We start from the raw sequence: 111,045 nt of genomic DNA on the forward strand, positions 1-111,045 counted from the left end.
GAGTACACGCCGCCGGCGTCGCAGTGCCAGATCTCGACGACGGCGTTACTGACCGCGCCGATGCTGCCGTCGACGTTGCACTGGCTGTTGTCCTGCACGCGCATCGCAACCTGCAGCGTGGTGCCCGGACGGTCCTCGCGGATGTCGCCGCGAATGGAGTCGACGTCGAACCAGTAGGGACCCTGCGTCTCTTCCTTGCTCATGACACACTGCGGTGCTTTGGCCAGAAGTGCGGTGACAGCGTCGCCGGACGTGGCCGCGGCGGAGGTGCCGGAAGTGGTTGTCGTCGACGCAGCCGCAGCCGAAGTCGTCGTGGCGGTGCCACTGTTGCCGGAGCACGCTGCGATGAGCCCGCCGAGACTGATGGTTCCGCCGAGGGCGAGAGCCCGCCGACGGCTCACGCGCAGCCTGCTCGCTTCGATGTCTTTGTTCACGCCGCTGTACCTCCATTGTGTGGGCTGTTGTCTCAATGGTGGACGGGCGACCTGGTGCGGAACTGGTTATCCGCTGTGAACTTGCTGGGAGAGCATCTGAATGCTCGAAGTGGCCCGCACATAGACCTGTCCGCCGGCGTCGACGATGCGAGTTTCGATCAGCGCGAGCCTGCGCCCGGCACGAATCACGGAGGCCTCGGCGCGCAAGACCGGCCCGCCGATGTCGGGTGAGCGCAGGAAGTCGATCTTGTGGTCGAGGACGCGATAGTCCTGGTCGACGCGGGTCAGGGTCTGGGCAGACAGGCCAGTGATGGCGTCGACTGCCGAGATGAGGACACCGCCCTGAACGGCGCCCAACGGGTTGGCCATCCAGGCCACGGGTGCGAACTCACCGACGACGGAACCCGGGGTCACGTCGACGACAGCAAGATCGAGGAGACCGGCGAGTGGACCGCGTTCGAGTTTGCCGTCGCGGATTCCTTCGACGACGTCGGACCCGGACAACCCGCTCAGGTTGCTTGTCTTCTCCGGCGTCGGGACGGGCAGCGGCTCGCCCTCCACGTAGTCGTCGATTCCCACGACGGGGGGACGCGAGACCACCATGGCGCGACCGGCCATCACTGCCAGAAGGGTGCCGTTCTCGTCGCGAAGTTGCCCGGATGCGAGTCCGACGCCGTCGTCGAGATGCACGAGTGTTCCGGTGGCACCGACGTCCGCGACGTCGGGGATGTCGGCGCCCGCACTGACCGTGACCTGCGCGAGCACGGACTGATGGCCCGAGGTCAGTCCCGAGTACACCGCGCCACCCATGGCACCGTCGATCATGACTCCGATGGAACCGAGCACGGTCTTGCCACGGTGATCGTGGAATCGCTCGCCGACGGCCTGCGCGAAGGCCAGGTCCCCGGGCTCGACCGAAACGGCGCGCACACCCATCAATGTGTTGAGTGGGTCAAGCTTCTTGACGGGCGCGGCGGAGTTGTCGATGCTCATCCGTCGAGTATCTCCAGCGCGCCGAGTCCTGCCGAGACCGGGTCTCAACCACCGATACGTGAATGCATCTCCCAGACGAGGACTTCGGCCCCGGCGTCGGAGGTCAGCTGCTGGCCACCCGAATCGCTCAACCGGACAGCATCGCCCTCGTACAGTGTGCCGACGCCCTCCATCTCGGCAGTGCCCTGCGCGACGAAGACGTGCAGGAACCGTGCGCCCGGAAGATTCACGGAGGTGCCCGGCAGAATGCGTGCGACATGCATGGCGGCGTTCTTGTTGTTGATGCGAATCGCCGAATGATCCTTGTAGCGCTCCATCCCGGAGGCAACCGGGATCAGACCGCCGCGCAGCAGTTCGTCGTCGATCTCGAGCTGTTCGTAACCGGGGGTCAGTCCACCTTCGTCCGGTACCACCCACATCTGAATGAAATGCACGGGGTCGGAATGCTGTTCGCCGCCGATACGCCACGAATCGTTCTTCTCACTGTGCATGATTCCGGTACCGGCGCTCATGCGCTGGGCGAGTCCCGGATAGATGACGCCGGTGTGGCCGATGGAATCCTGGTGCACGAGCGAACCGCGAAGCACCCAGGTCACGATTTCCATGTCCTTGTGCGGATGGGTGTCGAAACCGGTTCCCGCCAGTACGGTGTCGTCGTTGTTGACGAGCAGCAATCCGTGATGAGTGTTGTCCGGATCGTAGTGCTGTCCGAACGAGAACGAATGTTTCGAATCCAGCCAGGAGACGCGGGATTTCAAGCGATCGCCGGAGCGGTGCACATCGATGTGCGGTGTCGTCCGTGGGGCCTGTGCTCGACCAGATGCCATGGCTCCTCCTTCTGTACCACCGGGATCCACCACAATCGGGATCCGCCACTACCGGCATCCACCCTACGACGAACCTGCTGTGTAGTCCGAACATTGGGCGTACTCGGTGGTGTCGTCAGTTCGTCGACGCGTGCATCTCCCACACGAGTATCTCCGCATCGCCGATTCCCTCGACTCGTTGACCGCCAGTATCCTTGAGTCGCAACGAATCTCCCGGACCGAGCAATCCGACTCCCTCGACGTCGACAGTGCCACCGGCGATGAAGCCGTGCACGTACGGCGCATCCGGGAGAGATACCGACCCACCGGTCTCGAGGCGAGCAACATGCAGTGCCGCATGTTTGTTGTGCAAGCTGATCGCGCTGTGGTCGCGATGCGCGGGCATCCCCGACGCCAGGGTGATCAGGCCACCGCCGTCGAGTTCGGAGTTGATGTCGAGTTCCTGATAGCTCGGAGTCACTCCGGATTCGTCCGGGGGTATCCACATCTGGACGAGGTGAACGGGCTCGGTGACACGCGAGCCGTCGGCCCGGAAGCGATCGTTGCGCTCGGAGTGCAGGATTCCGGTACCGGCGCTCATTCTCTGCGCGAGTCCGCGATGGATGACCCCGGAGTGCCCAGCGGAATCCTGGTGAACCAGAGATCCGCTGAGCACCCACGTCACGATCTCGGTGTCGCGGTGCTGATGAGTGTCGAAACCGTAGTCGGCTTCGATGATGTCGTCGTTGTTCACCAACAGAAGTCCATGCGCGTACGCGGCGTGATCGAAGTTTCCGGCGAAGGGGAAACTGTGACGCGCCGTGAGCCAGCCGTAGTTGAGATGCGCGCGTTCGTCAGCTCGCTGGACGACTACCGACGACATGTCAGCTCAGCGTCTCGTGTGCCGCCGGGATGGATCCCAGGCGTCCGGCCTGGAAGTCCTCGAAGGCCTGCATGACCTCGGACTTGGTGTTCATGACGAACGGCCCGGCCATCGCGATGGGCTCACGAATCGGTTTGCCGCCGAGGATGAATACCTCGAGAGATTCGGTCCGTGAATCCTGGCGATCGGAGGCGGCGACGGTGATGGAGTCACCGCGTCCGAAGACAGCTGTCTGTCCGACACGAATGGGCCGACGCTCTGCCCCGACCGTGCCTTCGCCGGCGAGCACGTAGACGATCGCGTTGAACTCGGGGTTCCACGGAAGCGTCAGGCTCGCACCCGGGGCCACAGTCGTGTGGGAGAGCGCGATCGGTGTGTACGTCGAACCAGGTCCGGCGTGGCCGGCGATGTCTCCGGCGATGACGCGTACCAAGGCTCCGCCGTCCGGCGAGGAAAGCAGGGCCACCTTGTTACCGGTGATGTCCTGGTACCGCGGAGATGCCATCTTGTTGTCGCGAGGCAGGTTGACCCACAGTTGGACGCCGTGGAAAAGGCCGCCGCTGAGGACGAGGTGCTCCGGCGGAGTTTCGATGTGGAGGATGCCGCCACCCGCGGTCATCCACTGGGTGTCGCCGCCGCCGATAATGCCACCGCCACCATTGGAGTCCTGGTGCTCCATGATGCCGTCGATCATGTAGGTCACGGTTTCGAAGCCGCGGTGCGGGTGCCACGGTGTGCCCTTGGGTTCTCCGGGTGCGTAGTTGACTTCGCCCATCTGGTCCATGTGGATGAAGGGATCGAGGGCGGAGAGGTCGATGCCGGCGAAGGCGCGGTGAACGGGAAAGCCTTCACCTTCGTATCCGACCGGTGCGGTGGTGATGCTCTTGACAGGGCGGTCGACTGCTGACTCTGCCGGCTCGTCGAGACGGGGCAGGGCCAAGATGTTCTCGACTGTCACAGCAGGCATGTCGTACTCCTTGTATCCGTGAAGCTGATGTCAGGTAGTTGATTGTTCAACTATCTCATTCGGAGTCAACAAAGTCGAGCCCCGGGTATTCCCGGGGCTCGACTGGTGTTCGGATCAGCGCAACATGCTGCCGAGGGTTTTTGCCGCTGCCATGACCTCGGCGCCCAGCGCTGCTTGGTCCTCGGAGTCGAAGACGGAAATTCCGAGGCTGGAGATGGCGTCGCGGCGTCGGCCGGGGATCACCGCCGAGATTCCCAGGACCGACGGGATGACCTCGCCGACGGTCACTGCGTAGCCGCGTGCGCGTGCCGCCGTCACTTCCTCTCGTTCCCCGCTCGTCGGCGGGAGTGAGGCAAGGATGGAGAGCCCGGCGGAGCCGCGGTCGATCGGATCGACCTGCCCTGGATGAAACGCGACGTGAACCTTGGCGCTGCGCGGTTCGACCACCATCAGCGCGCGCACTTCGGTATCGCTCTCGCGGACCACCAGGTGCGCTGTCGCCTCGGTGGCCTCGGCAAGTTCTTGAAGTATCGGGCGAGCGAGAGTGCGCAAATCCTGTTCCACCGGTTCGGCGAGGGTGACCAGGCCGGCGCCGAGAGTGACGCGCTTGAAGGAGTCCTTGCGGCACAGGTGATGAGCCTCGAGCGTGCGGATCAACCGATGTGCGACGGTTCGGTGGACTCCCACTCCGTCGGCGATGTCGGTGACCGACAAGCCGTGCGGATAGGACGTCAGGAGTTCCAGGATCTCGAGTCCGTGGTGCAGCGTTTTCGACATGCTGGAGTCCACTTGAACTGCACTTTTGCGCGGTCGGTGTTCCTCGCTCAGCTCTGACATCAAATCCCTTTCTTGACGTTTGTGAGGTATGCCACCTACGCTTTGAATATATCGCACAGTGTGTGCGATTATCGCACACTTTACGGAGCTGCACAACCTTCGGGTGGATGCAGCACAGCGTGTTCGGAGAGAACCTTCATGAGCAACTGCAGCGTCGTGGCAACGGAGGATGTTGCCGCAATTCACCAGCTGTACGGCCACCAGAGTCATTGCATAGACTCTGGGCGCCAGCAGGATTGGGCGCAGACATTCACCGATGGCGGTGAGTTTCATTCCCCCAGTTATCCGGAACCTGTGGTCGGTTTCGACGACCTTGCGGCTTTTGCTGCTCGCTTCTTCGCTGCGGCGGAAGCTGCCGACGAGGTGCATCGCCACGTTCTGACCAATCTCGTCGTCGAGGCGGTGGACGAGAGTGCTCTCACAGTGCACGGGTACCTGCAGATCGTTGCCACCGCTCGCGGCGGAGACTCGCGACTGGTGCGGTTGACAACTGTCACAGATCACGTGGTTCGGGTCGGTGAGGGGTGGAAGATCGCCCGCCGCACCGTCTCCCGCGACGACGCGCCCCGAGCGTCCGAACAAGCTTGAAGTACCGAAATGTTTCTTGCACAACAATATTCAGTAGGAGAAGTACATCATGACCGAAAGCTCTGACCAGACGAACCCGGGCCGTACCGTTGTGACGCAGATGTCGGCGGTGTACCCGGAGTTGGCAGGCAAGGTCGCAGTGGTGACCGGCGCGGCTCAGGGTATGGGTGCGACGTTCGCCGAAGGACTGGCAACGCGCGGCGTACATGTCGTCGGCGCCGACATCAACGAAGAGCAGATGCTCGCCACGGCCGCACGAATCAACACGGACCTCGAATCGAATGCACTGGCGGACAAGCCGGGTCGCGTCGTCGGAGCTCGGGTCGACGTCACCAAGCCCGACGAGCATGAATTGCTTGCGCAGTTGGCGTTGAAGGAGTTCGGCCGGGTTGATTTCTGGATCAACAATGCGGGTATCTTCCCGTTTGCGCTGGCCGAGGAGATCACCCCGGAGCAGATCGGCGCAACGCTGAGTGTCAATGTCGAGGGAGTGCTCTACGGTGCTCAGGCGGCGGCACGTCACCTCGGTCCCGGCGGCGCCATCGTCAACATGTCTTCGGTGTCTGCGCTGCGTGTGCGGAAGGGGAGAGGCGCATACTGCACGTCGAAAGCTGCCGTTGCGCACCTCACGGAGTCTCTCGCAGTGGAGTTCGGCGACAAGGGTATTCGGGTCAACTCCATTGCACCCGGCTACATCGACACGGCGATGACGAAGTGGGTCCAGGAAGATCCGATCGCGCTCGCGAACGCACTCGACGCGGTACCACTGCATCGTCTGGGCTCGCCCGAAGAGGTCTTCGGCCCGCTGCTGTTCCTGCTCTCGGACAGCGCGCGTTACGTCACCGGGCACAGCATTGCGGTGGACGGTGGTTCGCGGCATGTCTGAGTCCACGACATATCCCGGCGTCGTTCTCGTTACCGGCGGTGCTGCCGGGATGGGGGCGCATCACGCGCGCACTCTCGCCGCGCGCGGTTCGCATGTCTGCATTGCCGATGTTTCGGATTCATCCGGCGTGGTCGACGACATCGTCGCCGCAGGCGGATCGGCGTCCGCTCATATTCTCGACGTCACCGATGTCGATGCCTGGGACCGGGTTGTCGACGAAATTCGCACCACCCGTGGGGAACTCGGCGGACTGGTCAACAACGCCGGCATCTCGCGTCGGCTCGAATTCATGGACACCCCGAACGACATCTGGGAACTGACCATGAAGATCAACCTCTTCGGCCCGTTCTACGGTATGAAGGCGGTGGCGCCGCTGATGCGCGAGAGTGGTGGCGGATCGATCGTCAACATCTCGTCCATCGCCGGTCAGATCGGATACTTCTCTCCGGCTTACTCGTCGAGCAAGTGGGGTCTGACCGGTCTGTCGAAGTCGGCCGCAGGTAACTTCGCGCAGTGGGGGATTCGCGTCAACTCGGTGCACCCGGGACTGGTCGGTACGGCGCTGCTCGGCGGCGCGAACGACTTCGTCGCCGCGTCACTGAAGTCGGTTCCCTTCGGACGCATGGGAACTCTCGACGAGATCACCGAAGCAGTGCTGTTCCTGCTCTCGAACAGTTCGACCTACACCACCGGTACGGAACTCACTGTCGACGGCGGGTTGGTGTCGAACGGTCTTTACCACCGCATCATCGCGGAGACTGGAGAACTTTCATGACCGAGCACTGGGACGTCGTTGTCATCGGTGGCGGCGGAGCAGGTCTCGCCGCTGCGGTGTCGGCAGCTGAAGAAGGCGCATCCGTTCTGCTGTTCGAATCCGAAACCGAACTCGGTGGATCCACCGCGCTGTCGGCCGGCATCTTCACGGCCGCCGGAACGAGCGTGCAGGCCGGCCTCGGAGTCGACGACTCGGCAGAGAAGTTCTTCCAGCACTACATGGACCTCAACCAGTGGATGCTCTCACCCGGATTGATTCGTGCATTCTGCGAAAACGCCGGTCCGACACTGGAATGGCTCATCGGACTCGGCGTCGAGATTCCGGCGGCGATCTCAGGTAACGCTCACCAGCCGGGACTCGCCCAAGCCGGCGTCGAGGACGTCTGGCGCGGCCACGTGCCCAAGGATCAGGGATACGGACTGATTCAGGTGCTGGACAAGGCTCGTCGTAAGCACGGGATCGAGGTCATCTTCGGAACACGGGTGCAGAAGCTGATCGAGGAAGACGGTCGGGTTGTCGGCGTTGTCGCCGACGACATCGAGGTGCCTGCGGGCGCCGTCGTTGTTGCCTCCGGTGGATTCGCGCAAGATCCGGGTTTGGTGGAACGCCACTTCCCGGACGCGAACAAGGCCGGAGAGGCCTTGTTCGTCGTCGCCGCCGAGGGGAGCCGCGGAGACCATCTTCGTTTTGCCGAAGACCTCGGTGCTTCCCTGGCGGGCGACGGCTGGGGTCTGATGCTGCCCACCGTCTACTTCCAGCGATTCCACCACTGGCAGGCCGGCTTTCCGCCGAAGTCGCGGATCTACGTCAACCAGGACGGCCGTCGTTTCATGGACGAGGACAGCTCGTACGCGGTCTCGACCGGCATCATCGACCATCAGGGTGGATACGGTTGGATGATCTTCGACGAGAACGCTCGCGTGAATCTGGCTCCAGGATATGCGGATTGGAATCCCGAACGCATCGAGGAAGAAGTTGCCGCCGGTGGCACGATTCGTGCGGACACGATCGAAGACCTCGCAGTGGCTACGGGTGTTCCGGTTGCGACGTTGGCGCAAACCCTGCGTCGATGGAACGACCAACTGCCCAGCGGTCACGACGACGACTTCCTCCGCCATCGCACGTTGCGGAACAAGGGTGCCGTCGGCAATCCGGATCCTATTGCGACAGCTCCGTTCTATGCCGCGAAAATCCTTCCGGCAGAGCTCGTCTGTACGCATGCGGGAATGGAGATCAACACCGATGCGGCCGTGCTCGGCAGCACCGGAGTACCTATCGAGGGTCTGTACGCCGCAGGTGAGGCCGGCGCCGGAATCCTCGGACTGAGATACGTGGGCGGCGGCAATGCGGTTGCCAACGCTTTGACCATGGGCCGCGTAGCGGGACGTAATGCGGCGAATTACACCAGGACCAGCGCTGAGAGCGCACCGGTCCATTCCATCGCGCACTCCTGACGTCCGACGTCTGCGCGGCACCGAATCCAGTCAGTATCCAATCCAGGCAGGGAACAACATGTCAGAGAATGAGACCATGGCGAGAGCCGAATCCACCGAGGGCAGCAGCGTGGCAACCGAACGACAGTCGACGACGAAGGTAATTCGCGCGGCCATCGTCGGTACCGTCGTCGAGTACTACGACTTCGGTATCTACGGATACATGGCCACGACGATCGCCGCGCTGTTCTTCGTTTCCCATGACCCGAACGCAGCGCTGCTCGGTACCTTTGCAGCATTCGCCGTGGCCTTCTTCCTACGCGTGCCCGGCGGCATCTTCTTCGGCCACATCGGCGACAAGTACGGCCGCAAGAACGCGCTGTCCTGGACCATCCTCCTGATGGTTCTCGCGACAGCCGGAATGGGCCTGCTGCCGACTTACGCCACGTTGGGTGTGTGGGCGACGTCCATCCTGGTTCTGGCTCGTTGCCTGCAGGGCTTCGCGGCCGGCGGTGAACTCGGCGGCGCCAACGCGTTCGTCTCCGAGTCCGCTCCCAAACGGTGGCGTGCGACGCAGACCTCGATGGTCAATACCGGCACCTACCTGGGTTCGCTGGCAGCTTCGCTCATGGCCCTCGGCCTGACGTCGGTGTTCTCGCAAGAGCAGATCCTCGAATGGGCTTGGCGTATCCCGTTCCTGCTCAGCCTGCTGATCGGTGGCATCGGTATCTGGATCCGCAGCCAGATGGAAGACACTCCTCAGTTCGAAGAACTGCAGGACAAGGGTGAGACCAAGAAGCTTCCCATCCGTGAGTTGCTCAGCACCTCCGGTGGCAGCGTCGTCAAGATCATCCTGCTGGGCGCACTCATCACCGGCGGTTACTACATCGCCTCGGTGTATGCCGCGACGTACCTGCAGACCACCGGCGGTCATTCGTCGCGCGTTGCTTTCCTTTCCACTTCTCTTGCACTGGTTCTCGGCGTCATCACGTTGCCGATCTCGGGATACATGGCAGACAAGTACGGGCGTCGGCCGGTGCTGTTCGCGCGGTAGTGCCGCCGCAGTGGTTCTCGGAATCCCGATGTTCATGATGATGGCCGGTTCTGGCATCTGGCAGGCGGTTGTCGGTCAGTCAGTGCTCTTCATCTGCGTTTCCGTTGTCAACGGTGCTTCGTACGTGACCTATGTCGAAATGCTGAAAGCATCTGTGCGGTACAGCGGTCTGGCATTGGGTAACAACGTCACCAACATGTTCCTCGGTGGCACCGCGCCTTTCATCGCCACCTATCTCATCAGCTTGACCGGCAACTCTCTCGCTCCGGCTGGATACTTCGTCTTCTGTGCGGTGATCACCCTCGTCACGGTCTTCTTCATCAAGGAGACCAAGGGTGTTGAACTGCAGGTTGATTGATCATCGGGTAGAACAGGAGCCTGACCGTGTCCCTCGCTGACAAGCAAGAAATCACCGAAGTTCTGTATCGCTACGCTCGGGCCGTCGATCGGAAGGATTTCGACAGCGTGGCCCTCTGCTACTTCGACGACGCGATAGACAACCACGGCGGTTACATCGGAACCGTCGACGGGCTGATCGAAGACATGAAGCTCAGACACAAGACGATCGACTCGTCGATTCACTGCATTTCCAACATACTGATCGACGTCAACGGCGATGTCGCTCAGTGCGAGTCGTACTGTTTGTGCTTTCTGCGGCAAGAGCGTTCCGGTACGGATACGGTGCAGACGCTTGCGACGATCAAATGCCGTTACGTCGACAGGTTCGAAAGGCGCCACGGTGAATGGCGAATCGCCGATCGGATTGTCGTGTTCGACGAATCCCGTGAAGACGTGATCGAGAACATCCTGTCCACGGACTGGGTGACGCAACGTCGATCCTTCGACGATCCGGTGTACACCAGGACGCCTTGACCAGTAGTGCAGACGAAGGCCTTCACACACATCGTGTGTGAAGGCCTTTCGCCTGTTCACTTCTCGTGTCAGCCCACTGCGCCTGGTGCGGCGACCTCGGTCAAACGGCCGTCCGAGAGCCTGAGCCAGCGTTCGACCTTGACCTCGGCCAGGAATCTCTCGTCGTGGCTGACCACCACGAACGCCCCCTGATATGCATTCAGGGCACTTTCGAGTTGAGCAACGCTCACCAAGTCGAGGTTGTTGGTCGGCTCGTCGAGAAGAAGCAGCTGCGGGGCCGGATCGGCGAAGAGAACGCACGCCAATGTAGCCCGCAGTCGTTCACCGCCCGAGAGTGCAGCGACGGGAAGATGAGCACCCGCACCCCGAAAGAGGAAGCGCGCCAGGATGTTCATGCGTTCCGGTGCCGGTAGGCCTGGAGCAGACAAGGCAAAGTTCTCTGCGACGGTGCGTGCGGGGTCGAGTAGGTCGAGCCTCTGCGACAGGTATGCCACTCGACCGTCGGCTCGCGTGATCTCACCGGAAGTCGGCGCCACATCCCCGTTGACGATGCGTAGCAACGTCGACTTTCCGACGCCGTTCGGCCCGGTCAACGCGATACGCTCCGGTCCTCGAATGGCCAGGTCGATTCCGGAGTCGGCGAAGATCGCATGATCACCGAACGCGAATTGCATTCGCTCACCGAGGAACACCCTCCGGCCGGCGGGTACATGTGTGCCAGGCAATTCGAGAGAAATCGTCTGGTCGTCTCGAAGAGCGCGGCCCGCTTTGTCGAGTCGGTCCTTCGCCGCGTCGACCCGGGCGAGGTGTGTCTCGTTGGCCTTGCCTGCCGACTCCTGAGCATTGCGCTTCATAGTCCCCGCAAAGATCTTGGGCAAGCCCGCGTTCCCGAGATTGCGGGCAGCGTTACTTGCGCGTCGCGAAGCACGTTCTCGGGCCTGCTGCAGTTCGCGCTTCTCGCGCTTGACCTCTTGCTCGGCGTTGCGGATGTTCTTCTCCGCCACTTCGCGAGCCGAGTGTGCCGCGGCTTCGTAGTCGGTGAAATTGCCACCGTAGAAGCTGATCTCGCCGCTGTGAAGTTCGGCGATGCGGTCCATGCGGTCGAGTAGTCCTCGATCGTGACTGACCACCAACAGACAACCACTCCAGTCGTCGAGAACGTCGTAAAGTCTGCGGCGCGCGTCCAGGTCGAGGTTGTTGGTGGGTTCGTCGAGGAGAAGGACATCGGGGCGTCGCAGGAGTTGCGCGGCCAGTCCGAGCGAGACGACCTGCCCGCCGCTCAGAGTGTCGAGGCGACGATCGAACGTCATGTCGGCCAAACCGAGTCGACCGAGTTGGGCTCGCGTTCGTTCCTCGATATCCCAGTCGGACCCGATTGTCGTGAAGTGTTCTTCTCGTGTGTCCCCGGATTCGACTGCGTCCAACGCAGCGAGCGTCGGGGCGATGCCCAAGACCTCGGCAATGGTCAGATCGCCCGTCAGTGGCAGGTCCTGCGGAAGGTATCCGAGAACGCCGTCGACGGACACACTGCCGGCGCGCGGCCGCAACTGGCCGGCGATCAATCTGAGCAGAGTGCTTTTCCCGACGCCGTTCTGGGCCACCAGCCCGGTTCGGCCGCCGGGCACGGTGAATGACAATTCGTCGAAGACCGGAGTGTCGTCCGGCCAGGCAAAAGACAGATTCGAGCAAACGATGTAGGTATCGGACATGAATAGACCTCAGGTGTCGTGCGGGCGCGGCAACGCTGCTCCGCGAAGAGTCGGGTAAGTGAACGACAACATGGCCACGACGGCAGCGCTCCGAGGCGTCTGCCGGTGGCCGTCATGCCCGGTTTTATCCGGAGATGTCGAGTTCACCAACCATGTCTGATCCTTTTTGGTCTGTGTTGTTTCATCCGACGATAACAGGAGCCGGTATCTACATACGAGCAATACCGGCGCAGAGAAGTTCGACCAGTCGTCGATACACCCGATCCGGGTCGGTGCCGGCCGGTTGTCCCTCTACCGATTCGAGGATGCAGAAGCCGTGCAGCGCACTGCGAAGAGACCACGCCGCCTGCTCCGAATCATCCGGGCTCAGACCGTATCCCGCGATCACCCGGTTGATGACCTCGACCACCTCGCCGACGGCGGAGACCAGATCGGGATGCGGAGCAGTGGGGTAGCGGTCGGTGATGGCGTAGAGCCCGGGGTGTACTCGGACGAACGCACGCCATGCGTCCGCGAGCGCCATGACGGCGTCGTCGCGCGAGAGACCGACCGCGGCGGCACGCAGTTGTTCGGCGAGAAGGTTGCGTGCGAGGAGGCTGAGTTGATGGTGGACGTCGTCGACCCCGTCGACGTGTTTGTACAGCGCTGACTGCCGGACGTCGAGGGTCTCGGCGAGTTGACTCAGTACCAGAGCGTCGGCGCCTTTGCTGTCGACCAGATTGGCTGCGGCAGCGATCACGCGTTCACGGGTAACCGGAGTTCTCATGCACGCATCTTCCCTGTATGACAGGCTTCGCGTCGGTGATACATTATCACCATGAGTGATGAAGTATCGCCACGCGAGCCGTCCGGCGATCAACTACGCCGTCGTGACCTGCGCGTAGTCGTCACCGGTGCATGCATCCTCGGGTTGACCTCGGTGCTCTACGAACTCTCAGGAGTGTCTCCGTCGACGGGTGCATTCTTTCGGTGTCTCTATGCGCTCATCCCTCTCGGCATGCTCGTGCTCGTTCAGCGTCGTCGGTCACCCCGGTCTGCGATCTCGGCGCCCTGGATCGTGAAGTCTCTACTTGCCGGCGCGTTCCTCGGAATCGATCTGGTGCTCTGGCACGAGTCGATTCATTCGATCGGGGCAGGTCTTTCGACTGTGATCCTGAATTTGCAGGTGCTGTTCGTCGCAATCCTCGGCTACGTTGTCCTGCGCCAACGGATCGGCCGGGAACTGGTCGCCAGCCTTCCGTTGCTCTTCGTCGGAGTTGCTCTGGTAGCCGGGACGAGCACAACGCTCACCGGGTCGAATCCTGCTGTCGGAGTGTCGTTTGCCGTGATCGCCGCAGGCGCGTACGCGGTCTACATCTTCCTCATGGGTCTGGCTACTCGGGCGGCGGGCAGAACGGCGTTGCCGATGTTCGTCTCGACGGGAGCCACTGCCCTCACGGCAGGTGCATACGGCCTCGTGAGTGGAACTTTGGATCTGACACCGTCACTGGTAGCTCAAGGTTGGCTTGTGCTGCTCGCGTTGGTATCTCAGGTGATCGGGTGGCTGCTGGTAGCCAGCGCCAGTCAGCGTCTGCCTGCCAGTGCAGTCGCCGCCAGCCTCGTGTTGCAATCGGCGTCAGCACTGTTGTTCGGCGCGGTGATGCTTGCGCAGACCCCAACTCTCGTCCAACTTGCAGGTGCCGGAATGATTTTGGCCGGAGTGGTTGTGGCGACGCGGATACCCGCGAAGAAATCCTCGACGACTGTTGTCGGAAAACGAATGGAGACAAGCGTATGACCACTGCGGCTGACCACATCTACATCAACGGCGACATCAGGGCCATGGACGGTGCGGTCGGCGACAACGCGACCGCTGTGGCAGTCAAGGACGGCAGATTTGTCGCCCTCGGAACTGACGCCGAGATCGCGGCGCTGACCGATTCCGAAACCTCCGTTGTCGATCTCGCCGGAGCGGTGGTTGTTCCGGGGTTCATCGAGATGCACCTCCATCCGATGATGTGGGGTTTGATGCTCAGTGGGGTCGACGCAACGACGAATACGTGCCCGACCATCGAAAAGTTGATCACGGCGTTGGCCGCGCGGGCCGCGATCACACCAGTTGGCGAGCCCATCGAAGCGTGGGGCTTCGACGATAGCCTCGTGGCGGAAGATCGAGGCCTGACCGCGGTTGATCTGGACAAGGCTTCCACCGATCATCCGATTCTGGTGCGGCACTTGTCTGCTCACGGAATCTATGTCAACTCGGTCGCACTGGAGAAGGCCGGGATCGATGCCACCACGGTCGATCCGGAGGGTGGTGTCATCGTTCGGGACAGCGACGGTGTACCCACCGGTGAACTGTGCGAGGTTCCGGCAATGTCTCTGGTGCACGGACTTGTTCCGGATATGAACCCGGATGCGTCCAAGATCGCGATGCTGCGGGCGCAGGAAGTCATGGCGTCGGTGGGCGTGACGAGTTTCCACGACATGTACGTCACGGCCGAGATGTACGAGGCGTACCGGCAACTCGACGCCGATGGTGACTTGAGGCTGCGTGCGCGCCTCTATCTCGGCCACGGGGTTCACGATCAGTTGGGTGAACTCGCCGGTCCGACCGAGCGAGTTCGTGTGGGCGGCGTCAAACTCATTTCGGACGGGTCGATTCAGTTGCACACCGCTGCGCTGACCGCGCCGTACCACGATCTGGGCGGATGCCACTGCGGCGGAATGGCAATCCCGGCAGGCGCGCTCGGGGCACTCGTCGAGGAACATCACGCCGCCGGCCGACAGGTTGCGATTCATACCAACGGTGATCAGGCCATCGATTTTGCATTGGACGCAATTGCAGCGGCACGGACGGCGCACCCGGACATCGAAGTTTCGCATCGCCTCGAGCACGTTCAGACGTTGCGGGAAGATCAGATCGCGCGGATGGTCGAACTCGGGGTGGTGGCGTCGATCTTCGTGAACCACGTCTACTACTGGGGTGACCGGCACCGCGATCGTTTTCTCGGACCGGGTCGCGGCGAGCGGATCAGCCCCGTGGCGTCGGTCGTGGCGGCGGGGCTTGCCTACGCGCTGCATTGCGACTGCCCTGTCACTCCAGTGAACCCGCTCTTCACGATGAACACCGCCGTACATCGTGTGACGCGAGAAGGTCATGTTCTGGGTGCGGAGCAACGGGTTTCCGCGTCCGAGGCGCTGGCCGGCTACACAAGCGCAGCCGCTCGTCTCACCGGTGAGTCATCGGACAAAGGTCGGATAGCGGTGGGACTTTTGGCGGATTTTGTTGTGCTCGACGGAGATCCGCTGCGCAGCGAATCGACAGACTTGAATGAACTGTCGGTCCTGCGCACGGTTGTCGGAGGTGAGACCGTCTTCGGGGCGTAGATGCTCGTCGTTTTACCTTGGGATTGGGTGCCGGTAGTCAACTCCTTACCGGCTTCGCAACTGTAGATGCACGTGGGCCGGGGAGCGAATTTGCTTCCCGGCCCACAGCTTTGGATGCAGAACGGGCAGTCGCGATTCGATGGTCGGACAAAGTTATTGGTGGAGTGCTGGTTTCGGAGCGCGCGAGAGTTTGTCCTGGCCGGCCGATCCGGCGGGGCGCAGCGATCGATGGCGCCCGTGTCCGTGGCGCTAGTGGACGAAATGCGGGGGTCTCGAAACGGCTCGATCCTTCTGTTTGCTCGAGGGTCGCTGTTCTCGGCGAGTTCGTTCGTGGACTCCCGGACATACCAAGAGTATCTAGAACTTGTTCTTGTTTGGATCGGAATGAATCGCCCGTTCGATCGCAGAACACTTTTTGGTAAATAGTTGCGATGCACAGCTAACTATTTCTAACGGTACTGGTCAGGGTGCAGAATTAGCCCTTGAGGGATGTCGAAGTTCCTTCTGAACGTTTGACCAGTAAAACCGCCACAAAAGCTGATACGTGTGATAAAAATTGATCCGAAGCGGAGCGGTTGCTATGTATGAGCGAGGGCATGCACAGCGTCACGGTTCGGCTCGCAAGCTTTCTGCAACATGTTTGGCACCGATGGCGGATGTACCTCGTTCCGCCATCTCTTCACCCAATGCCCGGCAACGGGACAGACGAAATGAGTCTTCACATGCCTCGATTTTTCCCGGTCGGGGACGGACGAGAATCCCGTCTCCCCCGGCGCGCCACTGCTGTGTTGGCGGCTCTGCCGGCTGCACTGCTCCTCGCGACCTCGGGTGCGCTGCTTGCACCTGGTAGCGCCGCGGCCGCCCCGGGCGACGACATCACTGACCAGTGCCTGGAGATGTCCCAGAACGGTGGACCCTGGGTGAAGCCGGCGGCCTTCGATCCCAGTGGAACCGACTACATCCCGATCCCCGGTGACGAGGGCACGCAGTTGGCCTTCAACGTTCGTAATGTCTGCGACCTTCCTGCCACGCTCACTCTTTTCAGTGAGAGCTGGTCCGTCTCGGGCGGCGGCACTGCGACAGTGCGGGGCAAGCTCGACGGCCAGGTCGGCCAGCAGTTCGTGATCGGGCCGAATGCGAATTCGTCGACGCGGATCGAGCTGGTGAAAACGCCTCTCGCACAGAACGCCAACGTGATGGCTGGTTTCATGATTGGCATCCCTGCCGGCGAAGTTTTGCAGGGATACGAGATCAACCCCGGCTGGGGTCTCGTCCTGGTGGAGGGCGAGCCCGTCGTTGTTGCTCCCAGTGCGCCGACCGGTTTGACTCTGGGTTCGGCCGAAGTAGAGGCGGGCACACCCGTCAAGGTCTCCGGCAAGGCAGAGCCGAACAGTACCGTCACCGTGACCGGAGGCGGCGCCACCTGCACCGCCACCGCGGATACGAGTGGGAACTTCAGCTGCAACCTGACGATCACCACGCCCGGCAGTCATCCGATCACCGCCACGGCGACAAATGCGGGTGGGACCAGCCCCGCCTCCACGGCGGTCACGGTCAAGGTCACGGCGAAAACCACCGATCCAGGTGGCAGCAGCAGCGGTTCGCTCGGAAGTAGCACCGGTTCGCTCGGAAGTCTCGACCTGTTCGGCAGCCTCGGCGGATAACCACTCCGGCCCAACCGGCCACTTAGACCTCGCGATGCACGGGGCGATCTCGACCATCTCCGCGCATCGCCAACCTTCTCGGTCACCGAATTCAATTCGGCGGCTTCATTTCCCATGCCCCTTCCTGGGGCTGTTTCACCGGAGTGCACATCCGCACGGCCCGGGCTCAACCAAGCGCGTCGGATGTCCCGCCGCGAACTGCACAGGAGGAATACCAGATGAACAAGACCACAAAGGGTGCGATCGCCGCAGGTGCGGCTGCTGTTCTGCTCGCAGGTGGTGCCGGAACCATGGCTGCGTGGAACGCGTCGACCGGCGCTGGCGGAAGCCAGACCGTCAATGCCGGCTCGATGACGATCAGCGAAGCGGCCGGCTCCGGCGTATGGAAGCTCGGCGCGAACACGTTCAACCCGGCCAGCGACAAAATTGTCCCCGGTGACGTACTCACCTACACCGCCACGTACAACTACACCCTCGTCGGCACAAACCTGAAGGCGACGCTGACACCTACCGTCGGCGGAATCTCCGGGGCTCTCGCGAGCAAGCTGGAGGTCGCGACTGCCGGTGGTCAGAACGCGAGCGTCTCCGCGGGCACTGGCACGCGCGATATCACCACGACGATCACGTTCAAGCCGGACACCACCAACACGGACGGCGCTGGCCAGGCAGCCACGCTGTCGGGAGCCTCGGTCACCCTCGAGCAGACGCTCACCCCGTAGTTAATCCGTAACCAGAAGAAGGTCACGTGAAGACCCAATACAAATGGGCGATCGCAGCGTCGTCGGTTCTGCTCATCGGGTTCGTCTCGGTGCAGCAGACCGGCGCGCTGTGGCGCGATACCGCAGAATCGACCGGCGGCACTATCCAGGCAGGCATGCTCGATATCTCTGCCGGCGGAGAAGGGGTCAAGCAGTTCAACCTCGATGGGTTCAAGTTGGACAACAAGGGCCCGGGCGACAGCATTCAGATGCCACTGCCGGTGATCAACTCCGGCAACGTGCAGATGAACTACGTGCTTTCCGATGTTGTACTCAACGGCGCGACCCCACCGCCGCTGAGCCTGCGCGTGGCCAAGGTAGCCAACGAGGCGGCCTGCACCGCCACTGGCGACGTGGGCACTGAGCTCTACAACGGTGCGATGGACGGCGCGGCCTTTTCCGAACAGCTGGTTCCGGCCGGGCAGATGCAGGTGTTGTGCCTGCGGGCCACGCTGGGCCAGGGCGCGGCAGCGAGCCAGCAGTCCAACGCGACGTTCACTTTCGACGCAAGCTCAGTGAGCCAGTCATGACCGTCACCGCGAGAAGCCGGCGTGCAGGCGAACGTGCCGAGTATCGACCCCGGCACAGCGCACACGTGGAAACATCTGAGCGGCAACATGATCCCGAACAAGGCGGAGACGACAAGACCACCCTATGGTGGTGGACTCGCACCATCGTCTCGTGGGTACTGCTGCTGCTGATGGTCGGCATTCTCGCGGTGATGGTCGTTATCCCTCGACTCACCGGCTCCACCGCGTACACGGTTCTCACCGGTTCGATGGAACCGACCATGCCCCCTGGCACGCTCATCGTGGTCAAGCCGACCCCCAACGAGGATCTGACCACCGGGGACGTGATCACGTTCCAGCCCGTCTCCGGCGATCCAGCGGTGGTCACCCACCGCATCGAAGGCATCTATTACACGGGGGAAGGGGAGCGTCGCATCCACACTCGCGGCGACAACAACCCCGTCGCCGACTCGTGGTCGCTGGTGCCCGAGCAGATCCGTGGTCGGGTCATCTACTCGGTGCCGTATCTGGGCCGGGTGAACTCGGTGATCAACGGGCAATCGCGTTCGATTCTCACCACAGGCGTAGCTGCGGGCCTGGCTGTATATGCCGTGTGGATGGTCGTCAGTGGCATCCGCGACAAGCGGGGCAAGGCCGGTGACGACGAAAGTGGCACAGACCCGACTCTTTCCGGCCCTGAACTCGGCGCGCCGGTATTGCCCGCCGATCCATCGGCACCAACCTCCGAATCGAAATAGGACAGCAGAATGTCTACAGAACAGAAATCGGGCGGCGACGCGCGTCTCGGGGCGCGGATGCGAAGCCGTCTGGGCGAGACCGGTTGGATACGGACCCGGGCCGTGCTCTCACTGGGCATGGTCCTGGGCCTCGGAGCGGTCGGCACGATGGCGGCGTGGTCCGACAGCGCTACTGCGACCACCGGCATGTTCAGCACTTCGTCGGTCCAGCTGAAAGTCGACAACCAGCGGCCCGCACACCAATTCACCGAACTCAAGCGCAACAGCATGCTGCCAGGCCAGAGTGAGGCTGGGGCATTGACGGTTCAGAACACCGGAACTGCCAACTTCCAGTGGGCGGTATCGGCAACGGCCACGGGTTCGTCCGCGCTGATCGGGAAGCTCAAGGTTTCCCTACATCAGACCGGCGCCAACGACGGCAGTACCTGTTCAGGACCGATCATCGGGACGCAGCAAGCGTTCTCCGGGAACCCGACACTCGTCTCTGGCCGATCACTCGCTGCCGGTGTTTCGGAGCAGGTGTGCATCAAGGTGACCGTCGATTCGACCGCGGGTCAGACGGAGCAGTTCAAGATCGCCGATCTGGGCTTCAACTTCACCGCAACGGGGCAGTGATCATCGCGATGGACAGCACCGATGAGGAGGTGAGCGTGGGACGCAGTCGTGGCAAGGAAATTGCCTTGAATGTGGCTGCGGTCGCCGGGCTCATCTGCATAATCGCCACTCTCGCGTCCCTGATATTCGGGATCAAACCACTGGTGTTTCGCTCGGGTTCGATGGAACCTGCAATTTCCACCGGTGCGCTGGCGCTGGCGAAGACCGTGCCTGCAACTGAATTGGCTGTCGGCGACGTGATCAGCGTCGACAACGACCAAGGCGTGCGCATCACCCACCGCGTGGTCGAACTCGAATCGGCAGGAGCGGACACCGTGCTCGCCACGCTCAAGGGCGATGCCAACAATGTGGCTGATCGACTGCCCTACACCATCACCGAGGCCGACCGAGTGTTCATCAGCGTCGGCGGGCTCGGCTATGTCGTTGCTTGGCTTTCCAGCCCGCTCGCAACCTTCCTTGGCGGCGGATTGGTAGGCGCGGTGCTGGTCATCGCATTTGGACGAACTAAAGACCGGCGTCTGGAGAATGCCCGCGCCGCCACTACAAATGACGCCCGCGTCGATGCTGACGAAACCTGCGGGGAGCTTCAGGAGGCTCATAATGATTGAAATGCGACGGGCTAGCACCCGCATGAAGTCGCTGCGGTCGTTGATCGCTGTCGGCGGCGCTGCTGCAATGGCTTTCGGTCTGGCTCAGGCCACTGGGACGTTGGCAAATCCAACTGACGTGGTCAATTCGACTGGCGCACAGGTGGCGACGGGCAACTTCTATCCGACGCCGTTGACCTCGACTGTGAACTGCTCGACGTCGGGAGGAGCAGACCTATTGGGACGTAGAGCAAACCTGAGCTGGCCCGCGGTTCCAGGTGTCACGGGGTACAAGGTGGTTTTCGTGAGGAAATCCGATCCGAGCTACATCGTTCGAACGGATAATCTGTCGGCGAGCCAAACGTCCATCAGTGGAATTACCCATGGCAGTCGCAATGTGATGTGGGCGCGGGTGTACACCGTGAACGGGCCGGCAATCTCATCTGGTTTCATGTCGTCTGTCGAGATAACCCATAAGGACCTCGTAAGTAACAGGACCGAATGCGAGGGTAATCGTGGTCCGCAATTGGCTAACCAGGCCTGGGAAAATACCAACACCTGGAATCCGGCGACACCGGCACCCAACGGGGCGAACCCTCTGAGCAGGATGCAGGCCGAAGCGATGGTGCCGAACGAGCCTGATGCGTTGGAGACGACCACCACCCAAGCTCCGTCCACGAGCGAGACCGCCAATCCGACAACGTCTACCGAGCCGACCAGCACCACCGAGGCCACGACCACGACGGCACCGAGCACGACAACTCCGGCACCGACCACCCCGGAAACCACGTCGCCGGAGACCACTCCCTCGGCTGATCCGAAGCCGGTTCTGACGGACACAGTCGAGAGTGGCGGCCTCACCGGCGGCTGGACTGCGGGTGGTAACAGGGTTGCAGTGGTCGACGCCGACGGCAACGAACTCGCAAGTGGCCGTGTGGAATCGGGTTCCACTCTGCATTGGTACAACGGCCAGTTGTGGATTGTCGGGGCAACCGAGGTCTACCGCATCATGGAGTCACCGCAGGACGGCACATGGAAGTTCTACAAGGACAGCGGGCAGAACATGCCTGACTTCGGGTAGCGGCCAATCACTCGACGTCTGGACTGTGCCCCCGAGTTTCCGGACCCGGGGGCACAGTCGTAGCTGCGCATGTTCCGACGGTGTCGGGCAATCAGGTAACCGGCTGGTCGCCCGCTGGAGAGGTTTCGGCCGCCCGTGAACTGGATAACCAACTGCAGACGGCAACGACGTGTAGAGATGCCTGAAGCGTTCGCAGTGGATTGGCACTTATTCGGGGCTCGAGTTATCTTACTGCAAAGTAAGTGTTTGGTGTCGGCGTCGATTGGGGCTATGCCGACCTGAGTACAGGGATCGATATGCGGATGAACCTGGGGGCAGGTGTTCGGCGACGTCGTTGGGCGCGCGACGTATTGGCAGCCGCGACGGCATGTGCGCTGGCGATGTCCGCGTTGCTCTCGGTACAGATTTCAGCGTCGGCGTCCGAGCTGGACGAGTACGTGAATTTGCCTTTGGTGAATCGGAATGCCGAACACGGTCCGGGCGGTGTCCATCCCGCGTTGCCGACTGATCTCGGCACCTTGCAAGCCCTTGTGGAAGAAGCCCGCGCCAGTGGTCGCAGTCCGGAATCCCATGCGGCCTTGCTGTTTCAGTATCGATTGGTCGCTGCCACGGAAGCCGCCGGAATCGATCTGTCATCGTGGAATCCGCGCGCCGGAGTGTCGGCCAATCGCACGAACCTGGTGAAGTCGTACCGCTTCTACGAGGATCTGCAACTCGGTCACCCGGAATTGCAGTGGGCGGGCATGGGCGGACAGGTTGGTGCGGACTTCGGCGGAGGACTGATCGACTTCGAACTGATGGCGGACATGTACTCGTTTCCGAATCTGCAAAATGTTTCCAATTCGATAGTTTCTCAGGTCACGGATCAGGTTGGCGTGCAAGCGCTGAACCAATTGCCGGCAGGGCTGCGCGCACTCGCCGCGGTGGGCAGGAACGTCACAGCGGACGACTTGGATTATGTGCTGGGGATGATCCTGGTGATGCAGAAGAACATCTTCTCGGATCTGATGCCGATGCATCAGGCATACGTGGATGAAGGACTTCCCGCGCTGGAGGAAATGCAGAGTGCCGGATTGTTCGGTCAGGATGTCATGGACGCCTGGCGTGATGTAGCCTCTGGCGATTCGAATCGGATTGCACGTGGGAACGTAGCACTGCTCCAACGTGAGCAAGGGATGATCATCCGCGACCAGTGGGATACCGTGCGCGCCTACAAAGGTGATGTGGGAGAGGCGATCACTTACGCATCGACTGTCGCCGGTTCACCTTCGGTCGCCGGCGTCGTACCGCCTCGCTCGTTTCGGTCTCTCGAGTTCGCGACAACACTGGCGGACGGACGCACCGCGACAGTGACACTGCCCCTACCGGATTGGAACTGGTCGGTGTACGAGGACCGGTGGGACTACATCACCTCGCAGCTCTTGCCGAAGTACCGAGCGATGGTCGAAGAAGATTGGCCACGGCTCGTAGCCACATTGAGTGTTCCCTACGAAATTCAATTGGAGAGTCACCGCCCGATGGTGACCCTCCCACAAACGCTCGAATCGGCCCTCTCCAGTTTGAAAGTGACGGTTCAGTGATGTCGGGTGCCAGATTTCGAAGGTTTGCCCCGCTGGTAGCGCTGACCGTTGCGCTGGTTCTGCCTGCGACTGCTGGGGCCGAGGCCCCAGACAGTGGTGTTCCAGACGACGCGCAAGCTCCGGTATCCCAGGAGTTTCGGACCGATACTCCAACTCTGGGAGAGATTTTCAACGGGTTCACGGTCGGTGCGCTCAGGTCGGGGGAGTTCGCATCGGAAGAGGAGATCTTCACTGCGCTCACCGCCGATGATCCGTTTTACGACGAGCCGGTGTTGACCGGCGTCGAGCGTCCCGGTGACCTCCTGAAGTCGAAGAAGGTGGATGTACTGTTCACGGGATACAAACCGGGACAGCTCGACGCCTACAAGATCATGTACGTCACAACTGGAATCGACGGTTCGACGCCGGTGGTGAGCACCGGGATCATGATGATCCCGATCGACGGAACACCGGCATCGGAGAAGAAAGTCATCAGCTACCAGGAGGCCAACGACAGCGTCGGCGGCTACTGTCATCCGAGTTCGCACTGGACGGGCGGTGATCCGCTGGACGGCGCCTCCTGGTCGGCCTTGGGTCCGCTGGCGCTGATGTTCGGAAAAGGTTATGCCGTAGTAATTTCCGACGTCGGGAACAACGGAGACCGTGATCCTCACGGCGTCTTCGCGGGCAAGTTCGCGGGGCACGCGCAGTTGGATGCTGTGCGCGCAGCATTTCAGCTGCAGGATTCCGAGCTGAATCCGGATGCGGAGATTGCGTTGTTCGGAATCGCTGGTGGTGGAGTTGGTTCGGCATTCGCCGCAGAATCTGCGCAGTCCTACGCGCCGGAACTCGATATCGTCTCGACAGTCCTCGAGGGCATGGTGATCAAGCCCCGAACATTCATGGAGACAACAGATTCCTCGGTCGGCGCAGGCTTCGGATTTGCGACGCTCCTTGGCCTCGAACCCTGGTACCCCGAGATGAAGTTGAACGACAAGCTCAATCCCGTGGGCCGAGCGATTGCCGACGTGTACCGGGATGAGTGCCAGATGCCGGCGTACTTCACGCTTCCGTTCGTACCGCTGGCGAGCCTTTTCGAGCCGGGGATCGATCCGATCACAGAACCCAGTTTCCAGCGCGCGTACGACGACAACGTACTGGGCCACGGTGCTCCGGCGTCGAAGGTATTGATAACGTCGTGCGCAAAGGACGACTCCCCGATGTCACTTGTACCGGCAGCTGATGCGCGAGAACTGGCGGACACGTACAGGAGTGGAGGGACCGACGTGAGCTACCAGCCCACCGACTGCAGTATGGACCGCGCATTCACGGATCCATACGGTTGGGGAACTGATCTGTTCGGAATGCAGGCGATCGACTGGATAGCGCACAACTTCGACAACTGAGCGAGTCACCCGGCCAGCAGTTTGTTGATCGGTGCAAGATCGAAATAGTCACGCCATGCAACAATTTTCGAGTCCACGATCTCGAAGATCCCCATAACCGGCAGGACTACGTGTTTGTCGCCGAGGTCGAATCGGTCGGTCCGTTCGTTGAGTACAGTCGCACCGTTGGCGTACTGGTGATGAATCGTGAATTCGATCCCACCGAAGGCCGAAATGAAGCCTTCCAGGAAATTCAGGATCTCGGTGCGTCCGACGATCGGGGCCATCGGAATATTATGGTAGACAGCATCTTCACTGAAGTACGACGCGATTGTCTCGGCGCTACCCATCTTCCACTCGGCGCAGAAAGCAGTGACCAGTTCTTCGGGACTCATGGTGTGACCTCTCGGTGTGGTGAGACGTTCAGGTGCACACGCTGATGGCGGCGTACGAACATGCTGGGGACCCAACGGGGTGGGGATTCGGAATCGATTGTGAAGTGCGCACTGTTTTCGAGAAGGACTGCGATCGCGATCTTTGCTTCCAGACGAGCCAGCGCGGCCCCGACACAGAAATGTGCTCCTTTGCCGAAGGCGAAATGTGCTCGGGGATTGACTCTGTCGAGGTTCATCACCTGTGGTTCGACGAACGACTCGGGGTCGCGGTTCGCCGAACCCCACAGCAGTATGAGATGACTGCCGGCGGGCAGTGTCATGCCACCGAGTGTCGTGTCCGCGTTGACATGTCGGTGATGTCCGCGAAAGGGTGACTCGAGCCTGAGCGTTTCTTCCAGGAACGCGCCCACGAGTAGAGGGTCCTCGCGCAGCTGCGTCTGAATCTCAGGGCGCTCGGCGAGCAACCGTGCAGAGTTGGCGATCAGTCCGGCGGTCGATTCGCCACCCGCACCGACGAGTTGCACCAACATCAGCACGGCCACGTCTTCGCTGAGTTCGCCTGCGTCACAGCAACGGACGAGGTCTCCGAGTAGATCATCCACCGGGTGAGCCCGTGCCTCACGAAACTTGCTGTAGAGGTACCCGGTGAGTTCGGCCGCCGAGGTGACGACGCCTGTCAACCGTTCTGCGGTCACGATGCCGCTGAGAAGTTCGGTGCTGTCGTACGACCACGCCAGCAATTGGGGGACGTCGTGTGCCGGCAGGCCGATCAGCGTGGCAACCATCTGCAGCGGCAGCGTGTCCGCTACCGACGTGACCCATTCGATCCGTCGACCGTCGAAGCCGTTGTCCCACAACTGCTGCGTGTACTCGGTCATCACCGGCTCGAGTGCTCGTATACGTTTGGCGACCAGTGTCGGCAAGACAAGTTTGCGCTGGTGCTGATGGTCGGGCTCGTCGGCAGTCGCGAGAACGTGAACAGCTTGGCCGCCGCCGTTCATGTCGAAGGTCACGGCCGAACCGTCCGGTGTACGAACCAGCACGCCGGTGAGGTTGTTGGAGAAGTCGTCGGTACGGGAAACGGCTTCGGTGACCAATTCCCACGTGGACACCAGATAGAAGTCGGTATCAGGAATGCGGTACACGGGGTGCCGGCGCCGGAGTACGTCGTATAGCGGGTACGGGTCGTCGATGTTCGACGGCAGGAAAGGGTTGATGTCGAGCGTCGATAGTGTCACGAAGGGAAGATTTCACGGCCGTCGAGGAGAAGTCAACAGGTGGAAAATGCCTCTGAACTGGCATTTTGAGAAAATCTCACGCACTTCAACCCCCTCGTACTTCTCCCAGTTCAGAGGCTCGCGGCCTTCCGTAGCCTTGAGATTTCTGATTGAATCTGTCTCAGAGTGAGACGAGGTGACGGAGAGTGACCGGTGCAAACGAGCGCCGCGCCGCCGACTGGTTGGCCGGCGGTAACCGCCGTGAACTCGCAACCGAGCGCATCTTCGCGGCTGCGGCAGAGCTGATTCGAGAACAGGGATTCGATCGGTTCAACGCCGACGACGTCGCTGCCCGCGCAGGCTGTTCGAGGGCAACGCTCTACCGCTACGTAGGTGGCAAGTCCGCGATCCGCGAGGGGTTGTTGTCACGAGGCGCGGCATCCGTGGCGAGCAAGGTCGCGACTGCCGTCGAATCACTGCACGGCGACGAGCGCATCGTGGAGTCGATCCTCGTCGCCGTCGACGCGATCAGATCCGACGCTGCCATGAGCCACGGCCTTGCGGCAGCGCGGGCCAACGGAATCGACGAGTATCTCGTGTCCTCGCCGTTGCTCCCGCGTACTGCACTGGAACTTGCAGGATTGGATCCTGAAGGTCAAGAGTCGCAGTGGGTGGTTCGGATCGTGTTGATGCTGTTGGCGTGGCCTCTTGCAGACAGGGCCGCCGAACGAGGGATGGTCGAGTCGTTCATCTACTCCTGAGCGGGATTCCGTGTTCGTGAACGGTGCATCGGATCGTCGCTGCTGTAGACGGTTCGGTTCATTGCTTCATTCCTCGGCTCGGTACTCTGAGCTTGTCCGCTGCCGCGAAGGAGAGAGTCACGATGGTCGTACGCAGGCCCCGCGACCGTAAGCAGCAGATTCTTGCGGCTGCAGGTGAGCTTTTCCGTGAGCACGGTTATCACAACGTGTCTGTCGCTCAGGTGGCTGCTGCAGTTGGAATCACGGCACCTGCGCTCTATCGGCACTTCAAGAACAAGCCGGATCTCCTCTACGCCGCGGTCAACGCAGGCATCGAATCGCTCTACGATCGGGTCGCAGGTGCCGAGGATCTGAAAACACTGATCACCGAACTTGCGGCATCGGTGTCCAAACGTCGGGGTCTGTCGCTCCTGTGGCAGCGAGAGGCACGCTATCTGCCTGACGAGCAACGAGAGGAAATGCGTTCGACCCTCAAGAGTGCAGCTTCGCGCGATGCAGTGCTGATCCGAATTGAGCGTCCCGACCTCGACGAGGAAGACAGCTATCTGCTCGCCTGGGCTGTCATCGCAGTCTTCAACAGTGTGTCTTCGCATCGAGTGTCCTTGCCGAGGCGTCAGATGGAACTGCTGCTTGTCGAGTTGGCAGACCGCGCTGCATACGCGGAACTGGGTCGCTCAGAAGTGAAAGTCGTGGCGGCAACGGGTCACCTGCCCGTTGTGATACCCAGACGTGAACTCTTGTTGACCGAAGCAATTCGGCTGTTCGACGAGCGTGGATATCAAGCAGTCAATACCGAGGACATCGGTGAGGCTGCAGGAACGACAGGCCCGAATGTGTACAACCACTTCGATGCCAAGATCGACCTGCTGATCTCCGCGGTCTCGAGGGGCGGCGAGCGTCGCCGGCTCGGCGTTGCACAGGCTCTCGGCGCCGCAACCGGCCCGGAGGACGCGCTGTCCGGATTGCTTGCCGCACATATCGATTTCGCGATCAACGAGCGTCATTTGATCGGGTTGTTGATCAGCGAACTCGACCAATTACCGGACAAGTTCCGCCGCACGTGTGAACAGAATCAACGTGAGTACGTCGCGCTATGGGTCAAGATGCTCGAAGAAGTCCGTCCGGGCCTCGAGTCCGCCACCGCCAGGATCACCGTCAATGCCACTTTGACAGTTGTGGAGAACGCCGTCCGAATCGGCCGGCTTCGCCGTCGCGACGACCTGTCGGACAGACTCTTCGAGATCGGCTGCGCCCTGCTGCTGGGCGCATGAAAAATTCGGGTAAGCGCCACGGGCGGCGGATCGACTCACGAAACTGATCGGAGACGTCATGCGTTTCGATGCAACAGAACTGACGAGCGAGGAGCTTGCTCTTCAGGCTGAAGTGCGGGAGTACCTCGACAAGCGACTCACCCCCGGTACCTACTCGCTCGGACTCGGGATGGCCGGGGCGGTGGATCCGGTGTTCTCGCGAGATCTGGGTCGACGTGGGTGGCTCGGCATGTCGCTGCCGAAGGAATACGGCGGGGGCGGACGGTCAGCAGTGGATCGATTGGTCGTCGTCGAAGAACTTCTCGCGCGGGGAGCGCCGGTCGGCTATCACTGGATCGGAGACAGACAATCGGGTCCGAGCATCGCCGCCAACGGCACGGAAGAACAGAAGCGGTCCTTCCTTCCCGGTATCGCGAGCGGTGAGTTCTCGTTCTCGATCGGGATGAGTGAGCCCGACTCGGGTTCGGACCTGGCATCGGTGCGCACTCGCGCCGAACGTGTCGATGGTGGCTGGAAAGTCAACGGCACCAAGATCTGGACCACCGGCGCCTTCCACGCCACACACATACTCGCCCTGCTTCGAACCTCGGCAGACAAGCACAACGGACTCACTCAGCTGATCGTCGATCGCGACAGCGAGGGCCTGACCGTCTCACCCATTCCGTTCATCGACGGTAGTGAGGACTTCTGCGAGGTGTCGTTCCAGGATGTTTTCGTGCCGGATTCGCGTCGCCTCGGAGACGTCGGAGCGGGCTGGGGACAAAACACCGGTGAACTCGCACTCGAGCGAGGTGGCGTCGACCGTTGGATGTCGCTGATGCCGGTCCTCGAGAACTTCGCGGCCAACCAAGCAGCGCAAGGCGGTCCAGCTGCCCTCGCCGATCTGGGCTCGATTACCGCACGCTGCTGGGCTTTTCGCGGGATGTCGCTGTCCATCGCACGGATGGTCGACGCCGGTCGCTCGCCGGTCACGGAGGCCGCGCTGATCAAGGAGATGGCAACACGCTTCGAACAGGACTGTGTTGCGACCGTCGCGCGGCACCTCGGCCGGGCTCCGGACCTTGCATCCGACGATCCGTACGAGTCGCTGCTCGCCCGGGCCGTGCTGGTGGCGCCGTCGTGGTCGATTCGCGGCGGTACCAACGAAATTCTCCGCACCGTGATCATGAAAGGGTTGGACCGATGAATTCGGGGTCACAGATCAACGCGTATACATTCGACGCCGACCTCGAATCGATGGTCGAGCAATTTTTCGCCGAGAAGTCCGGCACCGAGGTGGTAGCGCAGGCGGAGATCGGCGGTCTGCCCGCCGGATTATGGAGCGCGGCAGTCGAACTAGGGTTACCTCTGGTCGGTCTTCCCGAATCGGTTGGTGGTTCCGGTGGCTCGCTCCTCGACGCCGTGACTGTCCAGCGCGCGGCGGCGAGGCACGCTGCGCCGCTGCCGCTCGCCGAGACGTACCTCGCGGGCAGGCTGGCAACAGCGGGCGGGTTACCCGTGCCCTCCGGAATCGCAACGGTCGCCCCGGGTTCGCCGCGCGACGATGTGCGCCGGACCGACGACGGTTTCCTGTCGGGAACCTTTCACGACGTGCCGTGGGGTAGTGCCGCATCAGTGCTGGCAGCAGTTCTCGGTGATCGCGTCGTACTCCTTGACATCTCCGACGCCGAGATCGGTGGCGGGACGGATCTTGCGGGGCAACCGCGTGAGAGCCTGACGTTCTCCGAAGCGCGGACCATTGACGGCGACAACCCGGTCGATGCCCGGATTCTCAGCAAGCTCGGCGCGTTCTTGCGCTCGGTGCAGATGTCGGGAGCGATGGAGTCGGCGTCGACGTTGACCCGGCGCTATGTGTCCGACCGGGTGCAATTCGGTAGGCCCGTCGCGCAGTTTCAAGCAGTCCAGCAGCATATCGTGACGCTTGCTCAGATGGCTTCGATGTCCACGCTGGCCGTCGATCGCACTGCACATGCACTCATCAGAGGCGACGCCGACTTCGAAGTGAGCGCAACCAAATTGGTGGTTTCGCAGAATGCGCTCGTGAGCGTCCGCGCCGCCCACCAGGCACACGGTGCAATCGGCATGACCCGCGAATACCGATTGCAACAACTGACGCGTCGACTGCACGCCTGGCGATCGGAGTTCGGCGACGAAGTCGCGAGTGCGACGCAACTAGGAGAGGCCGTAGCGGCGTCGCCGTCACTGCACCGCTTGATCACCGACCCAGAACCGACATTGAAGCTGTAATCCTGACCGTCGTAAAGGATTACGTTGCGTTGCAACGAAGATCGCGCTTCAGCACCTTGCCTGCTGCCGACAGCGGCAATGCATCGACGAATTGGAAGGTGCGCGGAGATTTGTATCCGGCTATCAGCGTTTTCACGTGAGCGCGCAGTTCGTCGGCGTCGGCGTCGAAACCATGCCGAAGGACGACCACGGCATGGACACGCTCGCCCCACTGGGCATCGGGCAGACCGATCACGGAACAGGCCGCGACGGATTCGTGTTGTGCCAGAGCGTTTTCGACCTCGGTGGAGTAGACGTTCTCGCCACCGGTGACGATCATGTCCTTGATGCGATCGACGATGAACAGGTAACCGCGGGCGTCGAGGTATCCGGCGTCGCCGGTATGCATCCACCCGCTGCGGAGCACTTCTGCGGTCTCCTTCGGTTTGTTCCAGTATCCGAGCATGACGTGGCTGCCGAACGTGACGATTTCGCCCACCTTGCCGGGTGGGAGTTCCGAGCCGGCCGGGTCGACGATTTTCACCTCGCAATGAGGGAGCGCGCGACCAGCGCTGCGGAGGAGATCACCACCTTCGAGGTGATCGGCTGGACTCAGCATGCTGATGTGCGCGGTTTCAGTCATCCCGTAGCCCTGAGCGAAGGAACTGTTGGGGAACATTTGCATGACCTGCGCGAGAAGCGTCGGAGATATGGGCGATGCGCCGTATCTCAGGATCCTGACGCTGGACAGATCGTAGGTGGTTGCGTCTTCGCCCGTTTCGTTTTTGTGGGCGACCAACATCTGGAGCATTGTCGGCACCAGACCCACGGTTGTCGGGCGATAGCGGTCCACGGCCTCGAGGAACGTCCGTGGGCTGAAGTTCGGTACGAAGACCTGGGTTCCACCCATCAGCGACTGAGCCAACCATCCGACGATCCCGGCAATGTGAAACAGAGGGTTCACCGCGAGGTTCGTTCCGTTGCTGATTGCCACGCCGCCTGCCGCGAGAGTGCCCAGCGCCGAGGTCATCAGCGCTTGATGGCTGATCATCACGCCCTTCGGCACTCCGGTGGTCCCGCCGGTGTAGAGGAGTAGTGCAAGCGTGTCGCCGCCGACGCGCAGATCGTCGACCGGAATCGCCTCCGCGATCACCCGTTCGTAGTCGAGCATTCCGTCCGGAACTCGGTCGTTGCCGCAGTAGACGACAGTGGTCAGCCCTGGACACGCCTCGCGAAGGGTAGATCCGACGGAAGCAAAATTCTCGTCCACGAGTAATACCGTCGACCCTGAATCTTCCAGGGCGTACCTGATTTCCGCCGTGCTCCAGCGAGAATTGACCGGACTGGCCACTGCTCCGAACCACCAGCAGGCCAGGAGCGCCTCGTGGTAATAGTCGGAGTTCGATGCCAAGATCGCGACTCTGTCACCGGTGCGCAGGCCCAACGTCTGCAGCCCGCCCGCGAGCTTTTTGATCCGGTCGACCGATTCGCGAGACGTGCGCACTCGGCCGTCGGAGATCGTCATCACCGCTTCGGGCGACGCTCGTAGGGATCGGTGAACGAATTGAGTCAGCTGCATGCGATTCCTCCTGCGAGTGTGCGGCGAGTGCTCTGACTCGGATCAGTTCCGGCACTGATGCTATTGGCCTGACAATTGCCCTCACCCACCGCCTGAAATCATGCCCCACTCCGATGCAATCTAGGACGATCGTCCAGTTAACTCTGACGATTCCATCCTGCCGCGGGGTGATTTCTGCGAGAGTGTCGAACATGCGAGCAATCCTGGTAGCCGGTATGAGTGCGTTCGTGGCGGTCGTCTCGGCGCCCTCTGCCGGCGCCGAAACGACTACGAACCAAGTGCGCTCGTTTTCCGAGACCACGTCAGTCGGGGTCCACAATTCCTACGAGAAGGCGACGTTTCCGTACTTCGCCGACGCTTTGGATTCCGGGGCGTCGTTGCTCGAGCTGGACCTGTGGACCAACGGGGGCGGTCCGGACTGGCGTGTGTCGCACATGAATCCGGTGGCGAGCGAGAGCAACTGCGTCGGCGCTCAGGACGCATCCGGGTTGCGAAGCGGTCTACGAGATCAGGGATTCCGTGGATGCCTGGCAGATATGCGGGCGTGGCACGAGGCCAATCCCGAGCACCCGCCGGTGATGATCAAGTTGGAAATCAAGGACGGGTTCACTGCCGGGTACGGACGTGGGCCCGCGGATCTCGACGCCCTGATTCTCGGGACACTCGGAGACGCGGTTTTCACGCCGGCCGATTTGATGGGGGAGTCCTACTCCACCCCGGATGCCGCCGTCACCGAGCGTGGATGGCCGAGCAATTCCGAAATGACCGGGAAATTTCTGTTCGAGCTGATACCGGGAACGATCGAGGAGGGAAACCCTCTCGATACGGAGTGGACGGACCGGCAGTATGCGACGCACCTGCGAGATCTGTCCTCCGCCGGGCTCGTCGAACTCAGCGCCGCCTTTCCCGCTGTTCACCGTGCATCACCGGGAGACCCACGTCTCGACCGCTATACCGACCCGGGGATCCGTCCGTGGTTCGTGATTTTCGACGGCGACGCTCTCGACTACACCGCCGGAGTCGTGGATCCGAGTTGGTACCACGATCGCGGCTACCTGCTCGTCATGACCGACGCGCACAAGGTCGCTCCGCAGATCGACGGAACCCATGCCACCGAAACCGAGGCGAGCGAGCGTCTCGACCTGTTGGCCGGGCAGCACGCAAGTTACATCACCGCGGACTGGTCGAGGTTGCCGAACGTACTGTCCACCGTGGTGCCGCGTCGGTGATTTTCGAAAGGCCGGATCGTGAAGAGCGAGATCTGACGGGCGGCAATTCTCAGGAACAGGGTGCAGGATGGGTTCATGCGCACTGTCACGTGGAATCCCGAAGTCTACGGCCGCTATTCGGGTGAGCGGTCACGCCCGTTCGTGGACCTGGTGTCACGGGTGGCCACCGAAGACCCGACGCGGGTAGCCGACCTCGGCTGCGGATCAGGCACCCTGACCGCGATGCTCGGGGAAAGATGGCCGGACGCCTCGGTATCCGGATTCGACTCGTCTCCCGAAATGGTCGCGCAGGCCCCTACAGACCTACCGGGAAACGTCACCGTCGAGTTGGGGGACATCATGTCCTTCGACGCCACCGGTTACGACGTGGTCGTCAGTAACGCTGCATTGCAATGGGTTCCGAGCCATCGCGAGCTGATCGACCAGTGGGCGGACACCCTGGAATCCGGATCGTGGCTGGCGTGGCAGGTGCCGGGTAACTTCGATGCTCCGTCCCATGCGCTCATGCGAGATCTCGCGGAATCAGCGGAATGGAGTGAGCGACTGGGTGGCGTCCTACGCGGCCCGGAAGGCGTCGACAGTCCAGTTCAGTACGCGCAGCGTCTCCAAGAACACGGATTCGACGTCGACGCCTGGGAGACGACGTACGTACACGTGCTGGCAGGTGCCGACCCGGTGCTCGGATGGGTACGGGGGACGGGGTTACGACCCGTGCTCGACGTTCTCGGCGAAGCTGACGCTCCGGAGTTCGAGCGTCAGTATTCCGATCTGCTGAGGGAGGCCTACCCCGCAACAGCCGCCGGAACGCTCTTTCCGTTCCGGCGGGTGTTCTGCGTCGGACGCAAACGGTAACTACTCGGCTGGGTTGCGGTCAGCCGATCACTGCGCCGTGACAAAGCCTTCCGAGACCAGCCAGTCGCGGGCCACGTCCGCCGGCTCCTTGCCGTCGACGTCGACCTGCCGGTTGAGCTCGGTCATCACCTCGTTGGTCAGTCGCTCCGAGATCGGTGCCATGACTTCTGCTACCTGCGGATGTGCTTCCGCGAAGTCCTTTTTCATCACCAGTGCCGGATTGTATTTCGGGAAGAACTGGAGATCGTCGTCGAGCAGAACGAGATCAAGTGCGATGATGCGACCGTCGGTGGTGAACACTTCGCCGAACTTGCACTGATCGCCATCGGCTGTCGCCTGGTAGATGATGCCGGTCTGCAGGATCTGGCGTTGGGCACGAGAGGCGTCGAAACCGTATTTCGCTGCCAGGCCGGGATATCCGTCCTGGCGGACGTTGAACTCGGTCTCGACGCACGTCACCGCAGCTCCGGGATCGGATTCGACCAACTTCGCGTAGTCGGAAACGGTCTTGACACCGGTCTTCTCAGCGGTCTCCTTGCTCATCGCCAATGCATACGTATTGTTCATCGGCGCCGGATCGGTCCACACCATGTCGTTCGCAGCAAGGTCCGCATCGCGGACGGCCTCGAACTGCGCCTGCGAATCGGGAAGCGGTGTCTCGTTGCCGAGGTAGTTGATCCAGCCGGTTCCGGTGTATTCGTACGCAAGATCGATCTGGCCGTTCAACTGTGCGTCACGGGTGCTGTTCGAGCCCTGGATGTTCGTGAGATCTCGAACATCCGCGCCCGCAGCGGCCATCGCGAATTCGATGACGTACCCGAGCACGATCTGCTCGGTGAAGTCCTTGGAGCCGACGGTCATCTTCACACCCTCGAGCTCCGGAACCGGCTCGATGCTGCCGGGGCCGACGGCCAGGGGCAGTGCGCCACCGGACTCGAGACCACACGAAGCGACAAGTGTGAGGCCGATCGTGGCAACCGCGAGTTTCCAGCCCCACGTTCTGGTGATCGAAGTCTTGGTCATCGCAATCCCTTGGGCCCGAGATAAGTTTCGGCGAGCGCGCCGAGCCAGTCGATCAGCAAGGCCAGCGACACCGCCAGTACGGCACCGACAACGAGGGTGACGTTGTCGCGGAGCTTGTATCCGGTGTCGATCAGAATGCCGAGTCCGCCGGCACTGACCAGGAAGCACAGCGTCGCGGTACCGACGGCCAGAACGAGCGAAGTACGCAGTCCTGCAAGGATGTACGGGACGGCCATCGGGAATTCGAGTTGACGCAGGACCGTGAGCGAAGACATTCCCTGCCCGCGCCCGGCATCGATCAAGGTCTTGTCCACTTGCTGGTAGCCGAGGATGGTGTTGCGCAGCACCGGAAGCAACGAATAGAACGCGATGGGAAACACGCCGATCCAGAAGCCGGTCGTTCTTGTCGCGAGATAGAACAGCACGAGCAGGCCGATGGCAGGCGCTGCGGCTCCGATGTTGGCTATCCCCACGAAGAACGGTGCCAGCCGGGTGAATTTCGGCCTGGTCAGCAGGGTTCCGAGTGGAACCGCGATGGCGACGACGATGATGACCACGGCGGCCGTGATCAGTACGTGCTGCCAGGTCAGTGTGACGATGTTGTCGAGATTGATGCTCGCCTTCTGCGTCGCGTTGAGATCTCGGCTGAATGCCCAGATCAACACGCCCGCAACCAGGATCAGGACGATGACCGGCTGGACATACAGTCGCATCCGTTCCGCACGGCGCGTGGCGGCGTTCTCGGCCGCACCCAGATCGGGGGCGTCCGGTTCCATCTCAGGCGCGGAGACGCGCTCCTCTGTCGTGGCAGTCATGTTCAACCCTCGACGTTCTCGGTGTCTGGCTCTTCGTCGTGGTCGTGCGCATGCTCCTCGCGCATTTCGGAAAGATGGCTGACCAGTGTGTCGATGGTGATGAGACCGACGTACTCGCCACGCCGTCCGGTGACCACGGTGGACGCATTGCTCTCTGCGAGAAGAGCTTCCAACGCATCCTGCAGGGTGGACTGGATGGACACGGCTTCGCCGATCTCGTTACCGACACCTCGAAGAGTCGACGCATGGGCGAGGTGGCCGGGCGAGACCCAGCGAAGCGGCCGTCCGCGCTGATCGAGAATCAGGGCCCACTTCCACTTACGCGCTGCGAGTGCGGTTCTCAAATCATCGACCGAATCGGTTTCGCGGGCGGTGAGGCACTGTTTGAGTTTGATCTGGCGCACGCGTGTCAGGGTCAGCTGCTTGAGCGAGGCGTCCGCCCCGACAAATCCGGCGACCATGTCGTTTGCGGGATTGGCGAGAATCGCTTCCGGAGTGTCGTACTGCATGATGCTGGACTGATTGCCCAGCACGGCAATACGGTCACCGAGTTTGACTGCCTCGTTGAAATCGTGGGTGACGAAGACGATGGTCTTACCCAACTCCGACTGCAGACGCATCAGTTCGTCCTGGAGCAGGCCGCGGGTGATCGGATCGACGGCACCGAAAGGTTCGTCCATCAACAGCACCGGAGGATCGGCAGCCAGCGCCCGCGCCACGCCCACACGCTGTTGCTGCCCGCCGGACAATTGGCGAGGGTAGCGGTCGCGATAGGTATCGGGATCGAGGCCTACGAGGTCGAGCATCTCGTCGGTGCGCGCTGCGATACGTTTCTTGTCCCAACCGATCAGACCCGGGACAGTCGCGACGTTCTTCGCAATCGTGAAGTGCGGGAACAAGCCTGCCTGCTGGATCGAGTACCCGATGCCACGGCGGAGCTTGTCCGGGTCGATCGACAGCGCGTCCTTGCCGTCGATGGTGATCTTGCCGGAGGTAGGTTCGATCAGGCGGTTGATCATGCGCATCGTCGTTGTTTTGCCGCAACCCGAAGGTCCGACGAAGACCACGATTTCACCGGCCGGAACAGTCAGCGAAACATTGTCCACCGCTGCAGCTTTCTGGCCCGGGTACCGCTTGGTGACGGACTCCAGGACGATCTCGACCCCGGATACCTTCTGATCTGTGGATACGTCAGACGGAATGGTTTCAGTCATTGCAGCCCCTTCGAAGTAGTGAGACGACCGATGACGACGTAGATTCCGTCGAGAATCAGAGCGAGAATGACGATCAGTACGGTGCCGACCAGCGCTTGCGGAACAGCATTCGGGCTACCGACACGCGAGAGTCCGGAGAAGATCAGGTTTCCCAGACCAGGACCTTTGGCGTACGCCGCGATGGCGAGGATGCCCATGAGCATCTGTGTACTGACCCGCATGCCGGTGAGGATCGACGGCCACGCGATCGGTAGCTCGATTCGACTCAGTACGTGCATGCGATTCATTCCGACACCGCGGGCTGCGTCCGTGATCGCCGGGTTGACTGCATCCAGACCGATGATCGTGTTCCGAATGATCGGGAGCAGGGCATACAAGATCAACGCGGTGATCGTGGGAGCGACGCCGAGGCCGAGAATCGGAATGAGCAGTCCGAGGAGGGCGAATGAAGGAACCGTCAGGATCGTGCTGGCCAACGCCGTAGCGATGGAGGATCCCGCCGGGCTCCGGTAGACGAGAATGCCGATGATCACGGCGGCAATCGTCGCGATGATCACGGACTGGATAACTGCTGAAACATGTAGGTACGAGTCGGTCATCAATTGTTGTCGTCGTGCAACGACAAAATCCCATAGGGCGCCCATATTTCCGAACCCACTTTCTTCGGACTTCTGCTCGCTCGAACGTCTTCCCTCGACACCGACCGGCGCACAAGGGCTTTCCCCGCAGCCTCCGTAGGCCGAGGGGTTTCCCTCGACTGTCGTCCAAAAACTGAGATACTGCAACTAATTCCGATTGCAGCGTGTCGGATGTTGTTCTGGACGTGAGATTTTGCGAGACGCGGGTATGTACCCACTGCGGGCAGAGTTGAAACGCGCTGGAGATGGCAAAGCGGGAGAGTTCCGCAGAACTCTCCCGCATTGCTTGGTTTGTCCGAATTGTCCTCAGGCCCAGCTGAGCGCATCCTCATCGGAGAGGCGCGGCAGACGATCGAACCAGGGGTTCTCACCGGGATGGCCGATGTTCACCACGAGGATCGTCTTGAAACGTCCGTCTGCGAAGAATTCGCCGTCGATGCCGTCGGCGTCGAACCCGGCCATCGGGCCGGCGACCAGACCCTGTGCGCGAATCGCGAGGATCACGTAGCCGGCCTGAAGTGCGGCATTGAACCGACTCGTCGAACTGGCGGCAGCCTCGTCGGATTCGAAGTAGTCCTTCATCTCCGGGCGAATGGGGAACAGGTTGGGGATGTGCTTGTAGAACTCGGTGTCCACCGCCAGAACGGCAACTGCAGGAGCGGCCTCGGTCTTGGCTTTGTTGCCGTCTGCCATGTGCTCGACGAGGCGTGCTTTGCCTTCCTCGGTACGGACGAACAGCACACGTAGCGGATTGGTGTTGGCCGCGGTCGGTGCCCACTTCGCGAGCTCCCAGATCGCAGTCAGTTCGTCGTCGGTCACAGGTTCGTTCGAGAAGGAGTTGGCGGTGCGAGCCGCAGTGAAGAGGAGTTCGCGGCCGGCTTCGTCGAGTTGCTGGGCGGTGAATGGGGTGGCTGCGTCGAGAGACATCGGGGGTTTCCGTTCCGTGGTAGCTCGACCGAGCAACACCCGGTAAAGCTAGTTGCTAGTAAAAAAATAGTGCCTACGGATACGTTAGCACTGTGGCTAGGATGGTGGGGTGGCAAGCAAGAGCGAAGCGGGACACGAGCCCCGCGCATGTGACGGGGCTCTGGCCCGCGCGTTCGGCTTCCTGGGCAAACGGTGGAACGGCGTCATTCTCGGCACGCTGCTGAACGGGCCGGCGGGATTCTCCGAACTCAAGCGCGCGGTGGGCGGGATCAGTGATTCGGTGCTCTCGGAACGCCTGACGGAGTTGGCAGGGGCAGGCCTGGTGACGAGGAGCGTCGATGCAGGTCCGCCCATCGCCGTGGAGTACGAACTCACAGCGTCGGGGCAGGCGCTGCTCCCCGCTCTCAGTGAACTGACAACGTGGGCCGCCGAAAATCTGCCACCCGAGAGTTGCTCGAACTGAGCGCTAGCTCGAACGGCAGTTCAGCGACTGCGCGGGTCCTGTTTCTGCCAGTTGTTATTTCCTTACCGTTTTTCCCGGGCGATACTGGCCGAACATTTGTCGGTTCGGGGCTGCCTGGGGACGCCGGGTATGGCTCTTTTTGTGCTGCTGTTCGCATGGCTGAAGGAGAACGGCCGCCCGGTGTTCTCGACGACTCGATCTATCAATCGCCTGACGGACTTCGAAAATTCGGCCGGACGAAGTCGGAAGTGTGGTTCCGGAACAAGAAGGCATACAACGCCTCTCGGATTGACGACGCCGCGGTCGAGGCCGCAAACGGGTAGTTGGTGCGGGTGGCTGGGCAGATGTCGCCGCCACGGGTGGTGACGTGTCTGCGTTCGGAAGCGCAGACAGATTGGCCGGCATCTCAGGGTCTAGCGCCTGTGCCGCGAGATTCGGGCCGAGTCAGTGGAAATCTGCGCCGGCCGCGCAGGTACGACCGCAGGCTGTTGCGGGCCTTCTATCTGTCCGCGCAGCACAGTATCCGGCACAACGCTCAGTCGTAGGCTTTTTGTACCCGCAAACGGGCCGAGGGGCAGTGTCATACGCAGGCGGTTCTTGCGTTGGGAGGCGGAGACTGAACGTGTGGTGGGCGCTCCTCCGCGATAACGCGATCTATCAACTTGGACCGACTACCGCCGCGGCTGCGTGAGCGCCCTAGCGACTAACGCAGTGCGGTAGATGTATGTGCGCCGGGGGAGTGTGGCTCGTAGCGCTGAGAATCCACGGTGTTGAGACATGTCCGAGCCCGCTATGGTTTCCGGTGATGGACCGGCCGTCGATGCTGCCTGCACCCGAGGCCACCGCCGGCTGAAGGAGACAATACTGTGCTGCATCTGCGTGTCATCTCGCCGAGTGAGCGGACCGGAGATGTGCTGAACATGTTGGCCGCCGAACCTGGGGCTACTCATGTGACACTCGCACTCAGAGCCGCTGTCGATCCGCCGGGAGATGTGATCGAGGCCGATGTAGCCCGCGCATGCGCGAACGACGTGCTTGCCGCGTTGACTGCTCTGGACCTGGTGAGGGCTGGCGGTATTTCGTTCGAGCCGGCGGGAACCATGCTGTCCCTCTCCGCAGAACGGGCGGACACTGCGGCCCCGAGAAGTCCCGACGAGACAGTGGTGTGGGAGCAGTTGCTCGGTCAGGTGCGCGAAGGTGCCCGACTGACTCCGGCGTTCCTGGCCTTCCTGGTGATCGCGTTTTTGCTCTCGGCAGTCGGTGTTGCCACGGCGTCGCCGCTGACCCTGGTCGGTGCAATGGTGGTGGGGCCGGAGTTCCGGCCGCTGGCAGCGCTTTCAGTGGGTCTGGTACGTCGAGACAAAGATCTCGTGCGAAATTCGATTCGTACACTCGCGATCTCGTTTCCGGCCGCGATGGCCCTCACCGGCCTGGCTACCTTGCTGTGGATTCGTCTGGGCTGGGTCGGAATCGGCGATGTCGAGAACGCCCGCGCATTCGACTTCATCTACGAGGTGGGGCCGTTCTCACTGGTGGTAGCACTGCTGGCGGGAGCGGCTGGCATGCTGGCAACGGTCACCTCTACCTCTACGGTCCTGGTGGGGGTGTTCATCTCGGTGACGACGGTGCCAGCTGCGGGATTGGCGGTCGTTGCGGTCTTCGCAGGTAAGTGGAATGTCGTGCTGAGTTCGCTGGCTCAGCTCGGTGTCAATCTGATCGGTATCGTGCTCGCTGGAGTAGTTGTGCTGCTGCTGTTCTCGTTGCCCCGATCCGGTCGCCAATGGAAATCAGTCACGCGCCGGGACGCCAGGCCTGGCACATCGCCGTAGGCGCCTGACCCACTGCCGGAACTGGACTTTCGAGGCTTCAGGCTGACAGCTGTCTTGCGGATCGGTGGGAATGTCTGCGCCGACAAACGTCGCGACAAACAGATCCGGCATGCGAACTGTCGGATCTGGGTACCGCTGTCTGTACCGATCATGGCTTCCAGGCTGGTTGCAGCGACTGGAAAAGGGGATCAATCGAGCCGCAACCGATTGGCCGCGTGACTTCACTCAGACCCTTCGGACCTGCAGCGCCGACGGCTCTGCCGGAGGAAACGGCCTGCCGCAGTGCTTGACAAGACTTGTCGAGCTTCTCCTTGGTAGCGACGAAACATCTACGCAACGTAGATGCAACGTAACCAAAACTAGTGTTCTGGATCACACAGTGTTCGTGTGGTCGAGAGGCCTTTGGTCACGAATCTGTGGGCAGAACGGGTCCTGGTTCGCTACCGGTGGTGGATGAGGACAAGGTTCCGCGGGTTGAGCACACAGCTCGCGGAACCGCCCCACCACACGCCCCGACGAGGGCACCGGCCGACAGGAGTTCAGGTGTCCGTAGTTGCGGAAGTCCCGGCGATCGATTTCGCGGAGACCGAATTCGATTGGGCGCAGCGATCGACGCTGATTCGTGAAGTCGACCCACTCGTTCCGGGGCCACCATCCTTGGCGATGTGTCTGAGCGAGCCGACGCGCGGACTGGTCGACATCGCTTCACTGCTTCTCGCGGCTCCGTGGTTGCTTCGATCACCGCGTGGGGACGGGCATCCGGTCCTCGTTCTCCCCGGATTGCTGACTTCGGACGTTTCGACTCTCGCCTTGAGGACATACTTGAGCTTTCTCGGATACCGGGTTCACGGTTGGAATCTGGGTCTGAACACCGGTCCGACGGCGACGGTGGTCGACGGACTGCCTGCCGCATTGGCCGAGGTAGCAGATCGATACGAGCAGAAGGTGTCGGTAATTGGCTGGAGTCTGGGCGGTATCTACGCTCGAAAGCTGGCGAGGGACCTGCCGGATTCGGTGCGTCAGGTAGTGACACTGGGAAGTCCTTTCGGTCTCACCAGTCTGGAGCAGACGAGAGTCGGATCTCTCTACGCTCGTTTGTCCGGCAATCACGCGATACTGCCTCCGGTCGACGGCATCGAATCCGAACAGGGATCGCCTATTTCCGTTCCCGCCACGTCGGTCTACTCCAGGCACGACGGTATCGTTCCATGGCAAGCGTGCTGTGAAACCTCGGCAGGCCTGTCGGAAAGCATTGCGGTGCAAGGCAGTCACATGGGGTTGACCCACAACCCGTCGGCGTTGTGGACCGTTGCCGATCGTCTGGCGCAGGACGTCGACAACTGGCAACCTTTTGCGGCTCCGAAACGGCTTCGACGCATGTTTCCCTGCTGAGGTGCGAGGCTGAGGTCCGAGGCCGGGGTGTGGGGGAGAACCCTGAGTCCGACGCGGGGACGGACTCGTACCTGAGGACACACCGCGTCGGAAAAGATGGGTCCATGGCCTGATGCGCACAGGTGGATCGGCAGCGGATAGTGGAGGTCGACGCGGATGAACCGCGAGTTCCGTTGAAAGGAAACAACACATGACCTCCCCGATGAATACCCGCAAGCTCACCCGCGCCCGCTCGGGAGCAATGTTCGGTGGGGTGTGCGCCGGAATCGCTCGGTACTTCGGTTGGAAGTCGTCGACTGTCCGCTTGCTGTTCGTACTCTCGTGCCTGCTGCCCGGCCCGCAGTTTCTGATCTACATCGTGATGTGGATTTTCATTCCTCGTGAGCAGATCTGACCGAACCGCTCAACGGCGGCGGTCTTTCAGGCATTGCTTGGCCTCGTGCAATTCCTCCGAACTCAGTGGAGGAAGGGGCAGTGCGTCACGGTGCAAGCCCTCCGTGCGTAGGCCGTCGAGCATTACCGAGAGGTATCGACGCCACACGGTCGGGTTGACGGGCTGAGCAAATTCGGTGACTGCGCCCACCATGAAGATGAGGCCGAACAGGTCCGTCGGTACGGCGTCGGTGCGCAGCATCCCGGCCTCCTGGGCCCGGTAGAAGATCCTCTCGACCGACGGTTCGATGATGGATCGTTGGCATGCGACTTGCTCGCATCCCTCGTCGGTTCCGTTCAGGACGTCTTTGAGTCCGCGGTTGACCGACATACGGCTGCAGGCGAATTCGGCAAAGGTGACAAGTCCGTCCCACGGATCCGGATTGGCAAGTGACGCGTCCGCGGCCGCTGCCATGTCGGCGAAGTTCTGCTGGAAGACTCCGTCGATCAATTCTTCTTTGCTGGCGAACCGCCGATAGACCGTTCCGACGCCGACCCCCGCGCGCCGGGCGACGTCGTCGAGTGTGACGTCGATCCCTTCTTCGGCGAACAATTCACGTGCGGCGTCGATGATCAACTGCCGATTACGTGCAGCATCGGCGCGAAGGGGGCGCTCCATTGCGGTACTCATGTCCCCACTCTACCCGCCAAGTGGAGACAGCCTCTCCGTTTTGGTGTAGCGTTTTTGCTAACCGGAGAAGCCATCTCCGCATAGGTTGGGCGAGGGACTATGTCAGACATTGCTGAACGGACTGAATTCGAGCAGTCCTCAGCGCCTTCAGGGGACAACCACGCAAAGCGGTGGCTGGTTCTCGCGGTTCTGGGAATTGCGCAGCTGATGGTGGTCTTGGATGCCACCATCGTCAACATCGCGCTGCCTGCTGCGCAGCGCTCACTGGAGTTCGGTGATTCGGACCGCCAGTGGATCATCACGGCATACGCATTGGCGTTCGGCAGTTTGCTGCTACTCGGCGGTCGATTGAGCGACTTGTTCGGGCGCAGGCGAACTTTCATCGTCGGCCTGATCGGCTTCGCAGTCGCTTCCGCCATCGGTGGCGCAGCCGTCAACTTCGAAATGCTTGTTGCCGCTCGTGCCGGCCAAGGCGTATTCGGTGCGCTCCTTGCCCCGGCAGCCCTGTCGCTGCTGTCCGTGACATTCACGGATCCAGGTGAGCGTGCCAAGGCGTTCGGTATCTTCGGTGCCGTTGCCGGTGGTGGTGGCGCCATCGGACTGCTGCTCGGCGGCGCACTCACCGAGTGGGTCGACTGGCGCTGGTGCCTCTTCGTGAATCTCTTCTTCGCGGCGATCGCTCTGGTCGGAGCAGTCCTGTTGCTCGCGCCGCACACCAGTGACTCGCGACCCAAGCTCGACATCCCCGGAACGATCCTGGTGTCGATCAGCTTGTTCAGCATCGTCTTCGGATTCTCGAAGGCCGAGTCGGACGGGTGGAGTGCAACTCCCACTATCTCGTGGCTCGTTGCCGGCGTCGTGTTCATGGCGGCGTTCATCTACTGGCAGACCAAGTCCGAGCACCCACTTCTTCCGCTGCGGGTGGTCCTCGACCGAATCCGGGCGGGCTCGTACCTGGCGATCTTCCTTTCCGGCGCAGGCATGTTCGCAGTCTTCCTGTTCCTGACGTACTACATGCAGCTGATCCTCGGGTACAGCCCGATCATGACCGGCCTCGCATTCATGCCGATGGTGTTCGGAATCGTGACAGCGGCAACGCTTTCGACAGCGGTTTTGCTGCCGCGCGTCGGTCCGCGAGTGCTGATCGTGAGCGGAATGGTCATCGCGGCGATCGGAATGACTCTGCTGGCCCAGATCTCGGTGGACAGCACCTATGCAGTCCACATTCTGCCGGGGCTCGTCGTCACCGGACTCGGCATGGGCAGCATTTTCGCCCCGTCGATGCAGGGAGCAACTTCAGGCGTGCATCACGAAGATGCCGGCGTCGCATCTGCCACGGTCAACACGATGCAGCAGGTGGGCGGCTCGATCGGAACTGCACTGCTCAGCACGATTGCCGCCTCGGCTTCCACCAACTACCTGGTGGGCCGCGAGATGAATCCGCTGACTCAGGCGCAGGCCGCCGTCGAGAGTTACACCACGACGTTCTATTGGGCCGCAGGCATATTCGCGGTCGGTGCGGTCTTGACCGGACTGGTTCTTCGGAGTGGACTGCTTCCGGATTCGCCGGAAGGTGAACCGGTAATCGCCCACTGACAGCAAATTTCGGGGTCGACGCCGCAATGGCGTCGACCCCGAAATCGACTCAGCAGTTCTTCCCGGGCGTTGCCTGAAACCGATGAAGGACGTGATCGAGTTGCTCGGAGGACAGCGCCGGCACGGGCAGTTCCCGATGGTCGGTGCGGGACGCGCAGAGTCCGTCGATCATGAACCCGAGTGCGCGGCGGTAAGCCTGAGGGGCCTCGTCGCCACCGAACTTCTGGGCCATCTTGACGACCTGCATGAGAAGTGGAATGTCGTTGACTTCGAAGTCGCTGCGCAGGGTGCCCTGTTCCTTGGCGCGATTGACAAGTACTGCAGTGTGTCGAGCGATCCCGGCGCGCGCGCGAGCGAAGGTGTCGGATGTGAAGCGTCCGTCCATCAGGAGATCGCCGAATCCGCGGTTGTCTGCCATGCGCAGAGAGATCACGTCGAGAAAGTAGACAAGACCTTCCCAGGCGTCGGGCATCTCTCGGGCGGTGGCGGCGATCGTTTCGATCTCGGAACACCGCGTGTCGAACAGTGCCTGGATCAGTTCGTCCTTGCTGGCGAACCGGCGATAGACGGTGCCGACGCCGACGCCGGCGTGCTTCGCGACGTCCGCCAGCGTGGCGTCGAGTCCTTGGGCAGCGAACACCTCGCGAGCGGAGTTGAGGATGCGCTCGAGGTTGGCCTTGGCGTCGGACCGAAGGCGCGGCTGTGAGCAGTCGGCCGAGGTCCCCGCATGAGAAGCGTCGGGGTGTGTTGTCGGCATCCTCACAGTCTACGGCACTAAGCGGAATGATCGATTCCGTTAGTGCTATATTACTAAGCGGAACGTGTGGTTCCGATTGTCCGTATGAGAGAAGCCGATATGAGCACGTCTGACATCTGGGTCGGGAGCAATCCGATCTCGATGGTGGGTACGCGGAGTGCAGGTTTCGCGGCAACGAGGCTTCGCGCCCTTGCCGGCGACGGCGCCTTTGCTCAGCTCGTTCGTTTTGCCCTCGTCGGCGGAGCCAGCAACATCTTGTACTTTGCCGCTTTTCTGGCGCTGCGCGGTGACGGAGCGCTGGTCGCCAACGCAGTTGGTGCGGTCTTGAGCACCATTCTGGCCAACGAACTGCATCGCCGGCTCACCTTCCACGCCGCGGATCGCGTCAACTGGTTCACCGCGCAGTGGGAAGGCGGTGGACTCGCACTGGTCGGGTTGATCGCCAGTTCTGCCGCCATCAGTGCGCTCGGCTTCCTTCTCCCAGGCGCCGACGGGCTTCTTCAAGCCGGGCTTGTGATCGCCGTGAGCGGAATTGTCGGTGGCCTGCGATTCGTCGCCCTTCGCGGTTGGGTGTTCTGAGCGGTTCTCGAATTCGGATCGGACTCGGCTCGTAGGGAACACTGAGACCCATGAGCCTTTCGATAGCCGACTCCGGCATCCGTCTGGCTGTGCTCTGCATCGTCATGGCACTTGTCGCCACGCTCGTCTACCGATTCACCTATCTCGGTAGCGTTCGGGTGGTCCCCGGTGCCCTCGCTCGTGGCGCTCTTCAGCTGGCTGCGATTTCGTTGATCCTTGCCGCCGCCTTGGCCCACATCTGGTCGGCGCTCCTCGTGCTCGCCGGCATGTTCGTTGCGGCGTCTTTCACCGCGGCACGACGCTCGAACGCGGGGACGTCCGGAGTTTGGCTGACCATCGCGTTGGCGTCGGGAATCGGTGTGGTTCTGCCACTGATGCTGCTGTCCGGAGTGGTTCCGCTGCAAGGCGTCGCTCTGGTGCCGATCGGCGGCATTGTTCTGGGTGGCGCGATGACTGCAACATCGATGGCAGCCAAACGCGGACTCGACGCCGTCGACGACCGGTACGGGGAAGTGGAAGCAGCACTGAGCCTTGGATTTTCCCAACGCGATGCGCGGTGGGAGGTAGCCCGCACCGCTGCCTCCGATGCTCTGCTGCCTGGAGTCGACCAGACACGCACCGTCGGCCTCGTGACATTGCCCGGAGCCTTTGTCGGTGTGTTGCTCGCGACGGGATCGGCCGTTCAGGCCGGTGCTGTGCAAATTCTTGTATTGGCAGGGTTGTTGTTGGCACAAACCTGCTCGGTGGCCGTGGCGTTGGAACTCGTCGCCCGCGGTTTCGTCTTTCGAGGTCAAGCTGTCAGGCCTGCGCGAGTTCGTTGATCTTGTCGCTGCGAAGGACGCGGCCGGGAAGATCGGGGGTGTTTGCCGCGAGGGTGATCATTGCCCTGCCGATGTTTTCACTGGTGGTCACGCTGCTGGGCCACACCCTGCGTAAGAGTGGGTGGAGAGGCACGGAGATTTGATACGACCGTGTCGATTCGTGAATCGTCCATGTATTCGACCAGCACTCTGTTGCCGACCATCACAACGGAACGGACTGGAGATCATCCGGCCGGAATGGCCAACTGAACGCTTGACCTGCAATTATGAGTCCATTTTGATCCGACTCGCGACTAAAGTCCCTACAAACCGGCTGGACGGTCGGCTGAAAATAGTTTTATGGACGAAGGAGTTGATGAAATACACGTTCTCGGATCGGAGTCCGCCGGTCGAATGGTAGAGGCGTCGGCGATCATCGTTCTCGGTGCGCTCTGTGCAGTAGTCGCAGGTTCGGGTGTGTTCTTTGTCGTCGGATCGATTGGTGGCTTCGCCCGATTGCTCTACCTGGTTGTTCGTGGTCCGCTCAACTCTTGCTCGGTTCCGGCGTCGACTGTCGAGCTGGCGCCTTCGAGAACGTCATGTGGTCGTTGATGCTCCCGAACGTCGAGTGAAGACGATCAAGGATGTAGTTCTGACGCATGTTCCACGGTGACTTCGATCCCTGCTTCGGGAACTGTTCCACAGCACGCATGACGTACCCCGACGCCAGGTCCAGGATCGGCCGCTGGTCCATCTCTTCGCTCGCGTGCGGCACGCACTTCGAATAGCCGCGCTTGTCCATCTCCGTCAGCAGTCGGCAGACGTACATCGACGTGAGATCTGCTCGCAGAGTCCACGAGGCGTTGGTGTAGCCGACGCACATCGCGAAGTTCGGTACGTCGCTGATCATCATGCCCTTGTAGACGTAACGATCACCGAGGGTGACGGGTTCGCCGTCCACTTCGATCGACATCCCGCCGCACGCTTCCATCTTCAATCCTGTTGCAGTGACGATGATGTCAGCTTCGAGTTCGCGACCTGACGCGAGACGAATTCCGGTCTCGGTGAAAGTGTCGATGCGATCGGTCTCGATCGAGGCCTTGCCGGATCGGAGGGCTTTGAACAAATCGCCGTCCGGTACGACGCACAAGCGTTGATCCCAGGGATCGTAGGTGGGTGTGAAGTGAGGATCGAGTGGGATCTCTTCCGGGAGTTGGCGACTGATCGCGAGGTTCAGCAACCGCTTTGCACGCGCTGGACTGCGCCGGCACAGTTGATAGAAACTCAGGTTCACTACGATGCTCTTCCATCGAGCGATGCTGTGCGCGAGTTGATTCGGCAATACTGCGCGGATGGTGTCCGATACCTTGTCGCTGGACGGCAGAGCCAGAATGTATGTCGGTGATCGCTGGAGCATGGTGACATGGCTCGCGTCGCGCGACATCGTGGGGACCAAAGTGACTGCGGTGGCGCCGCTTCCGATCACAACGATCTTCTTGTCGGAGTAATCGAGATCCTCGGGCCAGAACTGCGGGTGCACTACGTCGCCGCTGAATGATTCACGTCCAGGGAAGTCGGGGGTGTATCCGCCTTCGTAGCTGTAGTAACCACTGCACAGATAGAGGAAGTTGCAGGTCAGGGTTTCATCTTCGTCACCGGTCGTGACAGTGACCGTCCACGTCGAGTCAGCTGACGACCATGATGCGGCCGTCACCTTCCGGTTGTACCGAATCTTCTTGTCGATCCCGTTCTCTCGCGCGGTGTCGCGCACGTACCGGAGGATCGAATCACCGTCGGCGATTGCTTTGGCATCTGTCCACGGCCGAAACGGGTAGCCGAGCGTGAACATGTCGGAATCCGATCGGATGCCAGGGTATTTGAAGAGGTCCCAGGTTCCGCCACTGTTCGCACGGGCCTCGAGGATTGCGTACGACTTGCCGGGAAGCTCGGTCTGGAGTCGATACGCAGCACCGATGCCGGACAAGCCGGCGCCGACGATCAGGACATCGAGGTGTTCGGTGCTCATCAGTTCGGACTCCGTATCGATCGTGTGGGGCCACCGGGCAGACTAAGTGTTCGATCTCCACACTACTGAACGATGCTCAGTAAGGCGAGGATGACCATGTGATCGTCGGCGGTCGGATAGCCGCACACAGTGGTTTACCTGCGGCGTCGGTGAGGCCGAGGTCTCCGTGGAGCATGCCGGAAGCGTCGGCCTCCTCGGCGATGTGCTCGGGGATCGCGTCGAGCATCAGCTTTGCGCGCCGAAACATCTCGAACGTCTGGTCATCGGATACCGTCACCCAGGACAGGTAGATGAAGCGTCCGCGAGGTGGACCCTGGATGTATGGACCGAGTAAGTCCCAGGCACCGGACTTTCGCTCCAGACTCGCTGTCAGTTCCCATCGCACTGTCTCGGTATCTCCCGGTACGAGGTCGAGGATTTCGTGTGGCTTGCCTCGGCGCTGAACGCCGACGTGGATGTTGCTGCGCTCTTCGAAGGTTGCGGTTTCGGAACACTCACGTCCGGGCAGGCTGTGACCGGTGATGATGATCTGCATATCGACATCATGCTCTGCATAGGTCGGGAGGGGTTGGCGTGGTGAGTCGTTCGGGTAGAACCTCTGTTGCGGCCGTGGTGGCGAGCATTCTGTTGTCGGGTCTCGGGTGGGGGTCAGGTGTTGCAGTGGCGACGGCGGACGAACCGGAAGTCGCGGGCGCGCTGGAGTCCTATGGCGAACTCTCGGCCGCAGTGTTTCCGGTCGGCGCCGGTGAGACGCAGCGGGTCGTCTATCGAACTCTGCGTACCGCTGACAGATGGGGAGAGTCGTCAGGGTCCGTGTTTCTGCCGGAAGGCGCCCCACCGGCGGGCGGTTGGCCCGTCATCTCCTATGCCCACGGAACTTTGGGCAGTGCGGATCAGTGTGCACCCTCGTCGACCGGATTCGGTCCGGGCGAGATCGAACCGATCGAACGCTGGTTGGAGCAGGGGTACGCGGTGGTCGCTACCGACTACTCGGGAGTTGGTACCGACGGGGTGCTGGCCTATCTCGACGGACATGCCGCCGGGGCGAATGCCGTCGACATCGTGCGGGCCGCGCACGAGTTGTACGGCAATGTGCTGAGTCCGCGGTGGATGGTCGCGGGTTTGTCCGAAGGTGGTCATGCGGCGTACTTCGCGGGACACGAGGCCACCACTCGTGCACCGGAATTGGATTTCCGCGGCTCGGTCGTTGTTGCCGGCCCCACACACATGGAAGGGCTGTTTCCGTTGGGCGGACCGCTGTTTCCCGACTTCGGCATCACCGGGCTGGTGGGATACGCGCTGTACGTTCTGGCCGGGATCGACGATCAACGACCCGAAGAGAACATTCGCGAGGTTCTCTCGCCGCAGGGGATCGAGTGGATGGAAAAGGCTCGGACACTGTGCGCCGGAGATCTCGGCCGCCACATTCGCGCCGAACGAATCCAATTGAGCTCGTTGTTTTCTCGGTCGGTATGGACGCCACGCTTCCACGATCTGTTTCGCGAGATGATGCAGGTGCCGGTCGACGGCTACGACCGTCCACTGCGCGTGGTGCAGAGCGTGTCGGACACAACGGTTCCTGTCGCCCTTACCTGGGCGCAACTGGTCGACATGCGTTCGCGGGGAACGCAGTTCGAGTATCAAGAACTCGCCGGAATCAGCCACGGTCAAACGACGGTCGCTTCGATGGACCAGACCATGGAGTTCGTCGATCGATTGATGAGGTGATGTCCTGGTGGTGTGGTTGTCCAGGGTGGCTGTTCAGCGCATACGCCGCGGACCGTAATCGTGGCCACCGTTGGCGAACCACACGATTGCCGCAATCGCGTACAGGATGCAGACCAGGAGTAGTAGGCCGCCTGCGATCCACAGCGAGATCTGACCGAGCCGTTTCACTCGATCGGACGCATACCGCGACCCGGCCATATCGCCGTCAGCCCACAGCGGATACACGTTGAAGGCGTGCGTGAAAGCGGAGAAGGAAAGCGGCCAGAAGAACAGCAGCGAGACCACTGCCCAGCCCGCATTGACGGGTGGTCGAATCGGGTGCTGAGGAACGGATTGCTGGACAGTGGGTTGATCCGGGGTGGTCATGGGGGGCTCCTGACATGAGGTGGCCCTTTCGACGCTACTGCGATGGAGCTGAAGAATCACTGAGTGTGCGCGATCAGCCGTAATGCCAGTCGCGATCCATCCGTCGGAAGTACGGAAAGAGTGTGGCCTCCTCGAAATCGAGGTGCGACTGCATATGATCCGCCAATTCGGAGATTGCGGCGTGTGCCCGATTGACCGTGGAGGATTCGGTGCTCAGCGCGAGCGACGCACGCTTGGCTTCCGACACGATCTCCCCGACAAGCTTGTGTTCTGCCTGCAGTCGTTCGACCGCAGGGGCCAACTCGGGAAAGTTCCTGGTCATTACCGGGAACATTCGTTGATCTTCGATGGTGTGGTGCAGAGTCAGCGTGTTGCAGTAGAAGTCGCAGTTGACCCGTAGTTGCCAGACGAAATCCGCGATCGTCAGATTGTCGATCATCTCGGGTATCCGAGTCAGATCGGCGGTTTCGTCCGAAAACAGTTGCAGGGCATTCTCGAGTACCTCGATATCGGCTCGCAGAGGTTCGTGAACCTGACGTAGCTGTTCGATCATCCTCAGACCGGCAACTGTTGCCGTGTTGTGCGAATGAGGGGTGTTCACGTCAGCGCAACTCGATCCCGCTCCGCGAGCATCCTCGCTACCGGCAGGACGTCCTTTGCTGCCATCTCGATACGCTCGAATACCTCGGGGTTGAGGATAGTCGTTCCGTCGAAATCACCTGAGCTGAGATAGATCCCGACCGGAGCGGTCAGCGCTTGGAAGAAAGCGAACAGTGGACGCAGGGCATGGTCCAACACGAGAGCGTGGCGGTCGCTGCCACCTGTCGCAGCAAGAATCACCGGAGTGTTGGCAAGCGCGTACTGGTCCACGAGATCGAAGAAATGCTTGAACATTCCCGTGTACGAGCCTCGGAACACCGGTGACGCCGCGATGACGATATCGGCGGACTCGACTGCTGCCAGCGCTTCGGCGGTCACTGAGTCGACGTGATCGCGATCCAGAGCAGATGCAAGACCTGGAATCAGATCCACGATTTCGAAAACTCGTGTGTCGATCTGCTCGAAGTCTCCCAAGGTTTCGACGATCAGGTCGACGAGGGCGCGAGTCTTGGAGGGTTTTTGAAGGTTGCCGACAACGGCAACAATTTTGAGCGGTGTGCTCATCGAAACTCCTATTTTTGGGACGACTTCAGTGATTCGATTTCCTTACGCACAACGGGGGCTACTTCGGTGCCGAGGATCTCGATCGCACGCAGCATGTCCTTCTGTGGCACGTTGCCGAACCCCATCTGGATCATGATGCGGTCATGATGGAACAGTTCGTACTGCGCCATCGTCTTGTCGATGATTTCCTGCGGGCCGCCGAGGAAGAACGCACCCGCGGTGGTTGCCTGCGCTTCATATGCCCTGCGCGGCATGGGAACTCCGTTTCCGCGCTGATGATGATTCTGCATCCACCCGGCCTGGAAGTACGGGTACGACGTGTCGAGTGCTGTTTGCTTCGAGGTATCGACAAATCCTGGCGAAGCAATCGAGACAGCCAGTTTCTTCGGATCGTGTCCGAACTCCGCTGCAGCCCTGCGGTATAGACCGACGAACGGTTCGAACTGTTGGTAACTTCCACCGATGATGGCCAGTGAGAGGGGCAGGCCCAGTTTCGCGGCACGGACGACAGAGGCCGGAGTACCTCCGACTGCGATCCACACCGGAATCTGACGGTCCGGGCGGGGCGTCACGTCACCGTCGATCAGTGGTGGGCGAAGTTGTCCTTCCCAGTTGATCGGGTTCTCGTCGCGCAGTTTCAGTAGTAGATCAAGCTTTTCGGCGAAGAGTTCGTTGTACTGGGACAAGTCGTACCCGAAGAGCGGAAATGACTCCGTGTACGAACCTCGGCCGGCAATGATCTCGGCACGGCCTTCGGAAAGCAGGTCGACTGTCGCGAACTGTTGGAACACACGGACGGGATCGTCGGAACTGAGTACAGTTACGGCGCTGGACAGCTTGATGTTGTCGGTAGCCTGAGCCATTGCCGCGAGCACAACTGCCGGGGCTGAGACTGCGAAGTCGGTGCGATGGTGCTCGCCGACGCCGAAGACATCGAGTCCAACCTGATCGGCAACGGTTGCCTGCTCCACCAAATGGCGAAGGTGGACACCGGGATTCATCATCGCGCCGGTAGTGGGATCTGGGGTGAGTTCACCGAAATGGTAGACGCCCAATTCGAAAGCCATGTTGTTTCTCGCTATCTGTTCGTGGGGGTGATGGAAAGCTGTCCTACGTGCGCATCGCATGCGCCGCCTTGATTGGTGTGATGTGTGGCAAGTCGGGAGGAGAAGCGTTCGAGTACCGGAAGCTCCTCGGTTTCAATGAGATCGGAGAAATATTCGGCGATCCCTCGCGTGTGTATGGCGGACGCTTTTCGAAGCGTCTTCTTGCCTGCAGGCGTCATCGATACCGTCACGACGCGTCGATCGTTGTCCGGTCTAACGCGCTCCACTAATCCGGCCTCGACCAATCGATCGACGACGCGCGTCACGCCACTGGTGGTGACCAGGACCAGTTCGGCCAGATCGCCCATTCGGATCGTGTTTCCCGGAGCTTGGTGCAGTCGGAGCAGAACGTCGTACTGGCCAAGGGTGAGTCCGGTGGTGGTTCGAAGGTCCGCCTCCATCTTGCCGAGGATGACGCTGTGGGAGACGACGAGGTCGCGCCACACACGACCACGTACGTGTTCATCAGTTGTCATCGGTGACGCCCTCCATTTATTTGCGACCGCAAGTATTGCTTACTCAAATAATACGCGTGCGACCGTCGAACTATTCCCTGCTCTTATTTGCGCTGGTAGTGAGGTATTGACTCGAACGCATGTTCGAGTATGATTTGGGGAGGGGATCGGGGGATTCAATGAGTGTCTTGTTGTCGGATGTGGTGTCTGGTTCTGCGGTGGGGTTACGCGGACGTCTGTGGCAGTTGTCTGCTGCTGAGTTGCGCGCTGCTGCTGTCGAGGCGAGTGCGGAGATTCTGCGCCTCGAAGCTGTGCGTGTGGCTGTGGTGGACGAGTTGTCGTTGCGCCCGGATGATCAGGTGATTGCCAGCCGCGGTGTGGGGTCCTGGTTGGCGGCTAACACGATGCTGCAGGTTCGGGACGGGAAGAAGATCGCCGCGTTGGGTGCGGCGTTGCGGCCGTTTCCGGCGGTGGCTGCTCGGTTCGATGGCGGGGATTGCTCGTTCGATCATGCCGTGTTGATCGTGGCGTTCTGTGAGTCACCACCGAAGGGCATGCCGGAGGAAGCGCTCCCTCGCTGTATCGATTTGTTGTTGGCTGCCGCGTCCGGAGTGGAAGCGACAACCACGAAAGTGCGGAACGTGATCGCGACGTTAGAGCGCATTTTCGAATCGGATGAGATTCCGCCCGCCGAGGATGTGGATCGGAATGAGTTGCGGATCGCGTCGACGTTGAACGGTCGGGTGGTGGTGCGTGGTGATTTCGACGCCCTCACCGGAGAAATGCTGCTGTCGGCCCTGTCGAATTTGACGATGCCCACCCCGGCACCGGATGGAACCCCGGATTCTCGGTCGGCAGCGAAGCGGACCGCGGACGGGTTCACCGAACTGATCCGCCGCTATCTCGACTGCGCCAAGACCGGAACCGACGGCGGTCAGCGGCCGCACGTGAACGTGCACATCAACGCCCGCGATCTGGCGGAGCATCGGGACTGCGCCGCCACACCAACTGATGGTGGTGGAGTGGCTGTGTCTGATCTTGATGTCGGGCACATGCCGTGGCTGGGGCCGCTCTCGGTCTCGCAGACCAGACTCCTTGGGTGCGATTGTTTCCTGTCCACGGTGCTGCTCGATGATCACGGCGCGCCCTTGGATGCGCAACCAGGGAAGAGGTTGGTCACCGCCGAACAGCGAGTGGCGTTGATTGCCCGAGACAGAGGCTGTGCGTTCCCGGGCTGCACATGCGTGCCCGCCTGGACCGATGCGCACCATATCCGGCACTGGGCGAACGGCGGGCCGACGGTGATGAACAACCTGGTCCTGCTGTGCCGTTCACATCACCGGTTGATGCACCGGAAATCAGGGTTCGTCGGGAAATGGGATATCCGTATCGGTGTCGACAACAAACCGTGGTTCATTCCGCCGCCCTCGATCGACCCGCAGCAGCAACCGAGGCCGGCGAACACCACCTTCAAAACCTGAGAGGTCAAACCTCTTTGGCGACAACAGAACACGGACCGAGCACCGCATCGAAGGGATCCTCCGATGCGGTGCCAACCGGCCGTGGAGGAGTCGAATCAGTGCTTCGAGCGCTTGTGGCGGTACATCTCCGCATCGGCCGTATCCCAAGTCTCGGAAAGGCTTTGGGTCATGGAAAAGTCGGCTCGACCGATCGAACAACAGACGTCGGCATTCCGGAACGCCTTCTCCAAACACTCGAGCAGGTAGTCGACGGCGCGCGGCTGTGTATCGGGCAGAGCGATTCCGAACTCGTCTCCGCCCAACCGTGAAACCACCGCACCAGGGTGCGCGCACGCTGCCAAGATCTTGCCGGCCCTTTGAACGTATTCGTCGCCCGCGGCGTGGCCGAGTTCGTCGTTGATGGTCTTCATGCCGTCCAGATCGACGATGATGATAGCTCCCGGATCGGCGAATTGGCGGTACCGAGTTTGCTCGGCCTCGAGGATGCGATTCCACCCGCGCCGATTGAGAAGACCTGTCAACGGGTCGGTCTCGGCATCGAGTTGCGCAGTTTCGGCCAGTCGGACTGACTGCGCGCGCTGATAGTCGACATCGAGAATGGTTCCGAGAAGTCGGCACAGGAGATTGAGGAGGGCCAGGTTGTCCTCGAGTGCGGAGTCGCCCGCACTCGGGTCGGCGCCACACAGAGTGCCGAAGAGACTGCCGTCGTTGTGGAGGATTGGGATGCTGAGGTATGCGCCAATGCCTTCCCACCTGCCATCACGGGACAGTGCGCGCACGAGCGCGCGATTCGATGAGACTGGCGGCGCATTTCCGAGTACCACCCCGCTGCACATGGTGTTTGGCCAAGCCCGGGTCTCGCCGACTTCGATGTGAAGTGGGTTGGGTGAGACGGTGAGAAAGATTTGATTGGACCCGTCGAACCGCGTGATCGACCACAGTGCCAGCGGAAGATATTCGTCGAGGTAGGACACGACCGAGCGACTTGCGTCGTCGAAATTCGTCAGAGGTGGCAAGAGTGGCAACATCGGGATGGTGCGCGTCTGGCCGTGCGGCATTTTGACCTCCTGATCGACCCTAGGATTCTGTCGATGTTCAGGCTCTTGGTCCCGCGTGCGACATATCTTCCACGAACAGTCTGCCTCGAGAATCCTCGCGATTGCTGAAAGTGTGCTGTGATTCTTCCGACCGCGGGGCCGTTGATTCTTTGGTGGCCAGCTAATCTTCCGGTATGGAGCTGGCGCGTGGAGCGAACACAGTCGTTGAGGGAACTTCGCTGAAGGTGGCGGTGAACGGTAGCGCCCCGGGCACGGTAGACCTGATGGTGTTCCAGCTCGACGAACGGAACAAAGTACGGGACGACGCAGATTTTGTCTTCTTCAATCAGCCGGTCTCACCCGAAGGCGCGGTGCGCTTGGAGTCCGGCGGCGTCATCGAAATCGACATTGCGAGGTTGCCCGCTGACATCCATCAGCTGAGTGTTGCCGTGGCACTTGATGCGGCGGCAAACGGAACCCTGTCTGCTGTCGGGGGCCTTGGTGTCGTGGTGGAGCAGGTTGGTTCCACCGCCATCGTGGCTCAGGCTTTGGGGTTGACGAGTGAGAGGGCAGCGGTTCTCGTCGAGATCTATCGCCGCGGCGCGGGCTGGAAGCTGCGAAACGTGTCAGCTGGCTGGGACAGCGGATTGGCGGACCTGGTAACAGCATTCGGAGTGTCGGTCGACGAGGAACCGCCGGCTCGACCCGCCGGCTCTGCTGAAACGACAGACGGCATTCGGACCGTGCCCGACGAAGCCAAACTCTCCATGGTGAAGCGGGAGAAGCTGGACCTCCGAAAGCGCGAAGTGGCCAAGGTCCTGCTGACGAAGGGTGGCAACGGAATTCGGGCACGGGTGGTCCTGGTGATCGACAAAACCGGAAGTATGGCCAAGCAGTACCGCACCAGAGTGGTGCATCGTGTTGTCGAACGCATGATTCCCGTTGCGATCCAACTCGATGACGACGGCAAGCTGGAGCCGTACTTGTATGCAGTCAGCTTCGTCAAACTCCCCGAGATCTCTGTCCATGACGCGGAAGAGTGGTCGGATACCTACCTGCACTTGCGCGGCTCGCACGGCGGATTCAACTACGACAAGATCGGCGCCGCAAATCGTGAAGTGCCGATCATGACTGAGATTCTTTCCGGCCTGACACGTGGTTCGGCGCCGACGCTCGTCCTGTTCTTCACCGACGGTGGCTTCAGCGAGCGCAAGGAAATCACGAAATTGATGCGCGAAGCGTCTGGGCTCCCGGCCTTTTGGCAGTTCGTCGGAATCGGCAAGGCCAACTACGGAGTGCTGGAGAAGCTCGACGACCTCGACGGCAGGGTGGTCGACAATGCCGGATTCTTCGCGCTGGACGACATCGACACCGTCGACGACGCCCAGTTGTACACCCGTTTGCTGAGTGAATTCCCGGATTGGCACAAGGCAGCTGTAGCCGCGGGCATCACAACGCCGTGATTTAGCTGGTCGAAACCAACTGCAGTGCATTCTCTTTCAAGAATTCGTCGATGTGCGCCCAGGTGGAGTCTCTCGCGGTGGGGCCGGCAACGAGCCCGAGGTGACTTCCCGGCGCCTTCTCGAACCGGACCGACGGCGCTCCGGTGAGGACCGACGTGATCGCTTCCACCGAAGCGATGGGTGCAATCACGTCAGTGGTGCCGCCGACCGCGAGAACGGGAACGCTCAGAGCTGACAGTTTGATCTCGCGTCCGGCAAGCGTGACGGCGTCGTTGTAGAGATTGTTGCCGAGCATGAGTTGTTCGCAGATCTGCTGAAAAGCCTTGCCAGGGTATCCAGGCATGGCTGCCATGAACTTGTCTATCGATTCCATGCGAGCCAGTGTCTCGGTGTTGTGGAGGTTGCGCATGATGAACCATGGCTTGAGAACTTCGCGCTGCAACGCCGTCACCTTGTAACTCGCCTGAACGAGTGGAGCAGGTAGTCCGCCGACAAGATTGGTCGCGGACGTGAGTGGGGTGTCGCCCGTGTATTTGCCGATCAGCCTCAAGGGGCTGATAGCGGGAATCTTCGTGTAATCGATTGGCGTTCCGATTGCCGTGATCGATGCGATCGGCAGGTCGGAGTGAGCGGAGCCCGTGAGCAGAGACATGGTCCCGCCGAGGCTCCACCCGATCAGCGAAACCGGTGCGCCGTCATGTAGGTCCGAGATCGTACGGATCGCTTCCGGGATGATGTCGTCGACCCAGGCCTCGAAACCCATCCCGCGGTCGGAGTACCGCATGGTCCCGTAGTCGAGGAGGTAGGGCGTGTTCGCCCCATCCAGTAGGTGCGCGGCGAGGCTTTGGCCCGCACGAAGGTCGTAACAGTCGGCTGAAACCGCGAGGGGCGGTACGAGGAGAACCGGATTACCTCTTGGCCTCCACAATGCGCCGAAGCGATACAGATCGCGGTGTGGACCTTCGCTGATCAGTACGGACGGGGTGCGTTCGGTCTTCTCGACACCGTCGCCGAACGAGAGTCCCCATGCATTGCGTGCTGCGGTGTCCAGCGTCGGACGCCACGTCGCGATCAAACCACTGATATCGAGCACTGGTTCCCCTCGGAGTCGAATCGGCGGACGGCCGAGTCAGCCGCGCTCGGTGTATGTTACCTGCCTTCACATACATCGATCTCGGGGGTGTAAAAACCCAGCTCGGCAACGGAGCCACCGTGCCGAGCTGGGCTGATCGGGGTGATATGGCAGTGATCGGGTGGGGACGATCAGGCGGGGACGATCAAGCCGGTCGAGGCTGTGGCCGTCGCGTATCGCTGTGCAACGTCTTCCCAGTTGATGACGTTCCAGTAGGCCTTCACGTAGTCGGCCTTGACGTTCTTGTACTGCAGGTAGAAAGCGTGCTCCCACATGTCGAGCATGAGCAACGGAACGATACCGATGCTGATGTTGCCTTGCTGGTCGGTGAGCTGCTCGATGACCAGGCGCTGCCCGACCGTGTCGTAGGCCAGTACCGCCCAGCCGGACCCCTGCAAAGTGGTTGCTACAGCGGAGAAGTGGTTGACGAATGCGTCGAAGGTGCCGAAGTGCTCGTCGATTGCGGCTGCCAACTCGCCCTCTGGCCGCTCACCGCCGTTGGGGGAGAGGTTCTTCCAGAAGATGGAGTGATTGGTGTGGCCGCCGAGGTGGAAGGCGAGGTTCTTGCTGAGCAGCGGCGCCTTCGCGGTGATCGTGCCGTCTTCGCGCGCAGCAGCCAACTGCTCGATTGCGCTGTTGGCGCCCGCCACGTACGTGGCGTGGTGCTTGCTGTGGTGCAGTTCCATGATCTCGCCGGAGATGTGCGGTTCGAGAGCGGCGTAGTCGTAATCCAGTTCGGGGAGAACGTATTCAGTCATGTGACATGCCTTCCTTTGAGGAAATGTTGTGAGTCGAGAGATTTCGATAGGTTCGATTGTGATAGACGAGCGGCGCTGACATGTGCTGCGGATCGATGACGTCGACGACGCGTGCAGTGACGATCACTGCGGCGCCACATGTAGTGGCATTCAAGGGAACCGCACGCAGGGCGTGGCCTGTCCCATGTAGGAACGGTTCACCCGTCGAGAGAAACGACCAGGGCATATCGTCTCCGAAGCGCACAGCGCCGCGGGTTGCGAACGTGGAAGCCAGTCGTTCGTTCGCCGAATTTGCCAGGTGAACAACAAAACTGCGGGCGGAAGCGATGACGCTCGCAGAGCCTCGCAACGACTGCAGTGAAAACGCCAGAACTGCAGGATCGGCGCTGATCGAGATCACCGACGATGACGTGATGCCGGCCGGGCCGTCATCGCCCGTTGCGGTGATGATCGAGACGCCGGCGGGATGGTTCCGGAACGCCTCGACGAAGGAGTTTCGGATGGACGGCTCCGCATCAACAGAGTCATCCGAAACAGATTGGGTGCCAACCAGTTTTGTGGTCACTCCTCGCCCCTCTTCTGTCTCGGGTTTTGCTGCCGTTGCACTGTCTTGTGCAATACCGACGTTAAAACCTCGAGTGCAGTTGAGGTCAAGATGCTGTGGCGGACCTCACCGTCCGAGCTTGGCTGCCAGACGTTCCATGTATCCGACAACCTCGTCGGGGCTCTTGTCCGGAGTGCCGAACATTGCTTCGGTGACACCGATGTCTGCCCAGTGGGCGAGCTTCTCCGAATCGGGTTTGCCTGCCAGGACGGTTATTTCAGGCTCGCCGACTCTACCTGCTTCGGCCCAGATCTTTCGGAGCAGTTCCACGTTTCCGTCGATCTCCTGCTCGATGGGTGTGGTGATCCACCCGTCGGCAGACTTTGCGATCCACTTGAAAGTCTTCTCGTTGCCGCCGCCGCCCAAGAGGATGGGAGGACGGGGCTTCTGAACTGGTTTGGGCCACGCCCAGCTGGGTCCGTACTTCACGAATTGGCCGTCGTACGACGCTTCTTCCTTCGACCACAGTTCGCCCATGGCTTCGAGATACTCGCGGAGTGCGGTCCGGCGTTTGTTGGGCGGTACGCCGTGGTCGGCGAGTTCCTCTGCATTCCAGCCGAATCCGACGCCGAAGACCACGCGTCCGCCGGAAAGATGGTCCAGCGATGCGATGGTTTTCGCGAGAGTGATCGGATCGTGTTCGAGGGGGAGGGCCACGGAGGTGCCCAATCGGATGGTGTTCGTGACCGACGCGGCGGTGCCGAGGGCAACCCAGGGGTCGAGTGTGCGCATGTAACGGTCGTCGGGCAATTCGGCCGACTGGGTTCCGGGGTGATCGGAATCCCTCGAGACGGGGATGTGAGTGTGCTCCGGAACGTAAAAGGCGTCGAATCCATTCGCCTCCGCAGCCTTTGCTGCATCGGCAGGGCGGATGCCGCGATCACTGGTGAACAGGCTGAGTCCGTAGCGCACTGGTTCTCCTTCGATGGTCCGTCGAAAAACTGTAACCTGTTGCATCTTCGTTCGGATAGGTTTCCAGCCCAGTAAATCGATTGCCGACGTGACCGGGGACGTGGTGAACTCGGGCGGACTTTGTTGTGGGTCGAGAAGTGGATGCAGTAGAGGTGGATGCAGTAGTGATGGATGCAGCGGAGATGAATCGGTTGTCGTGGAATGCGGCGACCGTCGCTCACAACAGTCACAAAGGAGACCAGGCACAGTTCTTTCGCAACGGCGGGTCGACCTTGTATCCGGAAGAACTGGCGCTGCTCGGCGAGATCGACGGCTCCTCGATTCTTCATCTGCAGTGCAATTCCGGTCAGGATTCGTTGAGTTTGGCCGCTCTCGGTGCCGCGGTGACCGGCGTCGACATCGCGGATTCCGCGATCGACTTCGCCCGAACCTTGTCCGCGGAATCCGGAATTGCCGCCGATTTCGAGCGTGCCGATGTATCTGCGTGGCTCCGCGCTGCTGCCGCTGGCCAGAGAAAGTTCGACCGAGTCTTTTCTTCGTACGGAACGGTGATCTGGTTACCCGATCTCGACGAGTGGGCCGAGGGGATTGCCGGTGTTCTCGCGCCGAACGGTCGATTCGTTCTGGTGGAGTTTCATCCGTTTGCCATGTGTTTCGACGAGAAGTGGTCGCTGACATACCCGTACGGAGGCGGGACTCCCGTGACCGAACCCCGTGGCGTGGGCGACTACGTGGCAGATTCGGCCGATCTCGTCTTGCCAGGCGCTGAGGGAAAAGGAGTCGAGAACTTCGAAAATCCTTTCCCCTCATGTGAATTCAACTGGTCCATTTCCGAGGTGCTAGGAACTTTGCGGCGCGCCGGATTGACGCTCGAGTCTTTCGACGAGTACCCGTACGCCAACGGTTGGCAAGGATTCGAGGAGATGGCTGAACTCGGCGGCAAGCGTTGGGGAGTCCCGGCCGGACGACCCGAGATCCCGCTCATGTATTCGCTGTCGGTTCGCTTGGCCGACTGACGCCTATTTCCCCCGCATTTGCGGGTAATTGCAGACACAGGTAGTAATTACCCCCATGCCCTCGACGCCACTGACACGACGCATCGCCGTCGACCTGTGCCGTCTTGGTGCCAACTGCTGTTGCTGTTGATTCCTTCCGACTCTCCTGAGTGAGAATGGCGCCGCTCTGTGCGCCTTCGCCCCTGCATATGCGCCCGTTGCTGCATGTGTGCCGGAATTTTCCGTACGTCGAGGAAGAACAGCGATGTCGACTCCTGTCGAAGCAATAGAACCAACATCAGTCACGGAACCGAACCGTGAGCCGCGTCGGCCGTGGACTTCGAGTGCGACCACTGTCGGACTGCCGGTGCTTTCCGTGATCGCATTCTTGGCCCTGTGGCAGGTCGCTGCCGCGAGCGGCACCTGGAGTGAGACCTTCGTGCCGTTCCCGAGCACGGTCTGGCATGCCTTCGTCAACACGATGACCACGCACGACGGAGTGCGCGGCTACCAGGGCTACCTGCTCTGGGAGCACCTCTACATGACGCTGCGACGGGTGCTGGTCGGTGTGATCATCGGCGTCGGATTGGGCGTGATCCTCGGTTTGGCCATGGGATCGGTGACATGGCTGCGGAGCCTGCTCGAACCGTGGTTGACGTTCCTGCGCGCACTGCCGCCCCTGGCGTATTTCTTCCTGCTGGTGATCTGGCTGGGAATCGACGAGGCGCCGAAGATTACATTGCTGGCGCTCGCTGCTCTTCCGCCGGCAGCGGTGGCCACCACAGCTGCTGTGGTCGCGGCGCCGGTCGGACTGGTCGAAGCGGCCAGGGCCCTGGGAGCCTCACGGGCGCAAGTGATCCGGGACGTCGTCGTCCCGTCGGCCTTACCGGAAACTTTCACGGGCATTCGGCTGTCGGTAGGTATGGCGTACTCGTCGGTGGTCGCGGCCGAACTGTTCAACGGCATCCCCGGAATTGGCGGAATGGTCAAGGATGCAAGCAATTACAACAACACACCGGTCGTGCTGGTGGGGATCTTTGCCATCGGATTCTCCGGCCTGATCATCGACGGACTGCTGCGGGCTGCAGAGCGCCGCGCCGTTCCCTGGAGGGGAAAAGTATGACTGACAATCAGAAACACGCCAGCAGCAATCTGAAGCGCAGCAGTAATTCGACGCCCAATGAAGGAAGGGCTGCCCGGACGGCGTTCACGGTGCTGATCGGCGTCCTTGCCCTTGTTCTCGGTGCGTGCTCGGTGGATCATTCGGGCCAGGATTCGTCCAAGGAAACGATCCGTATCGCTTACCAGTCGTTCCCGAGCGGCGACTTGATAGTCAAGAACAATCGCTGGCTCGAAGACGCACTGCCCGAGTACAACGTGAAGTGGACGAAGTTCGATTCGGGAGCCGACATCAACACCGCCTTCATCGCCGGTGAAATCGATTTCGGCGCAATCGGTTCGAGCCCGGTTGCTCGTGGCCTCTCGGCACCGCTGAACATTCCGTATCAGGTCGCGTTTGTTCTGGACGTGGCCGGCGACAACGAAGCCCTGGTGGCGCGCAACGCAACCGGAATCAAGACCGTCGCAGATCTGCGCGGCAAGAAAGTGGCCACGGCATTCGCCTCGACCGCGCACTACAGTCTGCTGGCAGCGCTGAACCAGGCCGGACTCAGTGCCGACGACGTCCAATTGGTGGATCTCCAGCCGCAAGCATCCCTCGCAGCCTGGCAGCGCGGTGACATCGATGCCGTCTACACCTGGCTGCCCACGCTCGACGAACTCCGTAAGGACGGAACACAGTTGATCGCCAGCCGTGAGCTCGCGACAGCAGGGAAGCCGACACTCGATCTTGGTGTGGTGTCGACTGCGTTTGCCAAGGATCACCCCGAGATCGTCGACACCTGGCGCCAGGTTCAGGCCCGCGCGCTCACGACGATCGCCACTGATCCGAACGCGGCAGCGGAAGCTGTTGCCGCACAATTAGGCGCCTCGAAGGACGACGCGGCAGCGCAGTTGAAACAGGGTGTGTTCCTCACTCCGGAGCAGATCTCCTCGCCGGAATGGTTGGGCACCGAGGGCGCTCCCGGGAATCTGGCAGTGAACCTGCAGAGTGCAGCGCAATTCCTGGCCGAGCAGAAGCAGATCGACAGTGTGCCTGATCTGGCGGTCTTTCAGAATGCTCTCTATGTGAAGGGGCTTCCCGATGTCCTTGACCAGTAGCGTGACCGCACAGCAGGCCTCGGGAGGATTCGCTGCCGACCGCCCGGGCGCGATCCGAATCGACACCGTCTCGCACAGGTACGGCCACGGTCGAGAGTCCGTCACGGCACTCGGGCCCGTATCGATCGACGTCACACCTGGTGAGTTTCTGGTTCTCGTCGGAGCGTCGGGTTGCGGCAAGAGCACATTGCTGCGGCTGATCGCGGGTTTCGAAAGTCCTTCCAGTGGAACGGTTCAGGTCTCCGGATCCGACCCGATTCCCGGGTCGAGTGCGGGAGTGGTGTTTCAGCAGCCACGGCTCTTTCCGTGGAAATCGGTGGGCGGCAACATCGATCTGGCACTCAAATACGCCGGCGTTGCGAAGAGCGAACGCGGGCAAAGGCGTGACGAGCTTCTCGACCGCGTCGGTCTGGTCGGCACTGCGGACCGGCGTATCTGGGAAATCTCCGGCGGGCAGCAGCAGCGGGTGGCAATTGCTCGTGCCTTGGCGGCCGAAACGTCGTTGCTCCTGTTGGACGAACCCTTTGCCGCGCTGGACGCCCTCACTCGCGAGCGTCTGCAGGAGGACCTGCGCAGTGTCAGTGCCGAATCGGGGCGAACAAGTGTCTTCGTCACTCACAGTGCCGACGAGGCGGCCTTTCTCGGCTCCCGCGTCGTAGTTCTGACAAGCCGACCGGGCAAGGTCGCGCTCGACCTGAAAATCGATCTGCCACGAACCGGCGTCGATCCCGACGATCTCCGAGGCTCACCCGAATACGCGGCATTCCGAGCCGAAGTCGGCCATGCGGTCAAGGTTGCAGCTGCAGCGTAGGTACCCTGCGCGTCGACTACCAGGTGGCCGCGTCGATAATAGGAAGGAGAACGTGCAGGACACGACGAACAAGGAGTGGTCATGGCAACTGAGGTGGAGTCCGGTGACCTCGTGCAGGCAGCCGGCCATGCGGGTCCGTGGACGGTAGTCGAAGTTCGCCAGGGGATGGCGCTGCTCGAACACAGTGACGGGCACAGGTTGTCGCGTCGAACGACGACGTTGACCGTCGTCCGCAAGGGCTCGGGCAAGAAGGCAACGGCCGTCGAAGACGGGAACGACGAAAACGGATCGCCAACTCTGTTCGACTGAAACCGCAGCTCGACTGAAACCGCAGCTCGACTGAAACCGCAGCTCGACTGATCTTCCGTCAGTTCGAGACGGCGTCAGCTGGAGAAAATGTCGTCTACGCGTTTGTCGAAGTATTCGGCGATTCGGAACGCCAGTGACAGACGCGGGTCGAAGTGTCCCTTCTCGATCGAGATGACGGTCTGGCGTGTGATGCCGAGCGCGTCGGCGCACGCTTGCTGTGACAATCCGGCTGCCGTACGAAGTTCTTGAAGGTTGTTGCGCATCAGATCTTGTCAGATCTCGATTGTGGGGTGCGGTCCCTCGACACTGCCCAGTACCGGATTCCGAAGTCGGCCAGCCCGAGGGCTGTAAACATTACGAGCGGCAGTTCGGGAGCGCCGAAGACATTGTGCGCGATCAGCGCGATCCCCATGGCAGTGATCAAGTCGGTGAACGCGCCGAAGCCGGCCTTGCGACTCCATTCTGTTTCGACGGTGTCCTCGGGGTAGGCGGGGGCCTTGTCGTTCTCCGATGAAAAAAGGGCCCACGCCGACCCGATACAAGCCGGTGCCATGACGATTGCGAAGACGATGAAGGCCAACGTCTTCCGATCATCGGCGGTCAATGCTGCGAAAAAGCTGAAGGCTAGCGTTGCTGCGACGCCGATACCGATGATCAGGCTCCACCGTGCCGTGGTGCTCATGAAGCCTCCCAGGTGTAAGAGTTCTTTGACATGCCTGAGCGTAGGTCTACGTGCGCTGGATGTCAAAGAACTCTTACATCGCGCTGAGGGTCAAGCGACCCCGAAAGGCGCTGCGTATGAAAACTTCCCCGTCTGATCGGGGCGGTGCGTGGTGAGGGTCCTGATCTGAAAGTGCTCGCCCCACTCGGCTTCCGGAGACTCGATCCCGGCGTCCGTGCTGGTGACGAACCCGAACTGCGGGTAGTACTCGGTGCTGCCCAGGAGGGCGAGCAGTGGCACGTCCAGAGCGTCGGACGCACCGATCACCGCGTGCATCAGCGCCGAACCGACGCCGCTGCGTTGGTTGTCCGGTGTGACTGCCAACGGGCCGAGGCCAACCGCCTCAACGGGACCGACCCATCCGCGTGTTCCGATCACGAAACCAACGATCTCATCACCGGCGACGGCGACAAGGGACAACTTCGGTAAGTAGTCGTTCGAGGCGAAGAGCTGACGTGTCAGTTCGATCTCGTAGGGAGACTCGCCGGGCGGCGCTTGGTCGGCAAACGCCGCCCCGAGCAGTGAATAGATTGCGTCACGGTCGGAAGAAGTTTCGCGGCGGATGTACATGGCCACGAAACTACCCGCTTCATCTCCGATCGTGCTCCTCGTTTTCGGCCTGACGTGCCACTCGCTTTTCGTAGTCCGCACGCCCGTTCGGATCTACCGATGTCAGCGCGCGGCGATCGTCGATCACCCGGCGTCCGATGTTTATCATCCATTCGGGTACTGCAGCGTCGATGAGGTCCCAGCCCGCAAGGTAACGCGGAACAGTAGTTTCGGCTCGCCGGTGCGCGACCGTGTCGACGACAGCTTTGGCCACGACCTCGGGTTCAACCGTCGGCATGCCCTTTCCGAGTGGCACACCGGAGGAGAGCCCGGTGCGCACCGCGCTGGGCAGGATGGCGCTGACGCTGACGCCGGAATCTGCGAATTCGACACGAGCAGAGGCGGAAAGGCCCACCGCACCGAACTTGCTTGCGTTGTACACGGCCATTCCTGGCACCGGTAGCTTGCCTGCCATGGATGCGATGTTGACGACGTGGCCGCGTCGCCGATCCACCATGCCGGGAAGCACGGTGCGCATCCCGTGAATCGGGCCCCAGACATTGACGTCGAGGGTTACTCGACTGGTGGCGTCGGACTCGTCGAGGAAGCTGCCGAGCGGCATCACGCCCGCATTGTTGACCAGAATGTCGATGTGACCGAATTCGCCGATCACTGTGGAGACGAACACATCCCAGGATTCGCGTGAGGTGACGTCCAGAGCGTACCCGCGGGCCCGTGCGCCGATGGATGCGGCGGTGTCGACGGCCGTCTCCTCGTCGAGGTCGCCGACGCAGACGAGTGCGCCGCGAGCTGCGAACAACTCCGCTGTGGCCCGGCCGATTCCGCGGCCACCTCCGGAGATGACGACGACTGCTCCGTCGAGATCGATCGGCGGGTAGGTGGTGCCGAAAAGGCTCATGTGGTGTACTCCGGTTCGGGGGTGGTGGTGGGCTCAGCGGGGGTGTCGTCTGACGCAGGGTTGTCGGACAGCGTGTGGTTGTAGGCGTATGGATCGAAGGCCCGTAGCCGTCGACGCATGGCTCCTGACGACCACGGCCAGTTGAAGCTGTTGCGGCCGTTGACGTCGAAGAAATAGCTTTCGCAACCACCGGCGTTGTAGACCGTGGTACCCAATGCCTCCTGAACTTGAGAGTTGAAGGCTGCCTGTACTTCCGGGCGCACGTCGATGGTTCTCCAGCCGTGCCGACGAGCGTGGCCGATCGCCTGTGCCACATAGTTCAGTTGGGCTTCCAGAATCATGAAGGCCGACGTGTGCCCGGTGCCGAGGCTCGGGCCCAGCAGAATGAACGCGTTGGGGAATCCGCTGACGGCGGAACCGAAGTACGCCCGCGGGCTTCCCTGCCAATGATCGTCGAGTGATCGACCTTCTCCGTCGAATACCTTTGATGCGATGGGCATGTCGAGGATGTGGAAGCCGGTTCCGAAGATGATGGCGTCCACTTCCGATTCCACTCCGTCGGCGCCGATCACGGTGTTGCCGTGGATCTCTTCGACTGCGTTGGCATGGACGGTCACGTTGGGTCTGCCGAGGGCCGGGTAGTACGAGTTCGACATGAGTAGTCGCTTGCAACCGAGGGTGTAGTCGGGAGTCAGCGCCTTGCGTAGCTTCGGATCGCGCACCTGCAAGCGCAATTGGGCCGACCCGAGTTTCTGCACGATACGCAGGATCCACGGATTGCGGAACCCCAATCCAAGCGCTTCCATGATTCCGTATTCGATGCTGCGTAGAGCCTTGTGCGCTCCCGGTACGAATCGCATGACGGACCTTTCGATCCGCGGTACGTAGTGATCGGGTTTGGGAAGGACCCATTGAGCGGTGCGTTGGTAAAGGTGAAGGGCGGACACGTCGGAGACGATGCGCGGCACGAATTGGACTGCGGAAGCGCCGGTACCTACGACGGCGACGCGCTTTCCGGTCAAGTCGTAGTCGTGATTCCACTGCGAGGAATGAAACACCTCGCCCTCGAACGTTTCCAGCCCGGGAATCGCCGGCGTCAGGGGTTCGTTCCACGGGCCGGCGGCGGCTATCACGAAACGAGCAGTGAGTTCACCGCTGGAAGTTGTGATCTTCCAGAGTGATTGCGATGCGTCCCACTGTGCGGAGAGCATTTCTACCCCGAAGCGAACGTGCTTGTCGACCCCGTGGCGGACGGCCGTGTCCTCGATGTACTCGCGGATCTCAGGCTGCTCCGCGAACAGTCGGGTCCAATCCGGATTGGCGGCAAAGGAATACGAGTACAGGCCGGACGGGACGTCGCAGGCACAACCGGGATAGGTGTTGGCGCGCCAGGTGCCGCCGAGGGAGTCCGCTTTCTCGAGCAGGACAAAATTGTCGATCCCGAGGCGCTGCAGGTGAATTGCTGCACCGATCCCGGAGATCCCGCCACCGATGATCACGACCTCGAAGTGGTCAGTTCTGTTGTTCACTGAGTCTGCGCTTTCACTGGTGGGACGGGGTGGAGTGGAACGGGCGCGCATCGAGTTCGCGTTTCACGCTCGCACGTGTTGTACGTAGGGATGATTCGAAGGTGGCGAGCCGCCGTCGGCCGTCCATGAAGTTGGCGCCCATGACGGCGAGATCGTCGTCGGTGGCGTCTATGCGCAAGACCCTGGTTCCCGCAGCGCGCACCAGTTCGATTTCCCGGTCGAGGCCCTTGGACATGGAGTTCCGCAGGGCGCCGCGTTCGATACGGGCGGCGCCGCGCGCCGGCTTCAGTGTTCGAGATGCCATGGGCGCCAGTACAACCAGCTCGTCGAGTTCGAGGGGGAGCAGGAGGTCTACCGATGCCGTGGACGCCGCGCCGCCGTCGATGTACCTGACGCCGTCGATGGTGACAGGTGGGAACCAGCCGGGAATCGCCCAAGACGCTCGAAGCGCTTCACCGACTGTCGCTTTCGGAGCCCCCTGTGCCCCGAACGCGACCCGTCGCCCGGTTCTGTAGTCCATGGATACCATGTACGCGCACGGATGTGGGAGCCACGAATCGCCAGGGGCAAGAGATTCGGCGAGCGTGGTGAGCCAGGACGGGTCGCCGCCACCACGCGGTGCGATACCGCTCATCCGGCTCAGAACGGGAAGATCTCGACGCGTCACCAGTCGTGGATTGCCGATCCCCAAACTCGGAAGTGGCGGGATTCTTCCGGGCGCCGATGCTGTGTGGGCGAGGAGTTCGGGACGTGCGGCGGGCTCTCCGAGTTGCATGGCTACCAACTCGTCGACGCCGACTCCGCTGCCGAGCATTGTCACGAACTCGGCTCCGGCGGACGTGCCGATGATGGCGGTGGCTTCGCGGGGATCCCAGTCGAGGGCGTCCCGAACCGAGGCGAGGGCAGCAACGGTCCAGGCGAAGCCGAGGGTGCCGCCGCATCCGATTGCCAATCCCCGTCTAGGCGCGCTGTGTCGTCCGGACCCGGGCGCGGTGGTGCCGGTCACTTCTGAAGTCATATTTCGGAGACTATCAGTATCTGAATAACGTGGGTACCCCAAATTTGGGTTTCGGGAGTGCGCCTGCGGTGCGCTTCCGGTATTCGGCTACCGTTGGAATCTCGATACTCAGAACCGCGAGGAGGTTCCGATGGCGCGATTGACCAGGCAGGAAGCGCAGGCGATGACCCGCGAGACCTTGTTGGCGACGGCCGTCGAACATTTCCTCGATCGCGGGTACGCCGCCGCGTCGCTCGATCAGATCGCTGAGGATGCCGGTTATTCCAAAGGTGCGGTGTACTCGAACTTCAAGAACAAGGACGAGTTGTGCGCCGAGGTGCTCGGCCGAATCAGGTTGACCAAGGTCGGCGAGATCACCTCACAGCTCGGAGCCAATTCGACGCTCGACGACGCGGTGGCCGAGTTCGCGCGATGGGCCGAGCGAACCATCGGGGACAAGAGATGGACGTTGCTCGAAGTCGAGTTCTCGGTGCGATCGCGGCACAGCGAAGAGATCCGCGAAAAGATCGCGACGGGTGCCGATCAGGTGCGCGGACTGATTGCCGGAGTGGTGCAACATCTTGCCGAGTCCAACGGCGTGACGCCGGCACTGGACCCGAACGCCGCGGCACTGCGCATACTCAGCGTCGGAATCGGTTTGGGGCTACAGCGTGCGATCAGCCCTGAGCTGCCGGTTGATCCGCTGGTGGATACGTTGCGGGAGATTTTGCTGGGTGGGTGAGTAGAACGCGGAGCATTCCGCCGATCTCGGCGACGGCGGTGCGCGAACCCACGCTCGGTCCCAGAACGTTGACGAAGCCGTGGATGAACCCGCGATAGCGTCGATCGGTCACGTGAACACCGTTGTCGCGCAATCGAGCTGCGTAGGCTTCGCCTTCGTCCCGGAGTGGATCGAATCCCGCCGTGATCACGATGGCCGGCGGCAGTCCGGTCGCGTCGGGGGCGCGTAGCGGCGACACCATCGGATCGAGTCGATCGGCATTGCTGCCGAGGAAGCTGGACTCGTAGAAGTTCATGTTGGCCTCGGTCAGGAAGAAACCTTCACCGAACGTCGTTCGCGAGGGGGCCTTCTCGTGAAAGTCGGTCGCGGGGTAGATCAACAGCTGCGCCGCCGGTGGGGTCTTGCCGTCGTCGCGGGCACGCAGCGCGACCGTTGCGGAAAGATGCCCGCCCGCGCTGTCGCCCCCGACAGCGATGCGCGTCGGGTCTGCGCAGAACTCGTCGGCGCGGTCGACGATATCGAGGTAGGCGGCGTAGGCATCGTGTACCGGTGTGGGGAAAGCGAATTCGGGTGAGAGCCGGTAGTCGACCGAGATGACCCGTGCGCCGGAGGTTTCGGCCAACAGGCGGCACGGGGCATCGTGGGATTCGATGCTGCCCTGTACCCACCCGCCGCCGTGGAAGTAGACGAGCAGAGCGCCGGTGTCGGCTGTCGGGACGTAGAGCCGGGCGCGAAGCGGGCCGTCGGCACCCGAAACGGAGATCTCCTCGGTGTGGACGGGCGTGGGCCTGCCGCCCATCATGATCGCGGTTCGGGTGAGATTGGCGCGAGCAGCGGCGAGTGACTGGGGATCGGTTGAATGCGAGGGGAGTGGCCGCGTCTTCGCGAGCGTGAGCAGAAGGTGTGCGTCGGCGTCGAGCGTGTTGCCCTCGATGACGACGGGTGGTCCGGTGATTCGACGTTTCACCGCGCTGGGCAGTGCGAATGCGGCTGCCACCAAGGATGCTTCGGCGCGATCTCGAATGCTGCGGCTGCTGGCCTGCTTCACGGATTCCGACACGTGGCGCAGACTACCAAGCATGACTACTGCGGCACTGTCGATCACGCAGATCGAGAACACACATCTGGTTCGGTGCGGTCACGCCAATTGGGTCCTGGTCGAAGAGGGGTCCGATCTGACCTTGATCGACGGCGGATATCCGGCCAACGGCACCGACGTCGAACGCTCGATCGAACAGATCGGTCACCAGCTCGGGGATGTTCGGGCAATTCTCGTCACTCACGCGCACATCGATCACATCGGTGGGATCGCGGACATCGTGACTCGGCTCGAGGTTCCGGTCCTGATGGATCCGTTGGAAGTGCCGCATGCGAAGAGGGAGTATCTGCAACAGTTGTCGCCGGCCGGAGTTCCGTTGCTGTTGTGGCGGCGAGGTGCTCCGAAATGGCTTCGCGACGTGATCGGAGTCGGCGCGTTGAAAGGTGCGGAACTGCCTCGGGCACAGTCCTTTGCGTCCGGTGGTGCGCTGGACGTTCCCGGTCGGATCGTGCCGATTCCCACTCATGGGCATACCGACGGCCACAGCGCTTACCTTGTTCCCGACGCAGGAGTGATCGCGTCGGGTGACGCTCTGGTGACCGGACACGCGACGTCGAGCGTCGCCGGACCACAGTTTCTGGTGTGCCCCTTCAATCATGACCGTGAAGCGACCGACCAGGCGTTGGACAATATCGCCGCTGCACCTGCCGGCGTGCTGTTTCCCGGACACGGTCCGGTTTACGAGGGCAGCATGACTGCCGCGGTCGAACAGGCCCGAGCGGGTCGGACAAGGATGCGTCCATGACTACTGTCGAAACGGTCGACGAAGGTGCGGTGCACGGTTTCCTTCATCGACCTGCTTCTGTGTCCTTCGCGTCGCCCGTCGCCACGCTTGCACTGACTCACGGCGCAGGAAGTAACTGCGACACCGTGCTGTTCGCGTGCTGTTGCCGACGGCTTTGCTGCGGCAGGAGTGCAAGTTCTGCGCTTCGATCTCGCGTTTCGGGTGCGTCGAGCTTCGGGGCCTCCGCATCCGTCGCGTGCTGCAGAGGATCGCGCGGGCATTGCCGAGGTGATTGCTGCTCTTCGCAAGGACTACTCGGTGACCGGACCCGTTCTGCTCGGCGGACATTCGTACGGCGGTCGGCAGACGTCGATGCTTGCGGCGGAGAACCCGGGGCTTGTCGACGGCCTGGTCCTTCTCTCCTATCCACTGCATCCACCGAAGAAGCCCGAGAAGCTCAGAACCGAACACCTGCCCGACCTGAACACACCGACCGTTGTCGTCCACGGTTCGAAGGACGAGTTCGCGACAACGGAGGAGATGCGGGCAGCACTCGCCTCGATTCCCGCCGCGACGCGTCTGGTGGAGTTCGAAGGAGCTCGACACGACTTGTCCGTGGTGAAATTTCCGGTGGTGGAGGAGACAGTCGCGGCCGCATCGGCGGTGTTTGCGTTCTGAACGCCGAGCGGGCGGTTGCCCGTGTCGGTGGTTCCTGGTGAGATCGAACCATGAGTGCCCAGCCGTATCAGCCCAGTGCCCTGTCCGACGTCATGGTGAGCGTCGACGGTGACGACACAGTCGTCAGCTTTCCTCGGGTTCTGCCGTATTCCGTCGAGAAGGTGTGGGAGGCGATCACCGACCCGGAGATGTTGGCGCAATGGACGCCGTACACCGCCGATCGGAATCTGAGCCGTACCGGTGATGCGGTGATCACCATGCTCACCGAGGACGGCGCCCCCGAAATGTCGCTGCCGGTCACCGTTCACGTCGTGGAGACCACTCGGCGGCTCGAACACGAGTGGGGCCCGGACGAATTGGTGTGGGACCTGACCCCGATCGAAGGCGGTACCCGCGTCGTGCTGACGCAGAGGTCGCGCGCCGAGGGGATGGCGTCGGCGCTCGCTGCGGGGTGGCATCTGTGCTTCGACGTACTCGATGCCCTTCTGGCAGGCGAGCCCTTCGGACCGATTGTGGGTGAACGGGCGCGCGAGTACGGCTGGGACGCACTCAACTCCGGTTACGCGCGACAGTTGGGCATCGACGAATCTCAGGTCTGGTAGCTGCTCAGAGTTTGCGACTGGCAGGCTTTCTGGTGGAGGCTCGCGCGATCAGTTCGACGGGAAGCTTCACGGATTCGACGCTCTTGCCGGAGATCAGTGCCAGTAGGTGCTCGAGCCCGGTCGCACCGATCTTTCGAGCGGGGGACCTGACCGTCGTCAGGGGCACCGGGAGTTGGGAGACAACCGGAATGTCGTTGTAGCCGACCAACGCAAGATCGTCGGGAATGCTCAACCCGAGATCACGGGCCACACCGAGTACGCCGATCGCGATGGTGTCGCTCACCGTGAAGACGGCGTCAGGGCGCGTGTTCCCACTGAGCAGTGTGGCAGCCGCATCGACACCCCCTTGAACTTCGAACTCGGAGGCCACTATTCGGTTCGGCGGCAGTTCCAGACCGGCTTCGGCCAGGGCATCGCGGAAACCCGCGACGCGTTCCCGCGACGTGCTGGCGTGATCCGGCCCCGCGATCACTCCGAGATCGCGATAGCCGCAGTCCAGTAGATGCTTCCCCGCGAGGTAGCCGCCGAGGCGGTCGTCGCCGCTGACAAAGGGAAGGCTTCGGTTGACGGATGACGTCGCCGAGTCGATGTGCCGGTTCAGCAGCAGGATCGGCAGTGAGCGCAGGGGGAGCGAGTCGACGAAATCGGTACCCGGCAGGTGAATGCTGCTCAGCATGAGACCGTCGACCTGTCGGCTCACCAGGAACTCGACCGCTTTGCGTTGCGCTTCCAGATCGTCGGGCGGGCTGGAGAGCAAGACGGAGTACCCGGCTGCGGTGGCGGCTTCCTCGATGCCTTGGAACATGGTGGCCACTACAACGTCTGTCAGTCTCGGCATCACGACGCCGATGGTGGTGGTCTTGCGGGTACGAAGGCTGGCTGCCCACAGATTCGGTTGGTAACCGAGTTCCTCGGCAACCTGACGAACTCGGAGTGCGGAGTCGGACCAGCCGTCGGCGGGCTCGGGCTGACGGAGGACCCGCGACGCCGTCGAGATGTGGACCCCGGCCTGGTCGGCGATTTCGCGCAACGTCGGCGGACGGCCGTTGCTGCGGTTCGACGGATCGGGCGTCATCTGCGTCGTGGCTCCTGGTGTGCGTCGGTCCTGAGTTGATTCGGTGTCGGTCGGCAGTTCGGGGATTGACGGGTGCGCAACCGGGCTCTACTCTAGGCGATGCAAACGATTGCGCAATCGTTCTCGCAAAGGATTGCGCCCGAGAACACTGGAGGCCCCGTGACCACGCCGCAGTCCCTGTCCGAGCTTTTTGCCATCGACACCCTGCTGGACGCCGAGGAGATCGCGATCCGCGACACGGTCCGCAAGATGGTCGACGATCGCATTCGCCCGCACGTAGGTGAATGGTTCGAAGCGGCAGCACTGCCGGCTCGTGAGCTGGCCAAGGAACTGGGCGCGCTCGGCGTACTGGGCATGCACCTCGAGGGCTACGGCTGTGCCGGGATGAGCGCCACGGCGTACGGGTTGGCCTGCCAGGAACTCGAAGCTGTCGATTCGGGCATTCGCAGCCTCGTCTCGGTCCAGGGCTCGCTCGCCATGTTCGCGATCCACCACAACGGAAGTGAAGAGCAGAAGGAAGAATGGCTCCCGCGAATGGCGGCGGGTGAAGCCATCGGCTGCTTCGGTCTCACGGAACCCGATTTCGGATCCAACCCCGGCGGTATGCGAACCAACGCCAAGCGCGACGGCGACGACTGGATCCTCAACGGCACCAAGATGTGGATCACCAACGGCTCCATCGCGGACGTCGCCGTGGTCTGGGCTCGAACCGACGACGGCGTGCGCGGATTTGTCGTTCCCACCGACACTCCGGGATTCTCCGCCCCCGAGATCAAGAACAAGATGTCGCTCCGGGCGTCGGTCACCTCGGAACTGGTGCTCGAGGACGTGCGTCTGCCTGCCTCGGCGATGCTGCCCAAGGCTCGCGGACTGTCCGGCCCGCTCGGCTGCCTCAACGAGGCACGCTTCGGCATCATCTTCGGGGCAATGGGTGCAGCACGTGACTGCCTCGAGACTGCGATCTCATATGCACGTGATCGCAAGGTCTTCGACAAGTCGCTCGCCGCGTATCAGATCACCCAGGCCAAGATCGCCGACATGGCAGTCGAATTGGGCAAGGGGCAGTTGCTCGCCATCCACCTCGGGCGCCTCAAGGACGCCGGGACGGTTCGCCCCGAGCAGGTCAGCACCGGCAAGCTCAACAATGTCCGCGAGGCCATCAAGATCGCCCGTGAATGCCGAACCATTCTGGGCGCCAACGGCATCACGCTCGAGTACCCCGTGATCCGGCACGCCAACAACCTCGAATCCGTTCTCACCTACGAGGGCACGTCCGAGGTTCACCAGCTCGTGATCGGCCGCGCTCTCACCGGTGAAGAAGCTTTCCGGTGACGGCAGACGCTGTCGGAGCGCTCGACGGGTTGGTGATCGCTGATTTCGGCCGCGTCCTCGCCGGTCCGTACGCCACGATGATTCTCGCCGACCTGGGTGCCGAGGTCGTCAAGATCGAGCGGCCGGGTGTCGGGGACGACACTCGCAGCTGGGGCCCACCGTGGGTGGGGGACGAGTCGAGCTACTTTCTGTCGGTGAACCGCAACAAGAAGTCGGTCACTCTGGACCTGCGCGAGCGCGAGGATCTGGAGAGTGCACGCGAGCTGGTTCGCAATGCGGACGTCGTGGTGCAGAACTTCCTGCCGGGAACGATGGACCGTCTGGGGCTGGGCTACGACGCTGTCCGAGAAATGAATCCGCGTGCGGTCTACTGCTCGATCAGCGGCTTCGGTGGCAACAACTCTCTGCCGGGATACGACCTGTTGATTCAGGCGGTCGGCGGATTGATGAGTATCACCGGACCCGATCCCAAGACTCCCACCAAGGTCGGTGTCGCGGTGGTCGACGTCATCACCGGCCTGCATGCCAGCGTGGGAATCCTTGCAGCGCTGCGCCATCGCGATCGCACAGGCGAAGGGCAGCACGTCGAGGTCAATCTGTTGTCCTCGTTGCTGTCCGCACTGGCCAACCAGTCGTCCGGCTACGTGGCCGCGGGCGTGGTGCCGCAGGCAATGGGCAACCGGCATCCGAGCATCGCACCATACGAGGTATTCGACACCGCGGACCGTCCGCTGGTCCTCGCGGTCGGCAATGATCGGCAATTCAGTTCGTTGACAGAGGTTCTCGGAGTTTCCGAACTTGCCGCTGATGCGCGTTTCGCGTCCAACAGCGACAGGGTTGCGCATCGAGAAGAACTGTTCGACGCCGTCACTGCTGCATTGGCCAAGGGCTCTGCGGACTCGTGGTTCGAGGCACTGACCGAGCGAGGTGTTCCGTGTGGGCCTCTCAACGACATCGCCGACGCGATAGCGCTGGCGGAACGGCTGAATCTCGATCCGGTGGTGTCCATCGACGACCCGCGTCGCGATGCACCGACTCGGCAGGTAGCCAATCCGATTCGGATGAGCGGCACGCCGGCAACCTATCGGTCGGCCCCGCCGCGGTTGGGGGAGGACAGCGTTCCCACTCCGTCCGGAGTCAGTTGACCCAAGCGAATCGGCCACCGGAATACCGGTGGCCGATCTGCGTGTGTGGCCGACTCAGCTGACCTTCAAGACCAGCTTTCCGGTGTTCGCTCCGGCGAAGAGAAGATTGAGGCTGTCGCCGAACGCGTCGATACCGCCGTCGACGACGTGCTCGCGAGCAGTCAATTCGCCACTCTTGATCCACTTTCCGATCTGCTCTTGTGCTTCTGCGTAGCGATCGAGGTAGTCGAAGACCACGAAGCCGGCCATCGTGGCGCGGTTGACGAGAAGTGACAGGTAGTGAGCAGGGCCTGGCTGAGGTTCGGTGGCGTTGTAGCCCGCGATGGCGCCGCAGATGACCACCCGAGCGCCGAGGCGCAGACGGGAGAGAGCGGCGTCGAGAATTTCTCCGCCGACGTTGTCGAAGTACACGTCGATTCCGTCGGGAGCGTTGGACTTGAGCGCCTTGTATACGGATTCGTTCTTGTAGTCGATGGCGACATCGAAGCCGAGGTCCTCGGTGAGCCACGCGCACTTCTCCGGACCGCCGGCGATGCCGATGACCTTGCACCCGTGGAGCTTTGCGATCTGGCCGACCAGACTGCCGACCGCACCCGCGGCACCGGACACGACGACGGTGTCACCGTCTTTCAGCTTTCCGACGTCGAGTAATCCGAAATACGCAGTGACGCCGGGGAAACCGAGAGCGCCGAGCCAGGTCGGTAGGGGAGCGATCGATTCGTCGACCCGAGTGACGTCTGTACCGTCGGAAACGCCGTACTCGGAAGCGCCGAAGGATCCGGCCACGATGTCCCCGACCTGGTAATCGGGGTGCTGTGATTCGGTGATGCGTCCGACGCCGTGGGCGCGCATGACGGAACCGAGCTTGACCGGCGGAACGTACGACTTGACGTCGTTGAGCCAACCGCGCATCGCGGGGTCGAGGGAGAGGTATTCGACCTTGACGACAAACTCGCCCGGTCCGGCGGACGGGATCTCGGCATCGACGTATTCCCAGGTGGAAGCGTCGGGAAGTCCTGTCGGGCGGGCGGCGAGGCGTACTTGGCGGTTGGTCATCTCTCCCCTTCGGCGATACGAATTGAACTTGAGGCCGGATTCAATATAGGTGATGGATCACGAACTGGGAAGAGTTGGATGAACCGATTGACGACTATGTATGTTCGATCGATGAGCAATGTGGTCGAAGACGCGCCTGGTTGGTTCACTCGGGCGTTGGCAGCGCCGGTCGAGACGGGCTCGGTGGAGGTCGAGGGCGCCTCGGTGCACTTTCGGGCTTGGGGGCCGGCGGGGCAGGGAATCGTGCTGATTCACGGCGGCGCCGCCCACAGTCGCTGGTGGGATCACATTGCGCCGCAGTTCGCCGAGGGGCGCCGCGTCGTCGCTCTCGACTTGACGGGCCACGGCGACAGTGACACTCGCGACGCCTACGCGATGTCCCAGTGGGCTCGCGAGGTGCTGGCGGCGGCCGAGGCCGGGGGAATCGACGGCAAGCCGATTCTGGTGGGGCACAGTATGGGTGGGATTGTTTCTTTCGTGGCCTCGCATCTGCATGGCGAACTGTTGGACGGGGTTGTCATCATCGATTCTCCGCTCAAGGCGCGTACGCCCGAAGAGGAGGCGGCTCGACGCCAGAATGCGTTCGGCCCCAAGAAGGTTTATCCCACCAGGGAAGACGCGATGGGCCGTTTCCGCTTCGTTCCGCCGCAGGATTCGGGTCTGCCTGCGGTGCGTGACCATGTGGCGGCCACGTCGATGGAGGAAGTCGAGGGCGGTTGGTCGTGGAAGTTCGATCCGAATTTCTTTCTCCGAGTAGGCGCCGAAGATGTCCTCGACAGCGAACCACGTTGCCGCGTAGCCTATTTCCGAGCCGAGAACGGCATCGTGTCCGATCGACTCATGGAGCACATGCGCGGATTGTTCGGAACGGAGGCCATCGTGGCGGAGATTCCCGAAGCCGGACATCACGTCATGATCGATCAGCCGTTGCAACTCGTGACCGGGGTGCGAACTGTGTTGAGTGCGTGGTCCGTCGCAAGTCAAGAGCCGGTAGATCAAGCGGCAGGAAACGTCGAGGGAAGGGTAGAAGCATGAGCACGGAATGGACGCTCGAACCGAAAGTCGAAGCTGCACTGAAGTTGTGGCACACCATGATCGAAACCGGCGATCTGTCGGCGCTACCGACGATCGTCGCGCCCGACGCGCAGTTCCGATCGCCCACGGGATTCAAGCCGTACCAGTCCGCGGATGCCGTTGTGCTCATTCTCAATACGGTGATCCAGGTGTTCGAGAACTTCGAGTACCACCGTCAGTTCGCCGGAGCCAACGGTCGACAGGTCGTGCTCGAATTCAGTGCGAACATCGGCGACAAGAGTCTCAAGGGAATCGACATGGTCGAATTCGACGAGGACGGCAAGATCGTCGATTTCGAGGTCATGGTGCGTCCGGCCAGCGGGCTCGCGGCTTTGGCTGCCGAAATGGGTAAGAGGCTCGGGCAGACGCTACCGACCTACAAAGCCTGAACTGAGTCCGGCCAAGGCTCAGTTCGTACTGAATCCGCCGTTGGAGTGAAGGAGTTGTCCCGTAATCCAGCCTCCGGCGTCGGACATCAGAAACCGGACGAGGTTTGCAGTGTCGCCGGGAGTACCCAGCCGGCCGGCAGGAGTCTGGAGGGTTGTGGCCTGTCTGATCTCGGGTGTCATCCATCCTGTGTCGATAGGTCCTGGGTTGACGACGTTGGCTCGTATGCCGCGTGATCCAAGTTCGACTGCGGCGGCGATGACGATGCGGTCGAGAGCGCCCTTGCTGGCCCCGTACGGAAGATTGTGGGCCGCATGGTCGCTGGTGAGTGCGATGATCCGCCCGGCCACCTGACTGACGTCGCGCTGTTCCGGAAGCCGTTCAGCGAACGCTTTGATCAGCAGCCAGGAGGCGCGAGCGTTGACGGCGAAATGTCGTTCCCAGCTCTCGACTGTGGTATCGAGGATCGAGCTGTCGACGCTTTCGCAATGTGAGAGCACCAGCCCACGGAGGTCGTTCCGCGCTGCGGCAGCGTCAACGAGATGATCGGCCACGTCGGGCGAGGCCAGATCTCCGGGAACCAGGTCGACACGGCTTCCGAGTGCGCGACACTTCTCGGCAATGTCTTGCGGATCGTGCGCTCCGCGCCCGAACCCGACGCGTTCGTCGTAAGGCTCCCAGTAGCCGATAGCAAGATCCCAACCATCCTCGGCAAGGCCCAATGCGAGGCTCGCTCCGATCGACTTGCTCCGACCGACACCGGTGATCAATACGGTCCCGCGCTTGTCAGACACTGCTCGCCTCCAGAGATGTCCTGCAATTCAAATGGGGTGAGGTCACTTCAGATGGAAGCATCACTGTAGCGGGCGAGCTGTCGCCTGTATCGAGCGAGCTGTCGCCGTGCCTCGACCTGACCTGTGTCTTGACACGGCGCTGGTCACAGCGTTTGACTGAGATGCAAGCTCGAGTTGATTCGCCCGACTGCGTTCCGGGAGGTTGACCTATGCGCGGCAATGGAATTGCAGGCAAGGCTTTCTCAGGCGAGGGCTGTAGACGTGGAGCACGGTCTCATCGCGGGACCGTCTCGGTTCTGGCTTTGGTTGGGGTGTGCGTACTTTCGTTTGCCACCACTCAGATGGCCGGCGCGCAACCGGTTGCAGAGAATGTCGATACCGGGTTCGTGATCCCTTTTGCCGGGGCACCGGTCTACGAGAGCGTCGCGCCCACGCAGATGACTACTCCGGATCAACTCAACCAGCCACTCGGTCAGCAGACTGCGGAAGAGATTGCCGCGCAGATCGGACTCGAGCCAGCCGACGCTTTGACCGAGGAGCAGTATCGCGATCTCATCTCCGGCGGAGGGGTCGGCGGAAATCGCGAGGACGCCGCGGTGATCGACGAATGCGCCCGGATTCTCACCAATACGAACGGGCGGCCCCTCTATTCCGGCACGACGCCGTCGGTTCTGGCCAGTTACGGGTTGTACGTGAATCCAGACGGATTGCTGGAGAGTCCGGCCAACGCGGATGCGCCGACGCGACAGGTGAATACGCTGATCGCCCCTGGCGGTTTCGTGGGCACCTGGTTGCGCAACAACGGTGCGACGCACACTCTGATTGCGCTCTATCAGTCGGCATACACGGTGCAGGCAGTCTACGGATTTGCAGCGCAGCAGATTTCGGGAGCAGCGCAGCTGGTGACCAACACCAAAGGCAATGTGAGTTCGGAAGTCGGCATGTCGATGGCGCCGCCGCTCTGGATAGTGAACTTCGCACTGCTCTACATCTTGAAGCCGTCACTGGCGGCAGCGATGCCTGCACACTGGGCTCCCATTCCGCCGGCCGTTGCCGACGCCGTGAAAGCGAGTCCCACCGGCCAAGTCGCTTTCAGCGACTACGCGTCCTATTTCGAGTGATCGGTCTGGCGGACAGCGCTCACGAACTTCTCGATCAACGCGTGGTCCTTGACGCCGCGGGAGGATTCGACGCCGCTGGAGACGTCGACGCCCCAGGCTCCGGTGGCATCGAGTGCGTCGCGAACGTTGTCCGGGGACAGTCCGCCCGCCAGGATCCACTTGCCTTGCGGGCGCGATTGCTGTTGGGCCCAGTTCCACGGCACCCCTGATCCGGCGTCTGCGCCGTCGATCAGGAGTTCGTCCTCGCCGAGGTCGAGATTGTAACCGTCGCGGACGTTGCTGGAGACGACCGCGCGGATGACGGTGAGGCCGGCATCGTGCAGCCGCTGCACTTGCTCGGCGTCGACAAGATCGTGAACCTGTACGGTGCGAAGCCCGGTGATCTTCGCGATCTCGAGGATCTGTCCGATCGGGTTGCCGAGAAAGACTCCGATTGCACGGATGTGATCGGGAACTCGCGCGAGCAGAGCGACTGCGAGTGTGGGGTCGACTTTGCGGACGCTCTCGGCGAAGACGAAACCGATGGCGTCGACGCCCAGGCCCACCGTGAGGTCGACCGTGTCAACGTCGCGTAGGCCACAGACCTTGATGAATGTCACCTGATACAGAGTACTAGCGTCGTCGTCTAGCCTCGTGCGTGCGACATTTCTACGCGCGAGAGGCTTGACGTGGACTGGCTCTACCGAATCAGTTTGATCTCGGGACCGCTGCCGGTGATCCTGACTGTCCTTGGGGTCCTGGGTGGTGTGTGGCTGCTCGGTTCGAACGTGCGCTGGTACTACCGCAGAGCGGTGCCGATCGCGGGGCTGATTGCACTGGTGATCATGATCGCCGTGTGTATCACCGTCGAAAAGGTGATCGTGCCGTTCCCCGATCCCATCGAGATGTCGATCTACGTGTGGATCGGAATCGGTATCTACGCGTTGCTACTTCTCGGGCCGCGAATCAAGGCGGGCGGAACCGCCGCGAAAGCGCTCCTGTCCGTGATCGCGACGGTTCTGGTCGTCATCACTGCCGCGACGCAGATCAATCTGGTTTTCGCCGCGTATCCGACTGTGGGAATTGCGTTCGGACACGACGATTTCGACCGCATCTCACTCAGTGAAGTTCCCGGTCCGACCGATCCTGTTGTCACCGGCGATCCCACCGACACTGTGTGGAAAGCGCCGGAGGGCATGCCGATTCGCGGACGGGTCACGACTTTGCCTGCCCCCGGGACGATTTCAGGATTCTCCGCGCGCGACGCGCAGGTGTATCTGCCGCCGTCGTACTTCACCAATCCGCGTCCGCTTCTTCCCGTGCTCGTGCTCATGGCAGGTCAGCCTGGCAAGCCCGAGGACTGGCTCCAGGGCGGAAAGCTGACCGCGACAATGGATGCCTTTGCACGAGATCACGAGGGGTTGGCTCCAGTCGTCGTGATAGCCGATGGAACAGGGTCGCAGATGGCCAATCCGCTGTGCACCGACTCGTCACAGGGCAAGGTCGGCACGTATCTGGCAAAGGACTTGCCCGCTGCGGTGGCGAATGCGTTCCAGATCGACACGAATCCGCGAGCGTGGGCAATCGGCGGGCTCTCCTACGGTGGCACCTGCTCACTGCAGATGGCGACCAATTACCCCGAGGTGTACCCGACATTCCTCGATCTGTCCGGTCAATTGGAGCCTTCGCTCGGTGACCGACAGCGAACCGTCGACGAGATATTCGGCGGCGACGAAGCGGCGTTCGTGAAGGTGAATCCGATGGACCTGCTGGCGACTCGGAAGTTCCCGAACTCGGGCGGAGTGTTCGTCGTCGGAACAGATGACAATGAGTTCAAGCCCGGTCAGCAAAAGGTGTACGAAGCGGCCAAAGCGGCCGGAATGGACGCCAGGTATCTCGAGCTTCCCGGTGGTCACAGCTTTTCGGTGTGGTCGGCCGGCGTCGAGCAGGAGCTGACGTGGATCTCGCAGCGAATGGGACTGATCAGCTGAATCCTGTTCCGGTTTTGGAACGTGTTCTATATTCGGTGTGTGGCTGTCGTTCGGCAGTCTCTCGATCGTTCACCGACTGGAGTTCAGGCACATGTACGAGTGGTCCGACACCGACCTGATGTTCCGCGACGCCTTGCGGGGCTTTATCGACAAAGAGGTGCGACCTCACGTCGACGAGCTCGAAAGCGGTGCGCTGCCGCCGTTCGACATCATTCGCAAGCTGTACTCGACCTTTGGTCTGGCCGACATGGCACGCGAGGGCCTCGAGAAGTCGCTGGCACGCGAGCGCGGCGATGCGCCCTCCGGTGACGGTGAGAAGTCGAGCGCCTTCAGCGGCGCCGGCAGCATGGGCGTCGTGCTCAACAGCGAATTGGCCGGAGTCAGCCTCGGCCTGGTCGCATCGTTGGGTGTCAGCCTCGGATTGGCCGCCGGAACTATCCGCAGCCGCGGCACACTCGCGCAGAAGGAACGCTGGCTCCCCGGCCTGGTGACATTCGAGACCGTCGGCGCCTGGGCGATCACCGAACCGGACTCCGGCTCGGATGCCTTCGGCGGCATGAAGTCCTACGTACGCCGCGACGGCGACGACTACATTCTCAACGGCAACAAGACCTTCATCACCAACGGTCCGTACGCCGACGTGATGATCGTGTACGCAAAGCTCGACGAGGGCGATGCGTCGGTTGATCGTCGCGATCGCAAGGTGCTCGCCTTCATCCTCGACAAGGGCATGGAGGGTCTCACCCAGAGCCCGCCGTTCAAGAAGATGGGCATGAACTCCTCACCCACAGGTGAGCTGTTCTTCGACAACGTCCGCATCACCAAGGACCGTCTGCTCGGCGAGACCGAGGACAGCGGAAAGTCGGACGGCAAATCCAGCGCCAAGGAGAGCTTCGCCGCCGAACGCATCGGCATCGCGTCGCTCTCACTGGGCATCATCAACGAATGCCACCGTCTGAGCATCGAATACGCGAAGTCCCGCAAACTGTGGGGACGTGAGATCGGGCAGTTCCAGCTCATCCAGCTCAAGCTCGCCGAGATGGAGGTCGCTCGAATCAACGTGCAGAACATGGTCTTCAATGCGATCGAGCGCACCGCAGCCGGAGACAAAGTGAGCCTGGCGGAGGCGTCGGCGATGAAGCTGTACTCCTCGCGCGCAGCGACCGAGGTCGCGATGGAAGCCGTGCAGCTGTTCGGTGGAAACGGCTACATGGCCGAGTACCGAGTCGAGCAGTTGGCGCGTGATGCCAAGTCGCTCATGATCTATGCGGGCAGCAACGAAATTCAGGTCACCCATATCGCCAAGGGTCTCCTGGGCTGACACCGGTACGTTTTCGCTTGTCGGTCGATCGCAGCAGGAACCAGATAGTCTTGCTGCGGTCGGCGACACCGCGCCGACGGATCGGAGTAAGCAGTGAACGCGTCAGATCCCATTGCGTCAGATTTCACTGCGCCGGATCCCACAAATGTTCATCCGATGGCCGGGCAACCGCGAGTGGTGTTGCTGAGGCCGTTGATCGACAACCCGTTGATCGAGGTAGGGGAGTACACCTACTACGACGATCCGGAGTTCGCCGAAGAGTTCGAGACTCGAAACGTGTTGCATCACTACGGTCCCGACAAACTGGTGATCGGCAAGTTCTGCGCCCTGGCCACCGGTGTCACCTTCATCATGAACGGCGCGAACCATCGTATGAACGGTGTCTCCACCTACCCGTTTCCGATCATGGGCGGTGATTGGGCCAGGCACATGGATTTGGTGCAGGATCTGCCGTCACGCGGTGACACCGTCGTCGGGAACGACGTGTGGTTCGGCGGGAACGTGACAGTCATGCCCGGTGTCCGGATCGGTCACGGGTCGATCGTGTCCACTGGCGCCGTCGTAACGCGCGACGTCCCGGACTACGCAATTGTCGGCGGCAACCCGGCAACGGAGATCAAGCGCCGCTTCAGTGCCGAAGACATCGAGAAGTTGGTGCGAATTGCGTGGTGGGACTGGCCGATCGAGAAGATCACCCGCCACGTCCGGGTGATCTCGGACGGGAGTGTCGCGGAACTCGAAGCGGTCGAGTGATCTACCGATCTGCTAGTTCGATCGAGTGAGCGAGTAGTTCCGGACATAAAGCAGGGCGGCCGCGAGAAGGCCGACGGCAAGACCTGTTGCGGTGAAGGTGATCAGGTTCGGCTCGAGGTCGAAGTGGATGATGGCCGATTCGGGGTAGGGCTTCTGCGGGTCACGAGGTTCGGGAAGGACCACCGAATAGAAGGTGGGCGGCCAGATTCGTCCGACAACGGCGACCGCGACTCCGTAGGCTGTGCCGAAAGCTGAAAGTGCAAGCGGAAGAGCAAATTTTCTACCGCGTGTGTCACGGGCCAGCCGCCATCCCGTCGCGTTCAGTATCGCCGAGACGGCAACGGCGACAGCGGTTCCGACTGTCAGAAACCACGCAGTTGCGGGGAACCAATGTGGTGCGTCAGAGTAGCTGTAGCCGTCGATCACCCACATGTATCCGGTCTTGCCGTCCTCCATCGGCGGCGGTGGTGGGGGTTGGATTCCGACATGTTCTGTTCGCGTGGATGGCGTGGCAAATCGCCAGGCGAGCACTCCGAGGATGCTCAGGAGCAAGCCGGTCGCGATGAAAACTGCGAAGAGTGGTTCTGCAACACGGTCGCGCAGCGTTGTGAGTCGCATTCGACGATCGTCTCATCTCAGCCCGAGATCGAGAGTCTTTGTCGGTGGCTTCCATTAGCGTGTGCGCATGACTCTCACACTCGGCATGATCACCTTCGACAGTCTCGATCCCGGTCCGCTCGCAACGTGGTGGGCGGCGCAGTTGGGCGGAAACATCGTCGAGGAGAACGACGGTTGGTTCTACATCGTCGCGGTCCCTGACAGCGCCACCAACTTCGCATTCCAGAAGGTCCCGGACCCCACCGCCGGCAAGAATCGCATCCATCTCGATTTGGGGAGTCCGGATCTCGACGCCGAGGTGGCGCGGCTCGTCGAGGTCGGAGCAACCGAGCACCACCGCGAGAACATGGACGGTTTCCGCTGGGTGACGCTCCTCGATCCTGATGGGAATCAGTTCTGCGTATCCGGTCCTCACGCCTGAGCTAACCGATTCTGTGCTCACCTGATTCGTGGCCACTGATATCCCGGACACCTGTTCGGGCATGATGAGAGGCATGACTTCTCAGACTTCTCGGGCGGCTCGGGCCGGGGCGGCTTCTCTGACCGGGGCCGACGCAGACGGCTTGTGCAGCTTCGTCGATTCGTCACCGTCGCCGTTCCATGTGTGCGCGACGGTGGCGACCGAGCTGACGGCCGGCGGGTTCGTCGAAGTCCACGAAACGCAGTCGTGGCCAGCCGAGCCCGGACGGTACTTCCTCGTGCGAGGCGGTTCGCTGATCGCCTGGAGCACCGAGGGCGTGGGAAACGCCGCTCCGTTCCGGATTGTCGGAGGTCATACCGACAGCCCCAACCTGCGGGTCAAACAGCATCCCGACCTCACTTCGGCCGGGTGGCAGATGGTGGGCCTCGAACCGTATGGCGGTGCGTGGCTGAACTCCTGGCTCGACCGCGATCTCGGTATCTCCGGACGATTGAGTGTCCGGGTGGGAAACACTGTGGAGCAGAAGCTGGTTCGCATCGACGACCCGATTCTTCGTGTTCCGCAGCTGGCTATCCACCTGTCCGAAGATCGCAAGGGTGTGACGCTGGATCCGCAGAGGCACGTCAACGGAATCTGGGGCGTGGGTTCGAAGCCCAAGTCTTTCATCGGCTTTGTCGCCGAGCGTGCGGGTGTAGCCGCGTCGTCGGTTCTCGGCTGGGAATTGATGACACACGACCTTGCGCCCAGCGCAGTCGTGGGGGTGGACAAGGAATTGGTCAGCGCCCCCAGGCTCGACAATCAGGGCACGTGTTATGCAGGGACACAAGCACTTCTGGCCGCAGTCGAGTCGCCCGGTCAGCAGGTCCCAGTGCTTGCACTCTTCGATCATGAAGAGGTCGGCAGCATGTCCGATCGCGGAGCTTTCTCGGACCTGCTGAACACCGTGCTCGAGCGGATCGTGTTGGGACGCGGTGGTGGCCGCGAAGAATTCCTGCAGGCGATGGCCGGCTCGGTATGCGCGTCGGGCGACATGGCACACGCGACGCACCCCAATTACCCGGACCGCCACGAGCCCGCTCATCGGATCGAGATCAACGGTGGGCCGGTACTCAAGGTGAACCAGAATCTGCGCTACGCCACCGATGCGGCCGGTGCCGGCGAATTCGCGCTCGCGTGCGATCAGGCGGGAGTGCCGATGCAGCGCTACGTCCACCGCGCCGATTTGCCGTGCGGCTCCACCATCGGACCGATCACGGCATCACGCACCGGACTGTCCACCGTCGACGTCGGCGCGCCTCAGCTCGCGATGCACTCTGCCCGCGAGCTGATGGGCGCGGCAGATGTCCGCATGTATGCCGACGCGCTCGGTGCGTTCCTCACGCCGCGTAGTTAGAGGGCGGGTAGCTGGGGGAGCGGGCAGTTAACGGGCAGAGAGCCCAGCGGGTGTAGCCGGTAGATCCTCGAAGAAGTCGGCGCTCGGAGTGAAGAACATCGAGCCCGTCACGGCCGTCGAGAAATCGAGCAGACGGTCGTAATTGCCGCGAGGGTTGCCGAGAAACATGTTCTCGAGCATCCGTTCGGTGATCGCCGGCGTGCGGCAGTAGCCGATGAAAAAGGTGCCGATCTCGTCGTCGCCGAGGCGCCCGTACGGCATGTTGGCACGCAAGATCTCGAGGGCCTTGCCGTTCTCGTCCTTGATCGCGTTGAGGGCTACGTGCGAGTTGGCCGGCTTCACTTCAAACGTCATCTCGATGTCTTCGAGCTTGCTGCGTCCGATCACACGTTCCTGCTCGTCGACGGTGATTGCTTCCCAGTCCCGCATCTTGTGGATGTAGCGCTGGATATGGACGTAGCTTCCTCCGGTGAACGCAGGATCTTCGTCTCCGACAGTCACGGCGGCGACGGCGTCGCGGCCCACCGGATTCTCGGTGCCGTCGACGAAGCCGATGAGGTCGCGGTTCTCGAAGTACTGGAAGCCGTGAACCTCGTCGACCACCGTGGCTGCGCCGTGCAGTCGCTTCGTGATCTGCCGAGCCACCTCGAAACACGCATCCATGCTCATCGCGCGGATGTGGAAGAGCAGATCGCCGGGAGTCGACGGCGCCGAGTGAACGTCGCCCTGCAAAGCGGTGAACGGGTGCAGTAGCGCGGGGCGCGGACCGGCGAACAGTCGATCCCAAACCGACGAACCGATGCTTGTCACCACATCCAAACCTGATCCGGGGACGCGCAGCCCCACGGCGCGCTGCAGGCCGGCGACGTCGGCGAGTAGTTCTCGTGTGGTGTTCTCGCCACCCGGATTCACGGTCGCGACCAGGAAAATCGCAGCCGGAGTGAGGGGAGTGGTCACCGACTGGGACTGTGCCGTGAGGTCGGACTGACGAACATCCTGGGGCATGCGAGGCCTTTCGAGGGAGAGAGTGGGCCGGCCCTGACTTTAGGAAAACCGACCGGATCACCCAACCGGGGCGGGTGTGACGGGCGATACTTCGCAGGCCCGGAGGTGTTGCGGGTGCTGCCGTCTGCGGAAGTCGTCGGCCCACACCGATAGACTGTCCCCCGGCACGTTCTTTCGTTGGGCACATTCGTGGTGTCCCGCTCCGCGCCGGCTTGCCTCTTGACTCCCGTAGGGAAGGGACCACTCTCCAGTGTCTGCTCACCAGGTCGATACCGTCACGCACGCATCGGCTGATCCCGATGCCGCTCAGCCGTTCAAGGAGCTCGGTCTCAAGGACGACGAATACGCACGCATCAAGGAGATCCTGGGCCGCCGTCCCACGGACGCCGAACTGGCGATGTACTCGGTGATGTGGAGCGAGCACTGCTCGTACAAGTCCTCGAAGGTCCACCTCGGATACTTCGGCAAGACCACCACCGACGAGATGCGCGCCAACATGCTGGCCGGTATCGGTGAGAACGCCGGCGTCGTCGACATCGGTGACGGCTGGGCAGTCACGTTCAAGGTCGAGAGCCACAACCACCCGTCGTACGTCGAGCCTTACCAGGGTGCGGCGACCGGTGTCGGCGGCATCGTCCGCGACATCATGGCCATGGGTGCTCGTCCGATCGCCGTCATGGATCAGCTTCGGTTCGGTGCTGCTGACGCCCCCGATACCCGTCGCGTCGTCGACGGTGTCGTGCGTGGTGTCGGTGGATACGGAAACTCCCTCGGCCTGCCGAACATCGGCGGCGAGACGGTCTTCGACGAGTCCTATGCAGGTAACCCGCTGGTCAACGCCCTCGCTGCCGGAGTCATGCGCGTCGAGGATCTGCATCTGGCCTTCGCTTCGGGCGCGGGCAACAAGATCATTCTGTTCGGTGCTCGCACCGGTCTCGACGGAATCGGCGGCGTCTCGGTCCTCGCGTCGGCGACGTTCGACGACGAGGGTGGAGACACCGGCGGACGTAAGAAGCTGCCCGCGGTTCAGGTCGGCGACCCGTTCACCGAGAAGGTGCTCATCGAGTGCTGTCTCGACCTTTACAAGGCCGGCCTCGTCGTCGGCATCCAGGACCTCGGCGGCGCCGGGCTGTCCTGCGCCACCTCCGAGCTGGCCGCGGCCGGCGACGGCGGCATGCACATCAACCTCGAGAAGGTTCCGATGCGCGCCACCGGAATGACCCCGGCCGAGGTGCTCTCGAGCGAATCGCAGGAGCGCATGTGCGCCGTGGTCACGCCCGAGAACGTCGATGCGTTCATGGAGGTCTGCAAGAAGTGGGACGTCCTGGCCACCGACATCGGCGAGGTCACCGACGGTGAGCACCTCACCATCTCCTGGCACGGCGAGACCGTCGTCGACGTTCCCCCGCGCACCGTCGCGCACGAGGGTCCGGTTTACCACCGCCCCGTCGAGCGTCCGGCAACGCAGGATGCCTTGATCGCGAATACGACCGCCGGACTGAAGCGTCCCGAAACCGACGCCGAGCTCGAAGCGACCCTGCTGAAGATGATCGCCTCGCCTGCCCTGTGCAGCCGCAAGTGGATCACCGAGCAGTACGACCGCTACGTCCGCGGAAACACCGTCCTGGCCGAGAACGCCGACGGCGGTGTCATCCGCATCGACGAGAAGACCGGACGCGGAATCGCACTGTCCACCGACGCTTCGGGCCGCTACACCGCGCTCGACCCGTACACCGGTGCGCAGCTCGCGTTGGCCGAGGCTTTCCGCAACGTGGCAGTCACGGGCGCAACGCCCAAGGCCGTCTCCAACTGCCTGAACTTCGGTTCTCCCGAGGACCCGGGTGTCATGTGGCAGTTCCAGCAGGCCGTTCGCGGCCTTGCCGACGGCTGCGCCACCCTCGGCATCCCCGTCACCGGCGGCAACGTCAGCTTCTACAACCAGACCGGATCCACGGCAATCCTGCCGACGCCGGTGGTTGCCGTCCTCGGTGTGATCGACGACGTTCACCGCCGCATCCCGACGGGCCTCGGACTCGAGCCCGGCGAGACGCTGATCCTGCTCGGCGACACCCACGACGAGTTCGACGGCTCCATCTGGTCGCAGGTCGAGCACGGTCACCTCGGTGGCGTGCCGCCGAAGGTCGACCTCGCCCGTGAGCAACTGCTCGCCGACATTCTGCTCGCCTCTTCGCGTGACGGTCTCGTCACCGCAGCCCACGACCTCTCCGAGGGTGGACTGGCCCAGGCTGTCGTCGAAGCCGCGCTGGCCGGCGAAACCGGTTGCCGCATCCTGATTCCCGAGGGCGCAGATCCGTTCGTGACCCTGTTCTCGGAATCGTCGGGACGCGTCCTCGTTGCAGTTCCGCGTACCGAGGAGACTCGTTTCACCGGTATGTGCACCGCCCGCGGCTTGCCGTGGACGCGTATCGGGGTCGTCGACGAGGGCAGCGACTCCGTCGAGGTCCAGGGACACTTCTCCGTCACGATGGCCAAGCTCCGTGAGGCCTTCGAGGGAACGCTGCCCGCACTGTTCGGGTGATAGATGGTCGATTCCGGAGAACTGACTTCTTCTGACAGCCAGCCGCAGGAACACCACCTGCGGCTGGCTGTTCCCGCACCCCTCGAGAAGCTCGACAACCGCTTCACCGAGTGGGCGTGGGGGCTCCTCAAACTCGACTTCACCGGCATCGCGTTTGCCGCGTTCTTCTTCTGCTGGTCGTTGACCCCTTCGCTGTTGCCGCGCGATTGGCTTTTCCAAGGTCTGATCGGCGGAATCAACTCGGCCATCGGCTACGGCGTCGGTACTGCGATCGGTTGGGCTGTCGAGCGATACCTGCTCAGCGGGCGACGGTGGTGGCCACTGCCCGAGCCGGTGCCTTCCGCGATCAAGGTCTTCGTTCCGGTCGCGTCCATCGTCGCGGCGATCATCATGCTGGTCTACGCGGCCGGGTGGCAACGTGAAATCGCGGCACTGACCGATGCCGAAGGCACGACCACTTCCGGCTACATCCGAACCCTCGGACTGAGCCTGCTCGTCGGTGGCCTGCTCATCTCGATCTGGCGGGTCCTCCATGATCTGGTGAAACTGATTGCCCGACAGCTGATGCGGCGGTTCCACTGGTCACGGTCGGTGGCCAATGGCGTCGGTGTCCTGGTTGTCACCGTCCTGTTCTTCATGCTGGTCGACGGCGTCCTGGTCCGCGGAATCTATGCAGCGACCAACTCGATCTTCAGTCTGCAGAACTCGACCACTCGCGACGGCGTCGTCGAACCGCAGGATCCGATGAAATCGGGTAGCCCCGAATCAGCCGCTCCCTGGGACACATTGGGGTTCGAGGGACGAAACTTCGTCTCGCGCGGACTCGACGCGCAGGAACTCGAAGCGGCAACCGGTAAGCCTGCGATGGATCCGATTCGCGTATATGCCGGACTTGAAAGCGCCGAAGATCCCGAAGAGCGCATGGATCTGGTCATCAAGGAGCTGGAGCGAACCGGCGCCTTCCAACGCAAGGTCCTCGTGGTCATTCCGACGACGGGTACGGGATGGGTCAATCCCACTGCGGCACAGGCAATCGAACTTGTGCATGACGGCGACACTGCTCTTGTCGCCAGCCAGTACTCGTACTTGCCGAGTTGGATCTCGTTCCTCGCCGACCAGGAGAAGGCGCAAGCTGCCGGACGCCTGTTGATCGAGCGGGTACACGAAAGATGGCTCCAGGAACCGGAAGCCACCAGGCCGAAGTTCATGGTCTACGGCGAGAGCCTCGGCGTCATGGCCGGCGCCGGAGCCTTCGACACACTGCAGGCGGCGCGCGATACCGCCGACGGAATTCTGTGGGTGGGCCCGCCGAACGCGACGCAGTTGTGGCGTTCGATCGAGAAGAGGCGCGATCCAGGCACTCCCGAAGTAGCTCCTGTCTACGCGGACGGCTTGGCCGGCGTGCGGTTCGCGGATCGCTCCGAAGACATTCCGACCGACGGGATGACGTGGCCGCAGCCGCGGGTTCTGTTTGTCCAGCACCCTTCCGATCCAGTGGTTTGGTGGTCACCCGACCTCATGTTCAATCGGCCCGAGTGGCTCAAGGAAGTGCCCGGTTTCGACCGCTCGCCGTCGATGAAATGGTTCCCGGTCGTGACGTTCTGGCAGGTGTCGGCCGACCTCGGCAACGCCGCGGGAGTTCCGGACGGCCATGGTCACAATTACGGAACCTCCGTTCTGGACGCCTGGATCAGCGTTGCCCAGCCCGAGGGGTGGACGGCCGCAGAAACCGAGCGAGTGCGGTCGGCATTGGTTGTCGCCGTGAAATCAGAGGGCCCCGAGAAGTGAGGGGAGTCGCCTCGATCGCGCTCTCCGCTACCGCGATCACCTGGAGCAACGTCGTGCTTCCGGCATTCGGTCTTTCGCCCCGAGCCCGCGCCGTGGTCAACACCGCGGCCGGTCTGTCGGCCATCGGAGTCCTACTCGCACGTGGTTACACCCGCGAGGAACTCGGCTTGGCGCACACCGGCATTCGTGGTGGTGCTCAGTTCGGCGGAGCCGCGGCGGGGGCGGTCCTTACCGGCTACAGCGTCGCTTTGGCCGTTCCGTCCTTGCGCGCGACTCTCGCTGCCGACGAGCGAGCAGACGGCCGCGAAGACTTCCTCGAATGGATCATCCTGCACATCCCGTTCGGGACGGTGCTCTCCGAGGAACTGTTGTTCCGTAGCGCGATGTCGGCCGTCTGGAGCCGCGAACTGAACAGGCCGACCGCGCAGGCTGTTCACGCACTGACCTTCGGGCTGTGGCACGTCGCTCCCGCTCGCGGTGCCGGCGACAACGTTCCCGCAGCAGTGGCGTTCACCGGCGCTTCGGCATTGCTGTTCGAGTGGCTGCACCGCCGTGGCGGCAGCGTACTTGCCCCCGCCCTGCTGCACCTGGCCACGAATGCCGGTGGCGCACTTGCCGTTCGTATCGCTACTCGCAGACAGGGAGTGAACTGATGCCGCCCCGCCGCGCCGTCGACCCCGCCGAATTTCGTGCCGCCGTCCTGGCCGTCGGCCCGTGGCTTCGAGATCCGGAACTGCCGAAGCCTTCGCGCAGTGAACTCGGTGCGGCAGTGAAGATGAGTGCGCGCACTCTCGAACAGATCGCCCCCGGATCGAGCGTCGAGGTGCGGGTCCCACCGTTTGTTGCGGTGCAATGCATCGAAGGTCCGCGTCACACGCGCGGAACCCCGCCCAACGTCGTCGAGACGGACGCTCGGACGTGGTTGCAGATGGTCACCGGATTGCTCGAGTTCTCCGAGGCCTCAGGTGACGGAAGAGTCGACGCCTCAGGTAGCCGCGCTCCCGAAATTGCGCACTGGCTCCCACTGCTGCGGTTGACCTAGCAACAGAGGGGTTGGCGCAGCAACAGAGTGGTTGACGCAGTAACAGTGAGAGACCATCCGGTTCGCTTCGGCGTGATCTGAGAGCCAAGGCAGCCCTCAGGGGAAGTGAGTCCCAAAATGGCCGTAGACTGTGGATGCCCCCCAACCCCTGCCCACAAAGGGAGCGCCCGGTGACTCGTGCCGATCTGTCGGTCAACAGTCCAAATCTCCTCGCTTCGAACCCGTCCGACGAGGACGAGAACGAGCCCCGCGAAGAATGCGGTGTATTCGGCGTCTGGGCGCCGGGAGAGGATGTGGCGAAGCTCACTTATTACGGCCTGTACGCACTTCAGCACCGTGGTCAAGAAGCTGCCGGCATTGCGGTAGCCGACGGCTCCCAGGTGTTGGTGTTCAAGGATCTCGGCCTGGTCAGCCAGGTATTCGACGAGCAGACCCTCGCAGCGATGCCAGGTCACGTCGCCGTCGGACATTGCCGTTACTCCACCACCGGTTCCACGACGTGGGAGAACGCGCAGCCCATCTTCCGTACCACCACTGCCGGAACCGGCATCGCGCTCGGCCACAACGGCAACCTGGTCAACACCGCTGAACTCGCGAGCCGCACCCGTGCAGCCGGCCTGGTCAACGACAAGCGCCCCAACGCAGCGACTTCCGACTCCGACCTCATCGGTGGTCTCCTGGCACACGCTGCCGGCGACAGCACCATCGAACAGGCCGCAATGGAATTGCTTCCCACGTTGGAGGGCGCGTTCTGCCTCACCTTCATGGACGAGCACACGCTGTACGCAGCGCGCGATCCGCACGGCATCCGCCCGCTCTGCCTCGGTCGACTCGACCGCGGTTGGGTAGTCGCTAGCGAGACGGCAGCCCTCGACATCGTCGGTGCGTCGTTCGTTCGCGACATCGAACCCGGTGAGCTGCTTGCGATCGACGCCGACGGCGTTCGCTCCTCACGTTTCGCGAATCCGACGCCCAAGGGATGTGTCTTCGAGTACGTCTACCTTGCCCGTCCCGACAGCGTCATCGGTGGCCGTTCGGTCCACTCGACCCGCGTCGAGATCGGCCGTCTGCTCGCCAGCGAGCATCCCGCCGAAGGTGACCTGGTCATCCCCGTTCCCGAGTCCGGCACCCCCGCAGCAGTCGGGTACGCACAGGGCTCAGGCATTCCTTACGGCCAGGGTTTGATGAAGAACGCCTACGTGGGCCGTACCTTCATCCAGCCGTCGCAGACGATCCGTCAGCTCGGTATCAGGCTCAAGCTCAACCCACTCAAGGAAGTCATCCGCGGCAAGCGCCTTGTGGTGGTGGACGATTCGATCGTCCGCGGTAACACCCAGCGTGCGCTCATCCGGATGCTCCGCGAAGCCGGCGCCCTTGAAATTCACGTCCGTATCGCCTCGCCGCCGGTCAAGTGGCCCTGCTTCTACGGCATCGACTTCGCCTCACCGGCCGAATTGATTGCCAACGGCGCGGGCGGACAGGATGCGACGTTCGAGGAGATGCTCGACGGTGTGCGTCGTTCCATCGGAGCGGACACCCTCGGATACATCTCCACCGAGGGCATGATCGCCGCCACCGAGCAGCCGGCCAGCCGTCTGTGCGCCGCGTGCTTCGACGGGACCTACCCGATCGCGCTTCCCAAGGAAACGTCGATCGGCAAGAACGTCCTCGAGGGGATGCTCGAGAGCACCGCAGGTTCGACGGCCACTCGCGACAACGACAATGCGAGCGCGCTCAGCCGCCCCTGAACATCAGAATCGTTGAAATTCGACAGCCGAGAATCTGCCGTCCACAGCATGTGGGCGGCAGATTTTCTGTTCACGACTTTCTGTTCCACGACACGGCATACGTCGTGAGCATCTGGCATAGTGCCCTCCGTGGCGCAACTGAGAATGGATGGGCACCGGGTCCTGGTCGCAGACCTGGTGGGGGACACCATCAAAGCGATCAACGGCTCGATGGTGGCGTACGAGGGTGCGATCGCCTTCAAGAACGCCGGAATGGGCGGTGGTGGCGGGCTGCGTGCCGCGCTGAAACAGAAGGCGGCAGGTGAATCACTGTCCCTGATGGAAGTCAGTGGTCAAGGCACCGTCTATTTCGCGGTCGATGCCCAGGACATCACGATCATCGAGCTCAACAACGACGCTCTGCACGTGGAAGCGTCACAGTTGCTCGCATTGGTCGGACAACTGCGAACCGACGTGAAATTTGCCGGCCTCCGCGGCGCAGGTTCCGGACAGGGATTGTTCACGACTGTCGTCAGCGGCACCGGTCTGGTGGCCGTGCTGTCGAAGGGCGGACCGATCATCGCGCTCGAAGTCAGCCCGCAGTATCCGCTGGTTGCCGATCCCGACGCATTCGTCGCTCACCGTGGCCAGCTCAACCAGAGCTTCGTCACCGACGTCACCTGGCGCTCCGCGATCGGCGGTGGCAGCGGTGAAGCGTTCTCGCTGCGATTCGACGGATCCGGAGTCGTCTACATCCAGCCCGAGGAGCGCTGAACCATGCCGTTGGAATTGGTGAACAGCAAGGTCGTCAAGTCGACCCTCGCGCCGGGCCAGAACGTTCTTGCCCGCACCGGGTCGATGCTCTACTACACCGGTGACGTCCGCTTCATCCCGCACAGCATGGGCGGTGGGCCCGGCGCCATGCCGAACATGGGCGGTATCGCCGGGATGGCCGGCCGCATGATGTCCGGCGAACACGCACGCATGATGGCCGCCGAGGGAAACGGTGAGGTTTTCTACGGGCATGCCGGCTTGTATGTCGAGGTCATCCACCTCGACGGTTCGTCGATGCTCACGGTCGAAGCCGACCGACTCCTCGCACACGACGGTTACCTCCAGAGTTCGATAGTCGCTCTCACGTCGCAGGGCGGTGTGCGCGGAGCAGTACGCGGCGCCATGACCGGTCAAGGGCTGTTCACGACGCAGTTGCACGGACAGGGAAGCGTCGCGGTCCTCTCCCACGGGGGCGCGATTCCGTTGCAGGTCGGTCCGAACAATCCTCAGGTCGTCGTCGACCCGCAGGCATACGTGTGCCACATCGGTCAGATCAACGTCGACATCTCCGCGAACGTCGGCTGGCGCGAGGCCGTCGGCAAGGGCTCGGGGGAGTCCATCCAGCTGAAGATGACCGGCGCCGGCACCGTTTGGGTCCAGGCGTCCGAGCAGAAGTTCTGAGAGGGCACAGAGCATGGGTATCGAAATTCACAATCCGGCAACTCTGCCCGCCAACGACAACGTCCCGGGCAACGACTACGCCTTCTGCGTCGAGATGGCCGGGCAGCCGTGGTTCACGTCCAAGGGCGCGATGATCGCGTACTACGGAAACATCAACTTCGAGCCGCTCGGGCGCACGAGTATGACGGCGATCGTCGCGGCCAGGTTCTCTTCGCCGCTCTACGCGGACGACTGGGTGCTCGCTCAGGGACAGGGCAAGTTGATCCTCGGGGACCGCGGATTCAACATCAATTCCTATGACCTCGACGACGGCAACCTCACGATTCGCGCGGCCAATCTCCTCGCCTTCGAGACGAGCCTGGACCTCAAACAGTCCATCGTCCCAGGCTTTTTGACGCTACTGGGGACAGGCAAGTTCCTGGCGTCGTCCAATGGCCCGGTCATGTTCGCGGAGCCGCCGCTGCGCATCGACCCGCAGGCGTTGGTGGGTTGGGCCGACTGCCCGTCGCCGTCCCACCACTTCGACGCCGACTGGATGCAGAGCTTCCTGGGCGCGGTTCGCGGAAGCATGTTCGGCGCGAACACCGGTGAAGAACGCCAGTTCGATTTCACCGGAGCCGGGACGGTACTGATCCAGTCGAGCGAGAAGGTCGTCCACGACGGACACCTCCTCAAACACATCGAATCCGAGACGGTCGCACTCGGGCAGAACAGTCTGCGCGCACTGCACGCCTCGATCGGTGCGCGGCTGCAGAACTGACGTCTCGGGGTACGCGAGGTCTCACCGAGGGGGCCGGTCCGGTAGCGTATGGGCGTAATCGTCGGTATTTGTGTGCGCGCTCTGGGTCTCGAGTCGAACGATCCATCTCGCGTCACGAGGATTGCAAACACTTCACATTGCAAGACCACTTACCTGTGCACGAGCAATACGTGCTCGCGAGAAATACAAGGCTGGAGTAGTAACCCGATGACCGAGGACAGTCACCGCACCGCAGGCGCCTCCTACGCGGCAGCAGGAGTCGATATCGCCGCAGGCGACCGGGCGGTGGAACTCTTCGCCCCTCTGGCCAAGAAGGCCAGCCGCCCCGAGGTCATGGGTGGCCTCGGTGGTTTCGCCGGCTTGTTCTCCCTCAAGGGTGACTACAAGGAGCCGTTGCTCGCCGCATCGACCGACGGCGTCGGAACCAAGCTCGCTGTCGCGCAGGCGATGGACAAGCACGACACGGTCGGACTCGACCTCGTCGCCATGGTTGTCGACGACCTCGTCGTCTGTGGCGCCGAGCCGCTGTTCCTCCAGGACTACATCGCTGTCGGCCGGGTCATCCCCGAGCGCGTCGCGGAATTGGTCAGCGGCATCGCCGAGGGCTGCATCCAGGCCGGTTGCGCTCTCCTCGGTGGCGAGACCGCCGAGCACCCCGGCATCATGGCTGACGGTGACTACGACCTCTCCGCCACCGGCGTCGGTGTCGTGGAGGCCGAGAAGCTGCTCGGACCGGATCGCGTTCGCCCCGGCGACGTCGTCATCGCGATGGGTTCTTCGGGACTGCACTCCAACGGTTACTCACTGGCCCGCAAGGTCCTGCTCGAGATCGACCGCATGAACCTGAGCGCACACGTCGACGAGTTCGGCCGCACGCTCGGTGAGGAACTGCTCGAGCCCACCAAGATCTACGCCAAGGACTGCCTGGCACTCGCTGCCGAGACCGACGTGCGCACGTTCTGCCACGTCACCGGTGGCGGCCTCGCCAACAACCTCGCGCGCGTCATGCCCAAGGGCTTGGTCGCCGAACTCGATCGCGGAACCTGGAGCCCCGCTCCGGTCTTCGCCATGATCGCGCAACGCGGACGCGTCGAGCGCGCCGAGATGGAGCAGACGTTCAACATGGGCGTCGGCATGGTCGCCGTCGTCGCACCCGAGGACGTCGACCGCGCACTTGCCGTCCTCACCGCACGCCACATCGACTGCTGGACGCTCGGTAGCGTCAAGAAGGCGTCGGACGCCGCTGCAGAGCGTGCGTTCCTGGCCGGAGACCACCCGCGCTTCTAGATCGCAACGTCAACTGCCCCATCGGAGAGATCCGGTGGGGCAGTTTTGTGTGTCCGTACAAGCAGGCGCGAGGCGGAAAATGGAACGCAAAAATGAGGAAGAGCGATCAGCTCTTCCTCATTTCACAGTCTGCGCGGTGGCAGTGCGCGGTCAACGCCGCCAGTCGTCGTAGTCGTCCTCTCGCGCATGCCCTTCCCTATCGGAAGTCTGGTCCGATCGGACACTGCTCCGATGCGAGTTGGTCGATCCACCTGCGAGCTCTCTTTGCAGGCTGTCGAAATCCGTGGTCGGTACGCTGTATTTCAATTCGCGTGCAACCTTGGTCTGCTTTGCCTTAGCCCGGCCGCGGCCCATGGCTGACCCCCTCGCGCTTTCGCGGGGCGGCCTGGGGAATTTGGCGGCCCCGTTTGAGTGTGTAAGTTTCCTGACACACACTCTAGCGTGGAAAAGTCGCTTCCGCTTCCACGAAGGCCTCACCGCCGTGTCTGATTGCTCTCACTATGGCCGCGAGCTGCCAGGATGCTGAAAGAACTCGTCAGAACTTTGTGAGAACTGCTCAGAAGTTTCCGGGAATTGCGCGAATCGTCCCCACTCGGGCGTCGCCGCCGAAGACCGGAGCGGATGCGAGAGCCGCCAACTCCTCGGTCCACTCGGTGTTCATCCGCTTGAGCAGAGCTGCCGCCAAGGGCAGGAGCGCCCGCTCGTGACCGTCGTCGATCTTGAGGGCGAAAGCGGAACCGTCGGGAAGCGCTCCGGCGTAGATGCCGTCGTATCCGGTCTTGGAGAACAGACCCGGCACTGCGGACATCAGGCGCTGATCGTTGCGGCCGGTGCCCGAGACGAGGAAGGGGTTCTCGCGGACCGCGTCGGCCACAGCTCGTTCGGGTGAGTCGGGCTCAGCCGAGGGCAGGCGTCCGAATGCCCGAGCCAGGTTCGTGAGCGAGAGCGGCACGATCGGGAGACCACAACCGTCGATGCCGAGTTCCTGCTCTTCCTCGCCGCTGAGATCGAAGATCGTCTCCTGGATCGCGAGTTGGAGGGGATGAGTCGGCTCCATGTACGTCTCGAGCGGCCAGTCGTTCACGACGCACGTGGCGAGCATCGCGGAGTGCTTGCCCGAGCAGGTCATGTAGATCGGGCTGGGAAGCTCGCCCGCTGCGATCAGTTCGGCTCGGGCCAGTTCGTTGCCTGGCAGATCGGAGGGGCACTGCAACTGGTCGACACCGAGTTGGTAGCGAGCGAGAAGCGCTGCGACCAGTTCGATGTGATCGGCCTCGCCCGCATGTGAGGACGACGCGACGGCCAGCTCTTCCGGGCTGGTGGGTGCAAAGCCGTTACGAAGCGCAGCGACGGCTTGCAGCGGCTTGTTCGCCGAGCGCGGGTAGATGGGTGTGTGAATTTCCCCGAGTCCGACAACGACCTCGCCGTCGGCGCCGAGAATGACGGCCGATCCGCGATGCACGCATTCGCGGAATCCGGAGCGGACCACTTCCACCAATTCGATACTCACGAGTGCACCTGCGCTTCTGCTTGTTCGATGAACCTCTGGACACGCGCGGTGACGTTCGGTGCAAGATCGGTGTGTTCTGCGAGTAGCCGTCGAAGCCGCTCAGGGTCCGTTCCGGCGAAGACCTCTCGAACAGTCACTCCGTGATCCGGTACGTGGACTCGGGTGACCGAATCGCCCGCGGCGATCGTGCCGGTCCGGTTGACGCGAAGGTAGGCGCCGACGTCGGTCCGCTCGGTGAATCTTTTGACCCAGCCCTTTTCCGCGGCCCAGATGCCGAAGGTGCCACACGGGACCCGGGGAGCGGTCACTTCGAGTTCGAGAACGTCCGACGCCTCGGCTCCGGTGATGTGCCAACGCTCGCCGATCACGGCGTCCGTGACGAGCATCCCGCTGATGTGGAGATTCTCGCCGAACCATCCGGGGCCGAGAGGTCGGCCCAATTCGTCCGACCAACGCTGCGCTTCTTCGCGCTGATACGCGTAGACAGCTTGGAAGGCGCCGCCGTGGAACTCGGTGTCGCAGACGTAGTCGCCCCCCAGACCGAGTCGGCCGACCGCGACGCGGCCGTCGACGGGACGCTTGTCGATCGCGGTACGGGGGACTCGCCTGACGCCACTGTCACGTTCGGTGTGGACGACGCAGACCGCGTCGACCATGCCCGTCACTTTCCGCGCAATCGGTTGACAGCCTCACGTCCGGCCTGGGGTGCGTCGTCCGCGACGATCGAATCCGGATCGATGGACGCAGCGCTGGGGCCGGCCATCAGTTCGGTGTCGACCGGGATGTTGCGCTTGATCAGGGCGAGTGCGATGGGGCCGAGCTCGTGATGATTGACGACGGTCCCGACGCGTCCGACGGCCCGTCCGCCCGCCGTGATCGGGTCACCCGGTTCCGGGACGGCTTCGGCGCTGCCGTCGAGGTGCAACATGACGAGATGGCGCGGCGGCTTGCCGAGATTGTGAACCCGGGCGACGGTTTCCTGACCGCGGTAGCAGCCCTTGTCGAGGTGGACGGCGCCGTGCTCGGCCGGCCCGCCGATCCAGTGGACCTCGTGCGGGATCGTCCGCTCGTCGGTGTCCAGTCCGAGGCGTGGCCTCGTCGCTTCGACGCGCAGTGCCTCGAAGGCCCAACTTCCGGCGGGCTTCGCGCCGGCATCGGTGAGCCTGGTCCACCACGCTGCCAGTTGCTCACGTGGGACGAGGAGATCGAAAGAGTTCTCGGTGGGCCACGGCATGCGGCGGACAAATCCGCCGTCGGCCAAGGCGAGAGCGTCGTAGGCCTCGGTGGGTGTCTGCACCTCGAGTGCGGCGAGGACAGTTGACGCTTCGGGTCCGATCAGGCTCAGGACCGCGAGCTCGTTGCCGTCTCGAGGCTCGGCCTTGGACCAGAACACCATCTTCTTCAAGAAGGAGAGGAGGTCGGGTCCGCGGTCGGCCTCGGTGTCGATCCAGGTGACACCTGCCAGGTCCGTCTGCACGAAGTGGTGCTCGACGCGTCCGTTGACGTCCAGGCTCAAGTTCTCGGCACTCTTGCCGTCGGGGAGCGCGGCGATGTGCTGGCTCGAAATCGTGTGCAGCCACGTGAGGCGTTCGTCGCCGGGAATGGCGATCACGAATCTGTGACTGCGGTCGACCACCACTGCTGCGCGCTGCGCGGTTCGCTGTTCGCCGAGGGGATCGCCGTAGTGCCACGCGACACCGATGTCGGACGAACCGTCCGGTGCGGTGACCGCGCCGGGGGAAGTCAGAAGTGGGCTGTTGGGCACAAGAGCGTTGTCGACCACGAGACCAGTCTAGGAGTGTGGGCGGGATCGCGGTTACAGGGCGGCCCCGGCGGCTTGGCGGATCGTTAGGGTTGATGGCATGCCTGATCGCGTATTGGTGACTCTCGACCATGAGGTGCTCGATGCTGACGCACCGTTTCTGCACGCCGACGACCTGGCGGTGGTGCGCGGCGACGGAGTCTTCGAGACGCTGTTGGTACGCGACGGCCGCGCCCGGGTGGTCGAGGGACACCTGAGTCGACTGGTTCTGAGCGCACGGGCACTCGGCCTGCCCGCTCCCGTTCTCGATGATTGGCGTCTGGCGATCGAGATGGCTGCCGAGGAGTGGGGGACCGAGAAGGAAGGCGCTCTTCGTCTCGTTCTGACCCGCGGCCGTGAGAGCGGCGACAAGCCGACAGCCTTCGTGATGGTCGGTCCGGTGGCCGATCGGGTCAGACAGGTCCGCGAATCGGGGTTGTCGGTGATGACTCTCGAGCGAGGTTTCTCTGTCGATCTCTCTGCCCGGGCACCCTGGCAGCTACTGGGCGCGAAGACGTTGTCGTACGCAACCAACATGGCAGCGCTTCGATATGCGGCGAATTTGGGTGCTGACGATGTGATCTTCGTCAGTTCCGAGGGCAATGTGTTGGAGGGGCCACGCTCGACGGTGGTGATCGTTCGGGACAGGACTTTGATCACACCGCCTCCCGCACAGGGCATTTTGATGGGCACTACGCAGCGCGCCCTGTTCGACGTTGCCGGCAGTGCTCGCTTCGATTGCCGATACGAAACCCTCCGACCTGCGGATTTGATTGCGGCCGACGGAGTGTGGATGGTTTCGAGCGTCACGCTGGCCGCACGCGTCCATACACTCGACGGGCTCACATTGCCAGAGCCGAAGGTCTCCGGGGAATTCGCGGAATTGGTTGAACGTGCAATTGATTCGGATTCAGCAGGGCGATAGGCGAATAGGAATCGCGACAGGTCTCTACTACATTTGGTAGTAGCAAAGTCCTGCGGTCCAAACCGGACAGCAGTACCGTGTCCGCAGGGGCCGAGCGACTGCCCGCGTCTCGAACCCCGAAGCCTGTCCCAGGGCCCTACTCTCGGAGTAGCCAATGGATACTTTGGACGTCTCCAGGTGGCAGTTCGGTATCACTACCGTCTACCACTTCATCCTTGTTCCGCTGACCATCGGACTTGCGCCGATGATCGCGATCATGCAGACGATGTGGGTGGTCACCAAAAAGGACCACTGGTATCGGCTCACCAAGTTCTTCGGCAAGCTTTTCCTCATCAACTTCGCACTCGGTGTAGCCACCGGCATCGTGCAGGAGTTCCAGTTCGGCATGAACTGGAGCGAGTACTCGCGATTCGTCGGTGACGTCTTCGGAGCTCCGCTCGCATTGGAAGGCCTCGTCGCCTTCTTCATGGAGTCCGTCTTCATCGGACTCTGGATCTTCGGTTGGGGCAGGCTGCCCAAACTTGTACACCTGGCGTGCATTTGGCTCGTGGCGATCGGCGTCAACGCGTCGGCATTCTTCATCATCGCGGCCAACTCGTTCATGCAGCATCCGGTCGGTGCGACGTACAACCCTGAAACGGGTCGTGCCGAGCTCACCAGTATCTGGGAGCTGCTGACCAACAACACCGCTCTCGCTGCCTTCCCGCACGCGGTTGCCGGCGCCTTCCTGACGGCGGCGACGTTCGTCGCCGGCATCAGTGGTTGGTGGATGGTGCGGAACATGCGCCGCGCCAAGCAGGCTGAGGCCGCCGAAGCCGAGCGCCTCGAAGCCGACGCACGGACGATGTACCGCCCGGCAACACGATTCGCGTTGCTCGTCATGATCGTGGCCGGAATCGGCATCATCTATACCGGTGATGTCCAAGGCAAGCTCATGTTCCAGCAGCAACCCATGAAGATGGCGTCGGCGGAATCGCTGTGCGACACCGAGATGGATCCGGACTTCTCGATCCTCACTATCGGCACTCACAACAACTGTGACAGCGTGACGCACGTTCTGAAGGTGCCGTTCGTTCTTCCATGGTTGGCCGAGGGCAAGTTCACCGGCGTCGAACTGCAAGGCGTGAACCAACTGCAGGAGCAGGCGGAGCAGGACTTCGGACCGGGTAACTACCGACCGAATCTCTTTGTCACGTACTGGTCTTTCCGCGCCATGATCGGCCTCGCCGCCGGTTCGGCAGCACTGGCTCTCGCGGGACTGTGGGTCACTCGTAAGGGGCGGGTCCCGGACCAGAAGTGGTTCGGAATACTCAGCCTGGTCGCGATCCCCACTCCGTTCATGGCGAACAGCGCCGGTTGGATCTTCACCGAGATGGGCCGTCAGCCCTGGGTGGTGCATCCCAACCCGACCGGCGTCGACATGATCAGACTGACTGTCGACCAAGGTGTTTCGGACCACGCGTCGGCTACCGTCTGGGCTTCGCTGATCACCTTCACCCTGCTGTACGGAGCGCTGGGAGTCGTCTGGTTCAAGCTGATCGTGCGGTACGCGAAGGAAGGCCCGTTGGAGCACGACATGCATCCGCCGGGCGATACAGATCATGATGAGCCGGAAGATCCGGACAAGCCCAAACAACTGTCGTTCGCGTACTAGGAGGCGATCATGGGACTTCAAGAAGTATGGTTCGTGCTCGTCGCAGTACTGTTCATCGGTTACTTCGTCCTCGAAGGGTTCGACTTCGGTGTCGGAATGCTCATGCCGATCGTCGGCAGAGGCAGTGACCTCCCGGCCGATACGCGTCGACGGGTAGCGCTCAACACGATCGGCCCGGTGTGGGACGGCAACGAAGTGTGGCTGATCACCGCCGGTGGCGCGATGTTCGCGGCATTCCCGGAGTGGTACGCGACGTTGTTCTCCGGGTTCTATCTACCGCTGCTGATCATCCTGGTGGCCTTGATCGTTCGTATCTGTGCCATCGAATGGCGAAGCAAGATCGACGACGACAAATGGCGTCAGCGTTGCGACTGGGGCATCATCTTCGGCTCCTGGGTCCCGGCAGTTCTCTGGGGCGTGGCTTTCGCGAACATCGTTCGGGGCGTGGCGATCAACGCAGACAAGCAGGTCGAGTCGGGATTCTTCGATCTGCTCAATCCGTACGCGCTGCTCGGCGGTCTGACCACCGCGCTGGTGTTCGCTCTCCACGGTGCAGTGTTCCTGGCACTCAAGAGTGCCGACGAGGTTCGTGAAGATGCCGTGAAAATTGCTGCACGACTGGCAATTCCAGCTATTCCTGTTGCCGGCGGATTCGTTCTGTGGACGCAACTCGCCTACGGCAAGGGATGGACGTGGATTCTGGTAGCTGCCGCTGCTGCGGCACTGATCGGCGTCGTCTTCCTGACGCGGGCCGAGCGCGAAGGCTGGGCCTTCGTTCTCACCTGTGTGGCCGTCATCGCCACCGTCGTGCTGCTGTTCGCCTCGCTGTTCCCGAACGTCATGCCGTCGACGCTGGATCCGGCGTACAGCCTGACCATCGAGAACGCGTCGTCGAGTCCGTACACGCTCAAGGTGATGACGTGGGCCGCGGCATTCATGACGCCGGTGGTGATCATCTACCAGGGTTGGACGTACTGGGTGTTCCGACAGCGCATCTCCTCCAAGCAGATTCCGGCGTCGATCGGTCTGCGATTCAAGGAGAAGACGTGGTAGTCACCAACCTTGAATCACGAAACATTCGAATCACGAAAGAACTGACGGTCGAATTCACGTGACTATCGAAGTAGGCGACGCTCCCACCACTCGGGAGCGTCGCCGGGGGCCGATCGACCCGCGGCTGTGGCGACATTCCGCTTCTGCGCGCGGCTATCTGATCCTGACTGTTGCTCTGTCGATGGTGAACGTCGTGATGGTCATCGTCGCGGCGCTCATGATCGGCCGGGTGCTGGCCGGAGTGATCACCACTCGAACTGTGGATGTTTCCTCGTGGACAACCGAATTGGTTGTTCTCGCCGCAGCTGTGGCGGTCCGAGTTCTGGGGACCTGGCTGCAGACCAGGTATGCGCACCGGGCGTCGACTCGCGTCGTTGCCGAGATCAAGAACGGCGTGCTGACGTCGGCGACGGCGATGAGTCCTCGCGATCTGGATCCGCGGCGTGACGAGATCGCGACCGTGGTCACCCGAGGTGTCGACGGCCTTGGTCCGTACCTGACGGGATACCTTCCGGCCCTGGTCTTGTCGGTGACGCTGACACCCATCACCCTGATAGTCATTGCGGTGCAGGACATGACGTCTGCGGTCATCATCTTCGTGACGCTGCCGCTGATCCCCATCTTCATGATTCTGATCGGCCTGCTGACAAAGGGTAAGTCGGAGAAGACGCTGGCAGCGATGACCACGTTGTCTTCGCAACTGCTCGATCTCCTTGCCGGTTTGCCGACGCTGCGGGCGCTCGGTCGTCAGCAAGGTCCTGCCGAGCGCGTCCGTGAACTCGGTGACGCTCATCGGCGAACGACGATGTCAGCTCTCCGCGTCGCGTTCCTGTCCTCGATGGTGCTGGAACTGCTCGCAACGCTCTGCGTCGCGTTGGTGGCCGTGAGTATCGGCTTGCGACTGGTGTACGGCGACATGTCACTCGAGCCGGGGATAGTCGCGTTGATCCTCGCCCCCGAGGTGTACCTGCCACTTCGGATGGTGGGAACCCAGTTCCACGCCGCCGAGGACGGAATGGCGGCAGCCGACAAGGCATTCGAGGTTATCGAGGCGGATTCTGCCGCACCGGAGGGTGGTAGCACGACGGTGGTCGCTCGCGGTGCCGACATCGTCTTCGACGGACTCGGCGTGACCTCTCGTGGGGGAGTCGCACCGTCTCGACTTTCCGCCGTGGCATCGCCAGGGGCGATCACCGTGCTCACCGGTCCCAACGGCTGCGGCAAGTCGACGGCAGTGCACGCGCTGCTCGGGTTGATCGAACCGAGCAGTGGGCGCGTGACGGTCGCCGGCGTCGATGTCCGAGACCTGGACGAGCACGCGTGGTGGAGTCAGTTGGCCTGGCTACCGCAACATCCGGTCCTCCTGCCCGGCACCGTTCGTGAAAATCTCGATCTCACCGGGGTCGTCGATGCGCAAGCATTGGCTCGCGCCGCTGCTGCGACGGGATTCGACGCGGTACTGGCCGAGCTGCCTGCGGGCGTCGAGACCGTGATCGGCGTCGGCGGTACAGGTCTGTCTTTGGGGCAGCGGCAACGGCTGGCACTGACACGCGTGCTTGCCTCGGACCGCGTAGTTCTTGTCCTGGACGAACCCACCGCTCACCTCGACTCGGATTCGGAAGGGACAGTGTTGGCTTCTCTGAGAGCACGGGCGGAGCGTGGCGACACCGTTGTCGTGATCGGCCACCGTCCGAGTGTGCTTGCCGCAGCTGACCGGATCGTCGAGGTGCGCGCTCATGAGAAGTGACGCTCACGATCCGCTTCTGCGTGCTCTGCGGCTACTGGAACTTCGGCCACGACGCGTACTGACGGCGGTAGCGGCGGGTGTGGCAACACTCGGTAGCGCACTCGCCTTGGCCGCGCTGTCCGCATGGTTGATCACGCGTGCTTGGGAGATGCCCCCCGTTCTCGATCTCAGTGTTGCGGTAGTTGCCGTACGCGCATTGGGAATCTCACGTGGTGTCTTCCGCTATCTCGAACGATTGACGACGCACGACGTCGCGTTGCGCGGAACCACCGCGGCGCGATCGAGGATCTACCAGCAGTTGGCCGCAGGAGATCCCGCGGCAGCAGCCGGACTACGACGCGGTGACCTGCTCTCACGTACGGGCGCCGACGTGGATGCACTGGGCGACGTCGTCGTCAAAGCACTGATCCCGATTGCGGTCTCGATTGTCCTCGCGTTTGCTGCGGTGGGAATCCTGTTGTTCATCTCGGTTCCGGCCGCGCTCATCCTGGCTGTTGCGCTGGCGGTGTCCGGGATCGCGGCACCCTGGCTTTCGGCTCGTGCTGCTCGTCTCGCCGAGGCCGACAGTTCCGCTGCCGCAGCGCGATTCAGTGAGTCCGCGGTGACCGCCCTCGACCATTCCGCCGAGCTCCGGGTATCGGGTCGCTTGGATCAGGCGGTGAGCGAGGCTGTGTCCGCCGAGAACGAGGTGGTCGATGCAACCGATCGCGCGGCGGTACCGAGTGCCTTTGCCGCCGCGGCGACGCCCCTGGCAATCGGCGTGAGCGTCCTCGGTGCCCTGTTGATCGGAATTACGCTGTACGGAACCACCGACATGTCACCGATGTCCATGGGAATCCTTGTACTGCTTCCGCTGTCGGCTTTCGAGGGAACCGCGATACTGCCCAGCGCGGCAGTTGCGTTGACCAAGGCGCGGCTGGCGTCGGCACGCATCATGGCGGTACTCGATCGAGCCGACGCCGAACACGTTGAAGGAAATCGTGCGTGGCCGGAGGACGGGGTCCTGAGTGTGCACGCGTTGCGGGCGGGTTGGCCCGGGGGAAAGGTGACCGAACCGCTGTCGGTGGATCTTCCTCGCGGTGCTCGTGTTGCCGTCGTCGGCGAGAGCGGATCCGGAAAGACCACCGCGCTGATGACGATGGCGGGACTGCTGCCGCCTATCGCGGGAACAGTGCGCGTTGGCGGAGTGGATGTTTCGGAAGTCGATCCGGCCGAACTGCGCAGGCACGTCGGGTACTTCGCCGAAGACGCACACCTCTTCGAGACGTCGGTCCTCGAGAACCTGCGCGTCGCGCGGGGTGACCTCACCGCCGAGGACGCGGAGAAGGCACTTGCCGCAGTCGGTCTCGGCGACTGGCTGTCGGAACTGCCGGACGGGCTCGACACCTACCTGGTCGGCGGCACGCGAGCGGTTTCGGGCGGTGAGCGTCGTCGGTTGCTGTTGGCGCGCGCGATCGTCTCGCCCGCGGAGGTGCTGCTGCTCGACGAGCCGACCGAGCACATGGACGCGGAGGCGGGCGATCAGTTGCTCCGCGAGTTGCTCAGTCGCGACGCAACGCTGGTCGATTCTTCGCGAACCGTTGTTGTCGTCACCCACCAACTTCCGGACGGCACAGCAGCTGACCAGGTGATATGCGTCGGAAAAGTTTCTGTGGAAAATACGTTGCCGTCATCGTGAAGTGGGCGTACTTTCTCCTGTACACAAGGAAGGAGGTGGTCTGAAATTGAAGTACAGACGGACGCGTGAGGTGGCTGCCAGCTAGCCGCAATCGCTGATGGAATTCACTTACCGCGTGAGCGGCCGGCGAATCCCAGGCAGCCACCCGACCCCCGAGCCCCCGATCAGTCCGACCGGGATCCGCGCGAAAGCGTGGGTGTGGCTCGGGGGTCGCTTCGTGCCGTGCGCCTTTATCAACCCCCGGCGGTTAATAAAGGCGCACAGCGTGGACAAGGATTAGGCCCCCACCATCCACCGCGCTCGAGGATCGCTCTGACCTCGGCTGCAGTTCGGCACGA

At 62.2% G+C, this 111,045-nt stretch carries 113 protein-coding genes and 3 pseudogenes (2 of these 116 cut by a window edge); 68 read left to right on the forward strand and 48 right to left on the reverse strand.

The window, feature by feature from the left end; all coding sequences use genetic code 11:
• The 6 genes from ABIE52_RS27550 to ABIE52_RS27575 all read right to left on the reverse strand — a co-directional run.
• On the reverse strand, positions 1 to 434 hold the 5' end (the start) of the coding sequence (locus ABIE52_RS27550) for an intradiol ring-cleavage dioxygenase (RefSeq protein WP_042926419.1). The gene continues 550 nt to the left of window position 1, outside the view; only the first 434 of its 984 coding nucleotides appear in the window; its start codon is at positions 432 to 434; the stop codon falls past the left edge of the window.
• A 66-nt stretch (positions 435 to 500) separates the two neighbouring features.
• Positions 501 to 1,427, reverse strand: a complete 927-nt coding sequence (locus ABIE52_RS27555; protein ID WP_054827906.1) for a PaaI family thioesterase — start codon at positions 1,425 to 1,427, stop codon at positions 501 to 503.
• Positions 1,428 to 1,471: 44 nt separating this feature from the next.
• Positions 1,472 to 2,254, reverse strand: a complete 783-nt coding sequence (locus ABIE52_RS27560; protein ID WP_003940511.1) for a pirin family protein — start codon at positions 2,252 to 2,254, stop codon at positions 1,472 to 1,474.
• Positions 2,255 to 2,369: 115 nt separating this feature from the next.
• Positions 2,370 to 3,116 (reverse strand): pirin family protein, encoded by a 747-nt coding sequence (locus tag ABIE52_RS27565; RefSeq protein WP_003939960.1) that lies wholly within the window; start codon positions 3,114 to 3,116, stop codon positions 2,370 to 2,372.
• 1 nt (position 3,117) lies between these two features.
• Complete coding sequence (locus tag ABIE52_RS27570) at positions 3,118 to 4,083, reverse strand: pirin family protein (protein ID WP_007731415.1); 966 nt, start codon at positions 4,081 to 4,083, stop codon at positions 3,118 to 3,120.
• Positions 4,084 to 4,197: 114 nt separating this feature from the next.
• Complete coding sequence (locus ABIE52_RS27575; protein WP_003939719.1) at positions 4,198 to 4,920, reverse strand: IclR family transcriptional regulator; 723 nt, start codon at positions 4,918 to 4,920, stop codon at positions 4,198 to 4,200.
• 138 nt (positions 4,921 to 5,058) lie between these two features.
• On the opposite strand from ABIE52_RS27575, the gene ABIE52_RS27580 reads away from it, so the two are divergent.
• The 6 genes and pseudogenes from ABIE52_RS27580 to ABIE52_RS27605 all read left to right on the forward strand — a co-directional run bounded on the left by ABIE52_RS27580 (position 5,059) and on the right by ABIE52_RS27605 (position 10,529).
• The gene (locus ABIE52_RS27580) at positions 5,059 to 5,508 is read left to right on the forward strand and encodes a nuclear transport factor 2 family protein (protein WP_192712224.1); all 450 of its coding nucleotides are present in this window, start codon (positions 5,059 to 5,061) and stop codon (positions 5,506 to 5,508) included.
• A gap of 49 nt (positions 5,509 to 5,557) precedes the next feature.
• Positions 5,558 to 6,394 (forward strand): SDR family NAD(P)-dependent oxidoreductase, encoded by an 837-nt coding sequence (locus ABIE52_RS27585; RefSeq protein ID WP_007731420.1) that lies wholly within the window; start codon positions 5,558 to 5,560, stop codon positions 6,392 to 6,394.
• The gene (locus ABIE52_RS27590) at positions 6,387 to 7,169 is read left to right on the forward strand and encodes an SDR family NAD(P)-dependent oxidoreductase (RefSeq protein ID WP_039973229.1); all 783 of its coding nucleotides are present in this window, start codon (positions 6,387 to 6,389) and stop codon (positions 7,167 to 7,169) included. Before ABIE52_RS27585 ends, ABIE52_RS27590 begins: the two co-directional genes overlap by 8 nt.
• Positions 7,166 to 8,623: an FAD-dependent oxidoreductase gene (locus tag ABIE52_RS27595; protein ID WP_003940616.1), complete on the forward strand. Its 1,458-nt coding sequence runs from the start codon at positions 7,166 to 7,168 to the stop codon at positions 8,621 to 8,623. The genes ABIE52_RS27590 and ABIE52_RS27595 overlap by 4 nt, the downstream gene beginning before the upstream one ends.
• Before the next feature lie 76 nt (positions 8,624 to 8,699).
• Positions 8,700 to 10,014, forward strand: a pseudogene (locus tag ABIE52_RS27600) (MFS transporter).
• Positions 10,015 to 10,040: 26 nt separating this feature from the next.
• Positions 10,041 to 10,529, forward strand: coding sequence for a nuclear transport factor 2 family protein (locus ABIE52_RS27605; protein WP_030535188.1), 489 nt, complete (start codon positions 10,041 to 10,043; stop codon positions 10,527 to 10,529).
• Positions 10,530 to 10,597: 68 nt separating this feature from the next.
• Here ABIE52_RS27605 and ABIE52_RS27610 read toward each other — a convergent pair whose 3' ends face one another.
• The gene (locus ABIE52_RS27610) at positions 10,598 to 12,238 is read right to left on the reverse strand and encodes an ABC-F family ATP-binding cassette domain-containing protein (protein WP_192712225.1); all 1,641 of its coding nucleotides are present in this window, start codon (positions 12,236 to 12,238) and stop codon (positions 10,598 to 10,600) included.
• A 208-nt stretch (positions 12,239 to 12,446) separates the two neighbouring features.
• The gene (locus ABIE52_RS27615; RefSeq protein WP_192712226.1) at positions 12,447 to 13,004 is read right to left on the reverse strand and encodes a TetR/AcrR family transcriptional regulator; all 558 of its coding nucleotides are present in this window, start codon (positions 13,002 to 13,004) and stop codon (positions 12,447 to 12,449) included.
• A 51-nt stretch (positions 13,005 to 13,055) separates the two neighbouring features.
• Between ABIE52_RS27615 and ABIE52_RS27620 the strand changes: the two genes are divergently transcribed.
• The 11 genes from ABIE52_RS27620 (at position 13,056) to ABIE52_RS27670 (ending at position 24,544) form a co-directional block, all read left to right on the forward strand.
• Positions 13,056 to 14,015: a DMT family transporter gene (locus ABIE52_RS27620; protein WP_192712227.1), complete on the forward strand. Its 960-nt coding sequence runs from the start codon at positions 13,056 to 13,058 to the stop codon at positions 14,013 to 14,015.
• Complete coding sequence (locus tag ABIE52_RS27625; protein WP_192712228.1) at positions 14,012 to 15,607, forward strand: amidohydrolase; 1,596 nt, start codon at positions 14,012 to 14,014, stop codon at positions 15,605 to 15,607. The genes ABIE52_RS27620 and ABIE52_RS27625 overlap by 4 nt, the downstream gene beginning before the upstream one ends.
• 722 nt (positions 15,608 to 16,329) lie before the next feature.
• On the forward strand, positions 16,330 to 17,271 hold the full coding sequence (locus ABIE52_RS27630) for an Ig-like domain-containing protein (RefSeq protein WP_082893093.1): 942 nt from the start codon (positions 16,330 to 16,332) through the stop codon (positions 17,269 to 17,271).
• Positions 17,272 to 17,489: 218 nt separating this feature from the next.
• Positions 17,490 to 17,990: an alternate-type signal peptide domain-containing protein gene (locus tag ABIE52_RS27635; protein WP_003939763.1), complete on the forward strand. Its 501-nt coding sequence runs from the start codon at positions 17,490 to 17,492 to the stop codon at positions 17,988 to 17,990.
• A 26-nt stretch (positions 17,991 to 18,016) separates the two neighbouring features.
• Positions 18,017 to 18,559 (forward strand): hypothetical protein, encoded by a 543-nt coding sequence (locus tag ABIE52_RS27640; protein ID WP_019745195.1) that lies wholly within the window; start codon positions 18,017 to 18,019, stop codon positions 18,557 to 18,559.
• Entirely contained in the window at positions 18,556 to 19,296 is a 741-nt protein-coding gene (locus tag ABIE52_RS27645) for a signal peptidase I (protein WP_021332052.1), read from the forward strand. Before ABIE52_RS27640 ends, ABIE52_RS27645 begins: the two co-directional genes overlap by 4 nt.
• A 9-nt stretch (positions 19,297 to 19,305) precedes the next feature.
• Positions 19,306 to 19,911 carry a SipW-dependent-type signal peptide-containing protein gene (locus ABIE52_RS27650; protein WP_021332053.1) on the forward strand — a complete coding sequence of 202 codons (606 nt, stop codon included), beginning with the start codon at positions 19,306 to 19,308 and terminating at the stop codon, positions 19,909 to 19,911.
• Positions 19,912 to 19,919: 8 nt separating this feature from the next.
• A complete protein-coding gene (locus tag ABIE52_RS27655; protein ID WP_042453547.1) occupies positions 19,920 to 20,519 on the forward strand; it encodes a signal peptidase I in 600 nt (199 codons plus the stop codon).
• A 1-nt stretch (position 20,520) separates the two neighbouring features.
• Complete coding sequence (locus tag ABIE52_RS27660; RefSeq protein WP_228401300.1) at positions 20,521 to 21,579, forward strand: hypothetical protein; 1,059 nt, start codon at positions 20,521 to 20,523, stop codon at positions 21,577 to 21,579.
• A 296-nt stretch (positions 21,580 to 21,875) separates the two neighbouring features.
• Positions 21,876 to 23,159, forward strand: a complete 1,284-nt coding sequence (locus ABIE52_RS27665) for a hypothetical protein (RefSeq protein ID WP_082920598.1) — start codon at positions 21,876 to 21,878, stop codon at positions 23,157 to 23,159.
• Complete coding sequence (locus ABIE52_RS27670) at positions 23,159 to 24,544, forward strand: lipase family protein (protein ID WP_371595045.1); 1,386 nt, start codon at positions 23,159 to 23,161, stop codon at positions 24,542 to 24,544. The genes ABIE52_RS27665 and ABIE52_RS27670 overlap by 1 nt, the downstream gene beginning before the upstream one ends.
• A 5-nt stretch (positions 24,545 to 24,549) precedes the next feature.
• Here the strand turns inward: ABIE52_RS27670 and ABIE52_RS27675 are convergent, their stop codons facing one another.
• Both ABIE52_RS27675 and ABIE52_RS27680 read right to left on the reverse strand, forming a co-directional pair.
• Positions 24,550 to 24,918 carry a limonene-1,2-epoxide hydrolase family protein gene (locus tag ABIE52_RS27675; RefSeq protein ID WP_064443757.1) on the reverse strand — a complete coding sequence of 123 codons (369 nt, stop codon included), beginning with the start codon at positions 24,916 to 24,918 and terminating at the stop codon, positions 24,550 to 24,552.
• Positions 24,915 to 26,156 carry a cytochrome P450 gene (locus ABIE52_RS27680; protein ID WP_064443758.1) on the reverse strand — a complete coding sequence of 414 codons (1,242 nt, stop codon included), beginning with the start codon at positions 26,154 to 26,156 and terminating at the stop codon, positions 24,915 to 24,917. The genes ABIE52_RS27675 and ABIE52_RS27680 overlap by 4 nt, the downstream gene beginning before the upstream one ends.
• Before the next feature lie 185 nt (positions 26,157 to 26,341).
• On the opposite strand from ABIE52_RS27680, the gene ABIE52_RS27685 reads away from it, so the two are divergent.
• The 4 genes from ABIE52_RS27685 (at position 26,342) to ABIE52_RS27700 (ending at position 30,414) form a co-directional block, all read left to right on the forward strand.
• Entirely contained in the window at positions 26,342 to 26,896 is a 555-nt protein-coding gene (locus ABIE52_RS27685) for a TetR/AcrR family transcriptional regulator (protein ID WP_021332060.1), read from the forward strand.
• A 122-nt stretch (positions 26,897 to 27,018) separates the two neighbouring features.
• Positions 27,019 to 28,167, forward strand: coding sequence for a TetR/AcrR family transcriptional regulator (locus tag ABIE52_RS27690; RefSeq protein ID WP_031330833.1), 1,149 nt, complete (start codon positions 27,019 to 27,021; stop codon positions 28,165 to 28,167).
• Between the two features lie 58 nt (positions 28,168 to 28,225).
• Positions 28,226 to 29,353 carry an acyl-CoA dehydrogenase family protein gene (locus tag ABIE52_RS27695; RefSeq protein ID WP_064443759.1) on the forward strand — a complete coding sequence of 376 codons (1,128 nt, stop codon included), beginning with the start codon at positions 28,226 to 28,228 and terminating at the stop codon, positions 29,351 to 29,353.
• Entirely contained in the window at positions 29,350 to 30,414 is a 1,065-nt protein-coding gene (locus tag ABIE52_RS27700; protein ID WP_064443760.1) for an acyl-CoA dehydrogenase family protein, read from the forward strand. The genes ABIE52_RS27695 and ABIE52_RS27700 overlap by 4 nt, the downstream gene beginning before the upstream one ends.
• Before the next feature lie 19 nt (positions 30,415 to 30,433).
• Here the strand turns inward: ABIE52_RS27700 and ABIE52_RS27705 are convergent, their stop codons facing one another.
• Positions 30,434 to 31,972, reverse strand: coding sequence for an acyl-CoA synthetase (locus ABIE52_RS27705; protein WP_073513617.1), 1,539 nt, complete (start codon positions 31,970 to 31,972; stop codon positions 30,434 to 30,436).
• Between the two features lie 191 nt (positions 31,973 to 32,163).
• On the opposite strand from ABIE52_RS27705, the gene ABIE52_RS27710 reads away from it, so the two are divergent.
• Both ABIE52_RS27710 and ABIE52_RS27715 read left to right on the forward strand, forming a co-directional pair.
• Complete coding sequence (locus ABIE52_RS27710; protein WP_073513616.1) at positions 32,164 to 33,201, forward strand: phosphatidylinositol-specific phospholipase C domain-containing protein; 1,038 nt, start codon at positions 32,164 to 32,166, stop codon at positions 33,199 to 33,201.
• Between the two features lie 75 nt (positions 33,202 to 33,276).
• Positions 33,277 to 34,053, forward strand: coding sequence for a trans-aconitate 2-methyltransferase (locus tag ABIE52_RS27715; RefSeq protein ID WP_030535206.1), 777 nt, complete (start codon positions 33,277 to 33,279; stop codon positions 34,051 to 34,053).
• Positions 34,054 to 34,080: 27 nt separating this feature from the next.
• Here ABIE52_RS27715 and ABIE52_RS27720 read toward each other — a convergent pair whose 3' ends face one another.
• The 5 genes from ABIE52_RS27720 to ABIE52_RS27740 form a co-directional block, all read right to left on the reverse strand.
• Positions 34,081 to 35,076, reverse strand: a complete 996-nt coding sequence (locus ABIE52_RS27720; protein WP_003939988.1) for a glycine betaine ABC transporter substrate-binding protein — start codon at positions 35,074 to 35,076, stop codon at positions 34,081 to 34,083.
• Positions 35,073 to 35,891 carry an ABC transporter permease gene (locus ABIE52_RS27725; protein ID WP_003939758.1) on the reverse strand — a complete coding sequence of 273 codons (819 nt, stop codon included), beginning with the start codon at positions 35,889 to 35,891 and terminating at the stop codon, positions 35,073 to 35,075. Before ABIE52_RS27725 ends, ABIE52_RS27720 begins: the two co-directional genes overlap by 4 nt.
• Before the next feature lie 2 nt (positions 35,892 to 35,893).
• Positions 35,894 to 37,105 (reverse strand): ATP-binding cassette domain-containing protein, encoded by a 1,212-nt coding sequence (locus ABIE52_RS27730; protein WP_007731456.1) that lies wholly within the window; start codon positions 37,103 to 37,105, stop codon positions 35,894 to 35,896.
• Complete coding sequence (locus ABIE52_RS27735) at positions 37,102 to 37,749, reverse strand: ABC transporter permease (RefSeq protein ID WP_019745160.1); 648 nt, start codon at positions 37,747 to 37,749, stop codon at positions 37,102 to 37,104. Before ABIE52_RS27735 ends, ABIE52_RS27730 begins: the two co-directional genes overlap by 4 nt.
• 300 nt (positions 37,750 to 38,049) lie before the next feature.
• Positions 38,050 to 38,670: a malonic semialdehyde reductase gene (locus ABIE52_RS27740; RefSeq protein ID WP_007731458.1), complete on the reverse strand. Its 621-nt coding sequence runs from the start codon at positions 38,668 to 38,670 to the stop codon at positions 38,050 to 38,052.
• A 109-nt stretch (positions 38,671 to 38,779) separates the two neighbouring features.
• Between ABIE52_RS27740 and ABIE52_RS27745 the strand changes: the two genes are divergently transcribed.
• The 6 genes and pseudogenes from ABIE52_RS27745 to ABIE52_RS27770 all read left to right on the forward strand — a co-directional run bounded on the left by ABIE52_RS27745 (position 38,780) and on the right by ABIE52_RS27770 (position 42,748).
• Positions 38,780 to 39,133, forward strand: a complete 354-nt coding sequence (locus ABIE52_RS27745; RefSeq protein WP_007731459.1) for a winged helix-turn-helix transcriptional regulator — start codon at positions 38,780 to 38,782, stop codon at positions 39,131 to 39,133.
• A gap of 155 nt (positions 39,134 to 39,288) precedes the next feature.
• On the forward strand, positions 39,289 to 39,456 hold the full coding sequence (locus tag ABIE52_RS27750; protein ID WP_021332067.1) for a hypothetical protein: 168 nt from the start codon (positions 39,289 to 39,291) through the stop codon (positions 39,454 to 39,456).
• A 23-nt stretch (positions 39,457 to 39,479) separates the two neighbouring features.
• Positions 39,480 to 39,824, forward strand: a pseudogene (locus ABIE52_RS27755) (transposase); the annotation flags it as partial.
• A gap of 175 nt (positions 39,825 to 39,999) precedes the next feature.
• Positions 40,000 to 40,962, forward strand: a complete 963-nt coding sequence (locus tag ABIE52_RS27760; protein WP_073513615.1) for a DUF389 domain-containing protein — start codon at positions 40,000 to 40,002, stop codon at positions 40,960 to 40,962.
• A 543-nt stretch (positions 40,963 to 41,505) separates the two neighbouring features.
• Positions 41,506 to 42,354 carry an alpha/beta fold hydrolase gene (locus tag ABIE52_RS27765; RefSeq protein WP_063315824.1) on the forward strand — a complete coding sequence of 283 codons (849 nt, stop codon included), beginning with the start codon at positions 41,506 to 41,508 and terminating at the stop codon, positions 42,352 to 42,354.
• 190 nt (positions 42,355 to 42,544) lie between these two features.
• Complete coding sequence (locus ABIE52_RS27770; protein ID WP_003939828.1) at positions 42,545 to 42,748, forward strand: PspC domain-containing protein; 204 nt, start codon at positions 42,545 to 42,547, stop codon at positions 42,746 to 42,748.
• A gap of 9 nt (positions 42,749 to 42,757) precedes the next feature.
• On the opposite strand, the gene ABIE52_RS27775 is transcribed toward ABIE52_RS27770, so the two are convergent.
• Entirely contained in the window at positions 42,758 to 43,417 is a 660-nt protein-coding gene (locus ABIE52_RS27775) for a TetR/AcrR family transcriptional regulator (protein WP_080712681.1), read from the reverse strand.
• Between the two features lie 99 nt (positions 43,418 to 43,516).
• On the opposite strand from ABIE52_RS27775, the gene ABIE52_RS27780 reads away from it, so the two are divergent.
• Positions 43,517 to 45,013, forward strand: coding sequence for an MFS transporter (locus ABIE52_RS27780; RefSeq protein WP_003940566.1), 1,497 nt, complete (start codon positions 43,517 to 43,519; stop codon positions 45,011 to 45,013).
• Between the two features lie 49 nt (positions 45,014 to 45,062).
• Here ABIE52_RS27780 and ABIE52_RS27785 read toward each other — a convergent pair whose 3' ends face one another.
• A complete protein-coding gene (locus tag ABIE52_RS27785) occupies positions 45,063 to 45,770 on the reverse strand; it encodes a TetR/AcrR family transcriptional regulator (protein ID WP_007731468.1) in 708 nt (235 codons plus the stop codon).
• Positions 45,771 to 45,911: 141 nt separating this feature from the next.
• Between ABIE52_RS27785 and ABIE52_RS27790 the strand changes: the two genes are divergently transcribed.
• Positions 45,912 to 46,349: a GtrA family protein gene (locus tag ABIE52_RS27790; protein WP_020908979.1), complete on the forward strand. Its 438-nt coding sequence runs from the start codon at positions 45,912 to 45,914 to the stop codon at positions 46,347 to 46,349.
• Between the two features lie 50 nt (positions 46,350 to 46,399).
• A complete protein-coding gene (locus tag ABIE52_RS27795) occupies positions 46,400 to 47,170 on the forward strand; it encodes an ABC transporter permease (protein WP_007731470.1) in 771 nt (256 codons plus the stop codon).
• A gap of 523 nt (positions 47,171 to 47,693) precedes the next feature.
• Here ABIE52_RS27795 and ABIE52_RS27800 read toward each other — a convergent pair.
• Together ABIE52_RS27800 and ABIE52_RS27805 are read right to left on the reverse strand one after the other, a co-directional pair.
• Positions 47,694 to 49,175 carry a flavin-containing monooxygenase gene (locus ABIE52_RS27800; protein WP_073513614.1) on the reverse strand — a complete coding sequence of 494 codons (1,482 nt, stop codon included), beginning with the start codon at positions 49,173 to 49,175 and terminating at the stop codon, positions 47,694 to 47,696.
• A gap of 76 nt (positions 49,176 to 49,251) precedes the next feature.
• A complete protein-coding gene (locus tag ABIE52_RS27805; RefSeq protein WP_042452701.1) occupies positions 49,252 to 49,710 on the reverse strand; it encodes a DUF5990 family protein in 459 nt (152 codons plus the stop codon).
• Positions 49,711 to 49,748: 38 nt separating this feature from the next.
• Between ABIE52_RS27805 and ABIE52_RS27810 the strand changes: the two genes are divergently transcribed.
• Positions 49,749 to 50,903 carry an alpha/beta hydrolase gene (locus ABIE52_RS27810; RefSeq protein ID WP_047271110.1) on the forward strand — a complete coding sequence of 385 codons (1,155 nt, stop codon included), beginning with the start codon at positions 49,749 to 49,751 and terminating at the stop codon, positions 50,901 to 50,903.
• Positions 50,904 to 50,936: 33 nt separating this feature from the next.
• Here the strand turns inward: ABIE52_RS27810 and ABIE52_RS27815 are convergent, their stop codons facing one another.
• From ABIE52_RS27815 to ABIE52_RS27835, 5 genes are all read right to left on the reverse strand, one after another.
• The gene (locus ABIE52_RS27815) at positions 50,937 to 51,269 is read right to left on the reverse strand and encodes a CD225/dispanin family protein (protein ID WP_047271108.1); all 333 of its coding nucleotides are present in this window, start codon (positions 51,267 to 51,269) and stop codon (positions 50,937 to 50,939) included.
• Positions 51,270 to 51,342: 73 nt separating this feature from the next.
• Entirely contained in the window at positions 51,343 to 51,870 is a 528-nt protein-coding gene (locus ABIE52_RS27820; protein ID WP_030535215.1) for a hemerythrin domain-containing protein, read from the reverse strand.
• Complete coding sequence (gene msuE, locus ABIE52_RS27825) at positions 51,867 to 52,433, reverse strand: FMN reductase (protein ID WP_019745144.1); 567 nt, start codon at positions 52,431 to 52,433, stop codon at positions 51,867 to 51,869. Before msuE ends, ABIE52_RS27820 begins: the two co-directional genes overlap by 4 nt.
• A gap of 8 nt (positions 52,434 to 52,441) precedes the next feature.
• Complete coding sequence (locus ABIE52_RS27830; protein ID WP_192712229.1) at positions 52,442 to 53,500, reverse strand: LLM class flavin-dependent oxidoreductase; 1,059 nt, start codon at positions 53,498 to 53,500, stop codon at positions 52,442 to 52,444.
• Between the two features lie 11 nt (positions 53,501 to 53,511).
• A complete protein-coding gene (locus ABIE52_RS27835; RefSeq protein WP_064443762.1) occupies positions 53,512 to 54,015 on the reverse strand; it encodes a MarR family winged helix-turn-helix transcriptional regulator in 504 nt (167 codons plus the stop codon).
• A 158-nt stretch (positions 54,016 to 54,173) separates the two neighbouring features.
• Here ABIE52_RS27835 and ABIE52_RS27840 point away from each other — a divergent pair, with 158 nt between their 5' ends.
• The gene (locus tag ABIE52_RS27840) at positions 54,174 to 55,475 is read left to right on the forward strand and encodes an HNH endonuclease signature motif containing protein (RefSeq protein WP_192712230.1); all 1,302 of its coding nucleotides are present in this window, start codon (positions 54,174 to 54,176) and stop codon (positions 55,473 to 55,475) included.
• Between the two features lie 95 nt (positions 55,476 to 55,570).
• On the opposite strand, the gene ABIE52_RS27845 is transcribed toward ABIE52_RS27840, so the two are convergent.
• On the reverse strand, positions 55,571 to 56,533 hold the full coding sequence (locus ABIE52_RS27845) for a sensor domain-containing diguanylate cyclase (protein WP_064443764.1): 963 nt from the start codon (positions 56,531 to 56,533) through the stop codon (positions 55,571 to 55,573).
• A 173-nt stretch (positions 56,534 to 56,706) separates the two neighbouring features.
• On the opposite strand from ABIE52_RS27845, the gene ABIE52_RS27850 reads away from it, so the two are divergent.
• Positions 56,707 to 57,975, forward strand: a complete 1,269-nt coding sequence (locus ABIE52_RS27850) for a vWA domain-containing protein (RefSeq protein ID WP_050654800.1) — start codon at positions 56,707 to 56,709, stop codon at positions 57,973 to 57,975.
• A 1-nt stretch (position 57,976) separates the two neighbouring features.
• On the opposite strand, the gene ABIE52_RS27855 is transcribed toward ABIE52_RS27850, so the two are convergent.
• The 4 genes from ABIE52_RS27855 to ABIE52_RS27870 form a co-directional block, all read right to left on the reverse strand.
• Complete coding sequence (locus ABIE52_RS27855; protein WP_064443765.1) at positions 57,977 to 59,068, reverse strand: alpha/beta fold hydrolase; 1,092 nt, start codon at positions 59,066 to 59,068, stop codon at positions 57,977 to 57,979.
• A gap of 170 nt (positions 59,069 to 59,238) precedes the next feature.
• On the reverse strand, positions 59,239 to 59,865 hold the full coding sequence (locus ABIE52_RS27860; RefSeq protein WP_003940303.1) for a superoxide dismutase: 627 nt from the start codon (positions 59,863 to 59,865) through the stop codon (positions 59,239 to 59,241).
• Positions 59,858 to 60,430 (reverse strand): flavin reductase family protein, encoded by a 573-nt coding sequence (locus tag ABIE52_RS27865; RefSeq protein ID WP_042451450.1) that lies wholly within the window; start codon positions 60,428 to 60,430, stop codon positions 59,858 to 59,860. The genes ABIE52_RS27860 and ABIE52_RS27865 overlap by 8 nt, the downstream gene beginning before the upstream one ends.
• Positions 60,431 to 60,535: 105 nt before the next feature.
• Entirely contained in the window at positions 60,536 to 61,381 is an 846-nt protein-coding gene (locus ABIE52_RS27870) for an LLM class F420-dependent oxidoreductase (protein ID WP_064443766.1), read from the reverse strand.
• Between the two features lie 137 nt (positions 61,382 to 61,518).
• On the opposite strand from ABIE52_RS27870, the gene ABIE52_RS27875 reads away from it, so the two are divergent.
• From ABIE52_RS27875 to ABIE52_RS27895, 5 genes are all read left to right on the forward strand, one after another.
• Positions 61,519 to 62,397 carry a methyltransferase domain-containing protein gene (locus ABIE52_RS27875; protein WP_307850425.1) on the forward strand — a complete coding sequence of 293 codons (879 nt, stop codon included), beginning with the start codon at positions 61,519 to 61,521 and terminating at the stop codon, positions 62,395 to 62,397.
• Positions 62,398 to 62,641: 244 nt separating this feature from the next.
• The gene (locus ABIE52_RS27880) at positions 62,642 to 63,499 is read left to right on the forward strand and encodes an ABC transporter permease (protein WP_003939782.1); all 858 of its coding nucleotides are present in this window, start codon (positions 62,642 to 62,644) and stop codon (positions 63,497 to 63,499) included.
• Complete coding sequence (locus tag ABIE52_RS27885) at positions 63,496 to 64,596, forward strand: taurine ABC transporter substrate-binding protein (RefSeq protein ID WP_042451442.1); 1,101 nt, start codon at positions 63,496 to 63,498, stop codon at positions 64,594 to 64,596. The genes ABIE52_RS27880 and ABIE52_RS27885 overlap by 4 nt, the downstream gene beginning before the upstream one ends.
• Complete coding sequence (locus ABIE52_RS27890; protein ID WP_192712231.1) at positions 64,580 to 65,407, forward strand: ABC transporter ATP-binding protein; 828 nt, start codon at positions 64,580 to 64,582, stop codon at positions 65,405 to 65,407. Before ABIE52_RS27885 ends, ABIE52_RS27890 begins: the two co-directional genes overlap by 17 nt.
• Before the next feature lie 81 nt (positions 65,408 to 65,488).
• Positions 65,489 to 65,716 carry a hypothetical protein gene (locus tag ABIE52_RS27895; RefSeq protein ID WP_007733785.1) on the forward strand — a complete coding sequence of 76 codons (228 nt, stop codon included), beginning with the start codon at positions 65,489 to 65,491 and terminating at the stop codon, positions 65,714 to 65,716.
• 74 nt (positions 65,717 to 65,790) lie between these two features.
• Here ABIE52_RS27895 and ABIE52_RS27900 read toward each other — a convergent pair whose 3' ends face one another.
• The 6 genes from ABIE52_RS27900 to ABIE52_RS27925 all read right to left on the reverse strand — a co-directional run bounded on the left by ABIE52_RS27900 (position 65,791) and on the right by ABIE52_RS27925 (position 70,452).
• A complete protein-coding gene (locus ABIE52_RS27900; protein ID WP_003940277.1) occupies positions 65,791 to 65,979 on the reverse strand; it encodes a helix-turn-helix transcriptional regulator in 189 nt (62 codons plus the stop codon).
• Positions 65,979 to 66,398 (reverse strand): hypothetical protein, encoded by a 420-nt coding sequence (locus ABIE52_RS27905; RefSeq protein ID WP_192712232.1) that lies wholly within the window; start codon positions 66,396 to 66,398, stop codon positions 65,979 to 65,981. Before ABIE52_RS27905 ends, ABIE52_RS27900 begins: the two co-directional genes overlap by 1 nt.
• A 90-nt stretch (positions 66,399 to 66,488) precedes the next feature.
• The gene (locus tag ABIE52_RS27910) at positions 66,489 to 67,007 is read right to left on the reverse strand and encodes a GNAT family N-acetyltransferase (protein WP_003940356.1); all 519 of its coding nucleotides are present in this window, start codon (positions 67,005 to 67,007) and stop codon (positions 66,489 to 66,491) included.
• Between the two features lie 19 nt (positions 67,008 to 67,026).
• On the reverse strand, positions 67,027 to 67,905 hold the full coding sequence (locus ABIE52_RS27915; RefSeq protein WP_192712233.1) for an SDR family oxidoreductase: 879 nt from the start codon (positions 67,903 to 67,905) through the stop codon (positions 67,027 to 67,029).
• Positions 67,902 to 69,434 (reverse strand): flavin-containing monooxygenase, encoded by a 1,533-nt coding sequence (locus ABIE52_RS27920; protein ID WP_192712234.1) that lies wholly within the window; start codon positions 69,432 to 69,434, stop codon positions 67,902 to 67,904. Before ABIE52_RS27920 ends, ABIE52_RS27915 begins: the two co-directional genes overlap by 4 nt.
• A gap of 13 nt (positions 69,435 to 69,447) precedes the next feature.
• Positions 69,448 to 70,452, reverse strand: a complete 1,005-nt coding sequence (locus ABIE52_RS27925; protein WP_042451435.1) for a patatin-like phospholipase family protein — start codon at positions 70,450 to 70,452, stop codon at positions 69,448 to 69,450.
• A gap of 130 nt (positions 70,453 to 70,582) precedes the next feature.
• On the opposite strand from ABIE52_RS27925, the gene ABIE52_RS27930 reads away from it, so the two are divergent.
• The gene (locus ABIE52_RS27930) at positions 70,583 to 71,173 is read left to right on the forward strand and encodes a TetR/AcrR family transcriptional regulator (protein ID WP_030535226.1); all 591 of its coding nucleotides are present in this window, start codon (positions 70,583 to 70,585) and stop codon (positions 71,171 to 71,173) included.
• Here the strand turns inward: ABIE52_RS27930 and ABIE52_RS27935 are convergent.
• Positions 71,109 to 72,233: an alpha/beta hydrolase gene (locus tag ABIE52_RS27935; RefSeq protein ID WP_228232235.1), complete on the reverse strand. Its 1,125-nt coding sequence runs from the start codon at positions 72,231 to 72,233 to the stop codon at positions 71,109 to 71,111. The two genes, ABIE52_RS27930 and ABIE52_RS27935, sit on opposite strands and share 65 nt — an antisense overlap.
• A gap of 19 nt (positions 72,234 to 72,252) precedes the next feature.
• Between ABIE52_RS27935 and ABIE52_RS27940 the strand changes: the two genes are divergently transcribed.
• The 3 genes and pseudogenes from ABIE52_RS27940 to ABIE52_RS27950 all read left to right on the forward strand — a co-directional run bounded on the left by ABIE52_RS27940 (position 72,253) and on the right by ABIE52_RS27950 (position 74,276).
• On the forward strand, positions 72,253 to 73,017 hold the full coding sequence (locus ABIE52_RS27940) for an MBL fold metallo-hydrolase (RefSeq protein WP_003940355.1): 765 nt from the start codon (positions 72,253 to 72,255) through the stop codon (positions 73,015 to 73,017).
• Positions 73,014 to 73,674 (forward strand): annotated as a pseudogene (locus ABIE52_RS27945) (alpha/beta hydrolase family protein). The gene ABIE52_RS27940 and the pseudogene ABIE52_RS27945 overlap by 4 nt, the downstream one beginning before the upstream one ends.
• Positions 73,675 to 73,724: 50 nt before the next feature.
• Positions 73,725 to 74,276: an SRPBCC family protein gene (locus ABIE52_RS27950; RefSeq protein ID WP_165639031.1), complete on the forward strand. Its 552-nt coding sequence runs from the start codon at positions 73,725 to 73,727 to the stop codon at positions 74,274 to 74,276.
• A gap of 4 nt (positions 74,277 to 74,280) precedes the next feature.
• On the opposite strand, the gene ABIE52_RS27955 is transcribed toward ABIE52_RS27950, so the two are convergent.
• A complete protein-coding gene (locus ABIE52_RS27955; RefSeq protein WP_007733803.1) occupies positions 74,281 to 75,351 on the reverse strand; it encodes a LacI family DNA-binding transcriptional regulator in 1,071 nt (356 codons plus the stop codon).
• 159 nt (positions 75,352 to 75,510) lie between these two features.
• Between ABIE52_RS27955 and ABIE52_RS27960 the strand changes: the two genes are divergently transcribed.
• Positions 75,511 to 76,683, forward strand: a complete 1,173-nt coding sequence (locus ABIE52_RS27960) for an acyl-CoA dehydrogenase family protein (RefSeq protein ID WP_003939770.1) — start codon at positions 75,511 to 75,513, stop codon at positions 76,681 to 76,683.
• Entirely contained in the window at positions 76,680 to 77,828 is a 1,149-nt protein-coding gene (locus tag ABIE52_RS27965; protein ID WP_003939934.1) for a CaiB/BaiF CoA transferase family protein, read from the forward strand. The genes ABIE52_RS27960 and ABIE52_RS27965 overlap by 4 nt, the downstream gene beginning before the upstream one ends.
• Before the next feature lie 54 nt (positions 77,829 to 77,882).
• Here the strand turns inward: ABIE52_RS27965 and ABIE52_RS27970 are convergent, their stop codons facing one another.
• The gene (locus ABIE52_RS27970) at positions 77,883 to 78,884 is read right to left on the reverse strand and encodes an NADP-dependent oxidoreductase (protein ID WP_003939765.1); all 1,002 of its coding nucleotides are present in this window, start codon (positions 78,882 to 78,884) and stop codon (positions 77,883 to 77,885) included.
• 111 nt (positions 78,885 to 78,995) lie between these two features.
• Between ABIE52_RS27970 and ABIE52_RS27975 the strand changes: the two genes are divergently transcribed.
• Together ABIE52_RS27975 and ABIE52_RS27980 are read left to right on the forward strand one after the other, a co-directional pair.
• Positions 78,996 to 79,919 carry an alpha/beta fold hydrolase gene (locus ABIE52_RS27975; RefSeq protein WP_192712236.1) on the forward strand — a complete coding sequence of 308 codons (924 nt, stop codon included), beginning with the start codon at positions 78,996 to 78,998 and terminating at the stop codon, positions 79,917 to 79,919.
• Positions 79,916 to 80,347: a nuclear transport factor 2 family protein gene (locus tag ABIE52_RS27980; protein ID WP_054827117.1), complete on the forward strand. Its 432-nt coding sequence runs from the start codon at positions 79,916 to 79,918 to the stop codon at positions 80,345 to 80,347. Before ABIE52_RS27975 ends, ABIE52_RS27980 begins: the two co-directional genes overlap by 4 nt.
• A gap of 18 nt (positions 80,348 to 80,365) precedes the next feature.
• Here the strand turns inward: ABIE52_RS27980 and ABIE52_RS27985 are convergent, their stop codons facing one another.
• Positions 80,366 to 81,139, reverse strand: coding sequence for an SDR family oxidoreductase (locus ABIE52_RS27985; protein WP_064443775.1), 774 nt, complete (start codon positions 81,137 to 81,139; stop codon positions 80,366 to 80,368).
• Between the two features lie 209 nt (positions 81,140 to 81,348).
• On the opposite strand from ABIE52_RS27985, the gene ABIE52_RS27990 reads away from it, so the two are divergent.
• Positions 81,349 to 82,260, forward strand: coding sequence for a hypothetical protein (locus ABIE52_RS27990; RefSeq protein ID WP_030535232.1), 912 nt, complete (start codon positions 81,349 to 81,351; stop codon positions 82,258 to 82,260).
• Here the strand turns inward: ABIE52_RS27990 and ABIE52_RS27995 are convergent.
• Positions 82,248 to 82,859: a phosphoribosylanthranilate isomerase gene (locus ABIE52_RS27995; RefSeq protein ID WP_058037744.1), complete on the reverse strand. Its 612-nt coding sequence runs from the start codon at positions 82,857 to 82,859 to the stop codon at positions 82,248 to 82,250. The two genes, ABIE52_RS27990 and ABIE52_RS27995, sit on opposite strands and share 13 nt — an antisense overlap.
• A gap of 69 nt (positions 82,860 to 82,928) precedes the next feature.
• Here ABIE52_RS27995 and ABIE52_RS28000 point away from each other — a divergent pair, with 69 nt between their 5' ends.
• The 3 genes from ABIE52_RS28000 to ABIE52_RS28010 all read left to right on the forward strand — a co-directional run bounded on the left by ABIE52_RS28000 (position 82,929) and on the right by ABIE52_RS28010 (position 86,304).
• Complete coding sequence (locus ABIE52_RS28000) at positions 82,929 to 84,230, forward strand: alpha/beta hydrolase (protein WP_192712237.1); 1,302 nt, start codon at positions 82,929 to 82,931, stop codon at positions 84,228 to 84,230.
• Between the two features lie 91 nt (positions 84,231 to 84,321).
• A complete protein-coding gene (locus ABIE52_RS28005) occupies positions 84,322 to 85,551 on the forward strand; it encodes an acyl-CoA dehydrogenase family protein (protein WP_007733810.1) in 1,230 nt (409 codons plus the stop codon).
• A gap of 156 nt (positions 85,552 to 85,707) precedes the next feature.
• Positions 85,708 to 86,304 (forward strand): CatB-related O-acetyltransferase, encoded by a 597-nt coding sequence (locus tag ABIE52_RS28010; RefSeq protein WP_037125853.1) that lies wholly within the window; start codon positions 85,708 to 85,710, stop codon positions 86,302 to 86,304.
• A 12-nt stretch (positions 86,305 to 86,316) separates the two neighbouring features.
• Here ABIE52_RS28010 and ABIE52_RS28015 read toward each other — a convergent pair whose 3' ends face one another.
• Complete coding sequence (locus ABIE52_RS28015) at positions 86,317 to 86,922, reverse strand: hypothetical protein (RefSeq protein ID WP_192712238.1); 606 nt, start codon at positions 86,920 to 86,922, stop codon at positions 86,317 to 86,319.
• A 67-nt stretch (positions 86,923 to 86,989) separates the two neighbouring features.
• Between ABIE52_RS28015 and ABIE52_RS28020 the strand changes: the two genes are divergently transcribed.
• Positions 86,990 to 87,343 (forward strand): VOC family protein, encoded by a 354-nt coding sequence (locus ABIE52_RS28020; protein ID WP_192712239.1) that lies wholly within the window; start codon positions 86,990 to 86,992, stop codon positions 87,341 to 87,343.
• Between the two features lie 73 nt (positions 87,344 to 87,416).
• The gene (locus ABIE52_RS28025; RefSeq protein WP_050654786.1) at positions 87,417 to 88,736 is read left to right on the forward strand and encodes a M18 family aminopeptidase; all 1,320 of its coding nucleotides are present in this window, start codon (positions 87,417 to 87,419) and stop codon (positions 88,734 to 88,736) included.
• A 27-nt stretch (positions 88,737 to 88,763) separates the two neighbouring features.
• Here the strand turns inward: ABIE52_RS28025 and ABIE52_RS28030 are convergent, their stop codons facing one another.
• Positions 88,764 to 89,741: a Dyp-type peroxidase gene (locus ABIE52_RS28030; RefSeq protein ID WP_192712240.1), complete on the reverse strand. Its 978-nt coding sequence runs from the start codon at positions 89,739 to 89,741 to the stop codon at positions 88,764 to 88,766.
• A gap of 250 nt (positions 89,742 to 89,991) precedes the next feature.
• Here ABIE52_RS28030 and purL point away from each other — a divergent pair, with 250 nt between their 5' ends.
• The 9 genes from purL (at position 89,992) to purM (ending at position 100,339) form a co-directional block, all read left to right on the forward strand.
• Positions 89,992 to 92,280 (forward strand): phosphoribosylformylglycinamidine synthase subunit PurL, encoded by a 2,289-nt coding sequence (gene purL / locus ABIE52_RS28035; protein WP_003940379.1) that lies wholly within the window; start codon positions 89,992 to 89,994, stop codon positions 92,278 to 92,280.
• Positions 92,281 to 92,283: 3 nt separating this feature from the next.
• On the forward strand, positions 92,284 to 94,068 hold the full coding sequence (locus ABIE52_RS28040; protein WP_042922291.1) for an alpha/beta hydrolase: 1,785 nt from the start codon (positions 92,284 to 92,286) through the stop codon (positions 94,066 to 94,068).
• Positions 94,065 to 94,721 carry a CPBP family intramembrane glutamic endopeptidase gene (locus ABIE52_RS28045; protein WP_007733821.1) on the forward strand — a complete coding sequence of 219 codons (657 nt, stop codon included), beginning with the start codon at positions 94,065 to 94,067 and terminating at the stop codon, positions 94,719 to 94,721. Before ABIE52_RS28040 ends, ABIE52_RS28045 begins: the two co-directional genes overlap by 4 nt.
• A complete protein-coding gene (locus ABIE52_RS28050) occupies positions 94,721 to 95,110 on the forward strand; it encodes a sterol carrier family protein (protein WP_007733822.1) in 390 nt (129 codons plus the stop codon). Before ABIE52_RS28045 ends, ABIE52_RS28050 begins: the two co-directional genes overlap by 1 nt.
• Positions 95,111 to 95,280: 170 nt before the next feature.
• Positions 95,281 to 96,858 (forward strand): amidophosphoribosyltransferase, encoded by a 1,578-nt coding sequence (gene purF, locus ABIE52_RS28055; RefSeq protein ID WP_003940541.1) that lies wholly within the window; start codon positions 95,281 to 95,283, stop codon positions 96,856 to 96,858.
• A gap of 144 nt (positions 96,859 to 97,002) precedes the next feature.
• The gene (locus ABIE52_RS28060) at positions 97,003 to 97,611 is read left to right on the forward strand and encodes an AIM24 family protein (protein WP_192712355.1); all 609 of its coding nucleotides are present in this window, start codon (positions 97,003 to 97,005) and stop codon (positions 97,609 to 97,611) included.
• 3 nt (positions 97,612 to 97,614) lie between these two features.
• Entirely contained in the window at positions 97,615 to 98,292 is a 678-nt protein-coding gene (locus ABIE52_RS28065; protein ID WP_003939918.1) for an AIM24 family protein, read from the forward strand.
• A 13-nt stretch (positions 98,293 to 98,305) separates the two neighbouring features.
• Positions 98,306 to 99,052 carry an AIM24 family protein gene (locus ABIE52_RS28070; RefSeq protein ID WP_003939813.1) on the forward strand — a complete coding sequence of 249 codons (747 nt, stop codon included), beginning with the start codon at positions 98,306 to 98,308 and terminating at the stop codon, positions 99,050 to 99,052.
• 207 nt (positions 99,053 to 99,259) lie between these two features.
• Positions 99,260 to 100,339, forward strand: coding sequence for a phosphoribosylformylglycinamidine cyclo-ligase (gene purM, locus ABIE52_RS28075; RefSeq protein ID WP_003940225.1), 1,080 nt, complete (start codon positions 99,260 to 99,262; stop codon positions 100,337 to 100,339).
• Between the two features lie 150 nt (positions 100,340 to 100,489).
• Here the strand turns inward: purM and ABIE52_RS28080 are convergent, their stop codons facing one another.
• The 4 genes from ABIE52_RS28080 to ygfZ all read right to left on the reverse strand — a co-directional run bounded on the left by ABIE52_RS28080 (position 100,490) and on the right by ygfZ (position 103,632).
• The gene (locus ABIE52_RS28080; protein WP_003940337.1) at positions 100,490 to 100,693 is read right to left on the reverse strand and encodes a DUF3073 domain-containing protein; all 204 of its coding nucleotides are present in this window, start codon (positions 100,691 to 100,693) and stop codon (positions 100,490 to 100,492) included.
• 202 nt (positions 100,694 to 100,895) lie between these two features.
• Positions 100,896 to 101,849 (reverse strand): asparaginase, encoded by a 954-nt coding sequence (locus tag ABIE52_RS28085; protein WP_003940365.1) that lies wholly within the window; start codon positions 101,847 to 101,849, stop codon positions 100,896 to 100,898.
• Positions 101,846 to 102,514 carry an MOSC domain-containing protein gene (locus tag ABIE52_RS28090; RefSeq protein ID WP_166502591.1) on the reverse strand — a complete coding sequence of 223 codons (669 nt, stop codon included), beginning with the start codon at positions 102,512 to 102,514 and terminating at the stop codon, positions 101,846 to 101,848. The genes ABIE52_RS28085 and ABIE52_RS28090 overlap by 4 nt, the downstream gene beginning before the upstream one ends.
• Complete coding sequence (ygfZ, locus tag ABIE52_RS28095; protein WP_192712241.1) at positions 102,511 to 103,632, reverse strand: CAF17-like 4Fe-4S cluster assembly/insertion protein YgfZ; 1,122 nt, start codon at positions 103,630 to 103,632, stop codon at positions 102,511 to 102,513. Before ygfZ ends, ABIE52_RS28090 begins: the two co-directional genes overlap by 4 nt.
• 79 nt (positions 103,633 to 103,711) lie before the next feature.
• Here ygfZ and ABIE52_RS28100 point away from each other — a divergent pair, with 79 nt between their 5' ends.
• The 5 genes from ABIE52_RS28100 to cydC all read left to right on the forward strand — a co-directional run bounded on the left by ABIE52_RS28100 (position 103,712) and on the right by cydC (position 110,707).
• The gene (locus ABIE52_RS28100) at positions 103,712 to 104,575 is read left to right on the forward strand and encodes an aminodeoxychorismate lyase (protein WP_007733829.1); all 864 of its coding nucleotides are present in this window, start codon (positions 103,712 to 103,714) and stop codon (positions 104,573 to 104,575) included.
• Between the two features lie 154 nt (positions 104,576 to 104,729).
• The gene (locus ABIE52_RS28105; RefSeq protein ID WP_007733830.1) at positions 104,730 to 106,229 is read left to right on the forward strand and encodes a cytochrome ubiquinol oxidase subunit I; all 1,500 of its coding nucleotides are present in this window, start codon (positions 104,730 to 104,732) and stop codon (positions 106,227 to 106,229) included.
• A gap of 9 nt (positions 106,230 to 106,238) precedes the next feature.
• Positions 106,239 to 107,282 (forward strand): cytochrome d ubiquinol oxidase subunit II, encoded by a 1,044-nt coding sequence (gene cydB, locus ABIE52_RS28110; protein ID WP_003939727.1) that lies wholly within the window; start codon positions 106,239 to 106,241, stop codon positions 107,280 to 107,282.
• Positions 107,283 to 107,340: 58 nt separating this feature from the next.
• On the forward strand, positions 107,341 to 109,029 hold the full coding sequence (cydD, locus tag ABIE52_RS28115; RefSeq protein WP_192712242.1) for a thiol reductant ABC exporter subunit CydD: 1,689 nt from the start codon (positions 107,341 to 107,343) through the stop codon (positions 109,027 to 109,029).
• Positions 109,019 to 110,707, forward strand: coding sequence for a thiol reductant ABC exporter subunit CydC (gene cydC, locus ABIE52_RS28120; RefSeq protein WP_192712243.1), 1,689 nt, complete (start codon positions 109,019 to 109,021; stop codon positions 110,705 to 110,707). The genes cydD and cydC overlap by 11 nt, the downstream gene beginning before the upstream one ends.
• A 233-nt stretch (positions 110,708 to 110,940) precedes the next feature.
• Here the strand turns inward: cydC and ABIE52_RS28125 are convergent, their stop codons facing one another.
• Positions 110,941 to 111,045, reverse strand: the 3' end of a protein-coding gene (locus ABIE52_RS28125; protein ID WP_192712244.1) for a type IV toxin-antitoxin system AbiEi family antitoxin domain-containing protein. It continues 936 nt past the right edge of the window; the window shows 105 of its 1,041 coding nt (coding positions 937-1,041); its start codon lies off the right edge, out of view; it ends in the stop codon at positions 110,941 to 110,943.

It is taken from the genome of Rhodococcus sp. OAS809, assembly GCF_040546695.1.
GTDB lineage: Bacteria > Actinomycetota > Actinomycetes > Mycobacteriales > Mycobacteriaceae > Rhodococcus_F > Rhodococcus_F qingshengii.

What these genes read in the sequence shown, in the direction of transcription:
- ABIE52_RS27555 (WP_054827906.1), bottom strand. Translation starts at nt 1,427, where the DNA reads ATGAGCATCGACAACTCCGCCGCGCCCGTCAAGAAGCTTGACCCACTC.
- ABIE52_RS27560 (WP_003940511.1), bottom strand. Translation starts at nt 2,254, where the DNA reads ATGGCATCTGGTCGAGCACAGGCCCCACGGACGACACCGCACATCGAT.
- ABIE52_RS27565 (WP_003939960.1), bottom strand. Translation starts at nt 3,116, where the DNA reads ATGTCGTCGGTAGTCGTCCAGCGAGCTGACGAACGCGCGCATCTCAAC.
- ABIE52_RS27570 (WP_007731415.1), bottom strand. Translation starts at nt 4,083, where the DNA reads ATGCCTGCTGTGACAGTCGAGAACATCTTGGCCCTGCCCCGTCTCGAC.
- ABIE52_RS27575 (WP_003939719.1), bottom strand. Translation starts at nt 4,920, where the DNA reads ATGTCAGAGCTGAGCGAGGAACACCGACCGCGCAAAAGTGCAGTTCAA.
- ABIE52_RS27580 (WP_192712224.1), top strand. Translation starts at nt 5,059, where the DNA reads ATGAGCAACTGCAGCGTCGTGGCAACGGAGGATGTTGCCGCAATTCAC.
- ABIE52_RS27585 (WP_007731420.1), top strand. Translation starts at nt 5,558, where the DNA reads ATGACCGAAAGCTCTGACCAGACGAACCCGGGCCGTACCGTTGTGACG.
- ABIE52_RS27590 (WP_039973229.1), top strand. Translation starts at nt 6,387, where the DNA reads ATGTCTGAGTCCACGACATATCCCGGCGTCGTTCTCGTTACCGGCGGT.
- ABIE52_RS27595 (WP_003940616.1), top strand. Translation starts at nt 7,166, where the DNA reads ATGACCGAGCACTGGGACGTCGTTGTCATCGGTGGCGGCGGAGCAGGT.
- ABIE52_RS27610 (WP_192712225.1), bottom strand. Translation starts at nt 12,238, where the DNA reads ATGTCCGATACCTACATCGTTTGCTCGAATCTGTCTTTTGCCTGGCCG.
- ABIE52_RS27615 (WP_192712226.1), bottom strand. Translation starts at nt 13,004, where the DNA reads ATGAGAACTCCGGTTACCCGTGAACGCGTGATCGCTGCCGCAGCCAAT.
- ABIE52_RS27620 (WP_192712227.1), top strand. Translation starts at nt 13,056, where the DNA reads ATGAGTGATGAAGTATCGCCACGCGAGCCGTCCGGCGATCAACTACGC.
- ABIE52_RS27625 (WP_192712228.1), top strand. Translation starts at nt 14,012, where the DNA reads ATGACCACTGCGGCTGACCACATCTACATCAACGGCGACATCAGGGCC.
- ABIE52_RS27630 (WP_082893093.1), top strand. Translation starts at nt 16,330, where the DNA reads ATGCCTCGATTTTTCCCGGTCGGGGACGGACGAGAATCCCGTCTCCCC.
- ABIE52_RS27635 (WP_003939763.1), top strand. Translation starts at nt 17,490, where the DNA reads ATGAACAAGACCACAAAGGGTGCGATCGCCGCAGGTGCGGCTGCTGTT.
- ABIE52_RS27645 (WP_021332052.1), top strand. Translation starts at nt 18,556, where the DNA reads ATGACCGTCACCGCGAGAAGCCGGCGTGCAGGCGAACGTGCCGAGTAT.
- ABIE52_RS27650 (WP_021332053.1), top strand. Translation starts at nt 19,306, where the DNA reads ATGTCTACAGAACAGAAATCGGGCGGCGACGCGCGTCTCGGGGCGCGG.
- ABIE52_RS27655 (WP_042453547.1), top strand. Translation starts at nt 19,920, where the DNA reads ATGGACAGCACCGATGAGGAGGTGAGCGTGGGACGCAGTCGTGGCAAG.
- ABIE52_RS27660 (WP_228401300.1), top strand. Translation starts at nt 20,521, where the DNA reads ATGCGACGGGCTAGCACCCGCATGAAGTCGCTGCGGTCGTTGATCGCT.
- ABIE52_RS27665 (WP_082920598.1), top strand. Translation starts at nt 21,876, where the DNA reads ATGCGGATGAACCTGGGGGCAGGTGTTCGGCGACGTCGTTGGGCGCGC.
- ABIE52_RS27670 (WP_371595045.1), top strand. Translation starts at nt 23,159, where the DNA reads ATGTCGGGTGCCAGATTTCGAAGGTTTGCCCCGCTGGTAGCGCTGACC.
- ABIE52_RS27675 (WP_064443757.1), bottom strand. Translation starts at nt 24,918, where the DNA reads ATGAGTCCCGAAGAACTGGTCACTGCTTTCTGCGCCGAGTGGAAGATG.
- ABIE52_RS27690 (WP_031330833.1), top strand. Translation starts at nt 27,019, where the DNA reads ATGGTCGTACGCAGGCCCCGCGACCGTAAGCAGCAGATTCTTGCGGCT.
- ABIE52_RS27695 (WP_064443759.1), top strand. Translation starts at nt 28,226, where the DNA reads ATGCGTTTCGATGCAACAGAACTGACGAGCGAGGAGCTTGCTCTTCAG.
- ABIE52_RS27700 (WP_064443760.1), top strand. Translation starts at nt 29,350, where the DNA reads ATGAATTCGGGGTCACAGATCAACGCGTATACATTCGACGCCGACCTC.
- ABIE52_RS27705 (WP_073513617.1), bottom strand. Translation starts at nt 31,972, where the DNA reads ATGCAGCTGACTCAATTCGTTCACCGATCCCTACGAGCGTCGCCCGAA.
- ABIE52_RS27710 (WP_073513616.1), top strand. Translation starts at nt 32,164, where the DNA reads ATGCGAGCAATCCTGGTAGCCGGTATGAGTGCGTTCGTGGCGGTCGTC.
- ABIE52_RS27715 (WP_030535206.1), top strand. Translation starts at nt 33,277, where the DNA reads ATGCGCACTGTCACGTGGAATCCCGAAGTCTACGGCCGCTATTCGGGT.
- ABIE52_RS27720 (WP_003939988.1), bottom strand. Translation starts at nt 35,076, where the DNA reads ATGACCAAGACTTCGATCACCAGAACGTGGGGCTGGAAACTCGCGGTT.
- ABIE52_RS27725 (WP_003939758.1), bottom strand. Translation starts at nt 35,891, where the DNA reads ATGACTGCCACGACAGAGGAGCGCGTCTCCGCGCCTGAGATGGAACCG.
- ABIE52_RS27730 (WP_007731456.1), bottom strand. Translation starts at nt 37,105, where the DNA reads ATGACTGAAACCATTCCGTCTGACGTATCCACAGATCAGAAGGTATCC.
- ABIE52_RS27735 (WP_019745160.1), bottom strand. Translation starts at nt 37,749, where the DNA reads ATGGGCGCCCTATGGGATTTTGTCGTTGCACGACGACAACAATTGATG.
- ABIE52_RS27740 (WP_007731458.1), bottom strand. Translation starts at nt 38,670, where the DNA reads ATGTCTCTCGACGCAGCCACCCCATTCACCGCCCAGCAACTCGACGAA.
- ABIE52_RS27750 (WP_021332067.1), top strand. Translation starts at nt 39,289, where the DNA reads ATGGCTGAAGGAGAACGGCCGCCCGGTGTTCTCGACGACTCGATCTAT.
- ABIE52_RS27770 (WP_003939828.1), top strand. Translation starts at nt 42,545, where the DNA reads ATGACCTCCCCGATGAATACCCGCAAGCTCACCCGCGCCCGCTCGGGA.
- ABIE52_RS27775 (WP_080712681.1), bottom strand. Translation starts at nt 43,417, where the DNA reads ATGAGTACCGCAATGGAGCGCCCCCTTCGCGCCGATGCTGCACGTAAT.
- ABIE52_RS27780 (WP_003940566.1), top strand. Translation starts at nt 43,517, where the DNA reads ATGTCAGACATTGCTGAACGGACTGAATTCGAGCAGTCCTCAGCGCCT.
- ABIE52_RS27785 (WP_007731468.1), bottom strand. Translation starts at nt 45,770, where the DNA reads ATGCCGACAACACACCCCGACGCTTCTCATGCGGGGACCTCGGCCGAC.
- ABIE52_RS27790 (WP_020908979.1), top strand. Translation starts at nt 45,912, where the DNA reads ATGGTGGGTACGCGGAGTGCAGGTTTCGCGGCAACGAGGCTTCGCGCC.
- ABIE52_RS27795 (WP_007731470.1), top strand. Translation starts at nt 46,400, where the DNA reads ATGAGCCTTTCGATAGCCGACTCCGGCATCCGTCTGGCTGTGCTCTGC.
- ABIE52_RS27800 (WP_073513614.1), bottom strand. Translation starts at nt 49,175, where the DNA reads ATGAGCACCGAACACCTCGATGTCCTGATCGTCGGCGCCGGCTTGTCC.
- ABIE52_RS27805 (WP_042452701.1), bottom strand. Translation starts at nt 49,710, where the DNA reads ATGCAGATCATCATCACCGGTCACAGCCTGCCCGGACGTGAGTGTTCC.
- ABIE52_RS27815 (WP_047271108.1), bottom strand. Translation starts at nt 51,269, where the DNA reads ATGACCACCCCGGATCAACCCACTGTCCAGCAATCCGTTCCTCAGCAC.
- msuE (WP_019745144.1), bottom strand. Translation starts at nt 52,433, where the DNA reads ATGAGCACACCGCTCAAAATTGTTGCCGTTGTCGGCAACCTTCAAAAA.
- ABIE52_RS27830 (WP_192712229.1), bottom strand. Translation starts at nt 53,500, where the DNA reads ATGGCTTTCGAATTGGGCGTCTACCATTTCGGTGAACTCACCCCAGAT.
- ABIE52_RS27835 (WP_064443762.1), bottom strand. Translation starts at nt 54,015, where the DNA reads ATGACAACTGATGAACACGTACGTGGTCGTGTGTGGCGCGACCTCGTC.
- ABIE52_RS27840 (WP_192712230.1), top strand. Translation starts at nt 54,174, where the DNA reads ATGAGTGTCTTGTTGTCGGATGTGGTGTCTGGTTCTGCGGTGGGGTTA.
- ABIE52_RS27845 (WP_064443764.1), bottom strand. Translation starts at nt 56,533, where the DNA reads ATGCCGCACGGCCAGACGCGCACCATCCCGATGTTGCCACTCTTGCCA.
- ABIE52_RS27850 (WP_050654800.1), top strand. Translation starts at nt 56,707, where the DNA reads ATGGAGCTGGCGCGTGGAGCGAACACAGTCGTTGAGGGAACTTCGCTG.
- ABIE52_RS27860 (WP_003940303.1), bottom strand. Translation starts at nt 59,865, where the DNA reads ATGACTGAATACGTTCTCCCCGAACTGGATTACGACTACGCCGCTCTC.
- ABIE52_RS27880 (WP_003939782.1), top strand. Translation starts at nt 62,642, where the DNA reads ATGTCGACTCCTGTCGAAGCAATAGAACCAACATCAGTCACGGAACCG.
- ABIE52_RS27885 (WP_042451442.1), top strand. Translation starts at nt 63,496, where the DNA reads ATGACTGACAATCAGAAACACGCCAGCAGCAATCTGAAGCGCAGCAGT.
- ABIE52_RS27890 (WP_192712231.1), top strand. Translation starts at nt 64,580, where the DNA reads ATGTCCTTGACCAGTAGCGTGACCGCACAGCAGGCCTCGGGAGGATTC.
- ABIE52_RS27895 (WP_007733785.1), top strand. Translation starts at nt 65,489, where the DNA reads ATGGCAACTGAGGTGGAGTCCGGTGACCTCGTGCAGGCAGCCGGCCAT.
- ABIE52_RS27900 (WP_003940277.1), bottom strand. Translation starts at nt 65,979, where the DNA reads ATGCGCAACAACCTTCAAGAACTTCGTACGGCAGCCGGATTGTCACAG.
- ABIE52_RS27905 (WP_192712232.1), bottom strand. Translation starts at nt 66,398, where the DNA reads ATGAGCACCACGGCACGGTGGAGCCTGATCATCGGTATCGGCGTCGCA.
- ABIE52_RS27910 (WP_003940356.1), bottom strand. Translation starts at nt 67,007, where the DNA reads ATGTACATCCGCCGCGAAACTTCTTCCGACCGTGACGCAATCTATTCA.
- ABIE52_RS27915 (WP_192712233.1), bottom strand. Translation starts at nt 67,905, where the DNA reads ATGAGCCTTTTCGGCACCACCTACCCGCCGATCGATCTCGACGGAGCA.
- ABIE52_RS27925 (WP_042451435.1), bottom strand. Translation starts at nt 70,452, where the DNA reads ATGACTTCAGAAGTGACCGGCACCACCGCGCCCGGGTCCGGACGACAC.
- ABIE52_RS27930 (WP_030535226.1), top strand. Translation starts at nt 70,583, where the DNA reads ATGGCGCGATTGACCAGGCAGGAAGCGCAGGCGATGACCCGCGAGACC.
- ABIE52_RS27940 (WP_003940355.1), top strand. Translation starts at nt 72,253, where the DNA reads ATGACTACTGCGGCACTGTCGATCACGCAGATCGAGAACACACATCTG.
- ABIE52_RS27950 (WP_165639031.1), top strand. Translation starts at nt 73,725, where the DNA reads ATGAGTGCCCAGCCGTATCAGCCCAGTGCCCTGTCCGACGTCATGGTG.
- ABIE52_RS27955 (WP_007733803.1), bottom strand. Translation starts at nt 75,351, where the DNA reads ATGACGCCCGATCCGTCGAACCGCAGCAACGGCCGTCCGCCGACGTTG.
- ABIE52_RS27970 (WP_003939765.1), bottom strand. Translation starts at nt 78,884, where the DNA reads ATGACCAACCGCCAAGTACGCCTCGCCGCCCGCCCGACAGGACTTCCC.
- ABIE52_RS27975 (WP_192712236.1), top strand. Translation starts at nt 78,996, where the DNA reads ATGAGCAATGTGGTCGAAGACGCGCCTGGTTGGTTCACTCGGGCGTTG.
- ABIE52_RS27980 (WP_054827117.1), top strand. Translation starts at nt 79,916, where the DNA reads ATGAGCACGGAATGGACGCTCGAACCGAAAGTCGAAGCTGCACTGAAG.
- ABIE52_RS27990 (WP_030535232.1), top strand. Translation starts at nt 81,349, where the DNA reads ATGCGCGGCAATGGAATTGCAGGCAAGGCTTTCTCAGGCGAGGGCTGT.
- ABIE52_RS28005 (WP_007733810.1), top strand. Translation starts at nt 84,322, where the DNA reads ATGTACGAGTGGTCCGACACCGACCTGATGTTCCGCGACGCCTTGCGG.
- ABIE52_RS28010 (WP_037125853.1), top strand. Translation starts at nt 85,708, where the DNA reads ATGGCCGGGCAACCGCGAGTGGTGTTGCTGAGGCCGTTGATCGACAAC.
- ABIE52_RS28015 (WP_192712238.1), bottom strand. Translation starts at nt 86,922, where the DNA reads ATGCGACTCACAACGCTGCGCGACCGTGTTGCAGAACCACTCTTCGCA.
- ABIE52_RS28020 (WP_192712239.1), top strand. Translation starts at nt 86,990, where the DNA reads ATGACTCTCACACTCGGCATGATCACCTTCGACAGTCTCGATCCCGGT.
- ABIE52_RS28025 (WP_050654786.1), top strand. Translation starts at nt 87,417, where the DNA reads ATGACTTCTCAGACTTCTCGGGCGGCTCGGGCCGGGGCGGCTTCTCTG.
- ABIE52_RS28030 (WP_192712240.1), bottom strand. Translation starts at nt 89,741, where the DNA reads ATGCCCCAGGATGTTCGTCAGTCCGACCTCACGGCACAGTCCCAGTCG.
- ABIE52_RS28040 (WP_042922291.1), top strand. Translation starts at nt 92,284, where the DNA reads ATGGTCGATTCCGGAGAACTGACTTCTTCTGACAGCCAGCCGCAGGAA.
- ABIE52_RS28050 (WP_007733822.1), top strand. Translation starts at nt 94,721, where the DNA reads ATGCCGCCCCGCCGCGCCGTCGACCCCGCCGAATTTCGTGCCGCCGTC.
- ABIE52_RS28060 (WP_192712355.1), top strand. Translation starts at nt 97,003, where the DNA reads ATGGATGGGCACCGGGTCCTGGTCGCAGACCTGGTGGGGGACACCATC.
- ABIE52_RS28065 (WP_003939918.1), top strand. Translation starts at nt 97,615, where the DNA reads ATGCCGTTGGAATTGGTGAACAGCAAGGTCGTCAAGTCGACCCTCGCG.
- ABIE52_RS28070 (WP_003939813.1), top strand. Translation starts at nt 98,306, where the DNA reads ATGGGTATCGAAATTCACAATCCGGCAACTCTGCCCGCCAACGACAAC.
- purM (WP_003940225.1), top strand. Translation starts at nt 99,260, where the DNA reads ATGACCGAGGACAGTCACCGCACCGCAGGCGCCTCCTACGCGGCAGCA.
- ABIE52_RS28080 (WP_003940337.1), bottom strand. Translation starts at nt 100,693, where the DNA reads ATGGGCCGCGGCCGGGCTAAGGCAAAGCAGACCAAGGTTGCACGCGAA.
- ABIE52_RS28100 (WP_007733829.1), top strand. Translation starts at nt 103,712, where the DNA reads ATGCCTGATCGCGTATTGGTGACTCTCGACCATGAGGTGCTCGATGCT.
- ABIE52_RS28105 (WP_007733830.1), top strand. Translation starts at nt 104,730, where the DNA reads ATGGATACTTTGGACGTCTCCAGGTGGCAGTTCGGTATCACTACCGTC.
- cydB (WP_003939727.1), top strand. Translation starts at nt 106,239, where the DNA reads ATGGGACTTCAAGAAGTATGGTTCGTGCTCGTCGCAGTACTGTTCATC.
- cydC (WP_192712243.1), top strand. Translation starts at nt 109,019, where the DNA reads ATGAGAAGTGACGCTCACGATCCGCTTCTGCGTGCTCTGCGGCTACTG.